The 114,422-nt window shown below is 58.3% G+C and carries 100 protein-coding genes, 2 tRNA genes and 1 pseudogene (1 of these 103 running past the window's edge); 48 read left to right on the top strand and 55 right to left on the bottom strand.

Going from position 1 to position 114,422, the window contains the following annotated elements; translation table 11 throughout:
* A protein-coding gene (locus AC13CY_RS07415; protein WP_483052423.1) for a 3'-5' exonuclease family protein crosses the window boundary here: on the bottom strand, positions 1-304 show its 5' portion. Its footprint begins 167 nt before the window's first position; the window shows 304 of its 471 coding nt (coding positions 1-304); it begins with the start codon at positions 302-304; its stop codon lies beyond the left edge, outside the window.
* Positions 301-2,118, bottom strand: coding sequence for a putative nucleotidyltransferase substrate binding domain-containing protein (locus AC13CY_RS07410; RefSeq protein WP_058577150.1), 1,818 nt, complete (start codon positions 2,116-2,118; stop codon positions 301-303). The genes AC13CY_RS07415 and AC13CY_RS07410 overlap by 4 nt, the downstream gene beginning before the upstream one ends.
* A 607-nt stretch (positions 2,119-2,725) precedes the next feature.
* Here AC13CY_RS07410 and AC13CY_RS07405 point away from each other — a divergent pair.
* The 4 genes from AC13CY_RS07405 (at position 2,726) to AC13CY_RS07390 (ending at position 9,479) form a co-directional block, all read left to right on the top strand.
* Positions 2,726-2,986 carry a DUF4212 domain-containing protein gene (locus AC13CY_RS07405; protein ID WP_054641318.1) on the top strand — a complete coding sequence of 87 codons (261 nt, stop codon included), beginning with the start codon at positions 2,726-2,728 and terminating at the stop codon, positions 2,984-2,986.
* 6 nt (positions 2,987-2,992) lie between these two features.
* Positions 2,993-4,774 carry a sodium:solute symporter family protein gene (locus AC13CY_RS07400; protein ID WP_074211532.1) on the top strand — a complete coding sequence of 594 codons (1,782 nt, stop codon included), beginning with the start codon at positions 2,993-2,995 and terminating at the stop codon, positions 4,772-4,774.
* A 104-nt stretch (positions 4,775-4,878) separates the two neighbouring features.
* On the top strand, positions 4,879-5,409 hold the full coding sequence (locus tag AC13CY_RS07395) for a hypothetical protein (protein WP_483052422.1): 531 nt from the start codon (positions 4,879-4,881) through the stop codon (positions 5,407-5,409).
* A 128-nt stretch (positions 5,410-5,537) separates the two neighbouring features.
* Positions 5,538-9,479, top strand: a complete 3,942-nt coding sequence (locus AC13CY_RS07390; protein ID WP_074211531.1) for a hybrid sensor histidine kinase/response regulator — start codon at positions 5,538-5,540, stop codon at positions 9,477-9,479.
* 67 nt (positions 9,480-9,546) lie between these two features.
* Here the strand turns inward: AC13CY_RS07390 and AC13CY_RS07385 are convergent, their stop codons facing one another.
* The 3 genes from AC13CY_RS07385 to AC13CY_RS07375 form a co-directional block, all read right to left on the bottom strand.
* On the bottom strand, positions 9,547-10,209 hold the full coding sequence (locus AC13CY_RS07385) for a LuxR C-terminal-related transcriptional regulator (RefSeq protein WP_016916171.1): 663 nt from the start codon (positions 10,207-10,209) through the stop codon (positions 9,547-9,549).
* A 270-nt stretch (positions 10,210-10,479) separates the two neighbouring features.
* The gene (acs, locus tag AC13CY_RS07380) at positions 10,480-12,429 is read right to left on the bottom strand and encodes an acetate--CoA ligase (RefSeq protein ID WP_044628721.1); all 1,950 of its coding nucleotides are present in this window, start codon (positions 12,427-12,429) and stop codon (positions 10,480-10,482) included.
* Between the two features lie 169 nt (positions 12,430-12,598).
* Positions 12,599-13,105: a SprT family zinc-dependent metalloprotease gene (locus AC13CY_RS07375; protein WP_228219249.1), complete on the bottom strand. Its 507-nt coding sequence runs from the start codon at positions 13,103-13,105 to the stop codon at positions 12,599-12,601.
* Between the two features lie 129 nt (positions 13,106-13,234).
* Between AC13CY_RS07375 and AC13CY_RS07370 the strand changes: the two genes are divergently transcribed.
* Complete coding sequence (locus AC13CY_RS07370; RefSeq protein WP_172514854.1) at positions 13,235-13,909, top strand: YecA/YgfB family protein; 675 nt, start codon at positions 13,235-13,237, stop codon at positions 13,907-13,909.
* Between the two features lie 3 nt (positions 13,910-13,912).
* Here AC13CY_RS07370 and AC13CY_RS07365 read toward each other — a convergent pair whose 3' ends face one another.
* From AC13CY_RS07365 to ampD, 7 genes are all read right to left on the bottom strand, one after another.
* Positions 13,913-15,034, bottom strand: a complete 1,122-nt coding sequence (locus AC13CY_RS07365; RefSeq protein ID WP_044628724.1) for a phospholipase D-like domain-containing protein — start codon at positions 15,032-15,034, stop codon at positions 13,913-13,915.
* A gap of 37 nt (positions 15,035-15,071) precedes the next feature.
* Positions 15,072-15,782, bottom strand: a complete 711-nt coding sequence (locus AC13CY_RS07360) for a class I SAM-dependent methyltransferase (protein WP_044628725.1) — start codon at positions 15,780-15,782, stop codon at positions 15,072-15,074.
* Entirely contained in the window at positions 15,779-16,480 is a 702-nt protein-coding gene (gene tsaB, locus AC13CY_RS07355) for a tRNA (adenosine(37)-N6)-threonylcarbamoyltransferase complex dimerization subunit type 1 TsaB (protein ID WP_062362230.1), read from the bottom strand. Before tsaB ends, AC13CY_RS07360 begins: the two co-directional genes overlap by 4 nt.
* 112 nt (positions 16,481-16,592) lie before the next feature.
* Positions 16,593-17,246 carry an adenylate kinase gene (gene adk / locus AC13CY_RS07350; protein WP_044628727.1) on the bottom strand — a complete coding sequence of 218 codons (654 nt, stop codon included), beginning with the start codon at positions 17,244-17,246 and terminating at the stop codon, positions 16,593-16,595.
* Positions 17,247-17,511: 265 nt separating this feature from the next.
* Positions 17,512-19,524, bottom strand: a complete 2,013-nt coding sequence (aceF, locus tag AC13CY_RS07345) for a pyruvate dehydrogenase complex dihydrolipoyllysine-residue acetyltransferase (RefSeq protein ID WP_172514857.1) — start codon at positions 19,522-19,524, stop codon at positions 17,512-17,514.
* Between the two features lie 58 nt (positions 19,525-19,582).
* Positions 19,583-22,255 carry a pyruvate dehydrogenase (acetyl-transferring), homodimeric type gene (gene aceE, locus AC13CY_RS07340; protein WP_074211527.1) on the bottom strand — a complete coding sequence of 891 codons (2,673 nt, stop codon included), beginning with the start codon at positions 22,253-22,255 and terminating at the stop codon, positions 19,583-19,585.
* A gap of 400 nt (positions 22,256-22,655) precedes the next feature.
* On the bottom strand, positions 22,656-23,237 hold the full coding sequence (gene ampD / locus AC13CY_RS07335) for a 1,6-anhydro-N-acetylmuramyl-L-alanine amidase AmpD (RefSeq protein WP_172514858.1): 582 nt from the start codon (positions 23,235-23,237) through the stop codon (positions 22,656-22,658).
* 82 nt (positions 23,238-23,319) lie between these two features.
* Between ampD and nadC the strand changes: the two genes are divergently transcribed.
* On the top strand, positions 23,320-24,174 hold the full coding sequence (gene nadC / locus AC13CY_RS07330) for a carboxylating nicotinate-nucleotide diphosphorylase (protein ID WP_172514859.1): 855 nt from the start codon (positions 23,320-23,322) through the stop codon (positions 24,172-24,174).
* A gap of 3 nt (positions 24,175-24,177) precedes the next feature.
* Here nadC and AC13CY_RS07325 read toward each other — a convergent pair whose 3' ends face one another.
* A complete protein-coding gene (locus AC13CY_RS07325; protein WP_074211524.1) occupies positions 24,178-24,708 on the bottom strand; it encodes a GNAT family N-acetyltransferase in 531 nt (176 codons plus the stop codon).
* 146 nt (positions 24,709-24,854) lie between these two features.
* Here AC13CY_RS07325 and tsaA point away from each other — a divergent pair, with 146 nt between their 5' ends.
* Positions 24,855-25,607: a tRNA (N6-threonylcarbamoyladenosine(37)-N6)-methyltransferase TrmO gene (tsaA, locus tag AC13CY_RS07320; protein WP_062374845.1), complete on the top strand. Its 753-nt coding sequence runs from the start codon at positions 24,855-24,857 to the stop codon at positions 25,605-25,607.
* On the opposite strand, the gene purC is transcribed toward tsaA, so the two are convergent.
* The 3 genes from purC to dapA form a co-directional block, all read right to left on the bottom strand.
* Positions 25,604-26,320 carry a phosphoribosylaminoimidazolesuccinocarboxamide synthase gene (gene purC / locus AC13CY_RS07315; protein WP_044628734.1) on the bottom strand — a complete coding sequence of 239 codons (717 nt, stop codon included), beginning with the start codon at positions 26,318-26,320 and terminating at the stop codon, positions 25,604-25,606. The genes tsaA and purC overlap by 4 nt on opposite strands.
* 32 nt (positions 26,321-26,352) lie before the next feature.
* Complete coding sequence (locus AC13CY_RS07310; protein ID WP_074211523.1) at positions 26,353-27,321, bottom strand: outer membrane protein assembly factor BamC; 969 nt, start codon at positions 27,319-27,321, stop codon at positions 26,353-26,355.
* Between the two features lie 81 nt (positions 27,322-27,402).
* Positions 27,403-28,287, bottom strand: a complete 885-nt coding sequence (gene dapA / locus AC13CY_RS07305; protein WP_044628736.1) for a 4-hydroxy-tetrahydrodipicolinate synthase — start codon at positions 28,285-28,287, stop codon at positions 27,403-27,405.
* Positions 28,288-28,534: 247 nt separating this feature from the next.
* Between dapA and AC13CY_RS07300 the strand changes: the two genes are divergently transcribed.
* Positions 28,535-29,008 (top strand): peroxiredoxin, encoded by a 474-nt coding sequence (locus tag AC13CY_RS07300; RefSeq protein WP_172514860.1) that lies wholly within the window; start codon positions 28,535-28,537, stop codon positions 29,006-29,008.
* Positions 29,009-29,056: 48 nt separating this feature from the next.
* On the opposite strand, the gene AC13CY_RS07295 is transcribed toward AC13CY_RS07300, so the two are convergent.
* Both AC13CY_RS07295 and AC13CY_RS07290 read right to left on the bottom strand, forming a co-directional pair.
* Positions 29,057-30,154, bottom strand: coding sequence for an AI-2E family transporter (locus tag AC13CY_RS07295; RefSeq protein WP_044628738.1), 1,098 nt, complete (start codon positions 30,152-30,154; stop codon positions 29,057-29,059).
* On the bottom strand, positions 30,151-30,429 hold the full coding sequence (locus tag AC13CY_RS07290; protein ID WP_044628739.1) for a sulfurtransferase TusA family protein: 279 nt from the start codon (positions 30,427-30,429) through the stop codon (positions 30,151-30,153). The genes AC13CY_RS07295 and AC13CY_RS07290 overlap by 4 nt, the downstream gene beginning before the upstream one ends.
* Before the next feature lie 182 nt (positions 30,430-30,611).
* Here AC13CY_RS07290 and AC13CY_RS07285 point away from each other — a divergent pair, with 182 nt between their 5' ends.
* On the top strand, positions 30,612-32,072 hold the full coding sequence (locus AC13CY_RS07285; protein WP_273424756.1) for a M48 family metalloprotease: 1,461 nt from the start codon (positions 30,612-30,614) through the stop codon (positions 32,070-32,072).
* Positions 32,073-32,187: 115 nt separating this feature from the next.
* On the opposite strand, the gene nadA is transcribed toward AC13CY_RS07285, so the two are convergent.
* The 8 genes from nadA to purL all read right to left on the bottom strand — a co-directional run bounded on the left by nadA (position 32,188) and on the right by purL (position 42,469).
* Complete coding sequence (gene nadA, locus AC13CY_RS07280) at positions 32,188-33,216, bottom strand: quinolinate synthase NadA (protein ID WP_483052421.1); 1,029 nt, start codon at positions 33,214-33,216, stop codon at positions 32,188-32,190.
* Positions 33,217-33,607: 391 nt separating this feature from the next.
* Positions 33,608-33,683 (bottom strand) — tRNA-Lys (locus AC13CY_RS07275).
* 117 nt (positions 33,684-33,800) lie between these two features.
* Positions 33,801-33,876 (bottom strand) — tRNA-Lys (locus AC13CY_RS07270).
* Positions 33,877-34,013: 137 nt separating this feature from the next.
* The gene (gene rluB, locus AC13CY_RS07265; RefSeq protein WP_062374835.1) at positions 34,014-34,889 is read right to left on the bottom strand and encodes a 23S rRNA pseudouridine(2605) synthase RluB; all 876 of its coding nucleotides are present in this window, start codon (positions 34,887-34,889) and stop codon (positions 34,014-34,016) included.
* Positions 34,882-35,676 (bottom strand): SMC-Scp complex subunit ScpB, encoded by a 795-nt coding sequence (gene scpB / locus AC13CY_RS07260; protein ID WP_483052420.1) that lies wholly within the window; start codon positions 35,674-35,676, stop codon positions 34,882-34,884. Before scpB ends, rluB begins: the two co-directional genes overlap by 8 nt.
* Entirely contained in the window at positions 35,673-36,638 is a 966-nt protein-coding gene (locus AC13CY_RS07255; protein WP_483052419.1) for a segregation and condensation protein A, read from the bottom strand. Before AC13CY_RS07255 ends, scpB begins: the two co-directional genes overlap by 4 nt.
* Positions 36,639-36,704: 66 nt before the next feature.
* Positions 36,705-38,513, bottom strand: coding sequence for a DNA repair helicase RadD (gene radD, locus AC13CY_RS07250; protein ID WP_483052418.1), 1,809 nt, complete (start codon positions 38,511-38,513; stop codon positions 36,705-36,707).
* A gap of 29 nt (positions 38,514-38,542) precedes the next feature.
* Positions 38,543-42,469, bottom strand: a complete 3,927-nt coding sequence (purL, locus tag AC13CY_RS07245; RefSeq protein WP_483052417.1) for a phosphoribosylformylglycinamidine synthase — start codon at positions 42,467-42,469, stop codon at positions 38,543-38,545.
* Positions 42,470-42,634: 165 nt separating this feature from the next.
* Between purL and mltF the strand changes: the two genes are divergently transcribed.
* Positions 42,635-44,101 (top strand): membrane-bound lytic murein transglycosylase MltF, encoded by a 1,467-nt coding sequence (gene mltF / locus AC13CY_RS07240; protein ID WP_054645112.1) that lies wholly within the window; start codon positions 42,635-42,637, stop codon positions 44,099-44,101.
* Positions 44,102-44,108: 7 nt separating this feature from the next.
* Here the strand turns inward: mltF and tadA are convergent, their stop codons facing one another.
* A complete protein-coding gene (gene tadA / locus AC13CY_RS07235) occupies positions 44,109-44,561 on the bottom strand; it encodes a tRNA adenosine(34) deaminase TadA (protein ID WP_208596167.1) in 453 nt (150 codons plus the stop codon).
* Between the two features lie 111 nt (positions 44,562-44,672).
* Between tadA and AC13CY_RS07230 the strand changes: the two genes are divergently transcribed.
* Positions 44,673-45,494, top strand: a complete 822-nt coding sequence (locus tag AC13CY_RS07230; RefSeq protein WP_062374825.1) for an acyl-CoA thioesterase — start codon at positions 44,673-44,675, stop codon at positions 45,492-45,494.
* Between the two features lie 228 nt (positions 45,495-45,722).
* Here the strand turns inward: AC13CY_RS07230 and AC13CY_RS07225 are convergent, their stop codons facing one another.
* A complete protein-coding gene (locus AC13CY_RS07225; protein WP_054645111.1) occupies positions 45,723-46,994 on the bottom strand; it encodes a malic enzyme-like NAD(P)-binding protein in 1,272 nt (423 codons plus the stop codon).
* Positions 46,995-47,470: 476 nt separating this feature from the next.
* The gene (rpmE, locus tag AC13CY_RS07220; RefSeq protein ID WP_044630499.1) at positions 47,471-47,686 is read right to left on the bottom strand and encodes a 50S ribosomal protein L31; all 216 of its coding nucleotides are present in this window, start codon (positions 47,684-47,686) and stop codon (positions 47,471-47,473) included.
* Positions 47,687-47,830: 144 nt separating this feature from the next.
* On the opposite strand from rpmE, the gene AC13CY_RS07215 reads away from it, so the two are divergent.
* From AC13CY_RS07215 to tatC, 13 genes are all read left to right on the top strand, one after another.
* Positions 47,831-50,086, top strand: a complete 2,256-nt coding sequence (locus tag AC13CY_RS07215) for a primosomal protein N' (protein WP_483052416.1) — start codon at positions 47,831-47,833, stop codon at positions 50,084-50,086.
* Between the two features lie 144 nt (positions 50,087-50,230).
* Complete coding sequence (gene argS / locus AC13CY_RS07210; RefSeq protein WP_483052415.1) at positions 50,231-51,916, top strand: arginine--tRNA ligase; 1,686 nt, start codon at positions 50,231-50,233, stop codon at positions 51,914-51,916.
* Positions 51,917-51,919: 3 nt separating this feature from the next.
* A complete protein-coding gene (locus tag AC13CY_RS07205; RefSeq protein ID WP_483052414.1) occupies positions 51,920-52,678 on the top strand; it encodes an SPOR domain-containing protein in 759 nt (252 codons plus the stop codon).
* 168 nt (positions 52,679-52,846) lie between these two features.
* A complete protein-coding gene (gene hslV / locus AC13CY_RS07200) occupies positions 52,847-53,380 on the top strand; it encodes an ATP-dependent protease subunit HslV (protein ID WP_044630495.1) in 534 nt (177 codons plus the stop codon).
* Positions 53,381-53,390: 10 nt separating this feature from the next.
* On the top strand, positions 53,391-54,713 hold the full coding sequence (hslU, locus tag AC13CY_RS07195; protein WP_058577130.1) for an ATP-dependent protease ATPase subunit HslU: 1,323 nt from the start codon (positions 53,391-53,393) through the stop codon (positions 54,711-54,713).
* An 87-nt stretch (positions 54,714-54,800) separates the two neighbouring features.
* A complete protein-coding gene (locus AC13CY_RS07190) occupies positions 54,801-55,184 on the top strand; it encodes a gamma-butyrobetaine hydroxylase family protein (RefSeq protein ID WP_062361965.1) in 384 nt (127 codons plus the stop codon).
* 121 nt (positions 55,185-55,305) lie between these two features.
* Positions 55,306-56,061 carry a bifunctional demethylmenaquinone methyltransferase/2-methoxy-6-polyprenyl-1,4-benzoquinol methylase UbiE gene (gene ubiE, locus AC13CY_RS07185; RefSeq protein WP_062361961.1) on the top strand — a complete coding sequence of 252 codons (756 nt, stop codon included), beginning with the start codon at positions 55,306-55,308 and terminating at the stop codon, positions 56,059-56,061.
* Between the two features lie 43 nt (positions 56,062-56,104).
* Positions 56,105-56,767 (top strand): ubiquinone biosynthesis accessory factor UbiJ, encoded by a 663-nt coding sequence (locus tag AC13CY_RS07180; protein ID WP_044630491.1) that lies wholly within the window; start codon positions 56,105-56,107, stop codon positions 56,765-56,767.
* Positions 56,764-58,386 carry a ubiquinone biosynthesis regulatory protein kinase UbiB gene (gene ubiB, locus AC13CY_RS07175; protein ID WP_287836720.1) on the top strand — a complete coding sequence of 541 codons (1,623 nt, stop codon included), beginning with the start codon at positions 56,764-56,766 and terminating at the stop codon, positions 58,384-58,386. The genes AC13CY_RS07180 and ubiB overlap by 4 nt, the downstream gene beginning before the upstream one ends.
* Before the next feature lie 52 nt (positions 58,387-58,438).
* Entirely contained in the window at positions 58,439-58,786 is a 348-nt protein-coding gene (locus tag AC13CY_RS07170) for a phosphoribosyl-ATP diphosphatase (RefSeq protein ID WP_287836721.1), read from the top strand.
* A 30-nt stretch (positions 58,787-58,816) separates the two neighbouring features.
* Entirely contained in the window at positions 58,817-59,089 is a 273-nt protein-coding gene (gene tatA / locus AC13CY_RS07165) for a Sec-independent protein translocase subunit TatA (protein ID WP_228168348.1), read from the top strand.
* 3 nt (positions 59,090-59,092) lie between these two features.
* Entirely contained in the window at positions 59,093-59,512 is a 420-nt protein-coding gene (gene tatB / locus AC13CY_RS07160) for a Sec-independent protein translocase protein TatB (protein ID WP_235253442.1), read from the top strand.
* A complete protein-coding gene (gene tatC, locus AC13CY_RS07155; protein WP_062361953.1) occupies positions 59,509-60,291 on the top strand; it encodes a twin-arginine translocase subunit TatC in 783 nt (260 codons plus the stop codon). The genes tatB and tatC overlap by 4 nt, the downstream gene beginning before the upstream one ends.
* 78 nt (positions 60,292-60,369) lie before the next feature.
* On the opposite strand, the gene elbB is transcribed toward tatC, so the two are convergent.
* On the bottom strand, positions 60,370-61,029 hold the full coding sequence (gene elbB / locus AC13CY_RS07150) for an isoprenoid biosynthesis glyoxalase ElbB (RefSeq protein ID WP_044630486.1): 660 nt from the start codon (positions 61,027-61,029) through the stop codon (positions 60,370-60,372).
* Positions 61,030-61,189: 160 nt separating this feature from the next.
* Between elbB and hemB the strand changes: the two genes are divergently transcribed.
* Together hemB and ppk1 are read left to right on the top strand one after the other, a co-directional pair.
* A complete protein-coding gene (hemB, locus tag AC13CY_RS07145; RefSeq protein WP_289125240.1) occupies positions 61,190-62,197 on the top strand; it encodes a porphobilinogen synthase in 1,008 nt (335 codons plus the stop codon).
* A 124-nt stretch (positions 62,198-62,321) separates the two neighbouring features.
* Positions 62,322-64,523 (top strand): polyphosphate kinase 1, encoded by a 2,202-nt coding sequence (gene ppk1 / locus AC13CY_RS07140; protein WP_074211509.1) that lies wholly within the window; start codon positions 62,322-62,324, stop codon positions 64,521-64,523.
* 59 nt (positions 64,524-64,582) lie between these two features.
* On the opposite strand, the gene metE is transcribed toward ppk1, so the two are convergent.
* Positions 64,583-66,880: a 5-methyltetrahydropteroyltriglutamate--homocysteine S-methyltransferase gene (metE, locus tag AC13CY_RS07135; protein ID WP_253556809.1), complete on the bottom strand. Its 2,298-nt coding sequence runs from the start codon at positions 66,878-66,880 to the stop codon at positions 64,583-64,585.
* Positions 66,881-66,979: 99 nt separating this feature from the next.
* Between metE and AC13CY_RS07130 the strand changes: the two genes are divergently transcribed.
* Positions 66,980-67,918, top strand: a complete 939-nt coding sequence (locus tag AC13CY_RS07130; RefSeq protein WP_058577124.1) for a LysR family transcriptional regulator — start codon at positions 66,980-66,982, stop codon at positions 67,916-67,918.
* Here AC13CY_RS07130 and AC13CY_RS07125 read toward each other — a convergent pair.
* Together AC13CY_RS07125 and AC13CY_RS07120 are read right to left on the bottom strand one after the other, a co-directional pair.
* The gene (locus AC13CY_RS07125; protein WP_288102603.1) at positions 67,881-69,503 is read right to left on the bottom strand and encodes an ATP-binding protein; all 1,623 of its coding nucleotides are present in this window, start codon (positions 69,501-69,503) and stop codon (positions 67,881-67,883) included. The genes AC13CY_RS07130 and AC13CY_RS07125 overlap by 38 nt on opposite strands.
* A gap of 17 nt (positions 69,504-69,520) precedes the next feature.
* On the bottom strand, positions 69,521-70,279 hold the full coding sequence (locus AC13CY_RS07120) for a winged helix-turn-helix domain-containing protein (protein WP_044630480.1): 759 nt from the start codon (positions 70,277-70,279) through the stop codon (positions 69,521-69,523).
* A gap of 229 nt (positions 70,280-70,508) precedes the next feature.
* Between AC13CY_RS07120 and AC13CY_RS07115 the strand changes: the two genes are divergently transcribed.
* A complete protein-coding gene (locus AC13CY_RS07115) occupies positions 70,509-70,649 on the top strand; it encodes a hypothetical protein (protein ID WP_162835828.1) in 141 nt (46 codons plus the stop codon).
* Between the two features lie 83 nt (positions 70,650-70,732).
* On the opposite strand, the gene AC13CY_RS07110 is transcribed toward AC13CY_RS07115, so the two are convergent.
* The 3 genes from AC13CY_RS07110 to AC13CY_RS07100 form a co-directional block, all read right to left on the bottom strand.
* Positions 70,733-70,912, bottom strand: coding sequence for a PLDc N-terminal domain-containing protein (locus tag AC13CY_RS07110; protein WP_044630479.1), 180 nt, complete (start codon positions 70,910-70,912; stop codon positions 70,733-70,735).
* A gap of 71 nt (positions 70,913-70,983) precedes the next feature.
* Complete coding sequence (locus tag AC13CY_RS07105) at positions 70,984-71,499, bottom strand: retropepsin-like aspartic protease family protein (RefSeq protein WP_054641533.1); 516 nt, start codon at positions 71,497-71,499, stop codon at positions 70,984-70,986.
* A gap of 16 nt (positions 71,500-71,515) precedes the next feature.
* A complete protein-coding gene (locus AC13CY_RS07100; RefSeq protein WP_089675815.1) occupies positions 71,516-72,862 on the bottom strand; it encodes an MFS transporter in 1,347 nt (448 codons plus the stop codon).
* 136 nt (positions 72,863-72,998) lie between these two features.
* On the opposite strand from AC13CY_RS07100, the gene AC13CY_RS07095 reads away from it, so the two are divergent.
* Together AC13CY_RS07095 and AC13CY_RS07090 are read left to right on the top strand one after the other, a co-directional pair.
* Complete coding sequence (locus AC13CY_RS07095) at positions 72,999-73,460, top strand: substrate-binding periplasmic protein (protein WP_253556812.1); 462 nt, start codon at positions 72,999-73,001, stop codon at positions 73,458-73,460.
* A gap of 4 nt (positions 73,461-73,464) precedes the next feature.
* Positions 73,465-73,686, top strand: coding sequence for a diguanylate cyclase (locus tag AC13CY_RS07090; RefSeq protein ID WP_058577122.1), 222 nt, complete (start codon positions 73,465-73,467; stop codon positions 73,684-73,686).
* A gap of 39 nt (positions 73,687-73,725) precedes the next feature.
* Here the strand turns inward: AC13CY_RS07090 and AC13CY_RS07085 are convergent, their stop codons facing one another.
* Together AC13CY_RS07085 and AC13CY_RS07080 are read right to left on the bottom strand one after the other, a co-directional pair.
* Complete coding sequence (locus AC13CY_RS07085) at positions 73,726-73,872, bottom strand: hypothetical protein (RefSeq protein WP_164834392.1); 147 nt, start codon at positions 73,870-73,872, stop codon at positions 73,726-73,728.
* A gap of 44 nt (positions 73,873-73,916) precedes the next feature.
* Complete coding sequence (locus AC13CY_RS07080) at positions 73,917-75,542, bottom strand: BCCT family transporter (protein WP_483052413.1); 1,626 nt, start codon at positions 75,540-75,542, stop codon at positions 73,917-73,919.
* A 239-nt stretch (positions 75,543-75,781) separates the two neighbouring features.
* On the opposite strand from AC13CY_RS07080, the gene AC13CY_RS07075 reads away from it, so the two are divergent.
* The gene (locus AC13CY_RS07075) at positions 75,782-76,132 is read left to right on the top strand and encodes a hypothetical protein (protein WP_044630164.1); all 351 of its coding nucleotides are present in this window, start codon (positions 75,782-75,784) and stop codon (positions 76,130-76,132) included.
* Here the strand turns inward: AC13CY_RS07075 and AC13CY_RS07070 are convergent.
* The 6 genes from AC13CY_RS07070 to trmB all read right to left on the bottom strand — a co-directional run bounded on the left by AC13CY_RS07070 (position 76,129) and on the right by trmB (position 83,134).
* The gene (locus tag AC13CY_RS07070; RefSeq protein WP_044630163.1) at positions 76,129-77,022 is read right to left on the bottom strand and encodes an AEC family transporter; all 894 of its coding nucleotides are present in this window, start codon (positions 77,020-77,022) and stop codon (positions 76,129-76,131) included. The genes AC13CY_RS07075 and AC13CY_RS07070 overlap by 4 nt on opposite strands.
* 188 nt (positions 77,023-77,210) lie before the next feature.
* Positions 77,211-80,201 (bottom strand): bifunctional [glutamate--ammonia ligase]-adenylyl-L-tyrosine phosphorylase/[glutamate--ammonia-ligase] adenylyltransferase, encoded by a 2,991-nt coding sequence (glnE, locus tag AC13CY_RS07065; RefSeq protein WP_475311987.1) that lies wholly within the window; start codon positions 80,199-80,201, stop codon positions 77,211-77,213.
* A gap of 53 nt (positions 80,202-80,254) precedes the next feature.
* Positions 80,255-80,626: a diacylglycerol kinase gene (locus AC13CY_RS07060; protein ID WP_054641555.1), complete on the bottom strand. Its 372-nt coding sequence runs from the start codon at positions 80,624-80,626 to the stop codon at positions 80,255-80,257.
* Between the two features lie 26 nt (positions 80,627-80,652).
* Positions 80,653-82,131 carry a D-alanyl-D-alanine carboxypeptidase/D-alanyl-D-alanine endopeptidase gene (dacB, locus tag AC13CY_RS07055; RefSeq protein WP_054641556.1) on the bottom strand — a complete coding sequence of 493 codons (1,479 nt, stop codon included), beginning with the start codon at positions 82,129-82,131 and terminating at the stop codon, positions 80,653-80,655.
* Positions 82,132-82,142: 11 nt separating this feature from the next.
* A complete protein-coding gene (locus AC13CY_RS07050) occupies positions 82,143-82,472 on the bottom strand; it encodes a DMT family transporter (RefSeq protein WP_058577117.1) in 330 nt (109 codons plus the stop codon).
* The gene (gene trmB / locus AC13CY_RS07045) at positions 82,469-83,134 is read right to left on the bottom strand and encodes a tRNA (guanine(46)-N(7))-methyltransferase TrmB (RefSeq protein WP_058577116.1); all 666 of its coding nucleotides are present in this window, start codon (positions 83,132-83,134) and stop codon (positions 82,469-82,471) included. Before trmB ends, AC13CY_RS07050 begins: the two co-directional genes overlap by 4 nt.
* A gap of 221 nt (positions 83,135-83,355) precedes the next feature.
* Here trmB and AC13CY_RS07040 point away from each other — a divergent pair, with 221 nt between their 5' ends.
* The 7 genes from AC13CY_RS07040 (at position 83,356) to AC13CY_RS07010 (ending at position 90,552) form a co-directional block, all read left to right on the top strand.
* Positions 83,356-85,239, top strand: a complete 1,884-nt coding sequence (locus AC13CY_RS07040) for a beta-ketoacyl synthase (protein WP_289123341.1) — start codon at positions 83,356-83,358, stop codon at positions 85,237-85,239.
* On the top strand, positions 85,236-85,730 hold the full coding sequence (gene coaD, locus AC13CY_RS07035) for a pantetheine-phosphate adenylyltransferase (protein ID WP_054641557.1): 495 nt from the start codon (positions 85,236-85,238) through the stop codon (positions 85,728-85,730). Before AC13CY_RS07040 ends, coaD begins: the two co-directional genes overlap by 4 nt.
* Before the next feature lie 71 nt (positions 85,731-85,801).
* Positions 85,802-86,050 carry a YfhL family 4Fe-4S dicluster ferredoxin gene (locus AC13CY_RS07030; protein ID WP_039182874.1) on the top strand — a complete coding sequence of 83 codons (249 nt, stop codon included), beginning with the start codon at positions 85,802-85,804 and terminating at the stop codon, positions 86,048-86,050.
* Between the two features lie 50 nt (positions 86,051-86,100).
* Positions 86,101-87,414, top strand: coding sequence for an MATE family efflux transporter (locus AC13CY_RS07025; protein WP_089675811.1), 1,314 nt, complete (start codon positions 86,101-86,103; stop codon positions 87,412-87,414).
* Between the two features lie 166 nt (positions 87,415-87,580).
* Complete coding sequence (locus tag AC13CY_RS07020) at positions 87,581-88,891, top strand: short-chain fatty acid transporter (RefSeq protein ID WP_062375178.1); 1,311 nt, start codon at positions 87,581-87,583, stop codon at positions 88,889-88,891.
* A gap of 77 nt (positions 88,892-88,968) precedes the next feature.
* On the top strand, positions 88,969-89,514 hold the full coding sequence (locus AC13CY_RS07015; RefSeq protein WP_062375176.1) for an acyl-CoA thioesterase: 546 nt from the start codon (positions 88,969-88,971) through the stop codon (positions 89,512-89,514).
* 33 nt (positions 89,515-89,547) lie between these two features.
* Positions 89,548-90,552: an ion transporter gene (locus AC13CY_RS07010; RefSeq protein WP_483052412.1), complete on the top strand. Its 1,005-nt coding sequence runs from the start codon at positions 89,548-89,550 to the stop codon at positions 90,550-90,552.
* 96 nt (positions 90,553-90,648) lie between these two features.
* On the opposite strand, the gene AC13CY_RS07005 is transcribed toward AC13CY_RS07010, so the two are convergent.
* Positions 90,649-90,987 (bottom strand): I78 family peptidase inhibitor, encoded by a 339-nt coding sequence (locus AC13CY_RS07005; RefSeq protein WP_172514877.1) that lies wholly within the window; start codon positions 90,985-90,987, stop codon positions 90,649-90,651.
* A 118-nt stretch (positions 90,988-91,105) separates the two neighbouring features.
* Positions 91,106-91,236: pseudogene (locus AC13CY_RS07000) on the bottom strand (entericidin A/B family lipoprotein).
* A 166-nt stretch (positions 91,237-91,402) separates the two neighbouring features.
* Here AC13CY_RS07000 and AC13CY_RS06995 point away from each other — a divergent pair.
* Positions 91,403-91,822, top strand: a complete 420-nt coding sequence (locus tag AC13CY_RS06995; RefSeq protein WP_044630150.1) for an HIT family protein — start codon at positions 91,403-91,405, stop codon at positions 91,820-91,822.
* Positions 91,823-91,824: 2 nt separating this feature from the next.
* Here the strand turns inward: AC13CY_RS06995 and AC13CY_RS06990 are convergent, their stop codons facing one another.
* From AC13CY_RS06990 to AC13CY_RS06975, 4 genes are read right to left on the bottom strand one after another with little or no spacing between them, the layout of a single operon-like run.
* Positions 91,825-92,817: a nickel/cobalt transporter gene (locus AC13CY_RS06990; RefSeq protein WP_044630149.1), complete on the bottom strand. Its 993-nt coding sequence runs from the start codon at positions 92,815-92,817 to the stop codon at positions 91,825-91,827.
* A gap of 59 nt (positions 92,818-92,876) precedes the next feature.
* On the bottom strand, positions 92,877-93,548 hold the full coding sequence (locus AC13CY_RS06985; RefSeq protein WP_062363576.1) for a DUF1007 family protein: 672 nt from the start codon (positions 93,546-93,548) through the stop codon (positions 92,877-92,879).
* Entirely contained in the window at positions 93,548-93,922 is a 375-nt protein-coding gene (locus tag AC13CY_RS06980; protein ID WP_062363573.1) for a hypothetical protein, read from the bottom strand. Before AC13CY_RS06980 ends, AC13CY_RS06985 begins: the two co-directional genes overlap by 1 nt.
* Positions 93,919-94,482, bottom strand: coding sequence for a hypothetical protein (locus AC13CY_RS06975; RefSeq protein ID WP_089675077.1), 564 nt, complete (start codon positions 94,480-94,482; stop codon positions 93,919-93,921). Before AC13CY_RS06975 ends, AC13CY_RS06980 begins: the two co-directional genes overlap by 4 nt.
* A gap of 117 nt (positions 94,483-94,599) precedes the next feature.
* Between AC13CY_RS06975 and AC13CY_RS06970 the strand changes: the two genes are divergently transcribed.
* Positions 94,600-95,733, top strand: a complete 1,134-nt coding sequence (locus tag AC13CY_RS06970) for a glycerate kinase (RefSeq protein ID WP_044630146.1) — start codon at positions 94,600-94,602, stop codon at positions 95,731-95,733.
* Between the two features lie 235 nt (positions 95,734-95,968).
* Positions 95,969-96,445 (top strand): Dps family protein, encoded by a 477-nt coding sequence (locus tag AC13CY_RS06965; RefSeq protein ID WP_044630145.1) that lies wholly within the window; start codon positions 95,969-95,971, stop codon positions 96,443-96,445.
* 106 nt (positions 96,446-96,551) lie between these two features.
* Here the strand turns inward: AC13CY_RS06965 and AC13CY_RS06960 are convergent, their stop codons facing one another.
* Complete coding sequence (locus tag AC13CY_RS06960) at positions 96,552-98,009, bottom strand: aminoacyl-histidine dipeptidase (RefSeq protein WP_044630144.1); 1,458 nt, start codon at positions 98,007-98,009, stop codon at positions 96,552-96,554.
* A 27-nt stretch (positions 98,010-98,036) separates the two neighbouring features.
* Positions 98,037-100,247, bottom strand: coding sequence for a tRNA(Met) cytidine acetyltransferase TmcA (locus AC13CY_RS06955; RefSeq protein WP_483052411.1), 2,211 nt, complete (start codon positions 100,245-100,247; stop codon positions 98,037-98,039).
* A gap of 332 nt (positions 100,248-100,579) precedes the next feature.
* Between AC13CY_RS06955 and dctP the strand changes: the two genes are divergently transcribed.
* The 4 genes from dctP (at position 100,580) to AC13CY_RS06935 (ending at position 105,453) form a co-directional block, all read left to right on the top strand.
* Positions 100,580-101,683, top strand: coding sequence for a TRAP transporter substrate-binding protein DctP (gene dctP / locus AC13CY_RS06950; RefSeq protein WP_044630143.1), 1,104 nt, complete (start codon positions 100,580-100,582; stop codon positions 101,681-101,683).
* Positions 101,684-101,760: 77 nt separating this feature from the next.
* Positions 101,761-102,264 (top strand): TRAP transporter small permease subunit, encoded by a 504-nt coding sequence (locus AC13CY_RS06945; RefSeq protein WP_289095020.1) that lies wholly within the window; start codon positions 101,761-101,763, stop codon positions 102,262-102,264.
* A complete protein-coding gene (locus AC13CY_RS06940; RefSeq protein WP_197931357.1) occupies positions 102,261-103,589 on the top strand; it encodes a TRAP transporter large permease in 1,329 nt (442 codons plus the stop codon). Before AC13CY_RS06945 ends, AC13CY_RS06940 begins: the two co-directional genes overlap by 4 nt.
* Positions 103,590-103,752: 163 nt before the next feature.
* On the top strand, positions 103,753-105,453 hold the full coding sequence (locus AC13CY_RS06935; protein ID WP_044630140.1) for an ABC transporter permease: 1,701 nt from the start codon (positions 103,753-103,755) through the stop codon (positions 105,451-105,453).
* A 27-nt stretch (positions 105,454-105,480) separates the two neighbouring features.
* On the opposite strand, the gene AC13CY_RS06930 is transcribed toward AC13CY_RS06935, so the two are convergent.
* Positions 105,481-106,578 (bottom strand): ABC transporter ATP-binding protein, encoded by a 1,098-nt coding sequence (locus AC13CY_RS06930; protein WP_287148186.1) that lies wholly within the window; start codon positions 106,576-106,578, stop codon positions 105,481-105,483.
* A gap of 224 nt (positions 106,579-106,802) precedes the next feature.
* Here AC13CY_RS06930 and AC13CY_RS06925 point away from each other — a divergent pair, with 224 nt between their 5' ends.
* Complete coding sequence (locus AC13CY_RS06925) at positions 106,803-107,828, top strand: Fe(3+) ABC transporter substrate-binding protein (RefSeq protein ID WP_483052410.1); 1,026 nt, start codon at positions 106,803-106,805, stop codon at positions 107,826-107,828.
* 112 nt (positions 107,829-107,940) lie between these two features.
* Here AC13CY_RS06925 and polA read toward each other — a convergent pair whose 3' ends face one another.
* Positions 107,941-110,706 (bottom strand): DNA polymerase I, encoded by a 2,766-nt coding sequence (gene polA, locus AC13CY_RS06920; protein WP_483052409.1) that lies wholly within the window; start codon positions 110,704-110,706, stop codon positions 107,941-107,943.
* Positions 110,707-110,879: 173 nt separating this feature from the next.
* On the opposite strand from polA, the gene AC13CY_RS06915 reads away from it, so the two are divergent.
* Entirely contained in the window at positions 110,880-111,839 is a 960-nt protein-coding gene (locus tag AC13CY_RS06915) for a homoserine kinase (protein WP_062361845.1), read from the top strand.
* A complete protein-coding gene (speA, locus tag AC13CY_RS06910) occupies positions 111,836-113,758 on the top strand; it encodes a biosynthetic arginine decarboxylase (protein WP_287148187.1) in 1,923 nt (640 codons plus the stop codon). Before AC13CY_RS06915 ends, speA begins: the two co-directional genes overlap by 4 nt.
* Positions 113,759-113,846: 88 nt before the next feature.
* On the opposite strand, the gene AC13CY_RS06905 is transcribed toward speA, so the two are convergent.
* On the bottom strand, positions 113,847-114,422 hold a 576-nt coding region (locus AC13CY_RS06905), incomplete at its 5' end, for a fumarylacetoacetate hydrolase family protein (protein ID WP_483052408.1).

Genomic DNA, 114,422 nt, shown 5'->3' with positions numbered 1-114,422 from the left:
ACTGATGATGGCGTCGCAGAGTAGCAGGCGCCAGCGCCGATGATGCGACTAAGGTGGCCACCCACGTACGGCTGGTGTGCACTTGGCGCGGGCTTAGCACCACCGCCGCCACACTCATTACAGCGGGCTGAACGGCGCTTACCTGGCACGCCATGGCCACGGCCTCTTCCCCCATATAAGGCTGAAACAGCCAGGCATAGGGCGAGTCCGCCCAGCGACGGCGGTCGCTCTCACGCTGAAGCAGAGTGCGCAGTGAACCGCTGAACAGGGTCATATGTCGATCTAACAGGCGCATTCCGCTCACGAATACTCCAAATGGTAACGATGGGAAAGACGCTGCTTAAAGTCTTTCACGATGTGTAGGGCTTCACGCAACAAGTCCCGTTCTAGCGAAGAGAGTTCCTGAACGACCACTCGATTGGTGCGTTTAGGGTTGGCGTTATCCAACTCCTGAAGCTGCTGACGAAGGCGTAGCTCGGTAAACAGCGCCAGCGCCTCGCCTAGATCATCAGCAAAGCGGCGGTCAAGCCGCCCATCGGCGGCCAAGGCATCTAAGCGGTCCAAGGTAGAGGTCGCATTAATGCGCCGCTCAAGGGCCATCGTACGCACACCGTGGACTATCGGAAAAATACCGCCTTTTTTGATATCAATACCGTGCTGGGGCTTTTTCAGCGAGCCAAATAGCGTCAGAGGCGTCGAGAAGCGCAGTGCCGCCCGGGCAAAGTAAGAGAGCAGCAGTTCATCGTGGGAGCAGCGCTCAAACAGCGCTTCACGCACCTGATCCAGTAGCGCCGGATTACCCGCCACGCCGTGGGAGTCCAATAGAATCGCTAGTTTCATCAGGCTATCGCCATCTCGGGCATTGACCCACTTAGTGATATTGTTTTTCCACTGGGAAACCGTACCTACCCACTCTGGGTTAGACACCATGATATTGCCGGGGCAAGGTGGATAGCCTAGCTGGATTAGCGTTTCCGTTAGAGTGTTCATCTCCTCAGCCACCGTGGGCCACTGGCAATCATCAGCTAAGATCAACCCGTTATCTTGATCGGTTTTGAGGATCTGCTCGCCGCGTCCTTCGCTGCCCATCACCATTAAGCAGCTTTGGGTGTGGTACTGCTCAGGCACTGTGAAGCTCCACGCTTTGCTCATAATGCGCCCGTTCAGCGCCGCCAACAGATCCATGGCAAAACGCAGCTTTACGCCCTGCACCATCAGCGCATTCACTAATTCCGGCGTACGCTGGCTGGCCGCCGCCAGCGCTTCCAGACTGTTGGCCTGCTCCACCTGCAGGCTGACCACGTAGCTACGGCTAGAGAAGAAGCTCAACACGTCCATTAGCTCAACGACGCCTTTAACACTCTCCCCTTCCATTACCACCACCCGCGCCACTTTATGGCGGGTCATTAAAATCAGCGCTTCAAACAGGTACTGCTCGGGAGCTACCGTGACCAAGGAGACGTTGGCCAGCGCTTCAACCGGTGTTGCCTGGGTGCAGTTACCCAATACCAACCCATTGAGCAGATCGGTTTTGGTCACCATGCCCAGGGCGCCTGCAGTAGCGACCAGTAGACTGTCGGCATGACTATCATGTAGCTGTCGAACAGCGTCATGAATACTCTTTGAGGCATCAATGAGCAGCGGCTCGCGCATACACTCATTCACTTTGGCCAGCATAAAGCCCGCCATAGTGACGCCGCCTTCGGCGCGTTTTTCGGTGAGCAGGCGCGCTTTGTGTGAGAGCGACTGCTTAAAGAACTGCTCAAACGGTGGATAGTGACGGCACAGTTGAGTAAACAGCGCTTTAGGCATCACATAGCACAGGCACTCTTGTTCAGCTTGGAAGCGGTAGCGGCTTTTGCCGTTGAGGATACTGATGGCGCCAAACAAATCGCCTGCGGTGTAGTGGCCAATGCGCGCACTAGCAGCAGGCAGGGTGGGATCAAGTTCGGCGACCTCGCCTTTATGAATCAAGAAAACGGATTCGCCCGCCTGGCCCATCTCCAGAATAATTTCATCGCGGTCAAAGTAGGCAAGATCCATCCCGCGACGAACATGATCGCGCCCCGCCTCATCCATCAGCGTAAACGGTAGCTGGGAGAGATCCATTTCTACCATGGGCGACCTCGCTTAAGGGCAGGGGTTGGGAAGTAAAACGAACGGTTTGACTACTTTTCAACTCATTCACTTATTATACTTTAAGCTATAGCGCTAACGTCTTAACGACGTTCGTTTAGCGACTAAAGTAGTGTCTTTTTTAAACTCTCTTAAAACGATTAAACATCACTCATTAAGGTAGCAAACATTACTTTTAACCGAGCCATAGACTATTGTCCTATCACTTCTCAGACGGCGTTTAAATATCGATGAAAAATCAATAAAAATAATGCTTTATATTCAAAACAGCCAATTTAACTGCCTTGCAAAGAGCACCTGATACCAAAGTCTGGGATTTATTTTTTGCGATTATTGCCCAGTATTATCAACGAGTCATACAGGGTAATCGCACGACACCTATCTAACGCACTTCAAGCCGCTGACGATAACTTGCCGATCACCCAATAACGACACAAGACGGCTTAACAATAAGAAGGTGACGTGCCTGGCAACGCTGTCTTACCGCCCAACACCCAGCGCGGTTTTCTATGCGGGGTCGCCCTGATGAACCAAACGCTATCTTGAGTTCACTTTCCAACCCTAAAAATCACAACTGGAGAGCAACACAATGGCAGACGATAAATCCAATGCTGCTGAATACTGGAAGGCCAACGTCCGGCTAATCTTCGGATGCCTCGTGGTTTGGGCATTTGTCTCCTATGGATGCGCCATCCTATTCCGTCCGCTACTCGCGGGCATTCCCGTTGGCGGAACGGACCTGGGCTTCTGGTTTGCTCAGCAAGGCTCCATTCTTACCTTCATCGTGCTGATCTTCTTCTACGCCTGGAGAATGAACGCGCTCGACAAAAAATACGGCCTGGGGGAGTAAGCCAGCATGAGCCAGTTTGCAATTAACTTACTGTTTGTTGGCGCCTCGTTTGCGCTCTATATCGGGATTGCGATATGGGCGCGAGCGGGCTCCACCAAAGACTTCTATGTCGCCGGTGGCGGCGTACACCCGATTACCAACGGCATGGCGACAGCAGCCGACTGGATGTCGGCGGCATCATTTATCTCTATGGCGGGCTTGCTCGCTTCTGGCGGCTACGCTAACTCCACCTTCCTGATGGGCTGGACTGGGGGCTACGTTATCCTGGCGATGCTACTTGCCCCTTACCTGCGTAAGTTCGGCAAGTTCACCGTTCCAGATTTCATCGGCGACCGCTTCTACAGTAACACCGCGCGTTTAGTGGCGATTGTGTGTTTGATCGTAGCCTCGGTGACCTACGTTATCGGCCAGATGACCGGTGCAGGCGTTGCGTTCTCCCGCTTCCTAGAAGTGAGCAACACCTGGGGTATCTGGATCGCCGCGTTTATCGTCTTCCTTTACGCTGTTTTCGGCGGTATGAAAGGCATCACGTATACGCAGGTTGCTCAGTACGTGGTACTGATCATCGCCTACACTATCCCGGCGGTGTTTATCGCCATGCAGCTTACCGGCAACCCAATCCCGATGTTCGGCATGTTCAGCACACATACAGAGTCCGGCATTCCGTTACTCACGAAGCTTGACGATGTGGTCAATGCACTGGGTTTCCAAGACTACACCGCAGACGTTGATAACAAGCTGAACATGGTGTTGTTCACTCTATCGCTGATGGTCGGTACTGCCGGTCTGCCCCACGTTATTATCCGCTTCTTTACTGTACCGAAAGTAGCCGATGCACGTTGGTCAGCGGGCTGGGCACTTGTCTTCATCGCACTGCTGTATTTAACCGCTCCTGCGGTTGGCTCAATGGCACGTCTCAACCTGGCTACAACCGTCTATCCAGATATGGCTGGGCAGGTGGAAAACTATGAAGAAGCCGCTCTTAACCCCATCCTCTATGAAGATCGCCCTGACTGGTTCCGCACTTGGGAAGAGACTGGCCTGATTACCCACAACGACCTGAACAACGACGGTCGTATCCAGATGTACAACAATGCGGCTGATTTTTCTGATCGCGGCTGGGAAGGTAACGAGCTAGAAGTAAACAACGACATCCTGGTATTGGCGAACCCTGAAATTGCCAACCTACCAGGCTGGGTAGTGGGCTTAATTGCAGCGGGCGGTATCGCAGCGGCACTCTCTACCGCAGCGGGTCTGCTCTTGGCAATCTCGTCAGCGATCAGTCATGACTTGATCAAGACCATGATCAACCCGAAAATTTCTGAAAAAGGCGAAATGCTGGCAGCACGTATCTCCATGGCCGGTGCGATCCTGCTAGCAACTTACTTGGGCCTTAACCCACCTGGGTTTGCCGCTCAAACGGTAGCACTTGCCTTCGGTATTGCCGGTGCCTCGCTGTTCCCTGCGCTAATGATGGGTATCTTCTCTAAGCGCATGAACAACAAAGGCGCAATTGCCGGTATGCTGACAGGTCTGATCTGCACCCTGCTCTACATCTTCACCTACCTGGGCTGGTTCTTTATTCCGGGCACCAACATGCTGGCCAATACGCCGGATAACTGGATACTGGGCATTTCACCGCTCTCGTTTGGTGCTGTAGGCGCGCTGATCAACTTCGCTGTGGCCTTCGTTGTCTCTAACGCCACCGATGCGCCGCCGCAAGAAATTCAGGACCTGGTGGAAAGCGTACGCTATCCGAAAGGTGCTGGTGCAGCGGTTGATCACTAAGTCATAATCGTTCCACCTTATTGCGCCGTCGGCCAATAGCGAACGGAACCACCTTCCATCGGGCTTCCTTAGGGAAGCCCGATGGCTTTTCAGAAGGAAATAGTATGATTTGGCACTTAGTGGCCGCTGTGTTTGCAGGCCTTGCCGCGGCAGGTATCGGCCTATTGCTTCGAACAATCAGCCGTAAGCGGCTACCCAAATGGATCGTGCCGGTGTTTGGTGGGCTGGGCATGCTGGGTTATCAGGTTCAATTTGAGTATGACTGGTTCGAGCATAAGCAGCTGCAGCTGCCGGAAACGGCCCAAGTGATTTCCAGCGACACGTCCAGCAACATGTGGCGACCCTGGACGTTTATTTTCCCGATCACCACCACTTTTAGTGTGGTGGATAGCGAGAATGTACGTGCCCAAACCGTCGATGGCGATCTGGTGGCCAAGTTTATTCTTTACCAGTTTGAGCGCCGCCATACGGACCTGATCACCACGCAGCCCTACATCCTCAACTGCTCAAGCCGAGAGCTGATTCCGCTAAACTCAGAGACCGGGGACGCGGATCTCAATGAGCTACGCACACTCCGCGACACCTCACCGCTGCTGACCACCGTTTGCCAACTGGCCAACGAACGGCAGACGTAGCGCCTCCCCTTCGCCTAGAATGGAGCCCTTTGCTGGGCGAAGGTCGGTTTAGACGTGCTGTTTAGACGTACTGCTCAGTACGCGCTATTTAAAGGTACAGTTAAAAGTACGATTGGTGAGGAGACACTATGTTTCATGGCGGGCTGCTGGTCGCGGTGTCACTGCTCTATATTGCAGTGCTGTTTGGTATTGCCTGGTTTGGCGACCGGCGTGCACGCACTCACGGCGCTAGCCAGCGCCGCCCGATTATTTATAGCTTGGCGCTCGCTATCTACTGCACGTCATGGACCTTCTACGGCGCGGTGGGTCAAGCTGCCACCGCGGGCTGGTCATTTGCCAGTATCTTTGTCGGGCCTATTCTGACGTTTTTGCTCTTCTGGCCTGTGCTGGCGAAGATGATCCGCGTTGCTAAGCACCAAAACGTCACCTCCATTGCCGACTTCATCGCCTCCCGTTACGGTAAAACCCAATCGCTGGCCGCCTTTGCTAGTCTGGTCGCCCTTGTCGGCACCCTGCCCTACATCGCGCTACAGCTAAAAGCGGTCTCCACCACGTTCAGCGTGCTCACCGACGCTTCCGATGTTACTCATACGCCACTGTTTGGCGATACGGCCTTTTATGTGGCAGTAGTGATGGCCATTTTTGCCATTCTATTCGGCACGCGGCATACCGATGCCACTGAACATCATGAAGGTTTAATCCACGCCGTCGCGTTTGAGTCATTGGTCAAGCTGCTGGCCTTTGTCGTGCTCGGCGCTTTTGTTACCTGGGGCATGTTCGATGGCCTGGGTGAGCTGATGGGGCACGCAGAGAGTCAGCTTGAACTTCAGCGCCAGCTCGCTAATCAGGATTTTGGCCAGAGCTTCTGGGCGCAGACCCTGCTCGCCATGCTGGCAATCCTGTGTCTACCCCGCCAGTTTCATGTGGCGGTGGTCGAGAACATTCACCCTAACGACGCCACTAAAGCACGCTGGCTGTTTCCGCTTTACTTGCTGGCGATTGCCTTTTTCGTAGTTCCCCTGGCCGCCGCTGGTCTGCTGCTGTTTTCAGAAAGCGGTGTGGAGCCCGACACCTATGCGCTCGCCCTTTCCATGGCCTCCGGCCAGCAGTGGCTCACGCTGCTCACGTTTATCGGCGGATTCTCTGCCGCAACGGGCATGGTGATTGTGGCGGCGGTGGCGGTCTCCATCATGATCTCGAACGAAATTGTGATCCCGGCGCTCTTCAGGCTGCGCTGGTTCGACACCAAAGCCAGAGACTATGGCCGTTTGGTGCTGCGCGCTCGCCGCCTCACTATCGTGGCCGTGCTGGCCATGGCGTACGGCTTTTATCAGCTGATTGGCGAATTCACCTCGCTGGCCTCCATCGGCATGCTCTCGTTTGCAGCGGCGGCCCAGTTTGCTCCGGCGCTGATTGGCGGGCTGTACTGGAAGCGCGGCAACCGCTTAGGCGTCATTGTGGGCATGAACGTGGGCTTTGCTATTTGGGCGTACAGCCTGCTCATGCCCGCCATGATTAACGCTGGTGTACTGCCTCAAGCGTGGCTTGCCGGTGGCCCGCTGGGGCTTAACTGGCTGTCGCCGACGGCGCTGTTTGGCCTGAACATGGGCGATGCCTTTACCCATGGCGTGATGCTTTCGCTAGGGGTCAATCTGTTCTGCTATATCTTTGTCTCACAGATCACCTCCCAGCGGGTAGTCGAACGCATTCAGGCGTCGCTGTTTGTGGATAGCGTCGAAACTCGCCAAACCTCCGTTAATCGCCCCTGGACAGGGGCCACAACGGTGGGCGATTTGAAAGTGCTGTGTGAGCGCTTCTTAGGCGCGGGCCAAGTCGACCGTGCCTTCGATGATTACGCACGCCGAGCGGGCAAGCCGCTGGACGATGGCACCCGCGCCTCCATCGACGTGATCCAATTCACCGAGCGGTTTCTCGCCTCTGTCTTGGGGGCATCGTCGGCGCGGATCGTAGTGAACTCTGCCCTTCAAGGGCGGGGCATCGGCATTTCCGATGTCATTTCGATTGTGGATGAAGCGTCTCAGGTGTTGGAGTTCAACCGCGCCCTGCTGCAGGCCACCATCGAGAACATCAATCAAGGCATTAGCGTGGTCGACCAGAACCTGCGCCTAGTGGTGTGGAATCAGCGCTATTTAGAGCTGTTCCGCTTCCCCGACCACATCATTCGCGTCGGCGCACCGATGGATCGTATCTTCCGCTATAACGCCCACAACGGTGAGTACGGCCCCGGCGACCCGGAAGAGCACGTGCAGCTACTGCTGGATAACATTCGCGATGGCCAACCCCACCGCTACGTGCGCTACCGCCAGGATGGTAGCGTGCTGGAAGTACAGGGCAACCCGATGCCCGGCGGCGGCTTTGTCTACACCTATCAGGATATTACCCAGCAAAAGCGTATCGAAGAGGCGCTGATCCGCTCAGAAAACAATATCCGCATCTATACCGATAACGTCCCGGCGCTCATTGCCTACTTCGATAAAGAGAGCCGCTATCTCTTTACCAACCGCGCCTACGAGCAGGCGTTCAACATCGACCGCAACGCGGTGATTGGGCGGCGCTACGAAGACGTGCTGCCGGTGAAACAGGCCGAAGAACGGGTGCCCTGGGTACAGCGCACCCTGGCCGGTGAGCGGGTCAGTTTTGAAGTCTCCATGCAGGTCAACGACGCCATGCGCTATATGCTGGTGACCTACACCCCGCACTTTGGTGACAGCCAGTCGATTTTGGGTTTCTTCGCGCTGTATCAAGATATTACCGAGCGCCGCCAAGCAGAAATTGCCCTCAAAGAGACCAACGAAACCCTGGAAGAGCGGGTGCGCGAGCGTACCCAGGCGCTCTCCGAAGCCAACGCTGCTCTACGCCAAGAGAACCGCGTGCGTGCCGAAGCGGAGCAGGCATTGCGCCAGGCCAAACAGCTCGCTGAAGACGCCAACGCTTCGAAAACCCGCTTCTTGGCCGCCGCCAGCCACGACCTGCTGCAGCCTTTGAACGCCGCGCGGCTGTTCACCTCGGCGCTAATGCAGAACGTCACCGCCAGCGACACCCAGCGCACCATTGGCCATATCGATAACTCTCTTCAGGCCGCCGAAGAGCTTCTCGGCACATTGCTGGATATCTCCAAGCTGGATGCCGGTGCGCTGACGCCACGGCGCAGCCACTTTGCCCTGGCCGATATTTTCCGCCCACTACGCGCTGAGTTTGAGGTGATGGCCGATGATCGCGGCTTGGATCTTGACGTTGTGCCCACTCAGCAGTGGGTGGATTCCGACCCGCAGATGCTGCGCCGGATCGTGCAGAACTTCCTCTCCAACGCGATTCGCTACACTCAAGAGGGGCGCGTGCTGCTTGGCTGCCGCCGCCAAGGAGGGCGACTGCTGATCGAAGTATGGGACAGCGGGCCAGGGATTCCCGAATCCAAATTGACGGAGATATTTCAAGAGTTCCGACGCCTCGATCAGGTTTCCCGTCATAAAGAGAGTGAAAAAGGCCTGGGGCTGGGACTCTCCATCGCTGATCGCATGAGCCGAGTGCTCGACCACCCTATCAAAGTGCGCTCCTGGGAAGGCGTTGGCACTGTGTTCTCGGTTAGCGTCCCCATCGTTGCGGCCCGAGAAATAACCGTCGCCGATCAGGAGCCCAGCGGCCGTCGTAGCGGTAATAAGCTGGCGGGCACACGGATTGTGTGTATCGACAACGAAACACTGATTCTAGAAGGCATGACTGCGATGCTCAGCGGCTGGGGCTGCGAAGTGTTTACCGCCACCAGCATCGGTGGGGCAAAGTCGATTCTACGCAATATGGACGGTGATCCTGACGCCATCCTGGCAGATTATCACCTGGATAACGAGATCACCGGCCTGATGGCGCTAGAAGCACTTAGTGAGCGCTTTGCAGGGGCCGTTCCCGGCATTGTCATCACCGCCGACCGTACCGAAGCCGTCGCAGAAGAGATCAAGCGGGCAGGCTACCAGCTCCTGCTCAAGCCGGTGAAACCAGCCGCCCTACGCGCACTACTCACTCGTACTCTCCAGGCCAGCCGCGCCAAACCCTAATACTAAAAAACAGCAGCGCCGCGCTTAGAAAAATCTAAGCGCGGCGCTGTTCACCTGCCGTTAGCCGTTACGACTCGACTTTTGGCGGCTCCACTTCCAGTTTCTGCGCGGCAATAACTGCCTGAGTGCGCGAGTGCACGCCCAGCTTGCGTAGAATGGCCGTTACATGGGCTTTGATGGTCGCTTCCGAGACGTTGAGCTCGTAGGCAATCTGTTTATTCAGCAAGCCCTCGGTCAGCATGTTCAGTACACGGAACTGTTGGGGAGTCAGAGAAGCAATCGCCTCGGCGAAGCGCGATTCCTCTTCACTGGTCTCTTCTAGTACATTTGCCAGCGCTTCTGGCAGCCATACTTCCCCTTGAAGTATCTCACCTACTGCTTCGGCAATCAGCTGTAGCGATGATGATTTGGGGATAAAGCCAGAGGCACCGTAGTCGATAGCACGACGCACCACATAGGGCTCATCGCTGCCGGATACGACGGCTACCGGAATATCCGGCATCTGCCCGCGCAGTTGGATGAGACCCGAAAAGCCGTGGGCACCAGGCATATGAAGATCCAGCAGAATTAAATCCGCATCGGGGTGTCGATTAACGACCTCAGTGGTGGCTTCCATGGTGTCGGCTTCGACAATCTCAGCCTGGGGGGCCAACTGGCGCAACGCCTGGGTGAGCGCTGCACGAAACAGCGGATGGTCGTCAGCGACGATAAACTTATGGGCTACTGCCATGGATATTCCTCCGGTTCCTCGAGCAGCGGGGTTGCCTGCCGCCGCGACGCTAGGCTCATACGGTTGAAGCATGGTACCCCATGGGCTTCATCATGCCCAAGCATCACATGCACAATTTGTTATTGGAACGTCATTCAAACAGAAACAGCGGTGCCGGCTCATGGCCGGCACCGCAACAGACTAACGCAGTTTTCCCTGATTCAATAAATCCAGGCGTGACGCTGGTCATTGAAAACAGCCCCCACAAGACGATTCATGGGGGTGCTTCCCTTACTGGTTGGCACGATGTTCGATCAGGTCATCGACCACCGACGGGTCTGCCAGCGTGCTGGTATCGCCCAGACCATCGCACTCGTTGGCGGCAATTTTGCGCAGAATGCGGCGCATAATTTTACCTGAACGCGTTTTCGGCAGCCCCGGCGCCCACTGGATAACATCCGGCGAGGCAATAGGGCCGATATCCTTACGCACCCACTGGGTCAACTCTTTCTTTAGCTCGTCCGTGGGATCGATACCGTCGTTCAGGGTCACGTAGATGTAGATGCCCTGGCCTTTGATATCGTGGGGGAAGCCCACTACAGCCGCTTCGGCCACGGCAGAGTGCGCCACCAGCGACGACTCGATCTCGGCGGTGCCCATGCGGTGGCCGGAGACGTTCAGCACGTCGTCCACCCGGCCGGTGACCCAGTAGTAGCCATCCTCATCACGACGGCAGCCGTCGCCCGTGAAGTACATGCCGTCGTAGGTAGAGAAATAGGTCTGAACGAAGCGCTCATGATCGCCCCAAATAGAGCGCGCCTGCCCCGGCCAGGAGTCCAGAATCACCAGGTTGCCCTCGGTGGCTCCTTCGAGTTGGTGGCCTTCGTTATCGACCAGGGCAGGTTTAACGCCGAAGAAAGGCGTCGTTGCTGAGCCCGGTTTCAGGTCGGTGGCCCCTGGCAGCGGCGCAATCATGATGCCGCCGGTTTCTGTCTGCCACCAAGTATCCACAATCGGACACTTCTCGTTGCCGATCACGCGGTAGAACCACTCCCACGCTTCGGGGTTAATCGGCTCACCCACCGAGCCCAGTAAGCGCAGCGAATCACGCTTGCTGGAATCCATCACGTTGTCGCCATGAGCCATCAGCGCACGCACGGCTGTGGGCGCGGTGTAGAGGATATTGACCTGATGCTTATCGACGATTTCACCCATGCGGCCGTGGGTCGGATAGCTCGGCACGCCTTCAAACATCAGCGTAGTGGCACCGTTCGCCAGCGGGCCGTAAACGATATAGCTATGCCCGGTCACCCAGCCCACATCTGCCGTACACCAGTAGATTTCGCCCTCTTGATAGTCGAACACGTACTGATGCGTCATGGCGGCGTAGGTCAGGTAACCACCGGTAGTGTGCTTCAAGCCTTTCGGCGCGCCGGTGGAGCCTGAGGTGTAGAGAATGAACAGCGGATCTTCCGCATTCATCGCCTCAGCTGGGCACTCGCTGGACTGTTTGTCGACCAGCTCGTCAAACCAGATATCGCGGCCTTCCTGCCAGTCGATCTCACCGCCGGTACGCTTCACAACCAGCACGTTTTTGCACACATCGGTGCCGTCACGCTTGAGCGCAGAGTCGACGTTCTCTTTCAGCGGCACATGCTTGCCACCGCGAACCGACTCATCGGCAGTGATCACCAGTTTGGAATCTGCGCCGATGACCCGCTGGGCCACAGCGTCTGGCGAGAAGCCGCCAAATACCACCGAGTGCACCGCACCGATACGGGCGCAGGCCAACATGGCCATGGCCGCTTCGGGAATCATCGGCATATACAGCGTTACTGTATCGCCTTTCTGAACACCCAGCGATTTCAAGCCGTTTGCTAGCTGATTGGTGCGCTCGTAAAGTTCGCGATAACTAATATGTTTGGATTCGTTGGGGTTATCGCCTTCCCAAATAATCGCCGTTTGGTCGCCGCGCTTCTCTAGGTGGCGATCTAAGCAGTTCGCCGCGACGTTAAGTTCGCCGTCTTCAAACCAGCGGATATCGACGTTATCTCGGGCGAACGAGGTGTTTTTGATTTTGCTGGGGGTTTTAATCCAGTCGAGGCGTTTTGCTTGCTCGCCCCAGAAACCTTCTGGGTCGTCCATGGACTGCTGATACATTGCCGCATATTTATCTTTATCGGCCCATGCCTTGGCAGCGATGCTATCGCGCACTGGATAGACGTTTTTATGCTCGCTCATGAAATTGCCTTTGTCCGTGAAGTTGCACTCTCTAGAAAATGGTGTCGGCCTTATTATTGACTACACCGACGCGCGTAATATTCACCTAGCATAAACCTGTCCTGAACGGCTTCCCCTTAGACATTGGTATTAGCGTTTTTTATTTTAAAAACAATGACTTAAAATAGCATCACAGGTTTTCAAATGCGCTGTAGACCAAGGTCTGATCACAATGGCGGCAACGATAACGACGCCCCTTTACCACTAAGGCATGACGTCTGGCGGTAAAATGATGGATCTGGCAGCCACACTCATACCGATAAGGACGCGGTTGGGAACGCTGAATATCAAAGCGGTGAGTCACCCGTGGCACCAAGCCAAACAGATTTCGCATCACCGACTGCCACTCGCGGCCGTGGGGCTTTAAGCGCGTGCCGTTGGCCAGATGAAAGACCAGCCAGTGGGCCATCTCGTGGGGAATCACTTCATCGAAGAAGGCCTGTCGATTGTCTTTCAACAGCACTGGGTTAAAGCGTAGTCCACCCCGCCCAAGATGCGCCTGCCCTGCTGAAGCACCTTTCAAATCAAACCATACCTTTGGGGCAGGCAGCGCTGGGTAGACTTCTCGGCAGCGTGCCAGGGCCTGCGCCACGCGCTCTTGAGCCGCCTGAAGCAGCGCGTCATGAGAACGCGACATGAGCTCATCGCGCGGCCAAGGGGGCAGTGGTGACGTCTTCATTAGTGATAAACTAGCCATTAGTAACGTTGCTCGATTGTGACGGATCGACAGCGGTTTTCAAAGATGACGTTGACCACGAGGCTCCCCATGGCAGAGCGCAATACCGTGACCGAAGCAAACTCGCCCGACAATGCCCCGCCTCAGCCGCTGCTTGATGATGAACAGCTCGACAGGCTGGATGATTTTCTCGATTCAGAGCAAGTGGGCGAAGATGCCCTCGATCTGATTTCAGCCCACGGCTTTCTCGTCGCCTTGGCGGTTGCCCCTAGCGAGCAGCCCACCGAGCAGTGGCTAGAGGAGCTATTCCAAGGCGAACCCAACTACCACGACGCCGCCGAGCGCGAAGAGATCATCCAGCTGCTGACGCTACTGCGCGACAACACCATGGCGGTACTGGAGCAAGGTGGCCTACCGGAGCTGCCCTTCGAGCTAACGCTGGATGGCCTGCCCGCCGAGGAAACCCCTATTGGCGACTGGTGTGCAGGCTTTATGGAGGGCGTATTCAGCGACGAGAGCGCCTGGTTCCAGGAAGACGAAGAGGCTGCGGCCACCCTGCTGCTGCCCTTCATGCTGCTCTCGGGTCTGTTTGACGACGAACCCGACATGGCCGAGATGGCCAGCGACCAGGCCAATCAGGAAGCGCTGGTGGCCCAGCTGCCCGAACTGGTGCTCGACCTGTACCTGCACTACCGCGTACCCCCCGAGACGCCCAAACCCAAGCCCCGCAAGAAAACCCCTGCCAAGGGCAAAAAGCGCAAGTAGCCGCTACTTGAGCCGCGTCACCAGGCCATCCAGCGCGCCATATACCCACTCCCGGGCGCGCTGCCACCAGGGCCGCGCGGCCCAGGCATGGGCATCCACCTCTTGGCTGGCGGCAAAGTTACGCTCGAAAAGCGCCTGCACTTCGCAGGCAAACGCCGAGTCCTCGATCTCCTGATTGGCCTCTAGGTTCCAGTGTAGGTTCCAGTGGTCAAAGTTACAGGAGCCGAGGCTAACCCACTCATCGGCCAGGACGAACTTGGCGTGTATAAAAGTCGGCTGGAACTCGAAAATACGCACGCCCGCTCTCAGCAGCCCTTGATAAAAACGCTGACCCGCATAGCGCACGCCGGGGTGGTCGTGCTTGGCACCGGGCAGTAGCAGACGAACGTCGACGCCTCGCTGGGCGGCTCGAATCAGGCGACGACGCAGCGCAAATGTCGGCACAAAATAGGGCGTACATAACCACAGTCGTTGGCGAGACTGGTGGACCCGCGCGTAGAGTGAGTGCCGAATGGCCTGGTAGCGATAGCCACGCCCCGAGATGACCCTGCCCCTGACACCCTCTTCCTGCGGCTCGGCTACCCGCGCCTCCGGCAGTGCCAGACGCGGCCCTTGCGGGGACGCATAGCGGGTCAGCCGCGAACACCACAAGCGACGAAACAGCGCCTCCCAGTCGGCCACCACGGGCCCTTCGACCCGGGCGGCGATTTCGTACCAGGCCTCCAGGAATTCATCCACCGCGCCAAACCCGCCCGTGAAGGCTACCTCGCCATCCACCACCACGATCTTGCGGTGGTCACGGCTAAGATTGCGTGCCAGCGAGTGGAAGCCAATCGGGTTGAACAGCTGCAAGGCCACGCCCGCTGCCTGCAAACGTTCACGGTCGCTTCGCTCCAACCCCATGGCGCCATAGCCATCTAGCAATAGATAGGTTTTCACCCCTCGCCGCGTTGCGGCTTCTAACGCGTCAATGACTTGGTTTGCGAGCTCGCCGGACTCCATCAAATAGAGCTCCACCAGCACGTAGTGCTGCGCCTGACTCACCGCCTCAAACATCGCCGGTAAAAAGCGCGATGCTTCCGGCAGCAGAATCACACGATTTCCTTCTCGCCACTCGTGCTGCATAGAGACTCCTTCTCTTGCTACGCTGCTTCATCCACGCTCAGCGGCTGAGTGAACGATGAACGTACAGATCGTAGCGGCTCGTTTTGCCTTCCAGCGTGTGCTGCGGCGCAGGCCCAGCAATGGGCGGCGCCTTACGCGGGCGTTTCACCACCACGCGGTGGGTTGCCACCTCCAGCGCCGCTGCTAATAAGCGCGGGGCATCGTCATCATCCCCGGCCAGCTCACGAAACACGCGCATCTCTTTTTTCACCAGCGCGGACTTTTCGCGATGGGGGAACATGGGGTCCAGATGAATGACCTGAGGCGCAAACTCAGCATCAGCGATGAGAGCTGCCAACTGTTCCGCGGCGTCGCCATGGCGAAGTGCCATTCGCCCGGCAATCAATGCCGTTTCATCTGCGCTAGCGGCACGTTCAAGGCCATCTTGCAGCAGCGCCGCAATGGCTTCGACCCGCTCAATCATTAGCACCTGCGCGCCTAGGCTTGCCAACACAAAGGCGTCGCGGCCAAGGCCTGCTGTGGCATCAACCACGCTCGGCGTGATGCCCTTGGTAAGCCCGCAGGCTTTGGCCACCAATTGCCCACGGCCGCCGCCGAACTGACGGCGGTGCGCGGCCTTGCCCGAGACAAAATCAACGCTGAGCGGCTTGCCGTACTGGCGCTCATCCCCCGCTAAGGCAAGCTGACCATTCACATACCCCAGGGTTAGTCCTGGCGGCAGGGCCACCTGTGGCACCGGCTGGCTCATGCCGGTTTTTTCCAGGCAACATTATTGCGCAAGTACACCGGCTGCGCTTCATGGGCTGCCCGGCCTAAGCCTGCGTCCAAGTCGCGCGCGGCCAGCCAGGCCATCTCCTCTGCGCGCGGTTCTAAGTCCGTGAGATGTTGCGACATACTGGCCTGCACGCCGACAGCAAACTCATCCCACAGGCTAAAGCCCGAGCCTACGCCCACCCAATCGGTCTCGTCGGCCGGCAAGCGGAATGCACCGGGCGCGATGACGACCTCGTCACTTTGTAAGCTTAGGGTATCGTTCAAGCAGTGCCAGGTGGCCGCATACACTTCGCCCATGCGCGCATCCAACGCGGTGACTACATGGCGAAAGTGATAACGCCGATGCGCTTGTAGCGCGAGCGCCTCCAAGGTCGAAATGCCGAGCAGCGGGCAGTCCAAGCCAAACGCCAGGCCTTGGGCAGCACCGGCCGCAATGCGCAGGCCGGTAAACGAACCGGGACCACGCCCGAACGCAATGGCGTTCAGCGCTTGAGGGGCAATGCCCGCATCAGCGAGCAGCTCATCCACCATCGGCATCAAGCGCTTGGTGTGCGCGCGTGGCGTCATTTCATAGCGCGCCAAACAGTCATGCTGACCGCTTGCTTGGCGGAGCAAAGCCGCAGAACAGGCGCTGGAGGAGGCATCCAGTGCCAGAAGGTATAACGACGACATAGCGGTATTGCACTCCGTAAAAATAGGCCTCTAGTATACCGTCACACGCCTGAAACGACGATGGCCCGCAGGAAGCCTGCGGGCCATCGTGACACGTGACGCTGCGGCGCGCTTAGCTCAGCGCTTCTTTCACCTGGCGCGTGATGTCCGCCACGCTGCCCACGCCTTCGACGCGGTGATACTGCGGCGCGGCGGCCGGGTCCTCTTTCGCCCACTGCTGGTAGTAGTCCACCAGCGGCGCGGTTTGTTCGTGGTAGACCGACAGGCGGTTACGCACCGTGGACTCTTGGTCGTCTTCACGCTGGATCAGCGCTTCACCGGTCACATCGTCTTTACCCGGTTCTTTGGGCGGATTGTGCTCGATGTGATACACGCGACCAGAGGCCGGGTGTACGCGGCGACCTGCCAAACGGCTGACGATCTCTTCATCCGGCACGGCGATTTCCAGTACGTGATCGAGTTTCACACCGCCCTCCTTCATGGCATCTGCCTGAGGAATGGTGCGCGGGAAGCCGTCAAACAGGAACCCATTCTCACAGTCGGGCTGGCTAATACGCTCTTTGACCAGGTCGATGATGATGTCATCCGACACCAGACCACCGCTGTTCATAATCTCTTTAACCTTCAGGCCCAGCTCAGTGCCGTCCTTGATAGCGGCGCGCAGCATATCCCCGGTGGAAATTTGGGGAATCTTGAACTGCTCACAAATAAACTGAGCCTGAGTCCCCTTCCCTGCGCCGGGGGCACCCAACAGGATTAAACGCATGGCACTGCTCCTTGAATGATCGTCTTGAATGGTAGTGATAGATGAAATCAATAAGCCGACAATAACCGTGCCGTTCAGGCGACACAACTCCCCAAAAGCCTGAGAGCACGATTATTTTGTGTTTTTTTGAGCAAAAACAGCAAAGTGGCCAGCGTTAGTACTTTGGTCACCCTGTTTGCGCCAAGCCACCGTTTACGCGGCTAAGCCGTTATAAACACAAGCGGCGCCCGAAAGGGCGCCGCTTGTGGCTTGCTCGTATGATCGCTTACAGCAGCAAGCGACGGATATCGGTGAGCACGTCTGCCAGGAAGGCGGTGAAGCGCGCTGCATCCGCACCGTTGATCGCGCGGTGATCGTAGGAGAGCGACAGCGGCATCATCAAGCGCGGCTGGAAAGCACTGCCATCCCATACCGGCTTCATCTGCGCTTTCGACACACCCAAGATCGCGACCTCAGGGGCGTTGACGATCGGCGTAAAGGCCGTGCCACCAATCGAACCCAGGCTCGAAATGGTGAAGCAGCCACCGGTCATCTCTTCCCGCTTGAGCTTCTTGGTTTGCGCTTTCTTGCCCAGCTCCGCCATCTCCTTGGCAATCTCAATCAAGGACTTCTTATCAGCGTCGCGCAGCACGGGCACCATCAGACCGTCCGGCGTATCCACCGCGATACCGATATGGACGTACTTCTTCCACACCAGCGTATCGCCGTCGCCTTTCAAGCTGACGTTGAACTGCGGGAACTTGCGCAGTGCAAAGGCACACGCCTTGACCAGGAAGGGCAGCGGCGTGAGCTTGGCTCCCTGGGCTTCGGCTTCGGCCTTCATGGCTTTACGGAAGTTCTCAAGCTCGGTGATGTCCGCTTCGTCGAACTGGGTCACGTGGGGCACGTTGAGCCAGCTGCGATGCAGGTTGGTTGCGCCCATCTTGAGCAGGCGCCCCATCGGCTTCTCTTCCACGTCACCAAACTGGCTGAAGTCGACTTCCGGCACGGCGGGGATACCTGCACCACCGCTGGCAGCAGGAGCGGCTGCCTGGGCTTTGCCCTGGTTCGCAATGGCTTGCTTAACGTACGCTTGTACGTCCTCTTTCAGCACGCGGTCTTTCGGGCCGCTGGGCTTCACGAGGCCAAGGTCGACGCCTAGCTCACGGGCCAGCATGCGTACTGCGGGTCCTGCGTGAACCAGCTTGCCGTCACGCGGCTTATGCGCGGCCATTTGCGCTTCGGGGCTGGGAGAACCCGCCGGAGAAGCCTGCTTGGCGCTGGGTGCGCTCTGCGGCTTGCTATCCGCCTTTTCAGGAGCCGCTTTTTTGGGTGCGGCTTTCTTGGCACCCGCGACTTCCATATAGCCGATCACGTCACCTTCGGAGACCGTATCACCCTCTTTGACGGTGAGCTCCAGAATCTTGCCCTTGAAGGGGCTCGGCACGTCCATGGAGGCTTTATCAGACTCCAGAGTGATCAGCGGGTCTTCGATGTCAACTTCATCGCCAGCGGCAACACCAATTTCGATAATCGGCACGTCAGAAGAGCCTGACAGATCCGGCACGCGAATCTCTTTGCGTTCGGGCTCGCCGCTGCCGCCCTCTTCTTCGGCCGCATCGTCTTCGGCGTCGGCAGATTGGTTAGCGGAGGCAGACTCGTCAGCCTGCTCAGGCGCGTCCGCGTCGTCGGTATCGTCACCTTCGCCCGCGATCTCCATCTGGCCAATCACGTCACCTTCGGAAACGGTGTCGCCCTCTTTCACCGTTAGCGACACGATCTTACCGCTGTGCGGGCTAGGCACGTCCATGGAAGCCTTGTCAGACTCCAGGGTGATCAACGGGTCTTCAGCGTTGACGTCATCGCCTTCGCTCACGGCGACTTCGATGATCTCGACGTTATCGGAGCCGCCAAGGTCAGGCACCTTGATGTCGACGGTCTGCTTGCCACCGCTGGCTTTCTTCGGCGCAGGGGCCGCTTCTGGCTGCTTGGCGGGCGCGTCGGCTTCGGGCTGACGGTCTTCTGCGGCGGCTTCTGGCTCGGCATCGCTCTCACCGCCACCTTCCACTTCCAGCTCAACGATATCGTCGCCTTCGGAGACTTTATCGCCCTCTTTCACCAACACTTTGACCACCTTGCCGCCTTTCGGGGCCGGTACATCCATGCTGGCTTTGTCGGATTCCAGAGTGATCAGGGTGTCTTCCGCTTCGATGACGTCGCCTTCTGACACCGCAATCTCGATGATTTCGACATCGGTATCCCCACCGATGTCGGGAACTTTGATGATTTCGCTACTCAAGGTCGCGCTCCTTCCAAATCGGATCGAGCCGGCGGACATCTGTCCGCCGGGCAGCGGTTTAGCTGGTCAGCGGGTTCGGCTTGTTGGCATCGATGCCATATTTCTTCAGCGCTTCGCCAACCTGCTTGCGATCAAGCTCACCACGGTCGGCCAGCGCACGCAGCGCAGCAACGGTGACGAAGTAGCGGTCTACTTCGAAGAAGTAGCGCAGCTTCTCGCGGGTATCAGAACGACCAAAGCCGTCGGTACCCAACACGGTGTAATCACTGGGCACCCAAGCACGTACTTGATCCGCGTAGAGCTTCATGTAGTCGGTAGACGCAATCACCGGACCATCACGACCTTCCAGGCACTTGGTAACGTGGGGCTTGTTGGCCTCGGCATCCGGGTTGAGGAACGCTTCACGCTCCAGCAGCAGCGCTTCACGACGCAGCTCGTTGAAGCTGGTCACGCTCCAGATGTCCGCCCCGATGCCCCAGTCGTTGGCCAGCAGCTCAGCGGCAGCTTCCACTTCACGCAGAATGGTGCCGGAACCCAGCAGCTGAACGCGCCCTTTGTCACCCTTCGTCTCTTTAAGCAGGTACATGCCCTTGACGATGTCGTCGGCCGGTACGTTCTCAAGCTCAGGGTGCTCGTAGTTCTCGTTCATTACGGTCAGGTAGTAGAAGCAGTTCTCTTGATCCGTGAACATGCGCTTCAGACCGTCTTGCACGATAACCGCCACTTCGTGCGCATAGGTGGGGTCGTAGCTGCGGCAGTTGGGGATGGTGGAGGCCTGAATCAGGCTGTGGCCATCCTGGTGCTGCAGGCCTTCACCGTTGAGCGTGGTACGCCCGGCGGTGCCGCCAACCATAAAGCCACGCGCCTGCAGGTCGCCTGCGGCCCAGGCCAAATCACCAATACGCTGGAAGCCGAACATCGAGTAGTAGATGTAGAACGGCAGCAGGGTGACGTTGTTGTTGCTGTAGGAAGTCGCGGCGGCGATCCACGCCGACATCGCGCCTGCCTCTGTAATGCCTTCCTCGAGTACCTGACCTTTCTGGTCCTCGCGGTAGTACATGATCTGGCCTTTATCGACCGGCTCGTACTTCTGACCTTCGGCAGTGTAGATACCCAGCTGGCGGAACATGCCTTCCATACCGAAGGTACGGGCCTCATCGGGGACAATCGGCACAACCTGCTTGCCCAGCTGCTTGTCTTTCACCAGGCCGTTCAGGATACGCACGAAGGCCATGGTGGTTGAGATTTCGCGGCCTTTAGAACCGCCCATCTGAGAAGCAAACGTCTTGTCTTCCAGGCTGGGGATTTCCAGCGCTTCGAAATCGCTGCGGCGGCTCGGCAGGTAGCCGTTGAGACGCTCGCGCTGCAGGTGCATGTACTTGAGCTCGGGAGAGTCCTCTTCCGGCTTGTAGTACGGCACGTCTTTGAGCTGCTCGTCGGTGAGCGGAATGCCGAAGCGGTCGCGGAATTTCTTCAGCGCTTCGTACTCCATGCTCTTGACCTGGTGGGCTTCGTTGGCGGCTTCGCCATCGCCGCTGCCCATGCCGTACCCTTTGACGGTGTGCGCCAGGATGACCGTGGGCTTGCCGTTGGTGGTGTTGACCGCTTCGTGGTAAGCCGCGTAGACCTTGAACGGGTCGTGGCCACCCCGGTTGAGCTTCCAGATATCCTCGTCGGAGAGGTCTTTGACCATCGCTTCGGTTTCTGGGTACTTACCAAAGAAGTGCTCACGGGTGTAAGCACCGCCGTTCGCCTTGTAGTTCTGGTACTCGCCGTCGACCGCCTCGTCCATGCGCTTCTGAAGGATGCCTTTCTTATCCTTCTCGAACAGCGGATCCCAGAGACGACCCCAAACGACCTTGATCACGTTCCAACCGGCACCGCGGAAGACGCCTTCAAACTCGTCCATAACGCGGGAGTTGCCGCGTACTGGGCCGTCCAGGCGCTGCAGGTTACAGTTGATCACGAAGATCAGGTTATCGAGGTTCTCACGGCCCGCCAGGGAGATCGCGCCTAGGGATTCCGGCTCGTCACACTCGCCATCGCCCATGAAGCACCAGATCTTGCGGTCGTGCATGTCTTTCAGCTCACGGTGATGCAGGTACTTCATCACGTGGGCTTGGTAGATAGCCTGAATCGGGCCAAGCCCCATGGAGACCGTGGGGAACTGCCAGTAGTCCGGCATCAGCCACGGGTGCGGGTAGGAAGAGAGGCCATCGCCGTCGACTTCACGACGGAACTTGTCCATCTGCTCTTCGGTCAGGCGGCCTTCCAGGAAGGAGCGCGCATAGATACCCGGTGCCACGTGGCCCTGAATGTAAATCAGGTCGCCTTCAAAGTCGCCTTTGGGGGCGCGGAAGAAGTGGTTGAAGCCCACGTCGTACAGCGTGGCGGACGACATGAAGCTTGCAATGTGGCCCCCCAGGCCCGGGTTGGCCCGGTTGTTACGAATCACCTGGGCAATCGCGTTGTAGCGAATCAGGGAGCGAATGCGACGCTCCATGAACAGGTCGCCCGGCATGGGCGCTTCGCGATGAACCGGGATCGTATTACGGTGGGGGGTTGTCACCGAGAAGGGCACCTTCATCCCGTCCCGGCGCAGGCGATCCGCCAGGCGGGTCATCAGGTAGCGGGCACGATCTTCGCCCTCACGATCCAGTACCGATTCCAGGGATTCCAGCCACTCCGTGGTTTCGACCGGATCGAGATCTTCTCTTGTCTCCAGACTCATAGAGGTCTCTCCGAATGACGATAAATGACAATGAGCCCCGCCAACCCTTCGGGCCTGGGGCGGCTGCAGTGTTTGGCCACCACAGGCCTGTGAATAGCCGACGCGATGCATCGAGCAGGGGATTTTCACCCTACATTCAATGAGCTACGCTTTCATGAATGTAGTTAAGCTACAGGTATTTGGTAAAAATTAGCCTTTTGTATATGCGAAGATACCGCAAAGTCGCCACGCTGCCAATTCCGGCACGCCGCAAAAAGCCATCGAAAACAAACTATTGCACTGCAACATAAGCGCTTTATAAGACCTTTGTCGCTGCGACTAACACCTTCTGAATGTAGTTAAACTACCGTTTTATTACCTGCCTCAAGAACCACTTAACGCTACTTTTTAACCCACGCTTTTATTGTTTAAAGGCCGCCTGTGACAATCGCTGGCGGAAATACGCCCAATCGAAGGCGGGCCCTGGATCGGTTTTACGCAGCGGCGCTACTTTGGCATGGCTGGTGATTCGCTGTGGCGTCAAAGCCGGGTAGCGAGCCATCAGCCACCCCACCGCGTCGACGAGGGAAGTGTACTGCGCTTTGGTAAAGGGAGTGCAATCATCGCCCTCAAGTTCGATGCCCACAGAAAAATCATTGAGCTTTGATCGCCATGCGTTCAGCGCGGAGTCCCACCAGTAGGAGCGACCAGCATGCCAGGCTCGCTGATCGCTATCGACAAACTGAATGCACTCGCCGTCCCGGCGAATCAGCAGATGCGCCGAGACCCGCAAATGGTCAATCTCAGCAAAAAAAGGGTGCTCGTTTGGGTCTAAGCGATTGGTAAACAGCGCTTCTATAGCATCGCCCGAGAACTGCCCAGGCGGCAGGCTAATGGCGTGCAAGAGCAGCAGCGATACCTCGCCGTGAGGGCGTGCATCCTGGTTAGGCGACGCTACCTGCCGTGCCCTGGACCACTGCCCTGCCCTGTTTTCTTGGTTCATGATCGCACACGCTCCTCTACGTTAGCGTTCTGTTTCACTATAATGCCCGTCATCGAAGACGACGCCCAGAGACCCCACCGCTATGGATTATCAAACTGCTCTTGCTGAAGAGATTCGCGCCTGTGCTGCCCGCCTGTTAGCGGAAGACGTTGGTACGGGAGATATCACGGCTCAGCTGATTCCTGAGAACCAGTGGGCAACCGCTAAGGTGATTACCCGTGAACCTGCCGTGCTGTGTGGCGTTGCCTGGGTGGATGAGATTTTTCGTCGCCTGGATGGTCGCGTTACCCTACGCTGGCAGGCAGCCGACGGCGACCGCCTGGAGGCAGACCAGTGCTTTCTAGAGCTGGAAGGCCCAGCCCGCAGCCTGCTGACGGGGGAGCGAGCAGCGCTTAACATGCTGCAAACGCTGTCGGCCACTGCCACTGCCACGCGTCGCTATGTAGACCTGATCGAAGGCACCGGCGTACGCCTGCTGGACACCCGCAAAACGCTACCGGGGCTACGCTTGGCACAAAAGTACGCAGTCACCTGTGGCGGTGGCCATAATCACCGCCTGGGCCTGTGGGATGCCTTCTTGATCAAGGAGAATCACATCGCGGCCTGTGGTGGCATTCAGGCCGCCGTGGCGCAGGCCCGCAAACTAGCCAGCGACCTGCCGGTAGAAGTGGAAATCGAAACCTTCGAGGAGTTGGACCAAGCGCTGGCGGCAGGTGCCGACATCGTTATGCTGGATAACTTCGCCATTGAAGATCTCCACGTAGCGGTAGAAATCAACGGCGGCCGTGCCACGCTGGAAGCCTCTGGCAACGTAGATAACTCTACGCTGAGAGCGATTGCCGACACGGGGGTCGATTGCATCTCCAGCGGCGCGCTGACGAAAGACGTCAAATCCATTGACCTGTCGATGCGGATCACTCAAACCTTTAACGTTTAGTCGTTAGGTTTCTACGGCGCTGAGCTGTTTCACCAGCCGGTAGCGTTGAAGCATTTCACCACTGCGTTCCACCCACTGCTCGCCGAGGTTATCGAACCCTCGGCGCAGCAGGCGCTCATAAAGCACCAAGCTTGCTTCAATCTCCACCTGAGACACGCCATGTTCCAGCAGAATACGCTCGGCATGGATCAGCAGCGTGGTGCCGATGCCACGGCCTGTTAACGAAGGCCACACGTAGAGCGTTTCAATACGCCCGGCGCTGATATTCAGCTCCAAAAAGCCGACGCAGCGGCCATCGCAGGCGGCGACCAGCGTGGTGTAGAGTGCTTGGCGCGCCGCCCAGGCGCTCGCCTCGCGGGGTAGCGCATTGGCCCAGGCGCGGCGCTCATCCAACCCGTAATGGGTGGCCGCCCCCTGCATGACGGCATGGTAAAATACTTCCGCCTGATCAGCGGCATCCTTGGCTAATGCCGCGCGATAGGTAACGCGGGCGGTGGGCGCAGGGGATGGTGCGCGTTCGTTCGTTTTCAACATGCTTCGCCTCAATGCGATTTAGCGGCTGGCAACGGACAACTCACTGTCTGCCGCCAGTTGGCTATTTTATACTCATCGCTACATTACTAAATACCCACGACTTCGTTGACCACGTTGGCACCGACCAACCTTCAAAAGGCAGTGCTATGCACGATCGTTCAGATAGCGCGTCATTTGCGCTGACGCCCATTGGTCATATCATCAGCGACTATCCGGATAAATTCGGCGTCCCCCGCCAGCCTGGGTTAGCGCCAGCGGCCAATGCACGTCTAGTACTCACAGCGCCGTTTGATGATCCTCTCACCGTACGGGGCTTGGAAGACTTTAGCCACCTATGGATATCATTCATCTTTCATCAAAGCCCAACCCGGTGGACGCCCTTAGTGCGCCCGCCGCGCCTGGGTGGCAACCGTAAAGTCGGCGTCTTTGCCAGCCGCAGCACCCATCGCCCTAACCGGTTGGGGCTTTCGCTGATTGAGCTATCGCACATTGATACTCAGCAAGGGGTGAGTTTGCACTTGGCAGGCTGTGACTTGGTCAGCGGCACGCCAGTGGTCGATATTAAACCCTACCTGCCCTGGGCCGAAGCGAAGCCCGAGGCGCGGGCGGGATTTGCCCCCAGCGCCCCGTCACTGCTGCCCGTGAGCTTTAGCCAGGCCGCCCAGGCCAGCCTTGCCGCCCGCGCCGACGGAGCGTCGCTCTACGCGCTAATTGAGCAGGTGTTAGGCCAAGACCCACGCCCGGCTTACCAGCGTGAGGAGCAGAGTGGGCGCATTTATGGGGTACGACTGCGGGATATAGATGTGAAATTCCAAGCGGTAAAAGAAACACCCCTTGAAAACGACGCCACCACCCTGAAGGTGGTGGCGATCGATACGCTGACTAACGAAACACGTTAGGCGGGAAAGGTAATCCCTAGACGACGGCCGACTTCTTCGTAGGCTTCAATGACGCCACCCAACCCCTGACGGAAGCGGTCCTTATCCAGCTTCTCGCGGGTGTTGGCATCCCATAAACGGCAGCCATCCGGGGAGAACTCATCACCCAGTACCACCTCGCCTTTGAACACACCGAACTCCAGCTTGTAATCCACCAGCAGCATATCGCCTTCGGCAAACAGCTGTTTGAGGATGTGATTCACCTTAAAAGTTAACGTCTTCATTTTGGCGAGCTGCTCGGGTGTTGCCCAGCCAAAGGTCTCCGCCAGCGACTCATTGATCATTGGGTCGCCCTTCTCATCGTTCTTTAAGAACAGCTCAAAGGTCGGCGGGTTAAGGGCAATCCCCTCTTCCACGCCCAGTCGCTTCACCAAACCACCTGCGGCAATGTTGCGCACCACGCACTCGACCGGAATCATCTGCATTTTTTTGACCAGACTTTCGTTGTCGGAAAGCTGCTTCTCAAAATGCGTCGGGATACCGCCCTCTTCTAAACGCTCCATGATGAAAGCGTTAAAAATGTTGTTCACCATCCCCTTACGGGCCAGCGCCTCTTTCTTTTTACCATCGAAAGCGCTGGTGTCATCACGAAATTGCAGTACCAGCAGGTCAGGATCGTCAGTGGTGTAGACAGATTTTGCCTTGCCGGCATAGAGTTCTTGGCGCTTTTCCATGGAGGCTCCGTGAGAAAGTGAGAGTCAAAGGGTTAACGTAAGTAGCCGGAGACGCGCTCAAGCAACTCGCGCTGATCATCAGCGCTAAAACTACGCTCGCTGGCGTTGATAGCCCGCAGCACGGTCTGGTCACCGTTGGGCTCAAGCGCTAGTCGAATCTGCTTAACATCAGGGCCAAAGACGATCTGCAGCGGGTTGCGCCCACGCTCAGTTTCCGTCATGTACTCCACCAAGAACTCATAGTCATCGGCGGAGGTCGCGAGCAGATTACGCTGCCCCTCTTGGGTGAAATCAAGAGAGAGGTAGTGGTTCAGCTCCGCCCAAACGCGGTCGATGGGTTGCGGAATCAGCACTTCCCACTCATCGCCCTGTTGACGCAGTTGCAGCGTTTGCTCGCTAGCCAAGCGCTGAGCGGTCCAGGAAGAGGAGCTAGCCGTTGCGCTACGCGCGCCCAGGTACTGCTCTAGTGCCGTTAAGCAGCTCTCAGCACTTTGCCCACTCTGGTCACAGCGCACTTCGCTGCTACCAGCGCGCAGGGCACTCTGCAGGCTTAGTGTGGCTTGCGGGGTCACGATCACGCCTTGGGTGGCGCTGCTCTCTTGAACAGGAAGCTGGCGGCTGCGTACAAACGCTTCCAGTTGTGGCCAAACGGTACCAGGGTCGGCGGCCACTACTAACCAACTTTGATCGCCCACCTGACGGCGCTCAACGTACTCAGGCTCTAATCCACCACCAATGGCCAACGGCTGCGGCGGTTCAATCTCTGCCGGTTCGTCAAGCTGTGAGCCCTGCAACGCTATCTGGGGAACGGGCATGGCATCTTGGTAACGCTGCGTATTACGGGTTTCAGGCAGCACGAGGGGCGGCGCAGGAGCCGCTTCGGTGTAGTCCAAGTTGCGGTCGTGGTAATAACCATCGCGCGCGCAACCTGCCAGTGTGACAGCAGCTGCGAGTGCCAGCGGTATCCATTTAAGCGCACGTTGTTCAAGCACAGAGCTCATCAAGCCACCTTAACAGTCAACAGGTCAGTTACCCGGAAGGCCATGCCATCACCGGGTAGCAAAAGGGTTTCGAGCGCCGGGTTACTCCTCTACGACGCCCGCCAGCTGCAGTGCTTCGCTTACCGTGCCGTGGTACTTCTCCGACAGCCACGTCAGCGGCAGACGAATACCTGCTTCCATGTAACCCATGCGGTGCAGCGCCCACTTTACGGGAATGGGATTAGATTCAATGCCTAGGTTAGTGTGCAGCGGCATCAAGCGCGTATTAATTTGGTGAGCCTTGTCGGCATCGCCAGCCACAGCAGCCGCGCACAGGTCATGCATGGCTTTGGGGGCAACGTTCGCGGTCACGGAGATATCACCATGCCCACCCATTAGCATGAAATCGCAGGCCGTTGCGTCATCACCCGAGTAGAGCATGAAATCGCTGCCTTTCAGGCGTGAGATTAGATCCTCAGCGCGCTCAAGGTTCCCGGTGGCATCTTTCAGGCCGATAATGTTGTTCACTTCCGCTAAGCGCACCACCGTCTCGTTGTAGAGATCGGAGCAAGTGCGGCCAGGAACGTTGTACATAATGACCGGAAGTTTGCTACCTTCAGCGACCGCTTTAAAGTGCTGGTACAGGCCTTCCTGGGTAGGCTTATTGTAGTAGGGGCAGACGGATAGGCAGTAGTCCGCGCCCACTTCACTGGCGTAGCGCGCCAGCTCAACGGCTTCCGAGGTAGCGTTCGCCCCGGTACCGGCAATGACAGGAATGCGACCATTGACTTCTTCAACCACGCTGCGGATCACATCAAAGTGCTCAGCAAAGGACATGGTCGTGGGTTCACCCGTGGTGCCCGCAGCGACGATGGCATCAGTGCCATTATCGAGGTGGAAGTTCACCAGACGACGAAGCGCCTCCCAGTCGATGTCGCCATTGACTTTCATCGGCGTCGCCAGGGCGACAATGCTGCCTGTGATCATCCGTATTTTCCTCACCTGCAAAAAGTTGAAATCAAGCTGCCACGTAGGGTGCAATGACGTACATTGAGTTAAGACGCGGCGTTGATACTTTGAAGGAGCGCGATCACCCCTGCCCACAAACAGCAAATGGTACTCAGGCGATTCGAGCCTGTACAGCGTAAAGCGCTGCGAGTTTACTTAACGCTTTGACAGCAGCGCAGCGCTTGCGTGTAATTTTCTATGAAAGTCACCCCCATAAGGAGCCTTTATGGCGATTGAACTCGGCCAGCCCGTCCCTGATTTTTCCGCCCCAGCCACCGGCGACACCACCATCACGCTGTCGGAACTGCGTGGCAAGCAGGTAGTCATCTACTTCTATCCGAAAGCCAGCACGCCAGGCTGCACCACCGAGGGCGGCGACTTCCGTGATCGCAAAACTGCCTTCGATGCTGCCAACACCGTGGTCATCGGTGTCTCCCGGGACGGTCTGCGCGCCCAGGAAAACTTCAAAGCCAAGCAGGATTTCAACTTTGCGCTGATTTCCGACAAAGACGAAACCGTTTGTCAGCTGTTTGATGTGATCAAACTCAAGAAAATGTACGGCAAAGAGCACCTGGGCATCGAGCGTAGCACCTTCTTGATCGACCAGGATGGCAAGCTTGCCCAAGAGTGGCGCGGCGTTAAAGTTCCTGGCCACGTAGATGAGGTACTAAGCGCGGCGCAGGCACTGAATAGCCAGTAATAATGCACCGCTGGCTGTGCCCATATCGGGGCACAGCCATGCTCACGGCTAATCCTGCTTCAGCGGTGGCACCTGCGATGTTTGTCGGCCTTCAAGCCCTCTTGGCCATGCATACACCAGCGCTTTCAGCAGCGTGGCAAGCGGGATGGCAAAAAACACCCCCCAGAACCCCCAAATACCGCCAAAGAACAGCACCGCCACGATAATCGAGACCGGGTGGATATTGTTGGTTTCTGAGAACAGTACAGGGGCCAGTACGTTGCCATCCAGCGCCTGCAGCACGCCGTAGGCCACTAAAACGTAGACAAACTGCTCGCTAATACCGAAATGGAAGCCCGCTACCGCCGCCACGGGGATGGTTGCCACCGCCGCGCCAATGTAGGGCACCAATACGGAAAAACCGACCAGCACGGCCAGTAGCGCCGTATAGGGCAAGCCAAAAAAGGCAAAGGTGATATACGCCACCGTGCCGACGATGACGATCTCAATGGACTTACCGCGGATATAGTTGGCGATTTGGCGATCCATTTCATGCCAGATGCGCGTCAGCAGCGTACGCTTCTGCGGCAGCAGCGAGAGCGTAAAGCCCACCAGCGCCTCACGATCTTTCAGCATAAAAAAGACCAAAATCGGCACTAACACCAAATAGATGATCAACGACATGACATTGCCAAGCGAGGTCAACGAGAGCGTCAAGGCGCGCTGACCTAGCTGGCTAATTTCCCGCCCGGCGACGCCAATCCAGCTCTGCATCTGATCAGGCGTCACGATATTAGGGAAGCGCTCCTGCAACTGATCTAGCCAGCCCTGGCCGCTGGCAAACATGCGCGGCGTCTCTTGAACGAGCCCGACCAGCTGATTCCAGATCAGCGGCATCAAGATAAACGCTAGCGTGAGCAGCACGCTGACAAATGCCAAAAACACCATAATGACAGCCAGCAAATGCGGCACTCGACGTCGCGTGAGCGCGCTAACCACGCCTTGCAGTAAAAACGCCAGCACCAACGCGGTAAAGAACGGTGCCAACATGCGGCCAAACCAAATAATGGCGGCAAACCCTGCCACCAGCACCACCAGAAGAATTAACGCCTCTTCGTCTGAAAAGTAGCGCTCTACCCAACTTTTCAGAATACTGCGCATGGTCATGAGTGGGTGTTCCCTGCTTTACGAATCCAAAATACATACACGTCGCCGCGCTGCACCCGCGCTTCCATCACATGGTCGCTTAGCTCAGTAAATGCCGCCATATCCCGCCACGAGCCCGCATCGGTCGCACTTACTTCCAGCAGTTGGCCTGGCGCAAGGCCTGCCAGTGCCTGCTTCGCCTTTAGCAGCGGTAGCGGGCAGTGCAATCCGGTGGCGTCCAACACTTGATCGGGCTTAAGCCCTTCGGCTAACCCTGACGCTGTTTGCTCAGACATACTCTCCCCCAAAGGCAGCTTCCATGATGCTAAATCGTTCAATGGCTACATAACCATCGCATTGTTGCATAAACTGTTTTTTTGCGATGCCCACTGCGATATTGATTTAACGGCACTTCCCTGCCTGAATCAATGTCACACCGTTGTTAGCCGTGCCTATTATTCGAACGAATGGGGATGTCATGCTGCATTTTAGACCCGCCTACTCTCGCTGGGCCTGCACGCTCGCGCTCTCGCTCAGCGCTTTGTGCGTTAGCTTGCCCAGCCACAGCTATGACGACTACCAACTGCCCAGTTTAGGGGGCGCATCGGCATCGGTAAGCAATGAGGAGTTTCGCCTTGGCCGCGCATGGCTGCGCCAGTTCCGCGCTCAGGCCCCCCAGTGGCAGGACCCCATAGTCAGCGATTATTTAGAGAGTTTAGTGGCACGTTTGGCACCCTACAGCCAGCTGGGTAGCCTGCAAACCACCACGGTGATGGTGGATAACCGTTCGCTCAATGCGTTTGCGGTGCCCGGCGGCGTGGTGGGCATTAATTCAGGGCTGTTTGCCTTTGCTGAAGATGAAGGCGCTTTTGTATCGGTGATTGCCCACGAGCTTGGCCACCTTTCCCAACGCCACTACGCCCGTGGCAGCGCCCGTGCAGAACAGACCCAGCTGCCCGCCATGGCGGCTATGCTAGCCGGTATGCTGATTGCTGCCAGCGGCGGCGGCGATGCAGGCATTGCCACCGCCATAGGCTCTCAGGCGGCGCTTATTCAGGACCAGCTCACCTACTCCAGACGTTTTGAGCAAGAGGCTGACCGTATTGGCCTACAGGCCATGGCAGAGGCAGGCTACGACCCAGAGGCCATGGTGCGTATGTTCGATACCATGCAGCGCCTGTCGCGGCTTCAAGGCGGCACGCCGCCTGAATTTCTATTGACCCACCCTGTGTCAGATAGCCGCCTGAGCGACGCCCAAGCGCGGGTTTCTCAGCTTAGCGTGGCCAGCCGCTACACCAGCGATACGCTCTACGACATGATGCGCGCTCGCGCTTTGCTGAGCATTTACCGCAATTCACCCCAGCAAGCGGCTTCGCGGCTGGCTCAGGAGGATGCCGAGGAGCCTGCGCTGCGTTATATCAACGCACTTATTGATGCGCACAATGGTCAAACCGACCGCGCGCTGCAAACCCTCGATCAGCTTGCCAACGAGCTTCCTGATTACGGCATGCTGCCCGCCTCCGCGGCGAACGTAGCCCTGGAAGCCCAACGCTACGATGAGGCCATTTCCCGCAGCCAGCGGCTGCTGCGGCTGATGCCTAACTATCTGCCTGCTCAGTTGACCCTAGCGGAGGCGCAGCTACAGCGCGATCCAGAAGCGGCTTACGAACTGCTTCGAGATATCACCACGCAGCACCCGGAAAGCCCCCAGGGCTTCAACCTGCTGGCAGAGGCCGCCGGGCGCAGCGGGTTTAACGGCTGGGGTCACCTGGCCCGTGCCGAGCACCTGCAGCTCACCGGCCGAGTGGACCGCGGCATTCGACAGTTAAGTATTGCCAAAGACGCCGCCCAGCAAGAAAACGACACTCAGGCGCTAGCGCGCATTGAACAGCGCAGAGAAGCGTTTCTTGAGTACCGAGAGGCGCTAGAGAAGTTTTAGCGCCATAAAGCACATGCAACACATACAAAAAAGCCCGACGCATCGCGTTCGGGCTTTTGGCTTACAGCAGAAACGTTGTACTGATATTAAAGCGCTGATACTTAAGCGCTAATGTTTAAGCGTTAAAGTTCAACATACGCTCAAGGGGCTTTAACGCCTGCTGACGCAAGGCATCATCAACAAAGATCTCGCCGCTGCCTTCACGCAGCGCGCCAGCCAAATTATCCAGCGCGTTCATCGCCATCCACGGGCAGTGGGCACAGCTGCGGCAGGTCGCGCCGTTACCAGCGGTGGGCGCTTCAAAGAGCGTTTTGCCAGGCACCGCCTGCTGCATCTTGAAGAAAATGCCCCGGTCAGTGGCCACAATCAGCTTTTCATTGGGCAGCGTTTGCGCTGCTTTGATGAGCTGGGAGGTAGAGCCAGCCACATCGGCCAGCTGCACAACAGCCTCCGGCGACTCCGGGTGGACAAGCACGGCGGCATCCGGATACAGACGCTTCAAGTCTTGAATGCCTTTCGCCTTGAACTCCTCGTGCACGATGCAGGCACCGTCCCACATCAGCATGTCGGCACCGGTTTTTTTCTGAATATAGCCACCCAGATGCTTATCCGGTGCCCACAAAATCTTTTCACCCTTCTCCTGCAGGTGCTCAATGACCTCCACGGCAATCGAAGAGGTCACGACCCAATCGGCACGCGCTTTTACCGCCGCCGAGGTATTGGCGTACACCACCACCGTACGGTCCGGATGGGCATCGCAGAACGCGCTGAACTCGTCAATCGGGCAGCCAATATCGAGCGAGCAGGTCGCTTCGAGCGTAGGCATCAACACACGCTTTTCTGGGGAAAGGATCTTGGCCGTTTCGCCCATAAAGCGCACGCCTGCAACCACCAGCGTGGTGGCATCGTGACGGGCACCGAAGCGGGCCATTTCCAGGGAGTCCGCCACACAGCCGCCAGTCTCTTCAGCAAGCTGCTGAATGGCATCGTCGGTATAGTAATGCGCTACCAAAACGGCGTTGTTCGCCTTGAGTAACTGCTTGATCTCAGCCACTCGCGCTTCGTCTTCCGCAGGGATACGGGTAGGACAGTATGGGCTTGGTAGCGGAGCGTCTAGCTCAGCTTGAGAGGTCATCATAGTCATTGTGTCTACCACTGTGACGAACAGGGAATCCCCCTGTTAAACACCAGTCACGGCGTATGCGCTCCGCATGCGCCGCACTCGGGGGCAACGGCCGCTGCGTCTCTCGCGGTGGCACGTCACCAGCCTGGCTTGCTTAGAGCCAGGGCTGCCGTGACATCTTCGGCAGCCAAACGATCTATCGATTATGCGTTAACCAATACGTTTTTCACTATTCTTCTAACTATGCTTCTCACCACGCGTCTCACCACTGGACCACCGTGGCAATCACGTTATTGTCATCATATTGTGGTGGACAATCGTTGCCCGCTGCAAGCAGAAAGTCACGTTGCAGCGCGGCAAAACGTGCATAGCAAAACGCCCCTGGCAGCAAGCTACCAAGGGCGTCGGAATTTGGTGGGTCGTGTAGGATTCGAACCTACGACCAATTGATTAAAAGTCAACTGCTCTACCAACTGAGCTAACGACCCAAATTTTGCTGCGCTAATCAAAAACGACTAGCAAATACTACACTAACTCACATCGAAACACATATTGAAAACAAAGCATTGGTGAAACTATTACCTGATGCGTTTGCTTATTTCGGATGGTGGGTCGTGTAGGATTCGAACCTACGACCAATTGATTAAAAGTCAACTGCTCTACCAACTGAGCTAACGACCCGTCCGAACGGATGCATATAGTACGGATACGGCTTGTGAATAGCAAGCCCTTTTTTATCTTTCGTCTATATCTACTGCTCTGCACGGTGCCAAAAAGCCTTACCCCGTGCAGAGCGCACTGCTTGAACCGCGCCTAGCCTAACCGCGCTTGGGTTTCGGCTTGCGCATCGCCTGCACCGGACGACGCTTATGCTTGTCGCGGCTCCAGCGGTTCTTCTCGTCTGGCGTCAGCTCAGGCACTTTGCGGGTTTCCAGGTTGGCCAGCGTCGCTAAGTCATCCACCTCATCCTGAGAGAGTTCGACCCACTCACCGGCTTTCGCCCGCTTGTCGAGGAAGATATTGCCGTAGCGCACACGCTTCAGGCGGCTAACGGTAAGCCCCTGGGACTCCCACAGGCGGCGCACTTCACGGTTGCGGCCTTCCAGAATCACCACGTGGAACCAGGTGTTAATGCCTTCGCCACCAAACTCCTGCACGTCGGTAAAGCGCGCTGGGCCATCTTCCAGCATCACACCGTCGACCATGGCGACGATATGCTCGCGCTTGACGTCGCCCATGACCCGCACCGCGTACTCACGCTCTACCTGGGTAGAGGGGTGCATCAAGCGGTTGGCAAGTTCACCGTCGGTGGTGAACAGCAGCAAGCCGCTGGTATTGATGTCCAAGCGGCCAATGGCAATCCAGCGCTCGCCTTTCAGGCGCGGTAGGCGCTCAAAGACCGTGCGACGGCCTTCCGGGTCTTTACGGGTGCACAGCTCGCCTTCCGGCTTGTTGTACATAATGACCCGGCGCGGCACTTCCTCTTCCGGACGCAGCGTCACCGGGCGGTCATCAAAGCTGACCTTATCCCGCGCTTCCACTCGGTCGCCCAGTTTGGCCACTTGGCTATTCACCTTCACCCGACCATCGGCAATGGCAGTTTCCATTTCACGGCGGGAGCCAAGGCCCGCGCGGGCCAGCACTTTCTGCAGTTTTTCGCTGGTAGGCGGCGTGGTGTTGTTACTTTCACTCATGGTCGTCTGACCTCACATCGTTGGTCTGCGTGTCAGCGTCCTCATGTTGACGCTGCGCACGTGCCGCTAGCCGCGCCTCTAAATCGGCAAAGCTGAGCGGCTGGGTTAACGCCGTCTCGGCGTGGTGGTCGGCACTCTCTGCCAACGTATTCTCATCTTGCTGGGGTGGCGCATCCTGCACGCTTTCAGGCGTTTCGTCCAGTGCTGGCGGCGGGTTTTGTTCGGATGATGCCTCCTCCAGAGAAAGCGCTTCGCGATCGTCACCGTTGACCAGGGTATGCATGGGCGGCAGCGCATCCAGGGTTTTCAGCCCGAAGTCATCCAAAAAGCTGCGCGTGGTGGCATAGACCGCCGGACGGCCCGGCACGTCCCGGTGGCCCACCACGCGTATCCAGCCGCGCTCCATCAGCGTGCGAATAATCGAACTGCTGACGCTCACACCGCGCACATCTTCGATATCACCCCGAGTCACCGGTTGACGGTAAGCGATCAGCGCAAGGGTTTCCAGCAACGCTCGCGAATAGCGCTGGGGCCGCTCGTCCCACAGCCGCGAGACCCAGTGGGCCAAGCGTGGGCGAATGCGTAGCTGAAAGCCAGAGGCGGTCTCGACCAGTTCGAGCGCGCCGTTATCGTGGCGCAGCGCTAGCCGTGAAAGCGCCTCCCTCAACGCTTTGCGGGAAGGGCACTCATCGGCCAAAAATAGCGTTTCCAGGCGCTCAACCGGCAGTGGTTCACCCGCTGCTAGCAGCGCCGCTTCAATAATGTCGTCTAACGTGGTGTCTTTCACCGCGACTCCTCGTCAGGTTCAAACGCGGACTCTTCGAATGCCGAGGCAGCATCGCCCTGCCCCTCTTCCAAACGCTCGAAAGCACCCTCTTCCCCATCGGCCAGCGCCGCTTGGCGGGCGCGCACATGAATGGGCGACAGCGGTGCGTTTTGGACAATCTCAATCATGGCTTCTTTGGCAAGCTCTAGAATGGCCATAAAGGTCACGACTACACCGGCACGTCCCTCTTCCAGGGTAAACAGCGCTTCAAACGGCGTATAACGGCCGCTCTCGCCATCCTGACTGAGCTGCTCCATGATTTTCAGCATGCGCTCGCGGGTGGAGAGCACCTCTCGGCTGATCTGGTGGGCCTGGGCCAGCTCGGCGCGCTTGAGAATATCGGACAGTGCTCCCAGCAGCTCATCAAGCTCTACATCGGGATGGATCACCCGCGTTTCCAGCGGCGGTAAGCCCGCCTGCACGCTGAACCAGTCCCGGCCGACGCGGGGCAGCGTATCCAGCGCCTCAGCGGCCTCTTTTAGGCGCTCATACTCCTGCAGGCGGCGAATCAGCTCGGCGCGGGGATCCTCTTCCTCCTCGCCTTCCGCTTTGGGAGGGCGTGGCAGCAGCGTCCGGGATTTAATCTCCGCCAGCATGGCAGCCATTAGCAGGTACTCACCCGCCAGCTCAATCTCCATGGCTTTCATCAGCTCCACGTATTCAATGTACTGGTGGGTGATGGTGGCCACGTTGATGGTCAGAATATCCAGGTTCTGCCGCCGAATTAAATACAGCAGCAGATCCAGCGGCCCTTCGAAGGCTTCCAGAAAGACCCGCAGCGCTTCGGGGGGAATATAGAGGTCTTCCGGCAGTTGCATGATGGGCTCATCAAACAGACGCCCAAGCGCCTCCACCACCGGCTCGGCAGTAGATTCCGCCACGTCTTGGTCTTGGTCTGGCGCTGCGCTTGGCGTCTCGCTCACGCGGGTCGAATCCTTTATTGATGAGTGGGGAAACAGCAGTGTAACAGCGTGCTTTCAGCGCGGCATCTAGCCAGCATCGGCGGCTTTACGATAGCGCCCTTGATAATCAAACAGCTTATCGCGGATTTGAAAGTGCCGGCCTACCTTTCGCCCCACTACAAAATCCGGGTGGCGCAATCGGCGCTGCTCGTTGACGACCTCATCAGGCGTCGTCGGTTGCCATTGGCCGCCTGGCGCGCGTAGGTGGGCACGCAAAAATACGGCATAAAACGCGCGGCGCTGGGCCGGGGTTTCTAAGGCAAACCATTCGCTCAGACTTTCGCCATCTTCATCGTGGTAGGTGGCTTTTAGGCGCGGCAGGCCACGACCATTGGTGGTCGCCTCTAACTGCATGCCGCTGACGCGCAGCACTTTGGCATCTTTTAGCATCAGCGCATCCTTGAGCTTGTCGTCGGCGTCCACCAGCAGCTTCTCGCAGCCATGACAGCGGCGGGCGGCAATATCGTTCTCAGCGCCGCACTCGTCGCATACTTTGAAGCGAAAGCGAAACTCGCACTGGCGGCGGCGCCCTGCGTCATCCTCAATCAGCCCCTGGCAGCGGCGGCCGAAGTGTTCAATCACCAGCTCGCCGTCGCGCTTGCCCCAAAACAGGTTCGCGTGACCGCAGTCCGGGCAGGGCACCTGCACCGGTTCGCTATCGCTTTCCGGCTTGGGTTCGCCTACTTCCGGGGCGTAGAGATCCCACGGGTTGCCCGCATAGTCGAGAATCAAGCACTCCTCTTTACCCGGCGAGAGGCGCAGCCCGCGCCCCACGATCTGCTGATACAGGCTGACCGACTCGGTGGGCCGCAGAATCGCGATCAGATCGACGTGGGGGGCATCGAAGCCAGTAGTCAACACCGCCACGTTGACCAAATACTTCAGCTGGCGCGCTTTAAACGCATCGATCAGCGCGGTGCGCTCGGCCGAGGCCGTCGCACCGGTAATCAGCGCGGCCTGCTCGGCGGGCAAATAGCCCATGATCTCTTCGGCGTGGGCCACCGTCGCGGCGAAAATCATCACCCCCTGGCGGTCGGCAGCGTACTCCACCACTTGGGCAATGATGCCCGGTGTCGCCCGGTTGCCCGCCACCACCCGGTTGAGTTCCTCCTCCCGAAACAGACCACTGGACGAGGGCGCAAGCGCCGAGAAGTCGTACCCCTCAATGGCCATATCCAGCCGCTTGGGCGCGGCCAAAAAGCCCTGCTTGACCATTAGGCGCAGCGGCTGCTCGAACACACAGTCGGCAAAAAAGCTCTCTTCCGAACCGCGCACCATCCCGTGGTGGTGGCGGTGGTAGATAAAACCCTGCCCCAAACGAAACGGGGTGGCGGTTAGGCCGAGGATTTTTAGCTGCGGGTTCTGGCTCCGCAGGTGCTCAATTACTTGGCGATAGCTGGAGTCCTCCTCCAGCGATACCCGATGGCACTCGTCGATTACCAGCAGAGTAAAGCTGGCGTCGTTGAACTGCTCCAGGTTACGCACCACCGACTGCACCGAGCCAAACACCACTTGGCGGCTAGCCTCTTTGCGCTTTAACCCGGCGCTGAAGATATCCGCCTCCAAGCCGTAGGCTTGGTACTTGGCGTGGTTCTGCTCCACCAGCTCGCGTACGTGAGCCAACACCAGCACCCGCCCACGGGCGAGTCTCGCCAGTTCAGCGATCACCAGCGACTTGCCGCTGCCGGTGGGCAGCACCACCACGGCGGGAGAGCTGGTGGCGCGAAAGTGGCTGACTACTCGCTTGACCGCCTCGGTTTGGTAGGGGCGCAGCGAAGGCGCTGCCGCGTTAGCCAAGAAAGGCGGCCCGGAGGCCGCCTTTTCAGGATGTGTCATCCATCACCTATCGGGTTGATCACATGACGTTAGCCCAGCCATACCCGCGCATTGCGGAACAGGCGCAGCCATGCACCATCTTCGGTCCACTTCGCCGGACGCCAGGAGTTGGTGACCGCGCGGGTCACCCGCTCGGGGTGCGGCATCATGATCGTCACGCGGCCATCCGGCGTGGTCAGGCCGGTAATGCCCGACGGGGAGCCGTTGGGGTTGGCCGGGTAGCGCGTAGTGACTTGACCGTAGTTATCGATATAGCGCAGGGCAATTTGGCTGCTCGACTGCATGCTGCGCAGGTGCGCCGTATCGCGGAACTCGGCGCGGCCTTCCCCGTGGGCCACAGCGATGGGCAGCTTGGAGCCTTCCATACCCGCCAGCAGAATCGAGGGGCTCTTCTCGACCCGAACCATGGAAACGCGGGCCTCGAACTGCTCGGACTCATTGCGCACGAAAGCCGGCCAGTTTTCCGCACCGGGAATCAGCGTTTTGAGCTGCGAGAGCATCTGGCAGCCGTTACACACGCCCAGCGAGAAGCTGTCGTCTCGGTTGAAGAAAGCTTCAAACTGCTCGCGGGCGCGTTCATTGAATAGCACTGACTTCGCCCAGCCGCCGCCTGCTCCCAGCACGTCGCCGTAGGAGAAACCGCCACAGGCCACTAAGCCTTTGAACTCCTCCAGGGAGACACGGCCTTCCAGGATGTCGCTCATGTGCACGTCCACCGCATCGAAGCCCGCTTTGTGGAAGGCCCAGGCCATCTCTACCTGACCGTTGACGCCCTGCTCGCGCAGCACGGCCACCGCCGGCTTGGTGGTGTTGATAAAGGGCGCGCTGATATCGTCGTTGATATCGAAAGTCGGCGCGGCGCTGAGGCCCGGGTCGCGAACGTCGAGCAGGTTGTCGAACTCGTTCTTCGCACATTCCGGGTTATCCCGTAGCGCCTGCATGCGGTAGCTGGTCTCGGACCAGGTACGCTGGGTTAGCTGACGAGTGGTTTCCAGCAGCGGCTCTTCGAACAGCGTTACACGCACTTGGTCGTCGTAACGCGGGCGAGCAATCACGCCGCAGGTTTCGATACCGGCCATGGCGAACTGCGTCAGCACCTCTTCAGTGTGCTCACGGCTTACCTGGATCACCGCCCCCAGCTCTTCAGAGAACAGCGCGTTGAAGGCTTCTACCGGCTCGTCGATCAGCCAGTCGAGCTTGATTTCGAGACCGGCGTGCGCGGCAAAAGCCATCTCCAGCAGCGTCACCAACAGGCCACCGTCGCTGCGGTCGTGGTAAGCCAGCAGCTTACCGTCGCGGTTCAGACCTTGGATCACTTCGAAAAACGCTTTCAGATCTTCCGGGTCGTCCACATCGGGGCACTCATCGCCCACTTGGCCATAGACCTGCGCCAGCGCCGAGCCGCCAAGACGGTTCTGGCCGTTCCCCAGGTCGATCAAGATCAGATCAGACTCGTCCTGTTCCAGGTTGATCTGCGGCGTCAGCGTCGCCAGCGCGTCGGTCACCGGCGCAAAACCTGTGACCACTAGCGACAGCGGCGAGGTAATGCTCTTCTCTTCGGCATCCTCGCCCTCTTGCCACGCAGTGCGCATGGACATCGAGTCCTTGCCCACCGGTACAGCGATGCCAAGCGCCGGGCATAGCTCCATGCCGACGGCATGAACGGCGTCGTACAGCGCCTGGTTTTCACCGGGGTGGTCGGCGGCGCTCATCCAGTTGGCAGAGAGTTTGATATCCGACAGCTTGGCAATCGGCGCGGCGGCTAAGTTGGTAATTGCTTCTGCCACCGCTAAGCGCGCGCTGGCGGCGGGGTTGATGAGCGCCACCGGCGGGCGCTCGCCCATGGCCATGGCTTCACCGGCATGGGTATCGAAGCTGGCGGTGGTGACCGCTACGTCGGCCACCGGCACCTGCCAGGGGCCGACCATCTGATCGCGAGCTACTTGGCCGGTGATGGAACGGTCGCCGATGGTGATCAGGAAGCTTTTCGAGGCCACCGTGGGCAGGCGCAGCACCCGATCCATCGCTTCGCGCAGGTCCAGGTTATCCAGCATGACGCCCGAGAGCTCAGGGGTTTGGCGCTCAAACGAACGGGTCATCTTCGGCGGCTTGCCAAACAGCACGCTCATGGGCAGATCGACCGGTTTGGTCTCGAAGTGGCCGTCGCGCACTTCCAGGTGGTGCTCCGCCTGGGCTTCGCCCACTACCGCGTAAGGGCAGCGCTCGCGCTTGCACAGCGCGTCGAAGGTATCCAAGTCTTCAGGGGCTACTGCCAGTACGTAGCGCTCCTGGGCTTCGTTACACCAGATTTCCAGCGGGCTCATGCCCGGCTCGGCATTGGGCACCGCACGCAGGTCGAACAGACCGCCACGGTTGCCGTCTTTTACCAGCTCCGGCAGGGCGTTAGACAGCCCGCCCGCGCCTACGTCGTGAATGAAGCGAATCGGGTTTTTCTCACCCAGCGCCCAGCAGCGATCGATGACTTCTTGGGCACGGCGCTCAATTTCCGGGTTTTCCCGCTGCACAGAGGCGAAGTCCAGGTCCGCGCTGGACTCACCGGAGGCCATGCTGGAGGCCGCACCACCGCCCAGGCCGATCAGCATCGCCGGGCCGCCCATGACGATCAGCTTGCCGCCGACCGGGATCTCGCCTTTTTGCACGTGTTGTGCGCGAATGTTGCCGTAGCCACCGGCAATCATGATCGGCTTGTGGTAGCCGCGACGCGCAATGCCGCCTTCGCCGAGCGCATCCTGCTCGTAGGTGCGGAAGTAGCCGGTCAGGTTGGGGCGGCCAAACTCGTTATTGAACGCGGCACCGCCAATCGGGCCGTCCAGCATGATATTGAGTGCGGACTGCATGCGCTCGGGCTTGCCGTAGTCGAAGGCTTCCCAGGGCTGAACAAATTCAGGAATGCGCAGGTTAGAGACGGTAAAGCCGGACAAACCTGCTTTCGGCTTGCCGCCGATGCCGGTCGCGCCTTCGTCCCGAATCTCACCGCCAGAGCCGGTGGCCGCACCGGGGAACGGCGCAATGGCCGTGGGGTGGTTGTGGGTCTCCACCTTCATCAGAATGTGGATCGGCTCTTGATGGGCATCGTAGCTGGCACGCTCGCCCTCGGCACCGGTGAGCGGCGTGGGGAAGAAGCGTCCGCCGTGGCTGCCTTTGATCACCGCCGCGTTATCGCTGTACGCAGAGAGCACGTTATCCGGTGACGTGGCGAAGGTGTTCTTGATCATCTTAAACAGCGAGTGGCTCTGGGCTTCGCCGTCGATGACCCAATCTGCATTGAAGATTTTGTGGCGGCAGTGCTCAGAGTTCGCCTGGGCGAACATCATCAGCTCAACATCGCTGGGGTTGCGGCCTAGCTCGATAAAGGCGGCTACCAGGTAGTCGATCTCATCGTCTGCCAGCGCAAGGCCAAGTTCGCGGTTAGCCGTGACAAGAGCGTCGCGACCGCCTTCCAGAATATCCACGCTGCCAAGGGGCGCAGGCGAGTGGTGGGCAAACAGTTTGCCCGCCTCGGCTACGTCGGCCAGTACGTGTTCGGTCATGCGGTCATGGAGCAGCGCGCTAATCGCTTCCAGCTGTTCTGTGCTGGGTGCGCCGCGCAGCTCTACGCGGTAATCAATGCCGCGTTCAATGCGGCTGATCTGGCTAAGCCCGCAGTTGTGGGCAATGTCGGTTGCTTTAGAGGACCACGGTGACTGGGTGCCTAAACGCGGGACGACCAAAAAGCGCTGGGCGTTGTCGGGAATCTCTTGGCTGTCTCGGCTGCCGTACTCCAGCAGTTTCGCCAACCGCGCCTCGGCGGCATGATCGAGCTCTTCGTGGTGGTCAATGAAGTGGACGTAATGGGCAGACAGTGCCTCCACCTCCGGAACACGGTCACGCAACACCGTTAACAGCCGTTCATGGCGGAAGGCAGAAAGGGCGGGTGCGCCTCGCAGTTCGAGCATATCTGGGAGCCTCTAAAGCAGGGAGAGTTCGAGCAGGAAATCACCGGGCCGCAAAGCGGCAATCCCACTATGATACTGGAAAGCGACGGCCACACGAAATCAACAAGGTGACAGCGTCTATCAGGCTGGGTATCGTGGCAGACTGTTCCATGTTGACAAGACATCATGCCGACATTGATTTACCAACACTTTATCGCCTATTACCGGGCGTATTTCGCGATGATCGCGACACTTTTGCTTATTTTGGTGCCGCACAGTTCGTCGGTACCAAGCGGTGAACATTTAGCGCAAATTAATGCAAAAGAGTTCATCACTATTCACACTCGCAACACACCTACCACCTATTACGAAGGCCGCCAGGGGCCGACTGGCTTTGAGTATGAGTTGATGCACCGCTTTGCGGACTACCTGGGAGTTAGCCTCAACCTGAACGCAAGCCACCACCCGGAGAGCGTGCTCCCCGCCGTGCGCGAGCAGGGCGACTTAGGTGCCGCGGCCCTCCCCCTGCTGGCGGATTCACCAGGCATTCACTACACCCGCTCCATCATTCAGATGCAGCCGCTGGTGGTGTATCGCCGCGGGCTCAACGGCATTGATGAACCGGCAGATCTTGTCGACCTGGAACTTGGCACGCTAAGCGAAGCGGGCACCAGTCAGGCACTGCTATCACTGCAGCGTGACTACCCCAGCCTTACTTGGAAAGAGTCTCACGAGCTTGAAGTGGCCGAACTACTGGCGCGGGTAGAGAGCGGCACCCTGGATGCGGCGATTATTTTTGATCATCAGTTTCGTTTGAACCGGCTGTTTTTCCCTAACGTCGAACGCGGCTTCTTTTTAGGCGAGCCGCTCTCTCTGGCCTGGGCGGTTCCTAGCGGCCGCGGACTTGGATTATTAGAAGCCGCCAATCAATTTCTCCAGGAGCTGCAAGAGAACGGCACCCTGGAGCAGTTGGTAAGTCGCTATTTTGGCCACGATGACTATCTTGAGTACGTGGGCACTCGAACGTTTCTCGCCCACCTTGACGAACGTCTGCCCAACTACACCGAGCTATTCAAGCAAGCGGCCCGCGATACCGGCTTTGATTGGAAGCTACTGGCCGCCGTCGGGTATCAAGAGTCGCACTGGGACCCGACCGCTGTATCCCCCACCGGGGTTCGCGGCCTGATGATGCTGACCAACCCCACGGCCAGCGAAATGGGCGTAGCCGACCGCACCGATGCTGCACAGAGTATTGATGGCGGCGCGCGCTACCTGCGCAGTATTAAAGACCGGCTTCCAGACAGCATTACCGGGGATGACCGGCTCTACATGGCCATGGCAGCCTACAATGTAGGCCTTGGCCACCTTTACGATGCGCGTAAGATTGCCGAGATGCGCGGCGGCGATCCGGATCGCTGGCAGGACGTTCGTGCGGCGCTCCCGCTCTTACAGGAACGAGAGTGGCATAGCCAAACCCGCCACGGCTATGCCCGTGGCGGCGAGCCGGTCATCTATGTGCGCAACATCCGCCGCTACTACGAGATGATTGAGTATGTGGAGCGCAGCCGACAACAGTTTTTCCAGCTAGAGCAAACGCCAGCCAGTGAAGAACCATTATTGCTGTTCGATATTATTCCGCCGGTTGAGCAGTAATCGCGCGCTAACGTTTTTCAGCGAAAAACTGCTTGAGCAGCCTTTTGGCCGGCACTGCTAGCACGCCGCCCGTAATCTCTATCTGATGATTAAACCAGGGCTGAGCAAGCAGGTTGGCCTTTGACTCCACCATGCCCGTGCGTGGCTCGGGCGCGCCGTATACCAAACGGGCAATGCGCGCATGCACCATAGTGCCTGCGCACATCATGCAGGGCTCTAGCGTTACAAACAGCGTACAGCCCTCTAAACGGTAGTTGCCCAGCCGCTGCCCCGCCTCGCGTAGCGCACGCACCTCGGCGTGGCCGCTGGGGTCGCAGCTTGCCAGCGGTGCATTGTGGCCAGCACCAATAATCTCCCCCTGGGTATCCACCACCACCGCGCCCACCGGCACTTCTCCGTTGGTAAACGCCAGGTGCGCTTGGTCCATAGCGCGGTGCATGTAAAATTCATCGCTGCGTATCAAGGCAAACTCCGCTAAGGTAGCAAAACGATCGTTTTAATAGCGTGATGGCCGCACTGGGTATACTTGCAATCATCGGCGGGAAAACAGACAGCACCAAGGATACAGAGAATGAACGACGCGCTGAAGTCACTGGTCAACTTGTTAGAGCTTGAAACCCTTGAAGAGACGCTATTTCGAGGCCAGAGCCAAGATTTAGGCTTTCCCCAACTGTATGGCGGCCAAGTGTTGGGCCAGGCACTGGCCGCAGCGGCGCGCACGGTGCCGGATGAACGCCGCCCGCACTCCCAGCACGGCTATTTTTTGCGCCCAGGCGACCCGCACCGCCCGGTGGTGTATCAGGTCGATACCATTCGCGACGGCGGCAGCTTTACCACACGGCGGGTGACGGCTATTCAGAAAGGGCGACCGATCTTTTTCTGCAGCGCCTCTTTTCAGAGCGCTGAAGAGAGCATCAATCATCAGCGGGCCATGCCAGAAGTGCCCACGCCGGAAGCGCTTATAGAGAGCGGCGATGCCAAACACGCGCGCTTCCCCGGCCACCCTATCGAGTTTTTGCACTTGAAGGATAAGCCGGACAGCGCGTCACCGGCCGGTCAGTGCCTGTGGTTCCGCTTTGCAGGTGGACCGCTCCCGGATGACCCGACACTGCATCGTCATCTGCTCTCTTATGCGTCAGATTTCAACCTGCTGACCACCGGACTGATTCCTCATGGCATCAAGTACACCGACCCGAAACTGCGCATTGCCAGTCTCGACCATGCGATTTGGTTGCACGAAGATACGCGGCTAGATGAGTGGCTGCTGTACGCCATCGACTCCCCCTGGAGTGGTGGCGCACGGGGCTTGGCGAGGGGCCATATTTATCGCCGCGATGGGCGTTTAGTCGCCACGACGGCGCAGGAGGGGTTGGTGCGCTATCCGCAGTCTTGAACCTCTGCTCTAAACACCTCTAAAAACAGCAACGCCCGCAGTGTGCGGGCGTTGTAAAATACCGGTCAGCACAACCCTAGACGGGGGGCGCTGTAAACCCGTCCTTGGGCGCTACTTTCGCCATCTGACCGCCATGGATGGTGGAAATACCGAAATTGCAGGGAGCATTTTTCGGCCATGGCGAAAGACCCCCGTTACGGGCTGCCCTGACCTAAGTGGCCTTGTTAATTACCCACCATACACGTCATTAATGGTTTTCAGCGGGTAGTGAGCCGGGTACGGCTTGCGGGCCACGCCAGAGTCGACCGCTGCCTGGGCCACTGCAGATGACACGCGCGCCAGCAGACGGATATCCACCGGCGTGGGGATGATGTAATCACGCCCGAAGCTCATCTCGGTACGCTCGTAGGCGTTCAGCACTTCCTGGGGAACCGGCTCGCGGGCCAGGTCTTTCAGTGCATGCACCGCCGCCAGCTTCATGGCTTCGTTGATACGCGTGGCGCGCACATCCAGCGCGCCGCGGAAGATGAACGGGAAGCCCAGCACGTTGTTCACCTGGTTCGGGAAGTCCGAACGGCCGGTGGCCATGATCACATCCGGGCGCGCTTCGCGGGCTACGTCCGGGTGAATTTCCGGGTCGGGGTTGGTGCAGGCGAAAATCACCGGGTCAGCGGCCATTTTCTTCACCTGATCTGCAGAGAGCAGGCCCGGGCCAGAGAGGCCGATAAACACGTCCGCGCCGTCGATGGCATCGTCCAGCGTGCGCATGTCGGTATCGCGGGCGAACTCCGCTTTGTACTCGTTGATGCCGTCACGCTCAGTGTGAATGACGCCACGACGATCCAGCATCACTAAGTTCTCTTTCTTAGCACCGCAGGAGATCAGCAGGCGCATACAAGCAATAGCAGCCGCCCCGGCGCCCATGCAGACGATTTTCACGTCTTCAATCCGCTTGCCCGCGATATCCAGCGCGTTGAGCATGCCCGCAGCGGTCACAATTGCCGTGCCGTGCTGGTCATCGTGGAATACAGGGATGTTGCAGCGTTCAACTAACGTCTTTTCGATCTCAAAGCACTCAGGCGCTTTGATATCTTCCAGGTTAATACCGCCCCAGGTGTCGGCAATGCGGGCAACGGTGTCGATAAACGCCTGCGGGCTTTCAGCGTCTACTTCGATATCAACGGAGTTAATGCCCGCAAAGCACTTGAACAGCACGCCTTTACCTTCCATCACCGGCTTACTAGCCAGCGGGCCAAGGTTGCCCAAACCCAGAATCGCACTGCCATCTGAAATAACCGCGACTAGGTTACCTTTGCCGGTATAACGGTACGCATTTTCCGCTTCGCGAGCGATTTCGCGAACCGGCTCAGCAACGCCTGGGCTATACGCTAGCGCCAAATCCCGAGCTGTCGCGGTGGGCTTGGTCAACTCCACGGAAAGCTTACCGGGGATCGGCTTAGCGTGATAATCCAAAGCTGCCTGCTTATTTGCATCCGTCATAGTAAAGGTCTCATCAGCCTAAAGTAGAAAAGTTGTATCAGAATATAGAAAAAACCTAGGCGCCTCAAGCACGTAGTAAACTTACCTACGAAACGATCGTTTTAGCCACATTCCCTTCCATTTCGGAACTTTTCCACGTTATTTGCTGCAACTTATGCATCCAGCCATCAGCTATAAAGGTTTCCTTATTGATGCAGCGCAGTATTTTTGGAAATAAATTCCAATAAGAGCAACACATAGTTATCCACACCTGGTTGTCAAAACACCCTGTGGAAAAGATGACCAAGTAAGTAGAAAAAGAACCGCGTTAGGAGGGCAACACGTCAAGCAACGTGCCGTAAAGCAAGTGGCAACACATTCAGGCAGTAGGAACGCTAATAAAAAGGGTAGTCCCTTAGGGACAAAAAGCCCACGCCGTGGCGTGGGCTTTTGCACAGAGCACAATGCGTGCCTGCGATAGGCTTAATCCGTTAGGATTAGCCGCGCTTGATAGCAGCGCCGAAACGCTTGTTGAAGCGCTCTACGCGGCCACCAGTGGTCGCTTGCTTCTGCTTGCCCGTGTAGAACGGGTGGCAGTTGGAGCATACGTCCAGAGAGAAGTCCTGACCAGAGGTAGAACCGACCTGGAAGCTTGCACCGCAAGAACAGTTGGCGGTGACCGTGTTGTAATTCGGGTGGATACCTTGTTTCATCTTGAGCCTCATAAGCTATATGCCGCCACCTGATCCGTTGCCAGGCACCGCATACGGGTTTGAAAAACTGCTAACCGGTTAACCGCTCCATCCGATAGATTCAGAGCGGCCGCGCATTCTAGCAAACTAATCGCCGGAGGCCAATTGTCCGATTCTGTTTCTGCCCAGCCATCGTCACCTGGGCTGCCTAAGGGCGCTTTTCAGGTGCTCAAGGTCGCGTTACCGTCGCCGCTAAGACGCCTGTTTGACTACTTACCCGCACCGAGGGCTCCCGCCTGTGGCTGGCAGCCTGGGCTGCGGGTAAGGGTGCCGTTTGGCCGCCGCGATGTCGTCGGAGTGGTGGTGTCTTTGGCTTCCGGCAGCGAATTACCGCGCTCGCAGCTGCGGGCCATCGGTGAAGCGCTGGATGAGGGCCCATTACCCAGCGACTGGCAGTGGCTGTGCCAGTTTGCAGCGCGTTACTACCAGCACAGCCTGGGCGATACCATGCAGCACGCTATGCCCGCCAGGCTACGCCAGGGCCACCCTATGGCAGGGCGCACCCAAACCCTGTGGCTTCCGCTACCCAACGATGAAACAGCGCTGGCACGCGCGCCTAAACAGGCGGAGCTTTATGCGCTTCTTCGCCAGCACCCTCACGGGCTGCCGGGCCGCGCCGTGAGCGCCCACGGCTTCACCCGAGACCAGCTATTAGCGCTGCAAAAAAAAGGCTTTACCCAACCCCAAGAGATTACCCTCACCGCCGCTCAACCCACCGGCGGAAGCTTACTCGCCTCCCCGTCGCTGCCGCTCAACCGTGAACAGGCCACTGCGCTATCCGTGCTGCATGAAAAACTCGACGGCTACCACCCCTGTTTATTGGAAGGCGTGACCGGTAGCGGCAAAACCGAGATTTACCTACAGCTCATCGAAGCGCTCGCTGCCAAAGGAAAGCAGTCCCTGGTGCTCGTGCCCGAAATTGGCCTTACACCGCAAACGCTAGCGCGGTTCAAAAGCCGTTTTCGCGTGCCGGTGGTGGCGCTGCACTCCGGGCTTACCGACCCAGAGCGCTTGGATGTATGGGAAGCCGCCGCCAACGGCCGTGCGCTGGTGATCATCGGCACCCGTTCGGCCATTTTCACCCCGCTGGCGAACCCCGGCGCAATCATCGTCGACGAGGAGCACGATGGCTCCTATAAACAGCACGACGGGCTGCGCTACCACGCCAGAGATTTAGCCGTTGCCAGGGCGCACTATCACGGCATTCCCCTATTACTGGGCAGCGCGACGCCCTCGTTTGAAAGCCTGCAGCAGGCGCTTACGGGCGCTTATCGTCACCTACGGCTAACTCAGCGGCCCAGCCGTCACCCGCCCGCTAAGCTGGAACTGATCGACCTGCGTCATCAGCGCCGCCAAGGGGGGCTGCTGCCCAACGCGATCAAAGCCATCAAAAGCACCCTCGCGGCGGGCAAGCAGGCGCTCATTTTTATCAATCGACGGGGCTTTGCGCCGAGCCTGGCCTGCCATAGCTGCGGCTGGATGGCCGAATGCGGCCAGTGCGATGCGCGCATGACGCTACACCGCCAGCCGCCGCTACTGGCCTGCCACCACTGCGACAGCCGCCGCGCCCTGCCGGATGCCTGCCCAGACTGCGGCAGCGGCGACTTGCGTGCGCTGGGTAGCGGCACGGAGCGTACCGAGGAGACACTCCAAGGGCTGTTCCCTGACACCACCGTTCACCGCATTGACCGCGACAGCACGCGCAAAAAAGAGAGCTTCGAGCAGGTGCTCAAAGAGATTCAGCGCGGCGAACCCTGCCTGCTGGTGGGCACCCAAATGCTCGCTAAGGGCCACCATTTACCGCATGTCACCTTAGTGGTGGTCGTTAATGCCGATGGCGGCCTGTACGCGGCGGATTTTCGCGCCCTAGAGCACAGCGCACAGCTATTGGAGCAAGTAGCGGGGCGCGCAGGCCGCGCCGCTCACCCTGGCCGCGTGCTGGTGCAAACCCTCCACCCGGATGACCCACACCTAGGCCAGCTGGCCGAACATGGCTACGGCGCACTGGCCCGCAACCTGCTGGAAGAGCGCCGCATCGCCAAGCTGCCGCCGTTTTGTTTTATGGCGCTGCTACGCGTAGAAAGCCCACAGGAGCAGGCGGCGCTTGCGCTGGCTCAGCACGCCGCTCAGGCGCTACGCCAGTGGCTGAAGGACGCCAATGTGCCAGTGCGCTGCCTGGGGCCCGTACCCGCCCCCATGGAGCGTCGCCAAAACCGCTACCACATCCACGTCATGATTACCGCTGACAAACGTAGCCACCGCCACGCCGCCGCTAACTGGCTGGTGCAGTGGTTAGAAGCCAACCGAGAGGCGCGCAAAGTGCGCTGGTCGATTGATATCGACCCACAAACCCTGGCCTAGCCGTAAGGGCTTGTATCCAACGCAGGTCCTATCCTAAGGGAATACGGCTTTGAAACTGCGCGCCAATTGCCGATAATGGCCGCTTTGCCGCTGTGTTACCTGAGCGCATGCACACGCCGCCACCGACGACATCCGGATATTTAAATGAAAGATACGATTATTTCTCTGCTCGAAGGCGCGGTTGACGCGCTTAAGCACCAAGGCGTGCTGCCCGACGATTTAAAACCCACCATTAAGGTGGACCCCACGAAAGACAAAGCCCACGGTGACTACGCCACCAACCTCGCACTGATGTTGGCCAAGCCTTCCGGCATGAAGCCACGCGAGCTGGCCGACACCCTCGTCGCCGCCCTGCCCGCCAGCGATGCCATTCAAAAAACTGAGATTGCGGGTCCTGGGTTTATCAACTTCTTTGCCGCCACGGACGCCGCTGCGCAAATCGTTGCTCAGGTGCTGGATAGTGGCGATGCTTTTGGCCGCAGCCTAATCGGCAAAGGCGAGAAAGTGCAGGTGGAGTTTGTCTCTGCCAACCCCACTGGCCCGCTCCACGTAGGCCACGGCCGCGGTGCAGCGATTGGCGACAGCCTTTGCCGCCTGCTGGAAGCCACGGGCTACGACGTGACCCGCGAGTTCTACTACAACGACGCGGGTGCTCAGATTAAGAACCTAGCGCTTTCCGTTCAGGCTCGTGCCAAAGGCCTCGGCCCCGACGATGCCAGCTGGCCGGAAGATGGCTACCGCGGCGAGTACATCGTGGATGTCGCCAACGACTATATGGCGGGTAAAACGGTCACCGCCGATGACCGCGAAGTAACGGCTAAAGCGGATGCGGATGATTTAGATGCCATTCAAGCCTTTGCCGTTGCCTGGCTGCGCCGCGAGCAGGATTTAGACCTTAAAGCCTTTGGCGTTGAGTTTGACGTCTACTTCCTGGAGTCCTCGCTTTACGAAAAAGGCAATGTCGACGCCACTGTCGAGAAGCTGGTCGCCAACGGCCACACCTATGAAAAAGATGGCGCGATGTGGCTGCGCACCACCGACTTTGGCGATGACAAAGACCGCGTAATGCGCAAGCGCGAAGGGGGTTACACCTACTTCCTGCCCGACGTCGCCTACCACCTGAACAAATGGCAGCGCGGTTTTAAAACCGTGATCAATGAACAGGGTGCTGACCACCACTCCACCGTCACGCGCGTACGCGCAGGCCTGCAGGCGCTGGAAGTGGGTATCCCACAGGGCTGGCCCGATTACGTGCTGCACCAAATGGTCATGGTGACCCGCTCAGGCGTTGAGGTAAAACTGTCCAAACGCGCGGGCAGCTACGTCACTATTCGCGATTTGATTGATGAAGTGGGCCGTGATGCAACGCGCTTCTTCCTCGCCGCTCGCCGCGCTGATTCCCAGCTGACCTTTGACATTGATTTAGCGCGCTCGCAGTCAAACGACAACCCGGTGTATTACGTGCAGTACGCCCATGCGCGGGTATGCAGCATGCTGCGTAAAACCGAAGATGCCGGCCAACCGTTTGACCACAGCGTCGCCATGGCCAATTTAGCGCTACTGGATAGCGACCAGGAAAAAGCCGTTCTTAACCGCTTGGCTCGCTACCCAGAAGTGGTTGAGCACGCTGCGAAAAACCGCGAGCCTCAGCAGGTTGCCCAGTACCTACTGGATTTAGCCGGTGACTTCCACACCTGCTATAACGCGGTCAAAGTGATGGTCGACGACGACACGCTGCGCAACACTCGCCTAGCCCTGGGCCTGGCAACCCGCCAAGTGCTGCGCAATGGTCTGGACCTTATGGGTGTTAGCGCACCCGAGGAGATGTAGTTCATGGCCAGCCCGCGCACTAAGCCCACCCGCCGTGGAGCCACGTCGCAGCGTAAGTCCGCCCGCCGCTCTGGGGGCGGGCTACGCATTCCCGGCTGGCTGTGGGGGATTGTCGGGGTCGCCGCTGGTTTTTTCCTCGCCCAGCACCAGCACGGCACTGCTCCCTGGCAAGATCAGCAGGAGGTTCCTCAGGCGACGGTACTGCCAAAACCCGCGGGTAGCGATGAGCGCAGCGCAGCGCGGCAAACCGAAACGCCCACCGAGCCCTCCATGCCTACGTTCGAGTTCTACACGCTGCTGCCTGAAACCGAAGTCATCGCCCCCGGCGGAGCGATTCCCTCGACCGTCACGCCCCCGACCGTAACGGCCAGTGATGCAGACGCAAGCGATACGGCAACCGATAGCACAGAAACCGCCACCAGCACGCCTGCTGACGACCCCATTGCTCAGGTGATTGCCGCCAACACGCGCCCCAACGAGCAGGCCGCTGCCGCTCAGCAGGCACCCGCGGCCAGCAATAGCACGCCCAGCCGCTATATGCTGCAAGCCGCTTCGTTTCGTGAGATTAGCGATGCCGAACAGCTGCGCAGTCGTTTGCGTAACCTAAGCCTGCTAGCGCAGATCAGCGAAGTGCAGGCCAACGGTGATACCTGGCACCGGGTTCAGGTTGGCCCCTACGACGACACCCGCGAGCTCAACCGCGCTCAGGACTTAATGAGCACACAAGGCATTGAGCCGCTGCTGATACAGCTACAGAACTAACTAACAGCGTGCTGGGCTGCGCCAGGCACGCTTTATCTGATGGCTTTCGCTTGCGGGCGGTTGATTTTTTATCAGCCGCCCGCATTTTGTTGGGAATCGCTTTTTATACGGCCGCTCGCTGCGGCCGATCAGTCATCGGGAGCGCGTCTCCCCCAAGGAGTTATCTCCATGACCACAATTGTTTCCGTTCGCCGCGGTAACCAGGTTGCCCTAGCGGGCGATGGACAAGTTTCCCTCGGCAACACCGTCATGAAAGGCAATGCCAGCAAAGTACGTCGTCTGTATCGCGGCAAGGTGTTGGCCGGTTTCGCCGGTGGCACCGCCGATGCGTTTACCCTATTCGAGCGTTTCGAAGCGCAGCTCGAAAAGTATCAAGGCCATTTGACCAAAGCCGCCGTCGAACTCGCCAAAGATTGGCGCACCGATCGCGCGCTGCGCCGCTTAGAAGCCCTGTTGGCCGTGGCCGACCACAGCGCCTCGCTGATTATTACCGGTAACGGCGATGTGGTTGAGCCAGAGCGCGGCATTATTGCGATTGGCTCAGGCGGCAACTTTGCCCAGGCCAGCGCCCGCGCACTGCTCGAAAATACTGAGCTGTCCGCTCGCGAGATTACCGAAAAATCCCTCGCCATCGCTGGTGACATCTGCGTATTCACCAATCACCACGTGACGCTCGAAGAGCTGAACATCAACGAACGTTGAGGCCACTTTAATGACCCAGATGACACCCCGCGAAATCGTCCATGCGCTGGATCAGTACATTATCGGCCAGCAAGATGCCAAGCGCGCAGTGGCTATTGCCCTGCGTAACCGCTGGCGTCGTATGCAGCTCGACGACGAGCTGCGCCCGGAAGTTACGCCGAAAAACATTCTGATGATTGGCCCCACCGGCGTGGGTAAAACCGAAATTGCCCGCCGGTTGGCGAAGCTGGCCCGTGCGCCGTTTATCAAGGTAGAAGCCACCAAGTTCACCGAAGTGGGCTACGTGGGCCGCGACGTCGAGTCGATTATCCGCGACCTGATGGAAGCGGCGATCAAGATGGTCCGCGAGTACGCCAAAGAAGAAGTTGGCCACCGCGCCGCAGACGCCGCTGAAGACCGTGTACTCGACGCCCTGCTGCCGCCGCCCCGAGGCCAGGAAGATAAGCCCCGCGAAGATAGCAGCACTCGTCAGACCTTCCGCAAAAAGCTGCGTGAAGGCCAGCTTGACGATAAAGAGATCGATATTGAGATCTCCTCCCACGGCCAAGGCATCGACATCATGACCCCTCCGGGTATGGAAGAGATGACCAGCCAACTGCAGAGCCTGTTCTCCAACATGGGCCAGCAGAAGCGTGAGCAGCGCCGCGTGACCGTGAAAGAAGCGCTGGTGCTACTACGTGATGAAGAGGCTGGCAAACTGGTCAACGAAGAAGAGATCAAAGCCCGCGCCGTGGAAGCCGTCGAGCAGCACGGCATCGTGTTCCTGGACGAGATCGACAAGGTCGCCAAGGGCAGCGGCCAGTCAAGCGGCGGCGAAGTATCTCGGGAAGGTGTGCAGCGTGACCTGCTGCCGCTGATTGAAGGCTCGACGGTGTCGACCAAGTACGGCATGGTCAAAACCGACCACATTCTGTTCATTGCTTCCGGTGCTTTCCACCTGTCGCGCCCTTCAGACCTCATTCCGGAACTGCAGGGCCGCCTGCCGATTCGCGTTGAGCTGGATGCGCTAACGCCGGGCGACTTCAAGCGGATTCTCACCGAGCCTTCTGCCTCACTGACCAAGCAGTACCAAGCGCTGCTGGCAACTGAAGGGCTGGATCTTGAGTTCACCCCGGACGGTATTGAGCGCATTGCCGAAATCTCCTGGCAAGTGAACGAAGGCACCGAGAATATCGGTGCTCGCCGCCTGCACACTGTGCTAGAGCGCCTATTGGAAGAGGCTTCGTTCAAGGGTGGTGATATGGATAGCCCCTTGGTCATCGACGCTGACTACGTCAACGCTCAGCTAGGCGAACTGGCGGTCGACGAAGACCTGTCGCGCTATATTCTGTAAGCGCTAGTATCGGTATAGCCACCGGCAGCTTGTCCGCTTTGCGGGCAGGCTGCTTTTGCTACTTATCGTCACGAGGTTCCCGTATTTATGAACGCCCCGACACCCACACGGGTTCACTACCATAAGCAGGCTCGCGAGCTGGAGTTTGGCTATGCCAACGGTGACACCTATCGACTACCCGTTGAATTTTTAAGGGTTTACTCCCCTTCAGCTGAAGTGCGCGGCCACGGCGGTGACACGGCCGTTCTGCAAGTCGGTAAAAAGGAAGTCGGCCTGCAAAATATTACCCAGGCCGGTAACTACGCGCTCAAACTGCACTTTGATGACGGTCACGACAGCGGCTTGTTTAGCTGGAACTACCTGTTTGACCTTGCCACACATCAAGATGCCTATTGGCAGAACTATCTCAAACGCTTGGAAGAGGCAGGGGCCTCCCGCGAGCCTGCGGGCATTCAATTCAAGCAGCTGTGACGCGGTGCCCCAGGTGAAGCGCAGACAAGCCGGGGTCGGGAAGGCTACAATGTTGCCAACTACTTATTGCGATGACCTAACGGTCGACAACTACCGCCTCGAACTCGGGAGCTAAAGCCCCATGAGCCCCACCGAAAAACGCACTACCCATTTCGGCTACCAAGAAGTGCCGGTCGACGAGAAAGCCTCTCGCGTGGCCGATGTATTCCACTCAGTGGCCGCCCGCTATGACGTGATGAACGACCTGATGTCCATGGGCATTCACCGGGTCTGGAAACGACTCACCATTGAGCGTGCAGGCGTTCGCCCAGGGCACCATGTGCTGGACATCGCTGGCGGCACGGGCGATCTCACCCTAAAGTTCTCCCGCTTAGTTGGCCCGCGTGGCAAAGTCGTTTTGGCCGACATCAATGCCTCCATGTTACGCGTTGGCCGCGACAAGCTGATGGATAACGGCGTAGGTGGCAACGTGGAGTACGTTCAAGCCAACGCCGAGTGCCTACCCTTCCCGGATAACAGCTTCGACTGTATTACCATTGCCTTCGGCTTGCGTAACGTCACCGATAAAGATGCCGCGCTGCGTTCTATGGCACGGGTACTCAAGCCAGGCGGCCGCCTGCTGGTGCTGGAGTTCTCCAAGCCCAACAACCCGCTGCTCTCCAAGGCCTACGATGAGTACTCTTTCCGCCTGCTGCCCAAAATGGGCGAGCTGGTGGCGGGTGACGGCGAAAGCTATCGCTACTTAGCCGAATCAATTCGCATGCATCCGGATCAAGAAACCCTGAAAGGCATGATGGAAGCCGCGGGCCTTGAACGGGTCGAGTACACCAACCTGACCGGCGGGATCGTCGCCCTTCACCGCGGCATCAAGTTATGACACAGCAGCATCAAGCAATCATCCTCTGGCACCAGAGGTCAGCATGCTAATCACCCCGACCCTGCTGCTGGCCGGATGTGAACGCACGTTAAATGCTCTACTTGCCCGCGATCCAGCCGCACCTGCGCGGCTGGCGGCGCTAGCGGGCAGTCGACTGCTGGTTCGGCTTGAGAAACCTCATTTGGCGCTTCTTCTGTGCTACCACGCGACAGGCGTTGATCTGCAACATGGCGATGAGGTGGAAGAGACCGACGTTGATGCCGTGGTGGAACTGACGCCTGAAACGCTCTCCGAATGGCTGAGCGGCGCTTCCATTGAGCGGCTGATGTTCGACGGCAAACTGGCCGTACGCGGGCGCATCCACCTATTGGAAGCGACCCGCGATCTGCTGTTCGATCTGGATATTGATTGGGAGAGCGAACTGGCGCGCTGGCTAGGCGACATGCCTGCTCACTCGCTTGCGGAAGGTATTCGACGTGCGGCCCGCTGGGGGCTGCGTGCCAAAGACGAGCTGCTGCAGGACGTATCGGAGTACGTGTTTGAGGAAGCTCGCCTGCTTCCCGGCCGCCAACAGCGCGACGTGCTCCGCGACCACCTGACCGAGCTTGAGATCGCCACCGACCGTCTGGAAGCGCGACTTAACCGTCTCCATAAGCGACTCACGCAGCCAGCGGAACCATCAACGCCTAAGGAGCAGCGCGGATGAGCCTGCGGCTGTTTAAAATTGTCTGGGTCGTCACGCGGCACCGTTTAGACACTTTGATTCCCGCTGAACGCCTACCGCTATGGATGCGCTTGCTGCTGAAGCTGTCGCCGCTGCAGCTAGTGCCCCTGGGCCAGCGTAGCCGCGGCGAGCGTTTGCGTTTGGCGCTAGAGGCGCTGGGGCCGATTTTTATTAAATTTGGTCAAATGCTCTCTACCCGCCGGGACTTGCTGCCCGAAGATATCGCCGACGAGCTGAAGCGCCTACAGGATCAGGTGCCGCCCTTCCCTGGCGAACTAGCCGCCGCGCGGGTAGAAAACGAGCTGGAGATGACGCTGGCAGAAGCCTTTGCCGCCTTTGATCGCGTGCCATTGGCATCGGCATCAATTGCCCAAGTCCACGCCGCTACACTTCACAGCGGCGAAGACGTGGTGGTCAAGATCATCCGCCCCGGCATTGACCGCATCATGCGTCAAGACATGGGCTTGATGTACCAAGTGGCCAAACTGCTTTCCAAAGTGCCTGAAGCTAGGCGCTTACGGCCGGTCGAAGTAATCCGCGATTACGAGGCGACGCTGTTCGACGAGCTGGACCTCTACAAAGAGGCCGCCAATACCTCGCAGCTCAAGCGTAATTTCAAAGACTCACCGCTGCTGTTTGTGCCGACCATTTACTGGCCCTACACTCGACGCCACGTCATGGTGCAGGAGCGCATTCGCGGCGTGCCGGTCGCCGATTTAGACACCCTGATCGCACGGGGCACAAATTTGAAAAAGCTCGCCGAGCGCGGGGTGGAAATTTTCTTCACCCAGGTGTTCCGCGATAACTTCTTCCATGCGGATATGCACCCCGGCAACATCTTTGTGAACTGCGATGACCCAGACAACCCGCAATATATTGCGATTGACTGCGGCATTGTCGGCAGCTTGACGCGGGAAGATCAGGACTACTTGGCCCGTAACCTGCTGGCGTTTTTCCATCAGGATTACTACGAGGTCGCTGCGCTGCACATTGAATCGGGCTGGGTAGGTGAAAACACCCGCGCCAACGAATTTGCCGCCGCTATCCGCACAGTTTGCGAGCCCATTTTAGAGAAGCCGCTCAAGGACATCTCTTTTGGACAGGTGCTGCTCGGGCTTTTCCAGACCGCTCGGCGTTTTAATATGGAAGTGCAGCCCCAATTGGTGCTGCTGCAAAAGACGCTACTCAATATTGAAGGCCTGGGCCGCCAGCTCTACCCCGACCTGGACCTTTGGAGCACCGCCAAGCCCTATTTAGAGAAGTGGATGAAAGAGCGGGCAGGCATTGGCGGGCTGTGGGAGTCCCTCAAGCGCCAAGCGCCGGCGCTTTCTCATCAACTGCCCGAACTACCGGTGCTTGCCCATCAGGCGCTTAGCCGCATGGAGCATGAGCACCGTCAGCGCCATCAGCAAGTGACAGCGATCAGCCAGATGCGCCGCCAAATGAGTCAGCAAGGTAAGCGCCAGCATCGGCTGCGCATTGGCTTGGCCCTCGTCGCTATTGCGCTGGCTTGGCAGCCACTCAGTAGTTGGGCTGCCACTCAGGATTGGCCGATACTCGCGGCTGCGGGTGCCGGCTTAATCCTGCTGCTTTGGCACTGATACGATGCAATCACTTGACGAAACGACGCCGCCGATTGATAAAGAGAACACCATGACCGACGCTAACCATGTTCCTGTGCTTGACGCCCTTGCTGAGGTTTTAAAGCAGCGCCGCCACGCTAATCCAGAAGATTCTTATGTTGCCTCCTTGCATCATAAGGGTTTGAACAAGATACTCGAAAAAGTCGGCGAAGAAGCCACCGAAACGCTGCTGGCGGCCAAAGATGCCGAGCACGGCAGCGACGAGGCCCGTGAAGTGTTGATCGCTGAAACGGCCGACCTGTGGTTTCATAGCCTTGTTATGCTGTCGCATCTGGATCTCGACCACCAGCGAGTACTCGATGAGCTCGCTCGACGGTTCGGGGTCTCTGGCCACGACGAAAAAGCGTCCCGATCATAACGTTAACCCTGCTCCAATGAGGAAATGCATATGTTAGGTGGTATCAGTATTTGGCAGTTGCTGATTGTTCTGGGCATTATCATCCTGATTTTCGGCACTAAAAAACTGCGTAACGTGGGCACCGACCTTGGCGGTGCAGTGAAGGGCTTTAAGAAAGCCATGCACGACGAGGAGAAAGAAGGCGACAAGAAAGATGCCGACCAGCCTCAAGCGAAAGTGAGCCACGAAGAAGCGGGCAACACCTACGACGTGCAAGCCGAAGAGAAACGCGCCGCTGCCGACCGCGACGAAGAGCGCAAATAAGCCATGCTGGATATCGGCTTTCTTGAACTCATGCTCATTGGTATCGTGGCGCTACTGGTGCTCGGCCCTGAGCGGCTGCCCAAAGCAGCTCGCACGACAGGGTTATGGATCGGCAAGATCAAGCGTACGGTATCCGGCATGCAGCGTGAGATCAGCGCCCAACTGGAAGCGGAAGAGCTGCGGCAAAAGCTGAACGAGCAGCAGAAGAAGCTCGACGATAGCTTGAAGAAAGCCAAGCAGGACGTGGAGAGCATTGCCGAGTCTCCCTCGCCCAGCAGCAATGCGACCGCTAATCAGCAAGCGACCGAGCAGCGAGTAGCAAGCGCCAGTGCCCGGCTAGACGACGCGCTGCAAACGGTGCGTGAAGATACCCCAGCCCCCACTGACAAGGCCGATCATCAAAAGGATAGCAACCACCAATGAGTATGTCTGGCGATTCCCCGGAGCCGCATAACGACCAAAGCCAAGCGCCTCTCATTGAGCATCTCATCGAACTGCGTTCGCGCTTGATGAAGGCCATTGTGGTAATTCTGGTGGTGTTTCTGGGGCTTTACGCGTTTGCGAACGACATCTACAGTTTTGTGGCCGACCCACTGATGTCGCTGCTCCCAGAAGGCTCACAGATGATTGCCACCGAGGTGGCTTCTCCCTTCTTAGCGCCGTTCAAGCTCACCCTGGTGGTGGCGGTCTTTATTGCTATCCCCTTTGTGCTGCATCAGGCCTGGGCCTTCGTCGCGCCAGGGCTTTACGACAACGAAAAAATGTTGGCCATACCGATTTTAGTATCCAGCGTGGCGTTGTTTTATGCCGGTGCGGCCTTTGCTTACTACGTGGTGTTTCCGTTGCTGTTTGAGTTTTTCACCCAAACCGGCCCGGAAAACGTTGCGGTAATGACCGACATCAACCAGTACCTCAACTTTGTACTGAAGCTGTTCTTTGCGTTTGGGGTGGCCTTTGAGATTCCCATTGCCACCTTCCTGCTGATTTTATCTGGTGCCACAACCGTTGAGAGTCTCTCCAAAAAGCGACCTTACATTGTTTTAGGCTGCTTTGTGGTGGGTATGCTACTGACACCGCCGGATGTTATCTCCCAAAGCCTGCTGGCAATCCCTATGTATCTTTTATATGAGGTTGGTTTGCTCTTTGGCCGCTTGGTCCGCAAGCGCCGCGCAGAAGCAGACGCCGAAGATCAGGAGTCGTAAGCTCTCTGCGTGCCCGGTACTAAAAAGCCTCTGTCATCCCAGGATGACAGAGGCTTTTCCCCTACTAAGCGCTGACACTTAGCCCATCATTTCATCAATGCGGTCTACCAGCTTAAAAATACCGGTAGCGGCTTCACTGATACGCGTAGCGAGCATATATGCTGGCGTTGTCACTACACGATGCTCATGATCCACCACAATCTCTTCTACGCCACAGCTGCGATGCAGGCCACCCATCGCGCTAATGGCCCCGGCGACGCCCGGATCATGCCCAATGGTGACCGCAATGCCATCGCCCAACAGGCGCGGAACCATCACCGGGGCAATGCACATTAAACCGATGGGCTTGGCATCCTCTTTAAATCCGGCTAACGCCTCTTTGACGCTCTCCAGCACCTGCATGCTGTCACTCTGCATGGCAAAATCAGAGAGATTTTTGGCCACGCCAAAGCCACCCGGCACGATCACTGCATCGAACTCATCAGAATCGAGTTCGGTAATCGGGCTAATATCACCACGGGCCAAACGGGCAGACTCCTGCAGCACATTGCGGGTTTCGCCCTCTACCGGCGCTTGGTCTAGGTGATTAATCACATGGTGCTGAGCCACATCCGGGGCAAAGCAGCGATAACCGATCCCCAGCTGGTCAAGGCGTAACAGCGTCAGGGTGGTCTCGTAAATTTCCGAGCCATCAAACACGCCACAACCCGCCAATACGATTGCTACCTGCTTCGTCATACCTATCTCCTTGTCCAAGCCATCTCTGTGGCTGAATGGCTCACTTTAGTCAGTCTCTATTGCCGCCACAAGGCGGCTTTCGCTGTACGGCATGCCTGATATACTCCCACCAAGCCCTGATACACGGGGCGCCCACGATGCGATTGCCTGGAGAGAGCCGTTGAATACCTCAAGCCCACGCCACTTCCCCGCTACCCGAATGCGCCGTATGCGTCGGGATGACTTCTCGCGCCGCTTGATGCAAGAGTCGACGCTAACGCCCAACGACCTTATCCTGCCGGTATTTGTTCTGGAAGGTGAAAATCAGCGTGAAGCGGTGGCCTCCATGCCCGGCGTCGAGCGCCTCTCGATTGACCTGCTGATTGAGCAGGCCCGCGAAGCCTATGCGCTGGGTATTCCCGCACTGGCGCTGTTCCCGGTGATTGGCCCTGAGCAGAAAAGCGAACTGGCCGAAGAGGCCTATAACGCCAGCGGACTAGTGCAGCGCACCGTTCGTGCACTCAAAGAAGCACTGCCGGAGCTGGGAATCATTACCGATGTGGCGCTGGACCCTTACACCAGTCACGGCCAGGACGGTATTCTGGATGAGCACGGCTACGTTCAAAACGACCGCACCGTCGACACGTTACTCAAACAAGCGCTCTCCCACGCGGAAGCAGGCGCCGATGTAGTGGCCCCTTCCGATATGATGGATGGCCGCATTGGTGCCATTCGCCAAGTGCTGGAGCAGGAGCATCTGCATAACGTGCGCATTATGGCCTACAGCGCCAAGTATGCTTCCCACTATTACGGCCCCTTCCGCGATGCGGTCGGCTCAGCCGCCAATCTGGGCAAAGCGGACAAGCGCACCTATCAGATGGACCCTGCCAACAGCGATGAAGCGCTGCACGAAGTGGCCATGGACATTGCCGAAGGTGCCGACATGGTCATGGTCAAACCGGGCATGCCCTACCTGGATATGGTACGCCGAGTGAAAAGCGAGTTCCAAGTGCCTACCTTTGCCTACCAGGTCAGCGGTGAGTACGCCATGCACCGTGCAGCGTTCGATAACGGCTGGCTAGAAGCGGAGCCAGTGATTCTGGAGTCGCTGATGTGCTTTAAGCGCGCTGGGGCCGACGGCATCTTGACCTACTTTGCCCTAGAGGCCGCTCGCCTGCTGCAGCGTTAACCCTCATTTATGCCATTAAGATGACAAATCGGTGACACCTATTTGTCATCTTCCCCCTGCATACTCACCCTAATAAACATTAAAACGCTATGATGAGTACGAGCCACTACCGCGGGGGGCAACCATGGACGACAACGCTATAGATTCCACGCCAGCATTACCAGTACCGCCCAATGAGCAAATGAGCGGCGAAGCCGATATTGCACCGCTGCGTATTAACCGCACACCCACCGGGGTTCAAGCAAAAGAGTCACATACTGAAGCTGACCTTGACGATCCGCAGCTCTACTTTAACCGCGAGCTTTCTCACCTACAGTTTAATATTCGTGTATTAGAGCAGGCGTTAGACGATGCGCACCCACTGCTCAACCGGCTAATGTTCCTGCTGATTTTCTCCTCCAACATGGATGAGTTTTTCGAGATTCGTGTGGCGGGATTAAAACATCAAATGGCCTTGGGCGATGACACCACCGCTGCTGATGGCCGCCTGCCCAAAGCCGTGCTGGCTGAGATTTCCGAGATTGCTCACCAACAGATTGCCCGTCAGTACGAGATCCTCAACGACACGCTACTGCCTGCACTAGAAGCCCAGGGGCTGCGTTTCCGCCGCCGCGACCAGTGGACCGACGCTCAAAAAGCTTGGGTGCGGGACTTTTTCGATAACGAAATCATGCCGGTGATTAGCCCCATTGGCCTGGACCCATCACACCCGTTCCCACGGCTGGTGAATAAGAGCCTCAACTTTATTGTCGAACTTGAAGGCAAAGATGCCTTTGGCCGAGCGGGCGGCATGGCGATTCTGCCCGCCCCACGCTCGCTGCCGCGCCTAATGGCGCTGCCCAAGGAGCTTTGCGCCGATGGCTTCTCTGAGTACGTATTCTTATCGTCAATGATTCACGCCCATGCCGAAGAGCTCTTTCCTGGCATGCGCGTGCGGGGCTGCTACCAGTTCCGCCTGACCCGCAACGCGGACATGACCGTTGATCCTGAAGAGGTATCCGATCTTGCCTCGGCCCTGCGTGGGGAGCTGCTGGCCCGGCGCTACGGCAGCGGCGTGCGTTTGGAAGTCGCCGACAACTGCCCGGACGATTTGACCAACTTCCTACTGCGCCAGTTTGACTTGGAGAGCGGTGATCTTTATCGCGTTCAGGGGCCCGTAAACCTGACCCGCATGATGGCAGTGCTGGGCGATGTGGACCGTCCCGAGCTGCTCTACCGCCCGTTTGCCCCCAGCGTGCCCAAAGCGCTGAAAGGCGGCAGCTTATTTAGCGCCATCGCCAAAAGCGATATATTGCTGCACCACCCCTTCCAGTCTTTCTCTCCCATTGAGGATTTGCTGCGGGAAGCCGCCCGGGACCCGGATGTGCTGGCCATCAAGCAAACGCTTTACCGCACCGGCTCAGACTCCCCCATCGTCAGCGCGCTGGTCGACGCTGCTAGTCAGGGTAAAGAGGTGACGGTGGTGATTGAGCTGCGGGCACGCTTTGACGAGGCGGATAACCTGCAACTGGCCTCGCGCTTGCAGGAGGCAGGGGCTATCGTGATTTACGGCATTATGGCGTACAAGACCCACGCCAAGATGCTGCACATCGTGCGCCGTGAAAAAGGTGAGCTGCGCCACTATGCGCACCTGGGCACCGGCAACTACCACTCAAAAACCGCCAAGCTCTATACCGACTACAGCCTGCTTACCGCCAACGAGGCGCTTTGTGCCGACGTGCATAAAGTCTTTCAGCAGCTCTCGGGCATGGGCAGGGCACGCAAGATTGATACGCTGCTGCATGCGCCTTTTACGCTGCACGAGCGCTTAGTCGAGATGATTGATCGGGAAGCCCAGGTGGCACGTAAAGGGAAACGCGGCCATATCATCATCAAGTGCAACTCGCTGACCGAACCCAAGTTGATCAAAGCGCTATATCGCGCCTCTCAAGCGGGCGTGGAGTGCGATCTGATCATTCGCGGCATGTGCTGCCTGAAGCCGGGCATCCCCGGCGTATCCGACAACATTCGCGTACGCTCGATCATTGGCCGCTTCCTCGAGCACACCCGGGTGTTCCACTTCCATAACGACGGCAAGCCAGAAATCTGGTGCTCCAGCGCGGATTTCATGTCGCGCAATATGTTCCACAGGGTAGAGACCTGCTTCCCGCTGCTGGATAAGAAACTCGCCACCCGCGTTCGCAAAGACCTGGAGACCTACCTGGTGGATAACTGCCAGAGCTGGCTACTGCAAAGCGACGGCAGCTACCAGCTACAGGACCCCGGCAGCGGCGACGCGATCAGCGCTCAGGAAACCCTGCTGTACGCTTACGCCTCTAAGAGCTAATGCAAAAACCCCGCTGCACTTAGTAGCGGGGTTAATAGCAGCCGAGCAACCCACCTGGCTTAAGCGTAGCGCTGACGCAGCTGCTCAGCGGCCTCCACCATATTGGCCAGGGCAGGCTCTACCTCGGCCCATCCACGGGTTTTCAATCCGCAATCCGGGTTGACCCATAGACGTTCGGCCGGGATTTTCTCCAGCGCTTTCTCCATCAGTGCCACCATCCACTCCACCTCGGGAATATTTGGCGTGTGGATATCGTAGACGCCCGGCCCAATTTCATTGGGGTAGGCAAAGTCCTGAAACGCATCCAGCAGCTGCATATCTGAGCGCGACGTCTCGATGGTGATCACATCGGCATCCAGCGCGGCAATGGCGCCAATGATGTCGTTGAACTCTGAATAGCACATATGGGTATGAATCTGAGTGCTGTCGGCCACGCCTGCCGCGCTTAGCTGGAAGCTCTCAACAGCCCAATCCAAATAGCGCTGCCACTCGCTCTGGTGCAACGGCAGCCCTTCCCGCAGCGCTGGCTCGTCAATTTGAATCACATGGATACCCGCTTTTTCCAGGTCACACACTTCGTCGCGCAGCGCCAGGGCGATCTGGCGGCAGGTGGTGGCGCGGGGCTGGTCGTCACGCACAAACGACCACTGTAAGATCGTCACCGGCCCGGTGAGCATGCCTTTCATCGGCTTTTCGGTCAGCGATTGGGCGTACTCGCTCCAGCGTACGGTCATCGCCGTGGGGCGGGTCACGTCACCAAAGATAATCGGCGGTTTCACACAGCGGGAGCCATAGCTCTGCACCCAGCCAAAGCGGGTAAACGCAAAACCGTCGAGCTGCTCGCCAAAGTACTCCACCATATCGTTACGTTCGGCTTCGCCGTGCACCAGTACGTCCAAGCCAAGCGCTTCCTGGCGTTCCACCGCGTAGGCGATCTCTTCGCGCATCCGCGCTTCGTAGTTCGCTTGGCTTAGCTCACCGGCCTTGAAAGCACGACGTGCGGCACGAATGGCATCCGTCTGTGGGAACGAGCCAATCGTGGTGGTGGGGAACAGCGGCAGTGCCAGCAGCCTGCGCTGGGCCTGCACACGCTGGGCATAGGGCGATTGACGCTGACTATCCTGAGACGTGATAGCGGCTAGCCGCTCGCTCACCGCAGGCTGGTGAATACGCGTCGACTCCCGGCGCGTATCCAAGGCGCGGGTTGCCTCGCTCAAACGCTGCTCGTCTTCCGGCGTAGCACGGTTATCAATCAGTCGCGCCAGCGTGACCACTTCATCCAGCTTCTGGCGAGCAAACGCCAGCCAGTTCACCAGCTCAGCGTCCAGCTCGGTCTCTTGACGCAGGTCGACCGGCACGTGAAGCAGCGAGCAGCTAGGCGCGAGCCACAGCCGCTGGCCCAACCGCACTTTCAGCGGCAGCAGGCGCTCACGCAGTGCTGCCAAATCGGCCCGCCAGATATTCCGACCATCCACTAAACCTACCGAGAGCACCTGATGCGGGCTTAACCGATCAATCACGCTCTCCACCTGCTCAGGAGCACGCACGGCATCAATATGTAGGCCCTCTACCGGTAGCCGCGTGGTGAGCGAAAGATTGTCGCCCAGCGCGCCGAAGTAAGTGGCCACCAGCAGCTTCAGCGGGGCCGACTGCAGGCGATGGTAAGCACGCTCGTAGGCCTGCTGCCAGGCCAGTGGCAAATCCTGTACCAGCGCAGGCTCGTCTAGCTGCACCCACTCAATACCCTGAGTCGCTAGGCGGGAAAGCGTCTCGCTGTAAACATCCAGTACGCTATCAAGAAGCTCAAGACGGTCAAACTCACTGCCCTTGGTTTTGCCTAGCCATAGCCATGTCAGCGGCCCGGTCAGCGTTACTTTAGGCGTAAAGCCCGCTTTTAGAGCTTCATCTACCTCGTCAAACAGCCGCGTAGAGGCTAAGGTAAATGTCTGCCCTGGATGAAGCTCAGGCACTAGGTAGTGGTAATTGGTATCAAAATATTTAGTCATCTCGCAGGCGGCCGCCGGGGTACCGCTTGGCGCGCGGCCACGGGCCATGCGAAAGGCGGTGTCCAGGTCGACGTGGCCTGCGTTTACCTCGTCTTGGGCTTGAAAGCGGCTAGGCACCGCGCCCAGCATTACGGAAACGTTTAGCACTTGGTCATAAAATGCGAAATCACCCACGCTGACCATATCCAAGCCCGCGGCTTGCTGGGTTTGCCAGTGGGCAAGCCGTAGCGCTTGGCCAACGGCTTCTAGTTCGTCACGGCTAACGTCGCCCTTCCAGTAAGCTTCAGTGACTTTTTTCAGTTCGCGCTGAGCGCCAATGCGGGGATAGCCGAGAATATGAGAAACTGTCATGATGATTCCTTCCAACGTGAATGATTTCACACAGTTTGAGTGCCGCATAAACGTGAATCAAACTAAAGATTTTAATATCAAACATGAAAAACACTCACAATGATTGAATTACGCCATTTGCGCACGCTGCTGGCCCTACGCGAAACTGGCTCGCTGGTAGAAGCCGCTGAGCGGGTGCACTTAACGCAGTCGGCCCTCTCACACCAATTGAAAGATCTAGAAAGTCGCGTGGATAGCGCGCTGTTTGTGCGCAAGACCCGTCCGGTAGAATTCACGCGGGCAGGGCTTCGGCTACTGGCGCTGGCCGATGAGATTTTGCCGGAAGTTCGCAAAGCGGAGCGGGACCTGGCCCGATTAGCGGGCACCGAGCAGGGGCGGCTCCACATGGCCATCGAGTGCCATAGCTGCTTTCAGTGGCTCATGCCCACGGTGGATTACTTCCGCGACCACTGGCCGGAAGTGGAGATCGATATTCCCAGCGGGCACCATTTCGACCCGCTGCCTGCCTTGGCCCGTGAGCAGCTGGATTTAGTCATTACCGCCGACCCTCAGCCGCTGGAAGGCGTTCACTACGTGCCGCTGTTTCGCTATGAGGGGCTGCTAGCGGTTGCCCGGCAACACAGCTTTGCGGGCCAACCCTATATTGAGCCTAGCGCGCTGGCCGAGGAGACACTGATCACCTACCCAGTGGAGCAGTCGCGCCTGGATGTCTTCACCCAATTTTTGGCCCCAGCCAACGTGCGCCCTAAAGAGATTCGCACCGCAGAGCTGACGATTATGATGATGCAGCTGGTGGCCAGTGGCCGCGGCGTATGTGCGCTGCCCAACTGGGCGCTCACGGAGTATTTAGAGCGCGACTACGTCAGCGCGGTGAAGCTAGGCGAGCACGGCATCTGGAGCACGCTCTATGCCGCTATTCGTGAGGAGTCGGCGGAAGCGCCGTGGATGCAGGACTTTTTGCGTACCGCCAAGGAGACCTCCTTTGCGGTGCTGTCAGGAATTAAACCGGCGAATCGCGACGAGGAATCAGCAGCGTAAAGCGTGCGCCGCCCAGCGCAGGGCTGCTATCTACGGTGACGCTACCACCGTGGCCTGCCATGATTTTTTGCACAATCGAGAGACCAAGGCCGTAGCCACCAGAACTGCGGGCGCGGCTATCGTCCAGGCGCGCAAAGGGTTTGAAGATATCGGCTCGGGCATCGAAGGGAATGCCTGGGCCGTCATCTTCTACATCTATACGCACTAAGCGCGGCTCATCCCACAGGCGAATCACCACTTGAGATTTGCCGTAGCGGCAAGCATTGCCCACTAGGTTTTGTAGTGCCCGCTGCAGGTAGCGCGGCTCTGCCAACAGCTCAATATCAGGCCCCGGCACCAGGGTTAAGGTCTGCCCGCTGTGCAGCGGTGCTAGCGTATCAATCACCCGCTCCGCCATAGACCGGCACTCCACCAACGCCATTTCCAGCTCTGCGCCATTGACCGTTTCGCCACCTAGGCGCGCATAGGTCAAAATTTCGTCCACTAACTCATCCAGTTCAGCAATATCTGCATCAATACCCTGGAGCTGACGCTGAATGGCGGGTTGATCGGTCATGTCCTCGACCATCTGCACCGCAAAGCGGATGCGTGCCACCGGAGTGCGTAGCTCGTGGGAGACAGCGCGAATCATCTCTTGCTGACCACGCAGTAGGCTCTGCACTTGGTTCGCCATGCCATTAAAGGCCATCCCCAAGCGCCCCAGAAAGTCGCCGCTTTCCACTTTGACGCGGGTTTCCAACCGGCCACTGGCAATACGGGTTGCCGCCAGCTCTAGCCGCGCCATGCGCGACTCGATGCTGCGCATAATTAGATAAATGATCAGGCTTAGCACGACCATCAGCGCCACGAGCAGCGGCAAGTGCAAATTGCGCGGCAGCGTATCGCCTCGGGAGATAGGCCCAGCCTGAAGCCACTGGTCGGCCTCTCCCGAGGCATTAGGCAATTGATAAAGTAGCGTAATCGATAGCTTGTCTGTCACTAGCCGGGTTATCACACCCCCGAGCGCTAGCTGAAACTGCTGTTCGGTGGTTAAGTCATCGGGTAGTGCATTCAACAGGCTTAGCGGCCAACTGCCGGGGCGAAGCTGAGCGAGAGCATCAAGCCTCTCTTCACTGGGCATCGCAGAGAGCCACTCCCCCAGTAAAACCATGCTGCCCTGCCACTGGCGTTCGCTCCAAGCGTCAAACGTGGCTTCCAGCACCCATAGCTCCCCGCTGGTGTTAGCCGTGGGCAGCCGCTGGCGCAGTTGCCAAGGCTCTTCTGCCACTAACACCGCGCCCCGCTCAATTCGCGACCGCTCGAAATAGCCTAACTGGGCGTCGTTCATGTCGCGCAGCACCAGCTGCATGCCTAGCTGCTCGGAAAAATCGCCTAACAGTGTTTCACGCTCATCTATGGGCACGCTGGCAAGCTGCTGTGTCATTAATGACATAGGCAGCGCGGCGAGCTGTTCGCGATAATCTTCCCGGCGCACCTGCTCTATAAAAGAACGCCCCCCTAGCGCAATAAAAAACACCACGCACAGCGCTAGGCCCAGCAGTAGGTAGAAGCGTAAAAACGAGCCGTGGCTAAGCACTCGCCGCATTAGGCGACCTCTCTTGTTTAACTGTCTTTAACAAACAGATAGCCTTTACTGCGCACGGTTTTAATACGGTGCGGCTGGTTAGGGTCGTCGCCAATTTTTGGGCGAATACGCGATACGCGCACATCAATAGAGCGGTCTTGGCCGTCGTATTTAATGCCTCGCAAGTCGCTGAAAATCTCTTCGCGGGTCAGCACACGGCCAGCATTACGCGCTAGCAGCCACAGCAGGTCGAATTCTGCGCTGGTCAGGTCGATACGCTCACCGGAGAGCCAGGCTTCCCGCGTGGCGTTATCAATCTCCAGGTTCTCAAACTTAAGGCGCATTTCACCATCGGGGGCTGGCGCGTCCGCGCGACGCAGAAGCGCACGCATACGGGCTAGCAGCACGCGGGGCTGCACCGGTTTGGGCACATAGTCATCCGCGCCCATTTCTAGCCCGAGCACTTGATCAAGGTCATCAGTGCGGGCAGTCAGCATCATGATGGGGCCAGCAAAGTTGGGCCGCACGCGGCGGCAAATGGCCAAACCATCTTCACCGGGTAGCATCAGATCCAAAATCACTAGATCCGGCTGCAGCGTTAAAATACGATCTACGCCTTTGGCACCATCCGCTTCTAGCGTCACTTGAAAGCCGTTTGCTTCCAGATAATCGCGGGTGAGCTCGGCCAAGCGCTGATCATCTTCAATAATCAGCACATGATCCTGGTCAGGGTAGTCGGGAGTTACCGATTCCTGCGCCCCAAGTGCTTGAAACTGCTGTTCCAAATGATCTACCATCCTTTTTCTTCACTCCGCTTAGGCAGTTTGTGTTATCACCCGCTCACCCTGTGCAAAAGCAGGTTGTGGATAGCTTCCAGGATACCTTAAAACCTTGCAAACGCCTGCCCCTTGATTAGCGTTGCGTATGCATCCTAGTTAGAGGGCGTCTTGAGCAACTTGATTCTTCCACCACCAAGCGCTAATGTGAGGTGGCGAACTGTCGACAATCGGACAGGAGGAGATCGCCATGGGAGATGGCAAAGCCAAAAGTGTCATTAAGCGTGTCTATGTACCAACGCAAGTGCGCGACCTGCCCAACGGAGAGAAGTTAAAAATTCCCGGGCACTACAAAGCGCCGCCCAGCGAAAGCAACGATTCGCTCGATTAACGATGCGCATATAAAGAAAAGGCAGGCCTGTCGAGGCCTGCCTTTTTAATACGCCTTCATGTACGCCTTCATGGTTAAGATGGCTATCCCTTGGGGCCGAACAGGAACCAAGCAATCAACCCCACCAGGGGAAACACCAGTAGCGCGATAATCCATAGCAATTTGGCAAGCCCGCTAGCCGAGCTTTTTGCCACTTTAACGATGGCCCATACCACAATGATGAGCCAAATAAGACCGAGCAAACCACCGACTTCAATACCCATAGCAACTCCTTAGCGTGTTGGCATCCATGAGTCTTCAGCTAAGCACATGACTGCAGTGCGCACAAGTCGCCCTAAGGCTCTGGCAAGCGCAGCACCATCTCCCCGCCGCGAATCTCAATCGCTAGCTGGTTTAAAAAGCTCATCCCAAGCAGCACCGTATCGCGCTCCATGCCGGGGCTGATAGAGCCCTGCACGTTGTTCATCTGAATACCGCCCAGCACTACTTCATCTAGCTGAGTCAGATTACCCTCGACACGGCCATTGGCGGTGTTAAACCAAGCACGACGCCCTGGCGCTAAGCTTAGCCTTTTAGCTAGCTCACTAGGCACCGCTACATAAGTGGCGCCTGTATCCAACAAAAACGTCACAGGCTCACCGTTGATCTGACCCGGTGCTTCAAAATGGCCTGCTCGGTTACGCTTTAGTGTTACCGGGCCATTGTCTGGGGAGGTATTCATGATGTTCACGTTAGGGTGCAGCATGTCGTCAAGACCGCCCTGAATCCACCACGTTCCTACCGCCATTAACAGCACCCAAAATAGCAGCATCATCACAATGCCGCCCTGCTGTGGCCTGTGTCTTGCCATTATTCACCTCACGGCATCAAGAACTTTTCCAGGCCACTGCCGCCTCACGGCCACGGCGCTCATTGACGCCTACGCAAATTAGCATCGCTGCAATAAATAGCCCAACACATAAAAGAATAGACGCTTGAAGGCCAATCAGCGTTTGCAACACCCCTAACATGACGATGCCCAGCACCCCCGCCAGTTTGTTTGCCAAGCCCCAGAAGCCAAAAAACTCCGCTGATTTTTCCAGCGGTGAAAAGACACCCACCAGCGCGCGGCTGGCCGACTGGCTAGAGCCTAAACTCAACCCGGCTAAGCAGCCGACCACTAAAAACAAGTGCTGTGCCTGCCACTGCCACCCAAACTGCTGATTGAGCCACTCGGTTAACGCCGGAGTTGCCCAGATCGCGACAATAGCCGCAACCCAGAGAGCAAGTGTCATTTGATAAGTGTGTTTAGCGCCCAGTTTATCTTGTAAAAACCCAAATCCGATGGCTCCCGCAGCAGCGGTGACCTGCACAATAATAAACATGATATTGCGCACGCTCTCATCCCAGCCAATCACCTGGGCCCCGTAGATAAAAGCAAAAGCGATAATGATGTAAACGCCTGCCATCGAAAATAGAAGTGACACTAAGAAAACGCTTAAGTCTTTGAAGTAGCGCAGCTCATGAAAAGTACCCAAAATCCTCTGCTGGGCAATTTGCCGATAAGAAACGCCATGGGGTTTAGGTACGCCGCGCTCTTTCAGCCATAAAAAAGTGGGAATCGCCGCCACTAAAAAGAACCCTGCTGCAAAAGGTCCTACCCAGCGAATACGCTCAAAATTGTCAGCCGTTGCCTCTCCTAGCACAATCAGCGTAAACCCTGCGGCCAATAGGCCGCCAATATAGCCCAATGCCCAACCAAAGCCGGAAATTTTACCCAGCGCACCCGGCGGCCCTAACTCTGGCAGAAAAGCGGCAATAAATGACTCTCCCATGGAGTAGGCGTAGTTTGAGAGTACGATTAACAGAAGGCCTAACACCACGTAGCCGGGCTCAACGAAGTAGAGCATGGCCGTGGTTGCCACCGTAGCCATGTAGCTAAACAGAAGAAAGCGCTTTTTTTCAGCACGGTAATCCATGATGGCGCCACACAGGGGAGCGCTGATCACCACCAGTAAATAACTGATGGCTAAGGCCAAGCTCCATAAAAAGTTCGCTAAGCGGTAGCCATCGTTCCGCTCACCGACAATCACCGTGGTAAATAGCTCACCAAATACCACGGTAATAATGAGGAGCGTGTAGGCTTGATTGGCAAAATCAAACATTGCCCAGCCGAAAATTTCGCGCCGCGTAGCGTAGGGGGACGAGGCAGGCGTAGCAGTTGCAGACGGCATATCAGCACTCGCTTAAAAAGAGTTCTAAGACTATCAGTTAGCCGCATCGCACGGCTATAGACAGCGTTAACAGAATAGAGGTGACAGAAATACAAAGTTACTCTAACTTTGCTAGGTAAAATTAGCAGATAAGGCTTTGCGTACAAAACCTAACTTCCGGATACTTCCCTGGGCACGTTCCTACACCGAAGCAAGGCTACGTGACTATCACTGCGTCTACTCCACTACCCGTACGGCTGAAAGAGAACGGCAGTTTCACTGGGTAGGGCCACTTGTAATTAACGAATGGTCTGCTTTTGGCCTCGCCGAACGGCAGCTTGAGCTGACGCAGCTTAGCGAGTTACACGAATGGAAAGTCGGTAGTTTCCGCGAGGATGCCGTGGGAGATTACGTTGCGAGCAAAGGCATTAACGTGTTGCGAGCGCCCACTGAGCGGGAAAACATGGCACGTTTATCCGCAGGCTTGCTTGATGTGATTGTGACGGGGAGGGCCACAGGGGAGTATCTTGCCAAGGAGCTGGAGCTCGCCATTGAGTACTTATTCACCTTTTATTACGCACCGCTTTATCTGTGTACTGCCTGGCAAAGATGCCAATGAGGCGATGAATATTGCCAACTGCCTGCGCCAAGCCATTCTGTCACTGGCTATTCCCCATGCCTACTCCAGCACTCATTCGCACCTAACGGCTAGCATGGGCATTGCCACCACAACACCTGAGCAGCCGCTTAGCCCTGATGACCTGCTCAACAAAGCAGATCAACAGCTCTACCATGCCAAACGACGCGGCAGGAACCGCATTGAGATACACGAACGCCCGGCGTAATCGGGCGTTGTAGGCATCCATCGGCTCTACGTCACAGCGTCACAGCAACCAGTGGGCAATGACCGCTGACAAGCCGACCACCATCGCAGTGACTACCGCAACGGTGACCACCCGATCTAACCAACGGTCGAAGGCAGCCCCTTTTGGCTGCCTTCGCGTTGCCCCGTGACGTCCCTGTCGAGCCATTAGCACGCAGTTTCCATAGGTGCTTCCTCTATCGAAGCCGTTGTTTAGCTATTAATACGCCGATTGACCACGCTGGGCGCACGGCGCAGACGCTCCTCTTCCCCTAACTGCTCCGCCTCAAAGGCATCAGCACCCACGGGGGTCTCACCGTGGCGACGGTAGAGCTGGGTCAGCATCGCTTTACGATCCGCACGCAGCTCGCGTACCAGCACAATCACCATCATATACAGAATAAAGGTAAACGGCAGCGCTGACAGCACGGCCGCTGACTGCAGGCCAGAAAGGCCACCCGCCACGATAAGCGTAAGGCAAATCGCCGCGATCAGCACGCCCCATACCACGCGTTTATAGAGTGGTGGATTGATAGAACCATTATCCGTCATCTGCGCCACAATATACGAAGCGGAGTCTGCTGAGGTCACCAGGAAAATAAAAATTAGCAGCATGGCCAACACGGAGAGCACGCCCGAGAACGGCATCAAATCAAACATCTCAAACAGGGCGCCGGTGATGTTTGCTTCGGTGGCCGCAGCCAGGCCTACATCGGTGCCGTTCAGCTCCAGGTTAAGCGCTGCACCACCAAATACGCCGATCCACAAGCACGCCAAAAGCGGCGGCACAAAGAGCACCCCAAATACGTACTCTTTAATAGTGCGCCCGCGAGACACACGTGCCACAAAGGTGCCCACAAAGGGCGACCAGGCAATCACCCAAGCCCAGTAGAAGATGGTCCAGCTACTAGCCCACTGGTTGTCGCTATAGGGTGAAATGCGCAGGCTCATGCCAATAAAATTCTGCAGATAGTCGCCAATGCCTAGCGTAATCGTTTCCAAAATAGCAATGGTCGGGCCGGTGAACAGCACGTAGAGCATCAAACCGATACACAGCGCCATATTTAAGTTAGACAGGCGCTTAATGCCTTTATCCAAACCAGACCAAGTAGATGCCATGTAGGCGCAGAACATCACAAATAGAATGACAAATTGCCAAAACCCATTCTCCGGCAAGCCAAATACCGCGTTAAGACCGCCATTCATTTGTAATACGCCAAGCCCTAGTGATGTCGCCACCCCCATCACGGTAGCCACCACCGCAAAAACATCTAACCAGGAAGCGTAGGGGCGCACATGGGGGTGCTTGGCCGTGACCGACGAGAGCACTGAAGACACCAAACCCGCCTGCCCCTTACGGAACTGAAAGTAAGCAATAATCAAACCCACCACGGAGAATGCCGCCCACTGGTGAATTCCCCAATTAAAATAGCTGTACTGGATGGCGTAGCGTGCAGCCGCTTCGCTCTCTGCCGGGACATCGCCGTAAGGCGGGTTAATGTAGTGCGTCATGGGCTCTGCCATGCCGTAAAACACCAGCCCTACCCCAAAGCCTGCGGCCAATAGCATGCTGATCCATGAGAAAAAGCTGTAGCTGGGCGTACTGTCCTGGGGTCCCAGACGTACTTTGCCGTATTTACTGAGCGCCAGGCCAATCAGGAACACCACAAAGCCAAATACAGAGAAGAGATAGAACCAGCCAAATAGCTCGGTAATTGATGTGAGGGCGGCCTCAGCAGCATTACCAAACGCGACAGGAAACGCGGCCCCCACAATCACTAAGCCGAAAATAATCACTGCCGATGCGATAAACACCGACTTCCCTCCATGATTTGTCATAGCACCACCCTGGTTAATGAAAATACTGGTTAATAAATGCGTGGATTTATAAAAACACGGCTCTTCATTTTAGTGCGCTCAATTAAATCCTAACATCCGAGGCTAGCAATCGCATGTTAAGCGCTTAATACAGAAAAATTAGCACCAACTGATATATTAGTTTCAACTCTCAAAAAGAAGCAGTGAACTTGCTCGCTCCGCTATGTTCCAATAGTGGCAAACGAACGATGGAGGCTTTCATGCCACAGATGAATCGCGACCAACGCAATGCCGCTTGGCAAGCTGCTAACCAGTGGCGCGCCCGTGCTGCACAAACGCAGCCAAATGGGCTAATGGGCAGCTTGAAACTGCTGTTGACGTGGCTAGCGTTTGGCGCACTGATGATTGTTGGCGTTGTGCTGGGGCTATTTTTCCTGCTGATTGGCTGGGCGATGATGCCGTTTGTGCGCCATAAGATGAAAAAGCGTATGGAGCAGATGCGTGCCGATCACGCTCAAGACATTGGCGGCGGCTACGCTGGCGATCAGCCATCTAGGCAGCACGATGCTCTGGAAGGTAGCTACGAAGTAAAAGACGAGCCTCGCCGTTAGGGCGGCGGCTGGATCCAGGCGAAGGCCGCCGCCAGCGTTAGCGGCATGACGATCAAACTTCCCAAGTTACCGATCAACACCAACGACGCCACCTTATGAGGGGCGAGCTTGTACTGCTCGGCCACCAAGTAATTCAATACCGCTGGCGGCAACGCGGCAAATACTAACAAGGTGGCTGTTTGCAACGGATTCAGCGGCAGCAGCCACATGAGCGGCAGCGCAATCACCAGCCCAGAGAGCGGGCAAAGCAACGCCCCCAGTAGCCCTGTTCGCCAGTCGCTAAAGTCGATTTCCAGCAGGCGCACGCCCAGCGCAAATAGCATTAGCGGAATGCACACACCACCCAGCATATGCATGGCTTCCAGCAGCCAGCCCGGCAGCGGCACGCCCCCTACATTAACCAGCAGCCCTGCCAAACTGGCCGCCACGATGGGCATTCTAAGCATCCGCCACAGCGAAGTGCGCGGGTCCAGCATGTAAAGCCCCACCGAAAAGTGCAGCAGCATCTCCACGATAAACACCACCACCGCCGCTGGCAGCGCTTCCGGCCCAAAAGCCAGCACCAGCAGCGGCACCCCCATATTGCCGGAGTTATTGAACATCATTGGCGGCAGGAAGACCTTACTGTCCAACCCAAGCCACTTCACCACCGGCCACAGCACTAACCCTGACCCCAACACCACCAGCGCAGCAGCACTGGCGAGCCAGGCGTACTCCGCCAGGGGCGCTTGGCGGTCGGCTAGCACGGCAAACACCAGCAGTGGAACAAACAGCTCCATATTGAGGGTATTTAAACTGCGAATATCGGGAGTGCGGAATCGCCCGTAGGCGGCACCGCTACCGGCAATCAAAAACACCGGCAGCAGCGTGGCTAAAATTTGACCGATCATTGACCAGCCACCTCGCTGCGAGGCCGCACAGGAAAAGGAGTGCGCATTGTGTCGTCCTTGTTTTTATTGGAACTGCTGTTATGGGAACTGTTGTGATTAAAACGATTGATATGGGAGCAGCCGTTTTAGGCCAGTCGTTATCAGGCTAGCTTTTTACTGATGCTAATGAAAAACGCCCTACCCGCCAATCAAGGTTCCAGAAAACGCTGCCACAGTGCGGTCACTATCTGACGGTGCTCCGCAAACTCTTTAACCTGCCCTAACGCCTTTTCACCGGTCAACGCCGCGCGGTGAGTACGACTGCGGTAGGCCAGGTAAGCCTCGCGTAGCTGATCAGCCTCCACTTGGGTGATGTGCCCGCTCTCGGCCAGAGTTTCCAAAATGCGAATATTATCGCTATAGGTGATCAGCGCGGGCGTTTGATGGGAGAGCGCGAGCACGGCGTACTGGCAGAGAAACTCGATATCCACCATGCCGCCTGCATCGTGCTTCAAGCTAAACGTGGCATCTGTGCTGGCATTTTCGCCATCGCCCCGCTCAGATTTGGCGCCCTCGCCTTTCGTGCCCAAGTGATCACGCATTTTATGGCGCATGCTCACCACATCATCACGCAGCGCCTGCGGGTCGCGCTCGCGGCGTAAAATCGAACCACGCAGCTCGTCAAACTTATCGGCCAGCGCCTCACTGCCCGCCACCACTCTGGCCCGCACCAGCGCCTGATGCTCCCAGGTCCAGGCATTTTGATGCTGATACTCGGCAAACGCGTCCAGCGACGTGACGAGCAGCCCCGCATTCCCTGACGGCCGAAGGCGCATGTCCACTTCATACAGACTACCCGCCGGAGTTACCGCAGTCAGCAGATGAATGATGCGCTGGCCCAGGCGAGTGAAAAACACCGGCGTATCCAAAGGCCGAGGGCCGTCGGTACTGCCTTTACCGTCGTTATCGTGCAGGAACACCAGATCCAGGTCAGAGCCGTAGCCCAACTCAATGCCGCCCAGCTTGCCGTAACCAATAATCAAAAAGGCAGGTTCGCGGTTGTTACACCCCGCAGGCGCACCGTGCTTGCGGGTGACATGCTTCCACGCCATCGCCAGCACCGCGTCTAAAATAACTTCTGCGATATAGGTTAAGTAATCGCTTACTTTCATCAGATGACGCGTACCCGCCACATCCGAGGCGGCCACATGCAGCATCTGCGCATGCTTGAACACCCGCAGTGCTTCTAGCTGCGCTTCTTCATCGTCCTCGGGTAAACGGTTGAGCGTTTGACGCAGCTCATCGGCAAGCCGCGATTTATCGGCGGGCGTGTAGAGCGTATCGGGGGTTAACAACTCATCCAGCAGGATGGGGTAGCGTGCCAACTGTTCAGCAATCCAAGGGCTCGCCGAACATAGCCGCATCAAATGCTCAAGGGTATGCGGATTTTCGCGCAGCAGCGCCAGATAGGCGGTGCGTCGTAGCACCGCCTCGATCAACGGCTGCACCCGAGCCAGGGCCGTGTCCGGCGTATCGCTCTGCGCCACGGCAGCCAGTAGCAGCGGCATCAGAGCATCCAAGCGCTCAAAACCAATACGCTGCATGCTCTGCACGGCGCGCGAGTGATAAAGGCTTTTTAATCGTTTGAGTGCTTTTTCCGATTCGTTAAAGCCCGCTTCGCTGAGAAGGGCCTGAGCCTCATCCTCTTCAAGTTCACCGCGCCACAATAGCCGCCACTGGGAGAGGCTGGCGTCGCTTTGCTCTTCATCGGCCTCTTCTTCAGGGTCGGCGATCACCGCGTCGAAGTGCTGGCGCACCCGCTCGCGGACCTCATCTAGCTGGGCGATAAGCCCGGGCCAATCCTCGTGCCCCATGGCGAAAGCGACGCGCTCGCGGTCCTCATCATCGGTGGGCAGCATTTGGGTTTGGCGATCTTCCAGCGCTTGAAGGGCGTGCTCCACATCGCGCAGGAAGGCGTAATCCGGCAGTAGCTCGTCCACCACGGCTTGAGGCAGCAGCCCAAGCTCGGGCAAGCGCTTGAGCGCTGTTTGCAGCGAGGTGACCTGCAGTTCAGTATCACGCCCGCCGCGAATCAGCTGAAACGCCTGCACCACGAACTCCACCTCGCGGATGCCCCCCGGCCCCAGCTTGATGTTGCTCTGCATGCCTTTGCGTTTCACTTCGCGATTGATCATTGCCTTCAGCTCGCGCAGCGACTCAATGGCCCCAAAATCCAGATAGCGGCGATACACAAACGGCCGTAGGCTTGCCAGCAGCTCTTGGCCCGCGTCGATATCCCCCGCCACAGGCCGCGCCTTCAGCATGGCGTAGCGCTCCCACTCACGGCCTTGGTCTTGATAGTAGCTGGAGAGCATCGAAAAGCTGCCTACCAGCGGGCCGCCATCGCCCAGCGGGCGCAAGCGCATATCTACACGGAACACAAAACCATCCGCCGTCATGGCATCCAGGGCGGCGATCAGGCGCTGGCCAAGCTTGGTAAAGTACTCTTGATGCTCTAGCGGTTTTCGGCCGCCTTCGGTCTCGCCCTTTTCAGGGAAGGCAAAAATCAGATCGATATCCGACGATAGGTTGAGCTCCCCCGCGCCCAACTTACCCATTCCCAGTACCACCAGCCGCTGAGGCTCACCATCACTGCGAGCGGCAGGTGTCCCCCAGCGGGATGCATAAAAACGCTCCAGCCAGCCAAGCGCCGCTTCGGTGCATACTTCCGCCAGCCAAGAGACCGATCGGGCGGTATCCCACATGGTGGCACCGTCGAGGCGATTTAGATCGCGCCAAACAATGCCCAGCATGCGCGCTCGACGAAAACGGCGCAGCGCCCGGTGCAGGGCATCTTCGTCCTCGGCGCTCTCCAGAGCATCATCCAACCACTGAGTCAGCGCTTCTTTGCTGGGCGCGCTATCCAACTCCCCTGCCGCATCCAGCTCGGCCAGCCAGTGGGGAAAGCGCGCCAACGTATCAAGGGCGAAGGTGGAGATAGTGACCACTCGAGCCAGCGCTTCCCGGCGGGCAGGAGCGAGCGCCTCCCAACTACTGGAGGGCAGCGGCTGCTTGGTCATTGAGGCGATATTATCCGCCTGGCTTAGGGCCTCGCTGAGGCGCTGCTGTGCCTGTTCGGCAGCAGGTGCAAGCGCTTTGGGAAGCGTTGTCGTGGGGAATAACGCATCATTGGTCTGCATAAGCACCTCTTTGCCAAGCGATTGTTATGATTCTCAACGCCATTCTAGGCCAACTAGCCCATCCATTTTTCCCAGCCTAACAGCCCCCAGGTCAGCCCCGCCATCATCAGCGACAGCATCACCGCGGCCGAGCCGATGTCCTTGGCACGCCCTGACAGCTCATGGTGTTCGGTGCCGATACGGTCGACCACGTTTTCGATGGCGCTGTTGAGCAGCTCGACAATCAGCACGAGAAACAGACTGCCGACCAGCAGCAGCCAGCTTAATGGGCCTTCGCCAATCCACCAGGCAAATGGCAGCAGCACGGCAGTAATCGCCAACTCCTGACGAAAGGCAGACTCATTACGAAACGCCGCCTTCAGGCCTTTCCAGGAGTAGCGCGTGGAGTGCAGTAAATGGGTTAACCCCGTGTGACGTGGCTTCATGCCCGTTGCCTCACCTAAGCGTTTAATTAATTAGCTAAAATCATTGCATCTAAATCTAACGACAGTGGGTCAAGCACCTCGGGCCAGCTGAGATAGGGGGTACTGCCGCTACCGTTCACTAACACACTAAACACCCCCCAGCGCCCTTGGGCCGTGCGAAAATAGCCTGCCACGGCACGTACGGCAAACGGCTGGTTGAGCGTGCCGGTTTTCAGCATGACGTTATTTTGAAAGGTAGGTGAGCCACGACGGATAAAGCGCATCACGCCATTGGCGGGCGACTGGAAAGAGGCCACGAAGCTTGGGAACAGCGCGCTTTGGCGGAACATGTCCTCCAGCATGACGTTGACACCATGCGCCGAGGTGCGGTTACCGGTGGTTAAACCGCTGCCGCTGTGCAGTGTGACCGGGCCGTGCCCAGGCAAGCTCTGCACATAGGTTTCAATGGCCTGCCCTGCCTGACGCAGCTGCGCTTGGGGTGTTTCCACCAAGTTCAGCGCCAGCACATCGGCCATATAGTTATTGGAGTAGTTCATGGTGCGCAGTAACAGCTCCTGGAGCGGCTGGCTATCCACTGCGGCAAGGCGCTGGGCGCTGCTTGGCGGCTGGGTTGAGCTTACCCGCCACGGGTCACGCACGCTAACGCCCGCCTGATTGAGCATGCTTAACAGTACCTGGGCGGTTTTTTCAGCCGCATCTCCGGCACCACGGTAAACATCCCGCGCGGCTGCATTAGTAGAAATTTGCCCCGTCAAACGCATCACATCGCCACGCTCATCGGTGATGCGCTCGGCGCTAATCTCCGTGCCACTGTTCGCCGGGCGCGTTACCACCTGATTATCAATGGCCACCAGCGGCGCCTGGCTATCACATAGCCCTACCCGCGCAGGCTCGCCGGGGGTTGCCGCAGGCGCCACATTGACACACCACGTACCAAAATTGACGCCTGCCGAGGTTAGCGGCGCACTATAGGCGTTGGTGACTCGGGTACGCGCGTTGCAGCGATCAGTGGTGATGCACTCCACTGGGCCAAAGCGCCACTGACTGACCACCAGCGCACCGTCGACGTGCGTTACCCCGGCAAGCTGCAGGCGCTGGACGAGCCGCCACAGGTCTTCCGTCGTCAAACCTGGGTCACCGCCGCCTTCAAAGACCAAATCACCGCGTAGCACGCCGTTATCCACTTGGCCGGTACTCACTAACTGGCTAGTGAAGCGATGCTGGGGGCCGAAACGATTAAGCAGCGCGGCCGACATATAGGCTTTTGTCACCGAGGCGGGTGAGAGCTGACGCTCTGGATTAAGTCTGCCCAGCAGTGGGTTACTACCGCTATCGGCATCTAACAGGCGCGCTTCAGCGCTGACCGAAAACCCTTTTGCTTCTAACTGACTCAGCCGGGTGAAGTCGGCCCAGAGCACCGAGCTGGCGCACAGCGCAGCGGTCGTTACCCCCGCGACGATACCGTTGCGCAGCCAGCGCGTGGAGAAGTTGCGAAAACACGTCACTTTGAGCTACCTCAATGCACATTCATTTTGGAAAAGACCTGTAGCGTCACCACCCCGGCCACAATCAGGCTGATCCCCAGTACGGCGGGCAGATCAGGCTTCTCGCCAAACACCATTATTCCGACCAGAGTCACCAGAACGATGCCCAACCCCGCCCAGATGGCGTAAGTAATACCCACCGGCAGGGTGCGCAACACCAAGCTTAATAAATAGAACGCAACCCCGTAGCCACCCACAACCAGCAGGCTCGGCAGCGGCCGCGTAAAGCCCGCAGAGGCTTTTAACGCGCTGGTAGCGATCACTTCTGCCACAATCGCGAGAATCAAATAAACAAATGTCATGGGCGCTCCAGGTCGATGCACAAACGCCAAAGTGTTTGGCCACTTTGGTCATATTTGGCTTCAAACGGGGTGAGATAGTCACCATTAGGGTGCAACGGGGCAACGCTTGCCTTTTGGCCGGTGACGACCTCCACGGCCTGGGCAAACTCTTCCACATAGAGCTGCCAGTTCGAACGCAGCTCGAGCCGCCCGCGCAGGGCTAACAGTGTGGGGAAAACCGGATGGCCATGCCAGCGCATTTTCAAGTGTGCTGATTTAGGATAAGGGTTGGGATACAGCAGGTAGTGGCGCTCGGGCGTCCAGCCTGCTTCCAGGGCCAGTCGCCAGAAATCGACCAGATCGGCACGCACCAGCAGGGCGTTTTCCGGCAGCTCACCGTGCTCCCGGCCCAGACGGTCCTCACTGCGGTCAACGCCAATCACGCTGTGGTGGGGGAACTGTATGGCTATCCGCCGGGTCGATAGCCCTACCCCGCAACCTGCGTCGAGAATCAACGGGGCAGAGTGCTGCTGGCGCCACGCACCGGCCTGCTCAAACGCTCGGCGCGTGTGGTCAGCAATGGGTTTGCGCAGCGGATGCGCTAACGCGCGCGCTACTCGGCGCGCCACATCGTGATGCGGACCTGGCTGATTGGAAATCACTGGCCGTGAGGTGTGCTGCATGCCATCCCCTGGGTTAAAAAAAGCGTGATTCTATCAGTCTCCCGCGCACTCGGCATGACGCCGTTGCACGCCCGGTGCTATGATCACGCCCGAGCCTTTTTGTAAGCTCACTATTAAGCTCAGATCGGTTAAGGTTTTCGACACGGTCTGACAATAACCGTTATTAAAAACCACCGCACCACGAGGAACCCGGCTTGTCACACTTACCGGTGATTGTCGGCATGGGCGGCATCAATCCCGCCGGCAGAACCTCGGGCCATCAGGCCTTCCGCCGCACCGTGCTTGATGCTCTTCCTGCTGACCAGCAGCGCCAAACCGTGGAAAGCTTGGCAGCGCTTATGCGCCTTGCCGAGCACTCCGACAACGGATGGCACGACAGCGCAGGGCAGCCCATTGACGCCCCTGCCCAGATGCTGCGCGATCAGGTGCTTAACCACACGCTGATTCGCCGCAATGAAGACCCGCGCTTTCTCGCCCCTGGCCTGCCGGCAAACCGACGAGCCGATCTGGCGCTGGCAGAGCCGCTGCGCGTGACACTGCGCCGCCGCCAGCTACCCGACCAGTTGCCCGATGGGTGGCAGGTGCGCGAAATCGATACCCGTGAAGTCGAGGTGACTATTCCTGCGGGCATCTTCGACGTGCTGCTACCGGACGCCCAAGAGCCTAAAGTGCGGGCTGCCGCGCAACTGCCGAGCGGCTTTGACCCAGCCAGCCTTTACCGCAGCGTGCACCATCCTCGCGGGCTCTCCATGGCGGTGTTTGGCGCCAGCGACTGCTTGGGCGCCAGCGGCCTCTCTTGGGAAACCCTGCGCCAGCAGCTCAACCCCGACCATATCGCTGTGTACGCGGGCAACTCGATTGGCCAGCTCGATGACCAGGGCTGGGGCGGCTTATTGAAAAGCTTGGTGACCGGCCAGCGCGCCACCTCCAAGCAGATGCCGCTGGGCTATGGACAGATGCCCGCTGACTTCCTCAATGCCTATGTACTCGGCAGCGTAGGCGGCACCGGCGCAGCGCTAGGCGCCTGCGCCAGCTTCCTCTACAACCTGCGCCTGGGCATTGACGATATCCGCGCAGGCCGTCGCCGGGTGGTGATGGTGGGCACCGCCGATGCGCCGATTACCCCGGAAATTATCGAAGGCTTCCGTGCCATGGGCGCGCTGGCCGATGACGCCAGCCTAAAAGCGCTGGATGCCCTGGAGCTGCTGACCGACGCTGATTATCAGCGCGCCTGCCGTCCGTTTGCCCGCAACTGCGGGTTCACCATGGCAGAAGCGAGCCAGTTCCTGCTGCTGATGGACGACAGCCTTGCCCTAGAGCTAGGGGCCGATATTCTCGGCGCGGTGCCCGATGTGTTTGTCAATGCCGACGGCTATAAGCGCTCTATCTCCGCGCCGGGCATCGGCAACTACATCACCCTGGGTAAAGCCGCCGCGCTGGTCAAAGACATGCTGGGAGAGACCGCGCTGAAAGAACGCACCTTCCTTCATGCCCACGGCACCAGCACGCCGAAAAACCGCACCACCGAATCCCACGTATTCGATGAAATCGCCCGCGCGAACGGCATCAAGCAGTGGCCGGTGGTGGCCATTAAAGCGTTCATCGGCCACTCCCAAGGGTCAGCGGCAGGTGATCAGCTGGCCAGCGCCCTGGGCAGCTTCGCCCACGGTTTGCTGCCGGGTATCCCCACGCTGGATGCGGTGGCCGATGACGTCTACGCCGAGCGGCTGCGCTTTTTCACGACGCCTCAAGCATTTACCGCCGATGCTGCCTTTATCAACGCCAAAGGCTTTGGCGGTAATAACGCCACCGGCGTGGTGCTCTCGCCAGAGGTGACCGAGCGTCTACTCACCAAGCGCCACGGCAGCGCCGCGATAGAAGCGTGGAAAGGTCGCCGCGAAGCGGTACGCGCTAACGCCGCTGCCTATCTCGCCGAGGCCGATCGCGGGCGCTACGCCCCCCGCTACCAGTTTGGCGAAGCGGTGCTGGAAGGCCCAGAGCTTGAGATTCACGCAGACCGTATCCACATTCCCGGCTATGACCACGCGGTTTCGCTGGTCGCCGATAATCCGTTTGGTTCACTGGATGAGGGGACGCCGTCATGAGCGCGCATCGCGAAAAGATCGCTGTCTATCCTGGCACGTTCGACCCGATCACCAACGGCCACTTCGACCTGATTGAGCGCGGCGCGCGGATGTTCGACAAAGTGGTGATTGCCGTGGCAGCCAGCCCCGGCAAACACCCAAGCCTGGATTTGGATACTCGAATTGCGCTGGCCCAGTCGGTGTGCGCATCGCTGCCGAATGTCAGCGTGATTGGCTTCTCGACGCTGCTCACTAGCATGATGCACGAACAGGGCGCGACGATTATTCTGCGCGGCCTGCGAGCGGTCTCCGATTTTGAGTACGAGCTGCAGCTGGCCAATATGAACCGCGCTCAAAATCCTGAGCTTGAGAGCGTGTTTCTTACCCCGGCAGTGGAAAACTCCTATATCTCCTCGACCATCGTGCGGGAAATCGCCAAGCTGGGCGGCGATATTTCCCCCCTGGTGCACCCGCAGGTCGCAGAGGCGCTGCGTAAGCACTACACTACCTAGCTATCGATATTGTTGAGCAAAACACTCGGGTATCTAAAACCCGAGTGACACGCCATTCGTGAGGTATGCCCATGGCCCTGATGATCACCGACGAATGCATTAACTGCGACGTCTGCGAACCGGAATGCCCCAACGACGCGATTTCTCCCGGTGAGGAGATTTACGTGATCAACCCCAACCTGTGCACCGAGTGCGTCGGCCACTTCGACGAGCCTCAGTGCCAGCAGGTGTGTCCGGTGGACTGTATTCCCCTCGACCCAGAGCGCCCCGAGACCCAAGAGCAGTTGATGGAGAAGTATCGCATCATTACTGCCGCTTAACTCGCCCACTTAAGATGTGCCTGAACGTTTGCGAGCGAAGGTCACTCTGAATGCGTATTTGGACCCTCGCTTGGCCCATCATTCTCTCCAATATCACCGTACCGCTACTCGGTTTGGTGGATACCGCCGTGGTCGGGCACTTACCCGACTCTCGCTACCTGGCCGGCGTGACCCTTGGCGCAACGCTATTTAGCTTTCTCTACTGGGGCTTTGGCTTTTTACGCATGGGCACCACCGGACTGGTCGCCCAGGCCATAGGGCGCGAGTCGCCTAGTGACGTGCGCAACTTGCTAGGCCAGTCGCTGATCATGGCAGGTGTCATCGGCACACTATTAATCGTGTTTGGCACACCGCTCATCTCGCTTGGCCTATGGCTACTAGATGGCAGCGTACAGGCCACGCCGCTGGCCCGCGAGTATGCCGAGATTCGCCTCTGGTCTGCCCCTGCCGTACTGGCCAACTACGCCATTTTGGGGTGGTTTTTAGGGCAGCAGAACTCCCGCGTCACGCTGATGATTCTGGTGCTGACCAATAGCGTCAATATCGTGCTCGACCTATGGTTTGTGGTGGGCCTGGGGATGACCAGTAACGGCGTAGCGCTGGCTAGCGTGCTCGCTGACTACAGCGCGCTGCTGTTCGGTGGCTACTTGGTGCTGCGCCAGCTGGGGCATCTTGAAGGCCACTTTCAACGCCAGCGCCTATTGGCACTGCAGGCCTATTCGGCGTTATTTAGTGTTAATGCGAACCTGTTTGTGCGAACGCTTGGACTACTATTTGCCATGGCGTTTTTTACAGCGCAAGGCGCCCGTCAGGGCGATACCGTGCTCGCCGCCAATGCCGTGCTGCTGCAATTTATTATGCTGACCAGCTACGCGCTGGATGGCTTTGCCCACGCGGCTGAGTCGCTAGTAGGGCGCGCTTACGGGCGTCGCGATTGGCGAGAGTTTGCCGCCACGGTGCGGGCCACGGCACAGTTCTCTTTCTGGACATCCGCTGCGGCGGCGCTGCTTTTTGCCCTGGGTGGTAATCAACTGATCGCAATGCTGACCGGATTGAGCGACGTGCGCGTCACCGCCGCCAGCTATTTGCCGTGGATGGTGGTCATGCCGCTGATTGCCGTCTGGAGCTACCTGCTTGACGGCGTGTTTATCGGCACCACGGCGGTACGCGAGATGCGCAACAGCATTTTTGCGGGCCTCGCAGTCTACCTGCCTAGCTGGTGGCTATGCCAGGGGCTGGGCAATCACGGCCTCTGGCTAGCCTTCACACTTTTTATGCTCACCCGCTCGGCCGTGCTCATTGGCTATTATCGGCACTACCGGCTGACCCGCTGGCGGCCGTCATCCGGCGTTTCTCACCTTTGATCAGCAGCGTTGAACGCCACAACGGGCAAGGCGAGCAAACTGCGCTAACGTAAGGTGATGTAACAATGTTAAGCACCCGACGCATTGGCCGTTGAGGGGTGAAAATTGTGCCGCACCGCCGTATATTAGCCGCGCACTTCCTAATAACGAATAAAGTGAGCACTCCATGCTAAAACTCATATCAAAACCAGCAGTTAAGCTGGTCGAGCGTTATTTACCAGACCCGTATATCTTCGTTCTATTGTTGACCCTGATTGCCGCTGTGGCCGCCATTGCCGTGGAGCGCCAAACACCCTTGGCCGTGCTGCGTATGTGGGGCGACGGTTTCTGGGGGCTACTCACCTTCTCGATGCAGATGCTGTTGGTGCTGGTCACCGGCTTTATGCTGGCAAGTTCGCCACCGGTAAAACGCATTCTGCAAAAAATTGCCGGTACTGCGAAGTCGCCCGGCGGCGCAATTATTCTCGTCACGCTGGTCTCTTTAGCCGCTAGCTGGATCAACTGGGGCTTTGGCCTGGTGGTCGGTGCTCTGTTCGCCAAAGAACTGGCCCGGCTGATCAAGGTCGATTACCGCCTGTTGGTGGCCAGCGCCTACTCGGGCTTCGTGGTGTGGCACGGCGGCTTGGCCGGTTCGGTGCCGCTGACGATTGCCACCGAAGGCCACTTCTCTGCCGATCAGATCGGTGTCATTGGCACGGGTTCGACCATTTTCGCCTTCTTCAACTTGGCCATTGTGGTGTGTCTCTTTATCGCCGTACCGCTGGTCAACCGTATGATGCTGCCCGATGAAAAAGACAGCGTGTACGTCGATCCCAAACTGCTAGACGACGAGCCAGAGCCCGTAGGCCGCATCACGCGACCTGCCGAAAAGCTCGAAAACAGCATGCCGCTGGCCCTGCTGGTAGGTGTACCTGGCCTGCTGTTCTTGCTGGACCACTTCCTGCTGCGCGGCGGCAGCCTGAACCTGAACGTGGTGAATTTCATGTTCCTGTTCCTGGCGATCGTGCTGCACCGCACACCGCGCAACCTGCTTACCAGCCTGAACGAAGCCATCAAGGGCGGCGCGGGCATCGTCATCCAGTTCCCCTTTTATGCGGGCATTATGGCGATCATGGTGCAGTCGGGCCTGGCCCAGAGCATGTCGGAGTGGCTGGTCTCGTTTGCAACCGCTAACTCGCTGCCGTTCTGGTCGTTCATCAGCGCCGGTATCGTGAACCTGTTTGTGCCTTCCGGTGGTGGCCAGTGGGCGGTACAGGCACCGGTCATGCTGCCTGCCGCAGAAGCGCTGGGTGCCGATATTGCCCGCGTGGCCATGGCGGTGGCCTGGGGCGATGCCTGGACTAACCTGCTGCAGCCGTTCTGGGCACTGCCAGTGCTGGCGATTGCCGGCTTGAAAGCTAAGGACATCATGGGCTTCTGCCTGATCCAGCTGTTGATTACCGGTATTATCATTTCCGTGGGCTTAGTGTGGTTCTAAGCAGCTAAGCACGATGTCAACACCCGCCCCTGTGGTATCGCCTGGGGGCGGGCATTTTTAATCGTAAGGTGACTTTTATGTCCGACGCCTCTGCTGTACCCAACGCCTCAGACCAGAGCCTTGAACACAGCGCCTTACCGGGCCAGCACGAGCTCTCCATGACGGTCTTGATGACGCCGGATATGGCGAACTTCAGCGGTAAAGTGCACGGCGGTGCTATTCTTAAGAAACTCGATGAAGTCGCCTACGCCTGCGCCAGCCGCTACTCCGGCCACTATGTGGTGACGCTCTCGGTGGATCAGGTGCTGTTCAAACAGCCGATCCATGTAGGCGAGCTGGTGACGTTTCTCGCCAGCGTGAATCACGTGGGGCGCTCCTCCATGGAAATTGGCATTAAGGTAGTGGCCGAGGATATTCGCCAGAAGCTGATTCGCCATACCAATAGCTGTTACCTCACCATGGTGGCCGTGGACGCCGACGGCAAACCTGCCCGGGTGCCGCCCCTGGCGCTGGAGACCCCGCTGCAGAAGCTGCGCTTCGAAAAAGCCGCGCTGCGCAAGAAGCTACGCAAACAGGCAGAGCGTGAAGAGGAGCTGACCCAGCAGCATCACCAGCAGCGCTAAGCGCTGCTCTACTTTCAACGACAAGGAGTCATCATGCCCATCAGGCAGCGCTATCCCCGCCTTCCCAAGGCCGTTGAGTATGCGCACATCGGCTGGGATCTGCTGATCCTCGCCGCCGTTATTATTAACCTTAGCCTGCTGCTGTTTGACTCACTGTTTCTGATTGGCCCGATCAACCAAGCGATTGCCGCTATCGCGCCTGGTTTTCACCGTTTTTACGATACGGCGATTCACAGCCGATTTATTGCCATTGATTTGGTCTTTGTCAGCTTCTTTATTGCCGATGTGCTGCTAGGCTGGGCCGTCGCGATTGCCGAGCGGCGCTATCACCGCTGGTTTTTCTATCCCTTCGTACACTGGTACGACGTGCTGGGCTGCATCCCACTCAGTGGGTTTCGTTGGCTACGTGCCTTACGCGTCATTTCGCTCCTACACCGGTTACATCGACTGCGCTTGGTCGATGTGACCCGTTGGTCGGTCTATCGATTTTTTACCAAGTATTACGATATTTTGCTGGAGGAGCTCTCAGACCGTATAGCGCTGCGCTTGCTAGGCAATGCTCAGGAGCAGATCGTGGCCAGCGACTCGCTCACCGAGCGCGTCATCGAGCGGGTGATCATGCCGCGTAAAACCCAGCTGATCCATGAAATTGCCGAGCGCTTGGAAGCCACGGCAGGCCGAGCCTATCAGCAAAATCGCCCCGCCATTATGGCGGCCATCGATGATCTGGTGAGCCGCACGCTGCGGGAGAGCCCGGAAATTCAACGACTACACCGCTTACCCATGGGAAAAACCGCATCAAGCGCGATGCAAGCTTCTATCAGCAGCGTCGCCCAGCGGCTGGTGGATGAAATGGCGCAAGGCATGCACTCCCCCGCCTTTCGTCAACTCGTCGAGCGCACCGCCGACACCAGCTTTGACAGTTGGTTGACCGTCGACGACACCAGCGCCAAAGTGACCGAACAGGTGCTTTACGACGTGCTCGACATGCTCAAAGAGCAGGTGCGCCATCAGGGTTGGAAAGATCGCTACGACTAGCTAGACCGTTGCGGTTGCCAGGGGCGGCTGCTCTAGGCTCGCGCGCACAATGGACAGCGCACGCGTAAGCGCCGCCTGCGTATGGCTGATTTTGCGTTAGCCGCAGCGCAGCGCCTCAATCATGTCGTTGCTTTCCAGATGAATATTGAGCCGGTCGTCACGGAAATCCATGGTCGCGGCAGTGCCGGGGCGCAGCACACGCACCTGACGAGCGCCACTCTGCTCTTCTAGAGTCGCCACGTTGGCCTCATCAAAGGGCGCACCAATGGCATACTGCACGGCGCTGGCATCGCATGCTTGGCTAGTTGGCGCGGTTTGATCAACCGTCGGCGGCTTAGGCGCAGCGGACTCATTGGGCGCGCTGCTACACCCGGCTAGCAGCATCACGGCCAGCGCACTGCCCAGACCTTTTATATGGCGCTGAGTGGTGGTCATCCAAAGCTTTCCTGGCGTCATTGTTTACCTTCCTCCACAAATCCCTGTCTCGATAGCAGTGCGGGCCAGGCATTGCTGCCTAGCCCGCACATTGTACAATAAACCGTTAGACCGAACCTTAACTCGCGGCGTCCTGTACTGCTTGGCCGCCCTCTTCAACGTCTTGTCCTGCCCCTGCAATGGTGTTGCAGCCCGCTAGAGCACCCGCAGTGATGAGCAGATAAAGCTAGTCGCCAGTAGTTTTTTCATGGTGTTCTCCTTAACAAGTCATTCAACATCGGGAAGCTCCGGCGGCAGCCTTACCGCCTGGGAGTGTTTTCAGCGTAACAGGTTTTAATCATTTCGCCTGTTTTCCCTGACATAACCGTTGCCTGCTATGATGCTAGTCTAACCGTTTGGCTTAGGAGCACTCCGTTTGGCAACCTTTGAAATCGATCCACGCTTAGAGGCCGATACCTTTCCCCTCGCCGACCTACCGCTTTGCCGCGCTCTGCTGATGAACGATGCTCGCTACCCTTGGGTGGTGCTAGTGCCCAGAGTAGCATCGGTCAGCGAAGTGTTTGAACTCAGTCAAGAGGAGCAAGCGCAGCTCTGGCAGGAGGCCACTCAACTGGGAGCGGCCATGAAAGAGGCCTTCCAGGGCGACAAGCTCAATATCGCCACGCTGGGCAACGTGGTCAGCCAGCTACATATCCATTTAGTGGTGCGCTATACCGATGACGCCAGCTGGCCCGCGCCGGTGTGGGGCAACGGCACTCCCAAGCCTTATGAGCTCGCCCAGCAGGGGGAGCGACGGGAACAGCTGCTAGCGCAAATTGAGGGGCTGTCGCTTTAAGCTCAACCGCCCAGCATTGAGCCACGCGCGGGCGGCTCGTTGAGTAACGGGCCGCTGGCAGGCTGCGCCGCACCGGCCAGCGCTAAGGAAATTCCCAGCGCAATAATCACGGCCCCACCGGTGAGTGCCGCCCAGCCCGCCGCTTTCTCGACCCGTTGCTGGCTCTGCTTGTGTAGCCGCTTGGTGGCCCACCCTCGGGCTACAATACTCGCCAGGGCCAGTATCGATACGGTAATGCCCGTGCCCAGCGACATCGCCACCACCGACGCGACCCCCACGTAAAATTGGCCCAAAAGGCTTGCGGCACCTAGCATCAAGATCGCTCCGCTGCAGGGGCGCATACCAATCGCCCCGACGGTCATCAAGGCCGTACGCCAATCCAACGCCTGCTCGGGTTCAATATGATGGGCACCGCCACAGCAGTGGCTGTGGTCGTGGCTGTGATCATGCGCATGTACGTGCTCCATGACCGGCTCACTCTGCACGGCATAGGCATGGCGTAGCTGCTTCACCGCCCGCCAGCAGAGCCAAGCCCCTAATAGCGCTACCAGAAAAAAGCTGGCCTGTTCCACCCATACCACGCTGCCCATGGCTTGACGCGTCACCCAGCCCAGCCCGTGTACCAATATCGCCACCATCGCAATGGCCGTCACGCCCTGCAGTAGCGAGGCAGCAAACGAGAGCCCTAGCGCCCGGCGAGTCGCACCGCCATGAGACGCCAAATAGGTGGCCAATACTGCTTTACCATGCCCAGGCCCTGCGGCATGAAACACGCCGTAGGCGAAGCTCACGCCAAGCAGCGTTAGCCACGTGCCGGTGGAAGGCGTTCGTGACAACTCGGTAATCGCCAGGGTCAGGCTGCGGTGTAGTTCTCGCTGCCACGTAAGTAGCTGCAGGCTGGCACCCTGTAAGTTCGCCTGTACCGCCCACACCAGCAGCGCCACGCCTAATAGCACCAGGGCACCAGTGGCCAACTGTCGTCCCGTTAACGGCATTCCCCCTCCGCACAAAAGATATAAAGTAACACTTTATACATGACCAGCCAGGCAGGCCGCTAGCGGCAATCCACCCGCCCTGTTTCCGCAAAGTGGCGGCCTAATCCCGGTTCGCCTTCCTCGTCCACGTCTAGTAGTGACGCCTGCAACACCTTCTCCGGATCGGGGTCGGCGGGTAGCACGCTTAGCGTGCAATCGGGTTCGCCGTTGAGAATCAGCGCCTGAGGAGAGGGCTCGTCGCCCTCTTCCTCATGTACCATCTCGATGTAGTACGTGGGGTCAAAGACTTGATACTCCAGCACCTGACCGCTCAAAGGCTGGGGTGAGGTCAGCGGTAAAATAAACATAAACGTTAAACGGCCGTCCCGCTCCAGTGCGGTGTACTCGGTGACCTCGCCAAACGTCTGCGGCTTGTCGCCGATCCGCACCTCGGTAAAGTAGTGCTGAGGAGTCAAGTTATTGCGAATCTCACTGCCCAACTGATCCAGCCCCTGCTCCAGGCTCGTGCCTGGTACCTGCTGCAACTCCTCCATGACGACCAAGCTATAAAAGGGGTCCATTCGCCACGTTTGATGAAGCCCGGTGACTGCACCGTCGTCGTTGGTAATGACCCGCACGCTCATATCGATCCAGCCATGGGGGTGCGCCATAGCTAAAGGGCTAGCCAACAGGCTACCCACCACCAACGCCTGACAGGTGCGCCGAACCGATACCCGTGGCCATGCTCTTATCACGGTAATTCTCCTAATTTGCGCTGTAACTCCACGAGCCAGGGATCTAGCACATAAGGCGGTATCGGCTGGCTACCGCGCAGTGCTGACACGCTCACTAAGCTGCCTCCTTGTGCATCGCTTACTTGTAGTTGGATGCGATACTCCGGCCAGCGTGCCAGGCTTGCCTCGGCGCGCCCTAAGGTCAAGTCAGCGTGGCGTATCACATAGCCCTGCTCCACCATCAGTGCCACCGCCTCGCGGAAGGTTTGCTCCATTGGCGCGCTATAGCGCAGCTCGCGCGGTTCAAGGGGTTGCGTGGTGGCACAGCCTGCCAGCCACAGCGTGGCGCATAGCGTGAGCGCTACCCATGAGGTATGGCGGAATGGTGTCATGATGCCCCCTGCGGTGTGACGGATGACGAAAAAGCGTCCTGGAAACGGCCACAGAAATCATCGTTACTGGCGCTATAGGACTCTCGCAGGTCGCCCAGGTGGTCAAAGCGTCGAATGTCCCTTGAAATGCGCAGATGGCCATCGCGGGCAAGCAGCGATACCCGCTCTACCTCAACGGGCTGCTGGCCAAACCCTGGGCCGAAAGAGCCACCCACGCCAATCCCTACGCCGCGACCAATACCAAACCCGCCAAACAGGCGGAAGCCGCTGCCGTAGCCATAGTCGTAGTCATAGCGGTCATAGTAGCCGATCAGCTCGCGCTCCCGGGAGGCACTCACTAGCCCAAGCTCCGTATCAGTGGTCTCCAACGAAAACCCCCAGGCTTCCAGCACGTCGATGCTATCCGTCAAAACGCTCAGCGTTTCATCTGGCGCAGACTGGCCGGTGGGGAAGTAGCAAGCCGCCGCTGGCGCAGGCTCCGCTTGGGGCAGCCGGTCAGGAACCGTCTGACAACCCGCCAGTGCCAACAGGCAGGTAATGCTAAGGGGTATGGCCTTCATGATAAATCCTCTCGCTACCTGCGTGGCTGGTGTGTCACCAAGCAGCGCGCTAAGCTCGCCAACAGACATTAAAAAGAACGACAACACGCTGAGACAACGTTTTAAGGAGGTTGTGCGATGAAAGTACTGCTTTGCCCTGACAGTTTTAAGGACGCCTTGGGCGCCGAAGAGGCCGCCAAGGCCATGGCACAAGGTATTCAACGGGCAGCGCCCAACGCCATCACACAGCTCTGCCCCCTGGCGGATGGCGGCGAAGGCAGCCTTGATGCCTTAATTGCCGCCACCCATGCCGAGCGCCGTACGCTCACGGTGCAAGACGCCCTTGGGCGGCCACGCCAAGCCGCCTGGGGCTGGCTAAGCGAGCAGCGTACCGCGTTTATCGAGCTGGCAGAAGCCAGCGGCCTGCAGCACCTGACCCACGCAGAGCGCAGCGCCCTGCATACCACCACCTTTGGCGTAGGCGAGCTGTTTCTCGCTGCCCTAAAAGCAGGCGCCACCCATGCCTTACTGCTACTTGGTGGTAGCGCCACCAACGACGCCGGTGCCGGTATGCTGCAAGCATTGGGGGCTACGCTACTGGATGCCCAGGGCCAGCCGCTGCCTCCAGGCGGCGCCGCACTCCAGCAGCTTGCGATCCTGGATCTTTCGACGTTAGACCCGCGCTTGGCCGAATTACGCGTAGAGGCCGCCGTGGATGTGGATAACCCACTGCTGGGCGAACGCGGTGCCAGTGCCGTCTTCGGCCCACAAAAGGGCGCGACAGACGCCGATGTGGCAACGCTAGACCGCGCGCTCGGCCACTTTGCTGACCTTACTGCCAAAGCGCTCGGCAAAGATGACAGAGCACTGCCGGGTGCGGGGGCGGCAGGCGGTATGGGGTTTGCGGCGCACTGCTTTTTGAACGCGACGCTAACGCCAGGCATTGAGATGATCATGCAGCAGGCGAATTTTGCCCAATTACTGAACGATGCAGATTTAGTGATTACCGGCGAGGGCCGCCTAGATGGCCAGAGCTTAGCGGGCAAAACGCCGATTGGTGTCTCCCGCGCCGCTAAGCGCCAGGGCAAGCCGGTGATTGTGCTCGCTGGTAGCCTGGGCGATGGCTGGCAAGCCTGCACGGAAGAAGGCGTTACCGCCGCCTTTGCGCTGGCCGATGGCCTAATGACATTAGAACAGGCGCTACCCCGTACGGCAGAGCTTCTGGCAGACCGCTGCGAAAGCATCGCACGCCTGTGGCTGGCAAGCCGCTGAGCATGCTTTTAAGCGAGCCTTGAAGATAAGCCCCTTGAAATGACGCGCCTGCGCCTACATTTATTTATTCATCAGCGATGAGTCAGCCGTCGCCAGCTCACCGCTCTAATGGTAGGGCGCTATAGCTGCGATGCAAAAAACCTGTTTTGCATCGCAAGCACAGCGCCTTAAGCTAGATCAAACGATTTGATGGCCGTACTTTTTCAGCGCGGCTCCAACCATGGAGGAGCAGATAATGGATGACATGAACAGCATTGGCCTACACGAAGGCAGCGCCAGCCAGTTAGCCGAGAAACTCAATCACCTGCTGGCCAACTATCAGATTTTTTACATGAATGTGCGTGGCTACCACTGGAACGTGAAGGGCAACGACTTCTTTGAGCTGCATGCCAAGTTTGAAGAGTTCTACACTGACCTGCTGACCAAAGTAGATGAAGTGGCCGAGCGTATTCTCACCCTGGGGCATAAGCCGGTACACGCCTACAGCGATTACGTGAAGCTGTCGCGCATCCAAGAAGACAAAGATGTCCACGATGGCAAGACCTGCGTGCAAGGCGTTCTGGCAGGCTATCAAACGCTGATCGAACTGCAGCGCGAACTGTTGGCGCTAGCGTCCGACGCCGATGACGAGGGCACCGCCGCCCAGGCGAGCGACTACATCCGCGAGCAGGAAAAAACCGTGTGGATGCTCAACGCCTATTTAGGCAAGTAAGTTCGGTGAACAGCCGCGATTAATAACGCTGCGGCTACTCCTCCCTAATAAAAACGGCACCTTCGCGGTGCCGTTTTTATTGCTTTTTTGCTGCTTTAGTATGGCGTTACTTCGCCAGCGCCGCCACCAAATCGCGCAGCATGGCCCAGAACTCCGCCACGGACTCGATCTCCACCCGCTCATCCGGCGAGTGCGCGCCGCGAATCAGCGGGCCGAAGGAAATCATGTCCAAGTGCGGGTATTTGCTGCCCAAAATACCGCACTCTAGCCCCGCATGGATCACTTTCACCTCGGGCTCGTGGCCCATCAGCGCCGCGTGGCGCGCCTTGAAGGTGGCCAGTAGCGGGCTATCCGGGTTGGGTGCCCAGCCGGGGTAGCCGTTTTCAACTTTCACCCGTGCGCCCATTAGCCCAAACAGCGCCTGAAAGCGCTCGGCCATCGCTTGGGCAGCGCTATCGTGCAACGAACGCACCAGGGCGCAGAGGTGGAAACGCCCCTGCTCGACGCTTAACACGCCCAGGTTGTTGGAGGTTTCGACTACGCCTGGCACGTCGGCGCTCATGCGCTCGACGCCGCAGGGGGCGGCATGTAGCGCGGCCAGCAGCATGGCGCTAGCGTCCAGGGTCAGCGGCTCAGCGTCGGCCTGTTCGGCACGGGTGGCGGTCAATACCAGGCCGCTATCGCCACTGCCCAGCTCGGCCTTGAGGGTGGCGGCCAGCCTCTCGACGGTGGCCAGGGCGGCGTCCATATCATCGGCGGGCAGTGCTACCTGGGCAAAGGCTTCACGGGGAATGGCGTTGCGCAGCGTGCCGCCCTGGTAGCTCACCAGGCGGGCACCGAAGGCCTCCAGTGCCCACAGCACGCGCACCAGCAGGCGGTTAGCGTTTCCCAAAGGCTTATGGATATCCATGCCCGAGTGGCCGCCTTTCAGGCCGGTGAGCGAGAGAGAAAGGAGTTGCTCGCCCTCCTGCAGGGCAGCGCTGGGCAGTTGAGCGTCAACCACCACATCCGCGCCGCCCGCACAGCCGATATACACCTCGCCACGGTCTTCGCTATCCAAGTTGAGCAGCAGCGAGCCTTCCAACCAATTTTCAGCAAGATTCAGCGCACCGCCCATGGAGGTCTCTTCTTCCAGGGTGAACAGCGCTTCCAGCGGGCCATGGGTCAGCTCGGGGTCTTCCAGTACGGCCAAAATGGCCGCCACGCCCATGCCATTATCCGCCCCTAGAGTGGTGCCTTCAGCGTAAAGCCACCCCTCTTTGACCACGGTGCGAATGGGGTCACGGGTAAAGTCGTGCTCATGCCCCGAGTTGGCCTGGGCCACCATATCCAGGTGCCCCTGCAGCACGATACCGGGAGCGTCTTCACAGCCGGGCGTTGCGGGCTTGCGAATGCGCAGGTTGCCAAAGGCATCCCGGTCGTGGGTGAGCCCCTGAGCATCGGCCCAGGCTTCTAACGTCGCCACCAAAGCGGCTTCATGGCCGGAGGGGCGTGGCGTGTTACACAGGGTGCGAAAGTGCTGCCATACAAGGCGTGGTTCGAGCGCTGCTAGATGTGCGTTCATGGAAACTCTTCATTATCGATAACGGGCTTACTTTAACCGCTCTGGCTCACTGGGGAAAAGCGCGCATGCTTCGATCACCTGCTGTACAGCCTGACGTAAGCGTTGTACGGCCTCTTTTTGAGCCTTAGCGAACGGCTGATTTTGGTAGGCCCAAGCAGCGAGCTGCTGATGCGCCTGCTGGGCCTCACCTAACGGTTGGCGGCTGGCTTCACGCGCCAGCGCCTGCAGCGCCGGGCGAGCCAGGGCGGGGTCGCGGCGGGCATAGGCTACGTCGTGAATAGTTTGGTGCTCGGCTGCGCTAAGCGGATGGCCGGGGAGCGAGGTGAGCAACAGCGCCACCACCGAAGCGGGCAGTGTTGCCAATTCAAACGCCAACAGGCCGGGTAGCGAAGCGGCAAAGCCTGCGGTTAATTCACCGAGCACCGACTGCCCCTCTTGGTTGAGCGGTTTGGCGACCATCACTGCGTATTCGCCAGTGGCGGCTTCTCGGGTAATGCCTAAACGCACCGGCACAAACCCCAGCGCCAGCCAAAATTGGAGTAACCCTGCCTCGGCCCCAAAAGTAGCCCCATACAGCGCAATGCCTTGCTGAGCAGCGCTGACCATATCCTCTTCCAACAGCTGCCGCCCCAGCCCTTCGCGACGGCGCTGTGGGTGGGCAGCAATGCGCGCCACCCGCCGCCAGCGGGCGGTTAGCGCCTCACGGCTGCCGCAATGGGCCGCCAGCGACTGCGCCAACAAATGCCCCTGAGCTCTGCGCTCGCCTCGCGCTACCTGCTCGGCAAGCGCGGCATCAAAGCCGCCCTCCTCTCGCGTGACCAGTACCGCTTGGGGGCCAGCCCCATCGCTGCCTAGCATCATGCGCAGCGACGTGTCGGGGCCATCCAGCAGTTGGCGTAAATCACTCGGCGTGGTGCGGTAGTGGGACTGCACCAGCAGGCCAAACAGCTTTTCCAGCAAAGCCCCCCGCTCCGCTAGCTGCGCTTGGCTAATCACCATGCTGGGAAGCCGCTCGCCCTGGTGTGGCTCTACTTTGGGCAGCGGCGCATCGAGTAAAAGCAGGTGCTGAATGACGGCTTCCAGCGGGTCACCGGCTGACCAGCGTATTGGCGCTTGCAGCGTCAATTCACGCCACTGGGGCGCTTGGCGGTCCAATATATCGCGAAAACGCAGCGCAAAGCCGCGCCCCGAGCCTTCGTAGCCATGCACCGTCGTGGCAAACGCAATGCGCGGAAAAGCCACCAGCCAGCGGGCCAGCAACGACGCCGGAATGGCGGCGGCTTCATCCACCAGCAGCATACTGCCGCTGCCTCCTAGCGTGCCCTGCTCTACCTGTTCCGTCAGTACATCCGGCGGCAAAAAGCGCAGCCGACTGCCGTTGGGAAGCAACACCTCAGCGGGGCCGTGGTGCTGTGCTTCAGGGCACAGCGCCGCCACTCGGCTAAAGACGCTCTCCACTGCGCTAAGCCGAGGGGCCGTAAGCAGAAGCTCTACACCACCGCTTTGCTGCAGTAAGCGCGCGCAGGCTATGCCCAAAGCGGCACTTTTGCCTCGCCCCCGGTCGGCAGTCACCACCAGCGGGCGGCGGCGTTTGAGCTTGACCAGCGCGCTCACTGCGCTGGCTTGGTCTAGAGTGAGACAGTCAGCATCGTTCCAGTGCGCGGCGGCTGCTTGCCGTTTGCTCAACGCGGGTAGCCATAACGCACCACCAACGGGCCAGCGGATCACGGCGTTAGACTCGCCCAACTGACAGGCCAGCCGCGCTAAATAGTGCGCGCTGAGCGCTTCCCACTGCCAAGGGTAATCGGCAAAGCGGGCGTAGTCGGGATCGGGTTGGCTGCCCCACGTCGCTGGGGTAACCAGCACCAGCAGACCGCCAGCGCTGACAGTGCCCGCTAGTGCGCCTAGGGCATCTGGATCTAACCCTTGGTGGCCGCTGGCATCCAGGATCACAAGCTGATGCTCTGCTCCCAGCCGGGTGCGCGCTTTGCGGCTTGGCAAGCTCGGTGCTATCGGCGCTTGCTGGCCATCCCCTATCCACAGTGGCGCACTCCAGTCGAGTGCTTGCCATAGCGCCAACGCCTGCTGGCGCGCCTGCTCTGGAGCACCGTTGAGCCACACTAACCCCCGCCAGCCGCGCCGCTTTAAACGGCGGGCATAGCTGGCTAACACAGCAGCTTGTTGTGCAACGGCAGTGCCAGCCGGTGAGGTAGGCTCAGCGTGGTGCGGCCTGCCCATGGCAACTCCTTAAAATAAAAATTCTCTTACAACTTTGGTTTAACAAATAGGCGCTTTTCAACGTTTTATCACCATATCCCCCCTGTGGAAGTGCACCTAATAGCATTTTAAAGCGATGTTTTGACTGCCATTTTTCAAATAAAACGGCAACAAAGCCCGCGTTAGCTTCCTTGTATTACTGATATTGCGCTGCAGCGGGGGGTATGTGCTAGCTTAGCGATGCAGCGCAGGATGTTTTACTTTACGTAAACGTTAGCCTGCCCGCTGTACTTTCCTGCTTTCAGGTCATTAACACTAATAACGCTAACCGCCAAAGTACCAGGAAACATACAATGAAAAAGACCACAAAATTCGCATTGACCAGCCTTGCCGCTGGCGTCGCTTTCGCCGCTCTTACCTCTACCGCCCAGGCACAAGAGCAGTGGACCATGACCTCCACCTGGCCGGAGAACCTGGATCTGATCAAGATCGACCAGCACTGGGCAGAGTTGGTTAACCAACTAGCGGGCGACGAAGTTCAAATTAACTTCCGCGCAGGCGGTACCTTGATGCCCGGCACCGAAGTCTTCGACGCCACTGAAACCGGCGCTATCCAAGCCGCGGGTGACTGGCCCGGCTACTGGGCAGGCTTAAACCCGGCGTTCTCGCCGCTGGCCACCACCACCAGTTTGTTCAACGGTGTCGATTATCTGAACTGGATCCAACAGTGGGGCGGCTTCGAGCTCTACCAAGAGATCTATGGCCAGTACAACATGGTTTACCTGCCCTACGGTATTACCAACAATGAATCCGGCTTTATGGGCCGCACGCCCATCGAGAGCATCGCCGACCTAGAAGGCAAGCGCCTGCGTCTTTCTGGCCGTGACCAGGGCCGTGTGCTTGAAGAGTTGGGCGGCTCACAGGTCACACTGGCTGGTGGCGAAGTGTACCAAGCCATTGAGCGTGGCGTGATTGACGCAGGTGAGTTCTCCACCCCTGGCGTTGACTTCAATGCAGGCTTTGCCGAAGTGGCCGACTACTGGGCGACCCCCGGCTGGCACCAGTCAGCGAGCGTGTTCGGCGTTATGATCAACAAAGATTCTTGGGATGCGCTTTCTGAAGAGACGCAAGCCAAGCTGCGTATCGCTGCCGAAGCCACCATGGCGTGGTCACTCTCCTGGTCTGAGCGCGAATCCACCGAAGCGACCCAGAAGTTTATCGACGCGGGCGTGACCATCAACCAGTTCTCTGAAGAGGATCTGGCGCGTATCCAGGAGATCACCAACGAGGTCATCGTACGCGGCGCCTGTGAGAATCCAGACCATGCTAAGGTCTACCACTCCATGATCACCTACCTGCAAGAGTACGCCGCATGGCGTGATGTGACGGCCCCCTTCAACATGAGCCGTACCATGGATAACCTGCCCTCACTGGAAGAGATCGAAGCCTGCCTATAAGGCATTCACTATAAAAGCGTAACATTGCCGCCCCAGCACCTGCCGGGGCGGCCTTAGCTCAGTTGCGGAGATCTTCCATGAATGCGATTGCCAAGGCGATCGATGCGATTAACGAGCTGTTTGGCCGCATTATCGCGCCGTTAATTGCCATCATTACTCTCATAGTGCTTTACGACATTGTGTCGCGCTTTTTTTTCGGCCGCCCAAGCGACTGGGCGTTCGATATTACGAAGATGCTGTTCGGCGCTCACTTTATGCTCATGGCGGCTTACGGGTTGCGTCATCACGCCCACGTTGAGGTGGATGTGGTGAAGCGTTTGCTATCTCGTAAGAAGCAGGCCGTGCTGGATCTCATTGGCTACCTAGTTTTCTTCGTGCCGTTTATTTGGCTGCTGCTGACCTACGGCTGGCGCTTCTTTGAGCGCTCCTTTAGCCGTGGCGAAACCACCTACGGCATGGTCTCGATTCCCGTTTATCCGGTGAAAGGCGTGATCGTCTTGGCCGCCGCGCTGATTTTGCTACAGGCGATTGCCATTGTGCTGCACGCCATTATGCAGCTGCGTGAGGAGACATCCGCATGAGTGCAGAACTACTGACGCTGGTGATGTTTGGCGGGCTGCTGGTCGGGCTGTTTATGGGCCATCCGCTAGCCTTTGTGCTGGGCGGCATGGCGGTCATCGGCGCGTATCTAGGCCCCGGTATTAATACCCTCGGCATTATTATTAATAACGTTTATGGCAACGCCATGGACAACTATGTGCTGGTCGCCATTCCGCTGTTTATTTTGATGGCGCGCTTTCTCAACGACTCCGGCGTGACGGAGAAGATGTTCGACGCCATGCGCCTGCTGCTGGCGAATGTGCGCGGCGGCCTCGCCTTAACCGTCGTTGTTGTTTCGGTATTGCTGGCAGCCACGACCGGTATTGTTGGGGCGTCCATCGCCGTCATGGGGATGATCGCGCTGGTGCCGATGCTGAAGTATGGCTACAACAAAGAGCTCAGCGCGGGCGTGATCATGGCCAGCGGCTGTCTAGGCATTTTGATTCCGCCCAGCATCATGCTGATTTTGATGGCCAGCTACTCGCCTGTGTCGGTGGGTGCGCTGTTTGCCGGGGCGCTGATTCCAGGCCTGCTGCTGGGCGTGATGTACGCGCTTTACGTGGTGCTGATCTGCTGGCTGAAACCCAGCTACGGCCCCAAGGTGCCGAAAGAGGAGCGCGCCGAGGTCAGTACCAAAGAGCTGCTTATTATGCTGGGCAAGTACGTGGTGCCGCCGATGTCGCTGATCCTGGGCGTGCTCGGTGCTCTATTTACCGGGATCGCCACCGCGACCGAGGCCTCGGCGATTGGTGTGTTCATCGCTTTCCTGCTGTTCCTGATCTTCGGTGACCGCAAGCTCTCGACCTGCTACAACACGCTCATCGAAGCGGGTAAAACCACCACCATGGTGATGCTGGTACTGGTAGGGGCAACGGCATTTACCGGCGTGTTCTCCATTGGTGGCGGCATGACTGTGATCAGTGATTTTGTACTCGCCATGCCGGGCGGCACCTTTGGCGCGCTGCTGCTGATGCTGTTCCTGGTCTTTATCCTGGGTATGTTCCTGGACTGGACCGGCATTGTGCTGCTGAGCTTCCCGATTATGCTGCCGATCATTGCTCAGATGGGCGTGGACGTATTGTGGTTCGTGGTGATGGTGGCCGTGGTGCTGCAGACCTCCTTCCTCACGCCACCGTTTGGCTATGCACTGTTCTACCTCAAAGGGGTCGCCCCGCCAGGGGTTGAGATCGTCGATCTGTACAAAGCGGTGGTACCGTTTGTAGCGATCATCATTCTGGCCTGTATCCTGATGTCTATCTTCCCCAGCTTGATTACCGGGCTACCTAGCATGATGGTGGGCTACTAACACATCAGCGGTTAGGCCAGCGCTAAATCCCTCCGCTTTGCGGGGGGATTTTTTTGCCTGCCCGAATGCTGGCTGCACCCCACTGACGCAAGTGATACTATTTGCAACCGCTATTTTTTCGCATTGACGAGCCATACTGCCCCTCGTCCAAGGAGCCAACGACGTGTCTACACCTGCTCGCCGGTCACCATCGGCTCTGCTTTCAGGTTTCGCATCACGCTTTACGCTGTCGCTTAACCCTTGGTCAATTGCACTTTTTCTGATTGCCCTGATTGTGGCACTGCCTATTTTGGTCGTGCTTGGCCATATCGTGATGCCCACCGAAGGCGTTTGGCAGCACTTGGCCAGCACGGTTCTGCCTCGCTACTTATCCAACACCTTCTGGCTGGTACTGTGGGTGGGGTTAGGCACACTGGTAATTGGCACAGGGACCGCTTGGCTGGTGGTGATGTGTCGCTTCCCCGGCAAGCGCCTATTTGAGTGGGCGCTACTGCTGCCGCTGGCGGTGCCGACCTATGTGATTGCTTATGCCTACACCGATTTTCTACAGGTGGCGGGGCCGCTACAAAGCCTGCTGCGGGAGTGGTTTCACTGGCAGGTCGGCGACTACTACTTCCCCAATGTACGCTCGTTGGGGGGCGCTGCCACGCTGATCACCTTCGTGCTTTACCCCTATGTGTACCTGCTGGCCCGCGCTTCCTTCTTAGAGCAGTCGGTGTGCGTCTTGGATGTTGGTCGCACGTTAGGGCGCGGCCCCTGGCGTTTATTTGCCAGCGTTGCGCTGCCGCTGGCACGCCCGGCGCTGGTGGGCGGCGTCTCGCTGGTGCTGATGGAAACGCTCAATGAGTTTGGCGCGGTGCAGTTTTTTGGGGTGGATACCTTTACCACGGGTATTTACCGCACCTGGTTTGGCCTAGGCGAGCCGATTGCCGCGGCCCAGCTAGCCGCCTGCCTGCTGACCTTCGTGATCGCCTTCGTGCTGCTGGAGCGCTGGTCGCGGGGTAAGCGCCGCTACTTCCACACCACCAACCGCTATCAACAGTTGCCTGAGTACAGGTTGCACGGCTGGCACGCCGTCGGGGCGACGCTGGCCTGCCTGTTACCAATCACCGTTGGCTTCTTGCTGCCGAGCGGCATTCTGTTGGAAATGGCGATCACCACCGGCGACAGCCTATTTGGCACGCGCTTCATCGGCTTTGCCATGAACAGCCTGAGCCTCGCTACGGTGGCAGCGCTGATTGCCGTGGGGCTGGCGGTGCTGCTGAGCTACGGCGTGCGGCTGCATAACTCCCCCAGTGCGCGACTGTTTACCCGCATTGCGGCGATGGGTTACGCCATTCCTGGCTCGGTGGTGGCCGTGGGTATTTTGATTCCGTTTGCCTGGCTGGATAACGCGCTCAACACTTGGCTTCACACCCATTACGATAAGATCATCGGGCTGGTGTTTAGCGGCACGGCGTTCATCTTGATTTACGCCTATGTGGTGCGCTTTTTGGCGGTGTCGTTTAACGCAGTAGAGGCGAGCCTGGGCAAAGTGACGCCAAGCATGGACGCCGCCTCGCGCACCCTGGGGCAAACAGCCGGGGGCACGCTGCGCCGCATTCATACGCCACTGATGCGCAGCAGCCTATTGGCCGCGGGCATTCTGGTGTTTGTGGATGTGATGAAGGAGCTGCCCGCCACGATTATTTTGCGGCCGTTTAACTTCGACACGCTGGCGGTGCGCGCTCACAGTTTGGCGTCCGATGAGCGCTTGGCGGAGGCGTCTACTGCATCGCTCACCATTGTGGTGGTGGGGATTCTACCGGTAATTCTACTCAGCTTGGCGATGCGCCGGGCGCGCCCAGGCAGCCAAGCCGAGTAATTAAAACACGCAACTAACGCGGAAAGACTAACGCGGAAAGATAAATACCTGGGTGTGGTCGAGGTCGATATCAATCGGCTGCCCCTCCTGGGGCAGGAAGACCCCTGGTACCCGTGCGTGCAGGTGCGCTTCTTGGCCATCAGCACCGTGGGCACATAGGTGAATCAAGCTAGTGCGGCCCAGTAGTTTCGCCATCACCACGTGGCTGTGGCTGTGGGTTTCCGCAGGCAGGTCGCGCTCTTTGATACGCAGCGCCTCCGGGCGGATCATCACCTGGGCCTGGCTACCCTCTGGCAGCCAGCTGGCATCTATGTCGCCTACCGGCGTTTGTACCACGCCTCCTTCCACCACCCCTTCAAGCTCGTTCACTTCCCCAAAGAAGGTCACCACAAATGGGTCGACGGGAGCGCAGTAAAGCTCCCGCGGGGTACCCGTTTGGACGATTTTGCCATCGCGCATCAAGGCGATGCGGTCGGCCATAAACATCGCTTCTTCCGGGTCGTGAGTCACCAGTAGCGTGGCCGAGCCCAGCTTTTTCAACACGTGCAGCGTATCGTCGCGAATCCGATCACGCAGCCGAGCGTCCAGGCTGGAAAAGGGTTCATCCAACAGCATTAGCTTGGGCGTAGGTGCCAGAGCTCGGGCCAGCGCCACGCGCTGCTGCTGACCGCCGGAGAGCATATGCGGGTAGGTATCGGCGTAGTCAGCCATGCCAAGCTGGGTTAATAGCTCCAGCGCACGTTCACGGCGCTGGCTGGAGGGCAGATGCTTTAAGCCGAAAGTGACATTTTCCAACACGCTAAGGTGGGGGAAGAGCGCCGAATCCTGAAACGCCAGCCCGACGTTGCGCTTTTCCGGCGGTACATGGCGTTTGCCGGGGGCGGCAATGGCCTGCCCTTCCAGGCTGACGGTGCCTTCTTGGACCACTTCCAGCCCTGCCGCAATGCGCAGTAGCGTGGTTTTACCGCAGCCGGAAGGGCCAAGCAGGCAGACCACTTCGCCCTGAGCAATGTCGAGATCAATACCTTTAACAACTTTGTTAGCCGCAAACGTATGCTGAACATCGCGTAGCGACAGCGCCGATGCAGGCTCCGCCACCTCAGAAAGGGACACAGTTGCCGTCATTCGTTCACCCATGGTTTGTTCGCCGGGAGAGCGCTGACCGCTCAGCCATTGCGAACACGGTTGAAAGTTATTTGCATTCTATTTTCTATTGGCGTGAGATGCACGTCTAGGCACAAAAAGTGATGCGAGTCATTAGCATTTCGCTTGACGTCCTTCGAACAAGGCGTTTCAATACGCCATGCCGGTAATGCAACTTATTATCATAAACATTCAGGGTATTTGTTATGAAACAAGCACGTCTTTCGGCCTCCGTAGCTGCCATCATGGCCGGCTCTGCGTTCGCCAGCAGCGCACTCGCTAATGAAGTCAACATCTACTCCGCACGCCATTACGACTCTGACGAAATTCTCTACCAAGCGTTCACTGAAGAGACAGGCATTGAAGTAAACGTGCTGGAAGGCGATGCCAACCAACTGATGGAGCGTATGCAGCGTGAAGGCGTGGCTAGCCCCGCCGACGTTATGCTGACCGTGGATGCAGGCAACCTGTGGCGCGCCGAGCAAGACGGTATTTTTCAAAGCGTAAACTCTGATGTACTTAACGAGCGCCTGCCGGAATCCATGCGTCACCCAGAAGGCATGTGGTTTGGCTTTAGCCAGCGCGCCCGCGTGATCTACTACAACCGCGAAAACTTCGACCCGAGCCAGATCGCTACCTACGAAGATCTTGCCGACCCGCAGTTTGAAGGCCAAGTGTGTATCCGTTCTTCCAACAACATCTACAACCAGTCACTGCTGGCATCGCTGATTGAGCACCACGGCGAAGAAGGCGCGCAGGAGTGGGCCCAGGGCGTTGTGAACAACATGGCCCGCGACCCCGAAGGCGGTGATACCGATCAGATTCTTGGCGTTGCCAGCGGTGAGTGTAACCTCGCCGTCGCCAACCACTACTACTACGTGCGTCTGCTGCACTCTGACGATGCCGCCGAGCGTGAAGCCGCGCGCAAAGTGGGCGTGATCTTCCCCAATCAGGATGACCGCGGTACCCACGTGAACGTAGGTGGTGCAGGCTTAGTCGCCAACGCACAAAACCCGGAAAACGGTATTCGCTTCCTGGAGTTCCTGGCCTCAGACCAAGCGCAAGAAGTGCTGGCCGAGCGTAACTACGAGTTCCCGGTGGTAGAAGGCGTGAAGAAAAACCCGGTGCTGGAGTCTTGGGGCGATTTTGCCAAAGACGACATCAACATCAGCATCCTGGGTGAGAACAACCCGGAAGCGGTACGTATCTTCGACCGCGTTAGCTGGCGTTAAGCGCGGCTTGGGCACACGCTTTTGAAGCCGGTGCTTAAGTAACGTACTCAACACAACCCCCGCAGCGACCGCTGTGGGGGTTGTGTGTTATTGGCGAGTGCTCTCTCGTTCGTTAGTGGGCTTCATCCCAATTCGCGCCGCTTTGCGCTTCCACAATCAGCGGTACGCTGAGCGAGGCCGCGGCCTGCATGCGTGCCTGCACTTGCTCAATAAAGCGCTCTACCTGCGCCTCGGCCACCTCGAACACCAATTCATCGTGTACCTGCATGACCATCAGCGCATCGAACTCCCCTTCCGCTAGCCACGCATCCACATCAATCATGGCCTGTTTGATAATATCCGCCGCCGTGCCCTGCATCGGCGCGTTGATGGCCGTGCGCTCGGCCCCTTGGCGGCGGTTGCGGTTTTGCGAGTGAATCTCTGGCAGGTATAAACGCCGCCCCATCACGGTTTCGACAAAGCCATCTTCCGCCGCCTGGGTACGAATGCGGTCCATATAGCGGGCGACGCCTGGGTAGCGGTCAAAATAGCGGTCGATGTAGGTTTGGGCCTGGCTACGGTCAATACGCAGCTGACGAGCCAGCCCCCAAGCGCTCATGCCGTAAATCAAGCCAAAGTTAATCGCCTTAGCGCTGCGCCGCTGGTCGCCAGACACCTTTTCAAGCGAGGTGCCAAAAACTTCCGCCGCGGTAGCGGTGTGGATATCGCGCCCTTCAGCAAACGCTTCCAGCAGCCCTTTATCTTCCGAAAGGTGCGCCATAATACGCAGCTCGATCTGCGAGTAGTCCGCCGCCACAATGCGGTAGCCAGGGCGCGCCACGAACGCCTGGCGAATCTTGCGCCCCTCTTCGGTACGAATCGGGATGTTCTGCAGGTTCGGGTCCGACGACGACAGCCGCCCGGTGGCCGTAACCGCCTGATGATAGCTGGTGTGCACGCGGCCAGTTTTCTTGTTCAGCAGGCGCGGCAGCTTATCGGTATAGGTAGATTTCAGCTTGGCCAGGCCACGGTGCTGCATGATCACCTTGGGCAAGGGGTAGTCCAGCGCCAGCTCTTCCAGCACGGCTTCGGCGGTGGAAGGCGCGCCCTTGGGGGTTTTCTTGATGACCGGAATCTTCTGCTCTTCGAACAGAATCTGGCCCAGCTGCTTGGGAGACCCCAGGTTGAACTCGCGGCCCGCCAGCTCAAAAGCTTCACTCTCTAACTCGCGGATGCGCTGTTCGAGCTGCTGGCTCTGCTCGTACAGGCGCTCGGCATCCACGGCCACGCCGTTACGCTCGATGCGCGACAGCACGCTGATTAGTGGTAGCTCAAGGTGGTCGAGCACCTCGGCCAAGCGCCCTTCCCGCTCCACTTGGGGACGCAGCGTGTCCTGTAGGCGCAGGGTGATATCTACATCCTCGCAGGCGTAGGGAGCCGCTTGCTCTAGGGCAATCTGATTAAACGTCAGCTGCTTGGCGCCTTTGCCCGCGATCTCTTCAAACGAAATGGTTTTCTCGCCCAGGTACTTCAGCGCCAGCGAATCCATATCGTGGCGCGTGGCGGTGGAGTTGAGCACATACGACGCTAGCATGGTGTCGGCAAACGGGCCAACGACAGAAATGTCGTAGTTCGCCAGTACGGAAATATCGTATTTGAGGTTTTGTCCAATTTTGGTTTTGGCCGGGTCTTCCAGCAGTGGCTTTAACGCTGCCAGCACCGCTTTGCGATCAAGCTGCTGGGGAGCATCCAAGTAATCATGGGCCACCGGAATATAGGCAGCTTCCCCGGCTTCCAGCGACACGCCGATACCCACAATTTCTGCATCCATGTAGTTGAGGCTGGTGGTTTCCAAGTCGAAGCAGAAACGTTCGGCCTCGTTGAGCCGTTCGAGCCACGCCTCCAGCTCGGCCTGCTCGGTAATCACATGGTCGTGGCGCTCGGTCGGCGCCGTTTCCGTCGTGCTGTCGGTTGTTTCCGAGACGGGCTCACCGCCTGCCACATCGTCCACGCCTTCGTCGTTGCCTTCCAGCAGCTCGGCGAGCCACTGTTTGAACTCCATCTGTTTGTAGAGCTCGACCAGCGCTTCGCGGTCCGGGTGGGCAATGTCCAAATCATCCAACCCCACCGGCAAGTCGCAGTCGGTTTTGATCGTCGCTAACTGATAGGAGAGAAACGCTTGCTCGCGGTGCTCTTCCAGTTTTTTGGGTAACGTTTTCGCGCCGCGGAAACCGAGGGTGGTCACGCGCTCTAAATCGCCATAAATCGTGTCTAAACCGCCGCCCATACCTTGCAGCAGGCCAATGGCGGTTTTCTCGCCCACCCCAGGCACGCCGGGGATGTTGTCCACCTTGTCGCCCATCAGTGCGAGGAAGTCGATAATCAGCGCCGGCGGCAGGCCAAACTTCTCCTCCACGCCCGCTTCATCGAGGGTTTCCTCTTTCATGGTGTTGACCAGCGTGATGTGGCCGTTCACCAGTTGGGCCATGTCCTTATCGCCGGTGGAGATGACCGCGTCGCGGCCAGCCTGAGTGGCTTGGTGCGCCAACGTGCCAATCACGTCATCCGCCTCGACCCCTTCGATGCACAGCAGCGGCAGGCCGAGTGCTTTGACACAGGCGTGCAGCGGTTCGATCTGGCTGCGTAGGTCATCCGGCATGGGTGGGCGGTGGGCCTTGTAATCGCTGTACAGCTCATCGCGGAAGGTTTTACCCGGCGCGTCGAACACCACCGCCATGGGGCTATCGGGGTAGTCTTTCATCAGCCGTTTGAGCATGTTCAGCACGCCCTTCACGGCTCCGGTCGGCTGACCGTTAGAGGTCGTTAGCGGCGGCAGCGCATGAAACGCGCGGTAGAGGTACGAAGAGCCATCGACGAGCACGATTGGGGCACGGGCCATAACCAAATTCCATAGTCAGCAAAACGGTAAGGATGTCTGCTCTCTATGATACGCGTTCAACGCCGGGCCTGCAGAAAAGAGCCCTAAAACTCGCTACTCTTCACCACACAACGCTGCCAACTCGTGCGGCAAGCCGCTACAATAATCGGCTTAGCAACCTGGGCGAGATTCTCATGGCAGTATTCACCCCGCTTAGCGACGCACAGGTCGCCGCGTTTTTGGAAAAATTTGATGTTGGCAGCTTTGTTGCGCTTCAAGGCGTGGCAGGCGGCACGGAGAACTCGACGTTTTTCGTGACCACCGACCGCCGCGAGCTGGTGCTCACCCTGTTTGAGCAAGGCGAACACGAAGAGCTGCCGTTTTTTGTTGAGTTGCTCGATTACTTAGACGAGCACCGCTTACCGGTGCCCGGCACTATTCATGACCGCGAAGGCGTGGCGCTGCACAGCCTGGCGGGCAAGCCTGCGCTGCTGTTCCCGCGCCTGCCGGGCAAGCACCCCAGCGCCCCCAACCTTGCCCAGTGCCAAGCGCTGGGCAGCACGCTTGGGCAGATGCATAAAGTATCGCAGCACTTTCCCGGGCATCGCCCCAACCCCCGTGACCTGCACTGGCTGCGGGCGGTACACCATAAGGTGCTCACCTACATCAGCCCTGACGATCAAACACTGATGAAGAACGCAGTGGATGATTTCGAGAGCGAATTTAGCCAGCATGGCGAGCTTCCCCAAGGAGCAGTGCATGGCGATTTGTTCCGCGATAACACGCTGTTCGAGGGCGACGCCCTGGGCGGTATTATCGATTTTTATAACGGCTGCACCGGTGACTTGCTGTTTGATCTCGCCATCGTGATCAACGACTGGGCCTCCAATGAGGACGGTTCGCTGAACGCCGAGCGTTACAACGCCATTTTAAGCGCCTATCAAGCGCGACGCCCGCTGACCGAATCCGAACGCACGCTTTGGCCGACGATGCTGCGTATGACCGCACTGCGTTATTGGCTGTCACGGCTGCTGGTGGTGTATGTCGACCCACCGGCCCATGACTTAACTCCCCACGACCCCGAGCGCTTCCGCATGATTCTTAAAGCACGCATCGCGTTTGGCGCACTCCCGATTCCAGAGGCATCTTCATGAGTGAAATGGCAACGACCAGCAGCCCCGCCGTGCGTGCCCGCCGCACTTGGAACATGGACCAGTGGGGCAGCGGCTACTTTGATGTCGACGACCACGGCCAAGCCCTGGTACGCCCGCTGGGCAGCGATGCGGAAGGCCCGGCGCTGCCTATCAGTGCGTTAGTCCGTCAGTTACAGGCGGCGGGGTTACGCTTACCGGTGCTGGTGCGCTTTAGCGATATTCTTCACGATCGCGTCGAACAGCTCTGCGGTGCCTTTGACGCCGCCATGCAGGACGTGGACTACCAGGGCGGCTATACCGCGGTTTACCCGATTAAGGTGAACCAGCAGCGTCGGGTGGTAGAAGAGATTCTCGCTACCTCTGAGCGGGGTAATGGTCGCGTAGGGCTCGAAGCAGGCAGCAAACCCGAGCTGCTGGCGGTGCTGGCGCTCTCCGACGGCGGTTCGTCGCTGATCGTCTGCAATGGCTATAAAGACCGCGAGTACGTGCGCCTGGCGCTGCTGGGCGAGAAGCTCGGCCACCGGGTCTATCTGGTGGTGGAGAAGCTCTCCGAGCTGGAGCTGATTTTAGAAGAGGCCCGCGAGCTGGACGTAACCCCGCGCATTGGCCTGCGCGCGCGGCTGGCCTCGGTAGGCAAGGGCAAGTGGCAGAACACCGGCGGTGAGAAGTCGAAGTTCGGTCTCACCGCCAGCCAGATTCTGGAAGTGGTCGAAACCCTACGCGCCCAGGATGCTCTGGCCAGCCTGCAGCTCGTGCACTTCCATCTAGGCTCGCAGATCGCCAACATTCGCGATATTCAGCGCGGCCTGCGGGAGTGCGCGCGCTTCTATCAAAACCTGATGAGCCTGGGCGCGCCCATCGACACCGTCGATGTGGGCGGCGGCTTAGGGATCGACTACGAAGGCACCCGCTCGCGCAGCTACTGCTCGGCGAACTACTCCATGCAGGAGTACGCCCGCAACGTGGTCAGCGCGTTCTCCCAGCTCTGCCAGGAGGCTGACCTGCCCCAACCGCACCTGATCAGTGAATCCGGCCGCTCGCTCACCGCCCACCATGCAGTGCTGATCACCAATGTCATTGATGAAGAGCGCGTCAACGACACGCCGCCAGAGCGCACAACCCAGGAAGAAGATCCGCAGGTAGAAGAGCTGTGGCGGGTGTTCGACCAGTTGGCCGAGACCCAAGAACCGCGGGTGCTGGTCGAGGCGTGGCACGACCTGTTGCAGGCAGTTAGCGAGCTACACGACCGTTTCGTTCTGGGTCTGAGCAGCATCAACGCCCGCGCCGAAGGCGAGCGCCTCTACATGGCCGCCTGCACGCGCCTGCGTGGAAAGCTAGATACCCGCAACCGCGCGCACCGGGAAATCATGGACGAGCTGGCCGAAAAATTGGCCGACAAGCTGTTCGTTAACTTCTCGCTGTTCCAGTCAGTGCCAGACGTGTGGGGCATCGAGCAGATTTTCCCCGTGCTACCACTCAGTGGGCTGGACAAAGCGCCCACCCGCCGTGCGGTGATCCAGGACATCACCTGCGACTCTGATGGCCGTATCGATAGCTATGTGGATGGCCAAGGGGTAGAAACCACCCTGCCGCTGCCTGAGTGGGCCAATGACGACGAGCGCTGGTTAGGCTTCTTCCTGGTGGGCGCCTACCAGGAGATTCTTGGCGACCTGCACAACCTGTTCGGCGATACCGATTCGGTGGATGCAGCGCTAGGTGAAGATGGCGAGTGGGTGCTCTCTAACCCGCAGGCGGGGGATTCGGTGGCCAACGTATTGGCCTACGTGAATTTCGATGCCTGCGTACTGAAACAGAAGCTCACCGAGCAGCTGGTCACAAGCGGTTTCTCTCCGGAAGAGCAGGCGCACTTTGCCGCTAGCCTGACCGAAGGCCTAGAGGGCTACACCTACCTGGAGTAACCCTTCACCGGCTTAACGCGTTTCACAAAAAAGGCCACCGAGCGTATCGGTGGCCTTTGTTTTGCGTGCTGAACCCGTGAGCAGGTCGTTACTCAACGACGCTGGTCGAAATCTCCAGGCCGCCAGTCAGCGTTAAGCGTAGCGCCGCGCCGCGGGGTAGCTCGCCGACTCCGGCAGGCGTGCCGGTCAAAATCACATCGCCTGGCTCCAGGGTGAAGTGACGGCTCATTTCTGCCACCAGCGTGGGAATAGCAAAAATCATATCCGCGCCTTCGCCGTGCTGGCGCTCTTCACCGTCGATTTCTAGGGTGAAGGTCAGCGCGTTCCAGTTAGGCACGCGGCTCAGCGGCAAGAAAGGCGACAGCGGGCAGGCGCCATCAAAGGCCTTGGCGATTTCCCAAGGGTGGCCTTTCTCTTTTAACTTGGTTTGCACATCGCGCAGGGTTAAATCCATCGCAAGGCCAATGCCTGCAATGGCACGCTCGGCTTCATCTTGCGTGGCGTGGGTGAGGGTCTCCCCTACCAGTAGCGCCAGCTCGACTTCATAATGAACATCGCCTCGCGAAAATGGCGGGTCGAGAGGCTTGGTTAAGTCCACCACGCTAGTGGCGGGCTTGATGAACAGCAGCGGCTCACTGGGAACCGGGTTATCCAGCTCTTTGGC

It is taken from the genome of Vreelandella sp. L-15, assembly GCF_056857635.1.
Note: the sequence above shows the minus strand (reverse complement) of the source record. Positions and strands in the feature narration are given on the sequence as shown.

What these genes read in the sequence shown, in the direction of transcription:
- AC13CY_RS07030 (WP_039182874.1), top strand. Translation starts at nt 85,802, where the DNA reads ATGGCCCTGATGATCACCGACGAATGCATTAACTGCGACGTCTGCGAA.
- acs (WP_044628721.1), bottom strand. Translation starts at nt 12,429, where the DNA reads ATGAGCGAGCATAAAAACGTCTATCCAGTGCGCGATAGCATCGCTGCC.
- AC13CY_RS07170 (WP_287836721.1), top strand. Translation starts at nt 58,439, where the DNA reads ATGACCGACGCTAACCATGTTCCTGTGCTTGACGCCCTTGCTGAGGTT.
- AC13CY_RS06990 (WP_044630149.1), bottom strand. Translation starts at nt 92,817, where the DNA reads ATGCCGTTAACGGGACGACAGTTGGCCACTGGTGCCCTGGTGCTATTA.
- AC13CY_RS06925 (WP_483052410.1), top strand. Translation starts at nt 106,803, where the DNA reads ATGAAACAAGCACGTCTTTCGGCCTCCGTAGCTGCCATCATGGCCGGC.
- ampD (WP_172514858.1), bottom strand. Translation starts at nt 23,237, where the DNA reads ATGAACCAAGAAAACAGGGCAGGGCAGTGGTCCAGGGCACGGCAGGTA.
- hslU (WP_058577130.1), top strand. Translation starts at nt 53,391, where the DNA reads ATGACCCAGATGACACCCCGCGAAATCGTCCATGCGCTGGATCAGTAC.
- speA (WP_287148187.1), top strand. Translation starts at nt 111,836, where the DNA reads ATGAGTGAAATGGCAACGACCAGCAGCCCCGCCGTGCGTGCCCGCCGC.
- AC13CY_RS07010 (WP_483052412.1), top strand. Translation starts at nt 89,548, where the DNA reads ATGCCCATCAGGCAGCGCTATCCCCGCCTTCCCAAGGCCGTTGAGTAT.
- AC13CY_RS07385 (WP_016916171.1), bottom strand. Translation starts at nt 10,209, where the DNA reads ATGGCAGTAGCCCATAAGTTTATCGTCGCTGACGACCATCCGCTGTTT.
- AC13CY_RS06940 (WP_197931357.1), top strand. Translation starts at nt 102,261, where the DNA reads ATGAGTGCAGAACTACTGACGCTGGTGATGTTTGGCGGGCTGCTGGTC.
- AC13CY_RS07125 (WP_288102603.1), bottom strand. Translation starts at nt 69,503, where the DNA reads ATGCGGCGAGTGCTTAGCCACGGCTCGTTTTTACGCTTCTACCTACTG.
- AC13CY_RS06960 (WP_044630144.1), bottom strand. Translation starts at nt 98,009, where the DNA reads ATGAACGCACATCTAGCAGCGCTCGAACCACGCCTTGTATGGCAGCAC.
- nadA (WP_483052421.1), bottom strand. Translation starts at nt 33,216, where the DNA reads ATGACTATGATGACCTCTCAAGCTGAGCTAGACGCTCCGCTACCAAGC.
- adk (WP_044628727.1), bottom strand. Translation starts at nt 17,246, where the DNA reads ATGCGTTTAATCCTGTTGGGTGCCCCCGGCGCAGGGAAGGGGACTCAG.
- AC13CY_RS07290 (WP_044628739.1), bottom strand. Translation starts at nt 30,429, where the DNA reads ATGTCTGAGCAAACAGCGTCAGGGTTAGCCGAAGGGCTTAAGCCCGAT.
- AC13CY_RS07070 (WP_044630163.1), bottom strand. Translation starts at nt 77,022, where the DNA reads ATGATCGGTCAAATTTTAGCCACGCTGCTGCCGGTGTTTTTGATTGCC.
- AC13CY_RS06980 (WP_062363573.1), bottom strand. Translation starts at nt 93,922, where the DNA reads ATGACACCATTCCGCCATACCTCATGGGTAGCGCTCACGCTATGCGCC.
- AC13CY_RS07360 (WP_044628725.1), bottom strand. Translation starts at nt 15,782, where the DNA reads ATGAGCCAGCCGGTGCCACAGGTGGCCCTGCCGCCAGGACTAACCCTG.
- AC13CY_RS07410 (WP_058577150.1), bottom strand. Translation starts at nt 2,118, where the DNA reads ATGGTAGAAATGGATCTCTCCCAGCTACCGTTTACGCTGATGGATGAG.
- AC13CY_RS07060 (WP_054641555.1), bottom strand. Translation starts at nt 80,626, where the DNA reads ATGAAGCCACGTCACACGGGGTTAACCCATTTACTGCACTCCACGCGC.
- AC13CY_RS07115 (WP_162835828.1), top strand. Translation starts at nt 70,509, where the DNA reads ATGGGAGATGGCAAAGCCAAAAGTGTCATTAAGCGTGTCTATGTACCA.
- AC13CY_RS07375 (WP_228219249.1), bottom strand. Translation starts at nt 13,105, where the DNA reads ATGTCGCGTTCTCATGACGCGCTGCTTCAGGCGGCTCAAGAGCGCGTG.
- AC13CY_RS07205 (WP_483052414.1), top strand. Translation starts at nt 51,920, where the DNA reads ATGGCCAGCCCGCGCACTAAGCCCACCCGCCGTGGAGCCACGTCGCAG.
- rluB (WP_062374835.1), bottom strand. Translation starts at nt 34,889, where the DNA reads ATGAGTGAAAGTAACAACACCACGCCGCCTACCAGCGAAAAACTGCAG.
- AC13CY_RS07285 (WP_273424756.1), top strand. Translation starts at nt 30,612, where the DNA reads ATGCTGCATTTTAGACCCGCCTACTCTCGCTGGGCCTGCACGCTCGCG.
- AC13CY_RS07005 (WP_172514877.1), bottom strand. Translation starts at nt 90,987, where the DNA reads ATGACCACCACTCAGCGCCATATAAAAGGTCTGGGCAGTGCGCTGGCC.
- AC13CY_RS07400 (WP_074211532.1), top strand. Translation starts at nt 2,993, where the DNA reads ATGAGCCAGTTTGCAATTAACTTACTGTTTGTTGGCGCCTCGTTTGCG.
- tatB (WP_235253442.1), top strand. Translation starts at nt 59,093, where the DNA reads ATGCTGGATATCGGCTTTCTTGAACTCATGCTCATTGGTATCGTGGCG.
- AC13CY_RS06965 (WP_044630145.1), top strand. Translation starts at nt 95,969, where the DNA reads ATGGATGACATGAACAGCATTGGCCTACACGAAGGCAGCGCCAGCCAG.
- ubiE (WP_062361961.1), top strand. Translation starts at nt 55,306, where the DNA reads ATGAGCCCCACCGAAAAACGCACTACCCATTTCGGCTACCAAGAAGTG.
- AC13CY_RS07370 (WP_172514854.1), top strand. Translation starts at nt 13,235, where the DNA reads ATGGCAGAGCGCAATACCGTGACCGAAGCAAACTCGCCCGACAATGCC.
- dctP (WP_044630143.1), top strand. Translation starts at nt 100,580, where the DNA reads ATGAAAAAGACCACAAAATTCGCATTGACCAGCCTTGCCGCTGGCGTC.
- AC13CY_RS07130 (WP_058577124.1), top strand. Translation starts at nt 66,980, where the DNA reads ATGATTGAATTACGCCATTTGCGCACGCTGCTGGCCCTACGCGAAACT.
- trmB (WP_058577116.1), bottom strand. Translation starts at nt 83,134, where the DNA reads ATGCAGCACACCTCACGGCCAGTGATTTCCAATCAGCCAGGTCCGCAT.
- AC13CY_RS07180 (WP_044630491.1), top strand. Translation starts at nt 56,105, where the DNA reads ATGCTAATCACCCCGACCCTGCTGCTGGCCGGATGTGAACGCACGTTA.
- AC13CY_RS06975 (WP_089675077.1), bottom strand. Translation starts at nt 94,482, where the DNA reads ATGAAGGCCATACCCCTTAGCATTACCTGCCTGTTGGCACTGGCGGGT.
- AC13CY_RS07025 (WP_089675811.1), top strand. Translation starts at nt 86,101, where the DNA reads ATGCGTATTTGGACCCTCGCTTGGCCCATCATTCTCTCCAATATCACC.
- AC13CY_RS07085 (WP_164834392.1), bottom strand. Translation starts at nt 73,872, where the DNA reads ATGGCTCGACAGGGACGTCACGGGGCAACGCGAAGGCAGCCAAAAGGG.
- AC13CY_RS07120 (WP_044630480.1), bottom strand. Translation starts at nt 70,279, where the DNA reads ATGGTAGATCATTTGGAACAGCAGTTTCAAGCACTTGGGGCGCAGGAA.
- AC13CY_RS06955 (WP_483052411.1), bottom strand. Translation starts at nt 100,247, where the DNA reads ATGGGCAGGCCGCACCACGCTGAGCCTACCTCACCGGCTGGCACTGCC.
- AC13CY_RS07090 (WP_058577122.1), top strand. Translation starts at nt 73,465, where the DNA reads ATGAATATTGCCAACTGCCTGCGCCAAGCCATTCTGTCACTGGCTATT.
- AC13CY_RS07300 (WP_172514860.1), top strand. Translation starts at nt 28,535, where the DNA reads ATGGCGATTGAACTCGGCCAGCCCGTCCCTGATTTTTCCGCCCCAGCC.
- nadC (WP_172514859.1), top strand. Translation starts at nt 23,320, where the DNA reads ATGGATTATCAAACTGCTCTTGCTGAAGAGATTCGCGCCTGTGCTGCC.
- tsaA (WP_062374845.1), top strand. Translation starts at nt 24,855, where the DNA reads ATGCACGATCGTTCAGATAGCGCGTCATTTGCGCTGACGCCCATTGGT.
- tatC (WP_062361953.1), top strand. Translation starts at nt 59,509, where the DNA reads ATGAGTATGTCTGGCGATTCCCCGGAGCCGCATAACGACCAAAGCCAA.
- glnE (WP_475311987.1), bottom strand. Translation starts at nt 80,201, where the DNA reads ATGCAGACCAATGATGCGTTATTCCCCACGACAACGCTTCCCAAAGCG.
- tatA (WP_228168348.1), top strand. Translation starts at nt 58,817, where the DNA reads ATGTTAGGTGGTATCAGTATTTGGCAGTTGCTGATTGTTCTGGGCATT.
- AC13CY_RS07325 (WP_074211524.1), bottom strand. Translation starts at nt 24,708, where the DNA reads ATGTTGAAAACGAACGAACGCGCACCATCCCCTGCGCCCACCGCCCGC.
- AC13CY_RS07190 (WP_062361965.1), top strand. Translation starts at nt 54,801, where the DNA reads ATGAACGCCCCGACACCCACACGGGTTCACTACCATAAGCAGGCTCGC.
- AC13CY_RS07365 (WP_044628724.1), bottom strand. Translation starts at nt 15,034, where the DNA reads ATGCAGCACGAGTGGCGAGAAGGAAATCGTGTGATTCTGCTGCCGGAA.
- metE (WP_253556809.1), bottom strand. Translation starts at nt 66,880, where the DNA reads ATGACAGTTTCTCATATTCTCGGCTATCCCCGCATTGGCGCTCAGCGC.
- AC13CY_RS07295 (WP_044628738.1), bottom strand. Translation starts at nt 30,154, where the DNA reads ATGACCATGCGCAGTATTCTGAAAAGTTGGGTAGAGCGCTACTTTTCA.
- ppk1 (WP_074211509.1), top strand. Translation starts at nt 62,322, where the DNA reads ATGGACGACAACGCTATAGATTCCACGCCAGCATTACCAGTACCGCCC.
- argS (WP_483052415.1), top strand. Translation starts at nt 50,231, where the DNA reads ATGAAAGATACGATTATTTCTCTGCTCGAAGGCGCGGTTGACGCGCTT.
- mltF (WP_054645112.1), top strand. Translation starts at nt 42,635, where the DNA reads ATGCCGACATTGATTTACCAACACTTTATCGCCTATTACCGGGCGTAT.
- AC13CY_RS06915 (WP_062361845.1), top strand. Translation starts at nt 110,880, where the DNA reads ATGGCAGTATTCACCCCGCTTAGCGACGCACAGGTCGCCGCGTTTTTG.
- AC13CY_RS07230 (WP_062374825.1), top strand. Translation starts at nt 44,673, where the DNA reads ATGAACGACGCGCTGAAGTCACTGGTCAACTTGTTAGAGCTTGAAACC.
- AC13CY_RS07110 (WP_044630479.1), bottom strand. Translation starts at nt 70,912, where the DNA reads ATGGGTATTGAAGTCGGTGGTTTGCTCGGTCTTATTTGGCTCATCATT.
- rpmE (WP_044630499.1), bottom strand. Translation starts at nt 47,686, where the DNA reads ATGAAACAAGGTATCCACCCGAATTACAACACGGTCACCGCCAACTGT.
- AC13CY_RS07080 (WP_483052413.1), bottom strand. Translation starts at nt 75,542, where the DNA reads ATGACAAATCATGGAGGGAAGTCGGTGTTTATCGCATCGGCAGTGATT.
- ubiB (WP_287836720.1), top strand. Translation starts at nt 56,764, where the DNA reads ATGAGCCTGCGGCTGTTTAAAATTGTCTGGGTCGTCACGCGGCACCGT.
- AC13CY_RS07050 (WP_058577117.1), bottom strand. Translation starts at nt 82,472, where the DNA reads ATGACATTTGTTTATTTGATTCTCGCGATTGTGGCAGAAGTGATCGCT.
- AC13CY_RS07225 (WP_054645111.1), bottom strand. Translation starts at nt 46,994, where the DNA reads ATGACGGATGCAAATAAGCAGGCAGCTTTGGATTATCACGCTAAGCCG.
- purC (WP_044628734.1), bottom strand. Translation starts at nt 26,320, where the DNA reads ATGGAAAAGCGCCAAGAACTCTATGCCGGCAAGGCAAAATCTGTCTAC.
- purL (WP_483052417.1), bottom strand. Translation starts at nt 42,469, where the DNA reads ATGCTCGAACTGCGAGGCGCACCCGCCCTTTCTGCCTTCCGCCATGAA.
- coaD (WP_054641557.1), top strand. Translation starts at nt 85,236, where the DNA reads ATGAGCGCGCATCGCGAAAAGATCGCTGTCTATCCTGGCACGTTCGAC.
- AC13CY_RS07310 (WP_074211523.1), bottom strand. Translation starts at nt 27,321, where the DNA reads ATGAGCTCTGTGCTTGAACAACGTGCGCTTAAATGGATACCGCTGGCA.
- AC13CY_RS06970 (WP_044630146.1), top strand. Translation starts at nt 94,600, where the DNA reads ATGAAAGTACTGCTTTGCCCTGACAGTTTTAAGGACGCCTTGGGCGCC.
- AC13CY_RS06945 (WP_289095020.1), top strand. Translation starts at nt 101,761, where the DNA reads ATGAATGCGATTGCCAAGGCGATCGATGCGATTAACGAGCTGTTTGGC.
- tsaB (WP_062362230.1), bottom strand. Translation starts at nt 16,480, where the DNA reads ATGTCGTCGTTATACCTTCTGGCACTGGATGCCTCCTCCAGCGCCTGT.
- AC13CY_RS07405 (WP_054641318.1), top strand. Translation starts at nt 2,726, where the DNA reads ATGGCAGACGATAAATCCAATGCTGCTGAATACTGGAAGGCCAACGTC.
- aceE (WP_074211527.1), bottom strand. Translation starts at nt 22,255, where the DNA reads ATGAGTCTGGAGACAAGAGAAGATCTCGATCCGGTCGAAACCACGGAG.
- AC13CY_RS07015 (WP_062375176.1), top strand. Translation starts at nt 88,969, where the DNA reads ATGTCCGACGCCTCTGCTGTACCCAACGCCTCAGACCAGAGCCTTGAA.
- dapA (WP_044628736.1), bottom strand. Translation starts at nt 28,287, where the DNA reads ATGATCACAGGCAGCATTGTCGCCCTGGCGACGCCGATGAAAGTCAAT.
- elbB (WP_044630486.1), bottom strand. Translation starts at nt 61,029, where the DNA reads ATGACGAAGCAGGTAGCAATCGTATTGGCGGGTTGTGGCGTGTTTGAT.
- AC13CY_RS07395 (WP_483052422.1), top strand. Translation starts at nt 4,879, where the DNA reads ATGATTTGGCACTTAGTGGCCGCTGTGTTTGCAGGCCTTGCCGCGGCA.
- AC13CY_RS07075 (WP_044630164.1), top strand. Translation starts at nt 75,782, where the DNA reads ATGCCACAGATGAATCGCGACCAACGCAATGCCGCTTGGCAAGCTGCT.
- hslV (WP_044630495.1), top strand. Translation starts at nt 52,847, where the DNA reads ATGACCACAATTGTTTCCGTTCGCCGCGGTAACCAGGTTGCCCTAGCG.
- AC13CY_RS07020 (WP_062375178.1), top strand. Translation starts at nt 87,581, where the DNA reads ATGCTAAAACTCATATCAAAACCAGCAGTTAAGCTGGTCGAGCGTTAT.
- AC13CY_RS07390 (WP_074211531.1), top strand. Translation starts at nt 5,538, where the DNA reads ATGTTTCATGGCGGGCTGCTGGTCGCGGTGTCACTGCTCTATATTGCA.
- AC13CY_RS07105 (WP_054641533.1), bottom strand. Translation starts at nt 71,499, where the DNA reads ATGGCAAGACACAGGCCACAGCAGGGCGGCATTGTGATGATGCTGCTA.
- AC13CY_RS07040 (WP_289123341.1), top strand. Translation starts at nt 83,356, where the DNA reads ATGGGCGGCATCAATCCCGCCGGCAGAACCTCGGGCCATCAGGCCTTC.
- AC13CY_RS07100 (WP_089675815.1), bottom strand. Translation starts at nt 72,862, where the DNA reads ATGCCGTCTGCAACTGCTACGCCTGCCTCGTCCCCCTACGCTACGCGG.
- radD (WP_483052418.1), bottom strand. Translation starts at nt 38,513, where the DNA reads ATGACACATCCTGAAAAGGCGGCCTCCGGGCCGCCTTTCTTGGCTAAC.
- AC13CY_RS06930 (WP_287148186.1), bottom strand. Translation starts at nt 106,578, where the DNA reads ATGACGGCAACTGTGTCCCTTTCTGAGGTGGCGGAGCCTGCATCGGCG.
- polA (WP_483052409.1), bottom strand. Translation starts at nt 110,706, where the DNA reads ATGGCCCGTGCCCCAATCGTGCTCGTCGATGGCTCTTCGTACCTCTAC.